We start from the raw sequence: 114735 nt of genomic DNA on the forward strand, positions 1-114735 counted from the left end.
CCGCGTGCCGGCCGCACGCCGCGCCCCGGCGCAGGCGCCGCCCGGCCTCCGCGAGCGCCTCCGCCGGCCGTCGAACGGCCGATTCGGACGGCTGTCCGGGCCATCCTGGCCGAGGCGCGCCGGCTCCTGACCGTGCCGGTCCAGGGCGTTCCTCGCACACTCACAGGCAGCCGTGCCGCCATGGCCTCGCCGGGCAGCCGCACCGCGCCCCGGCCCCGTCCCGCGGCCCGACCGCGCCCGGCGCCCCCACCCCGTACCGCGCCCTGACCCCGTACCGCGGCCCGGCCCCGTACCGTCCGATCACCCCGGCCTCGCCCCCGCGATCCGGGCTGCCCCGCCGTGCGCCCGGGGGAGGCGACTCCTGATGGTCTCCATGCCGTCCACCGCCGCGACCGACGCCGTCCCGCGCGCCTTCGCCCGGCCGCCGGTTGATCTTGAAGTGATCCTTCCGGCTTTCAACGAGGAGCGCCGACTGCCCGCCACCGTGGCCGCCACCATCGACTACCTGCGGGGACAGCCCTGGTCATCGGCCGTCGTCGTGGTCGACAACGACAGCGCAGACCGGACCCACGAGGTCCTCGGACCGTTCCGGCACGCGCCGGTCGGCGTCTACGCGATCGGCTGCAGCGACCACGGCAAGGGCGCCGCCGTCCGGCGCGGCATCGCCACCTCCTCCGCCCGGTACGTGGGCTTCGCCGACGCCGACAACGCCACCCCCATCGAAACACTCGACGCCGTCATGACCCTCCTCGCGGCCGGCAACACCGCCGTGATCGCCTCACGGCGGGCACCCGGCGCGCGCTACGAGGTCGAGCAGTCCGCGCTGCGCCGCTCCGGCGGCTGGGTCTTCCGCCGCCTCGCCCATCACGCGCTGCCCGGCGTCTCCGACAGCCAGTGCGGATTCAAGTTCTTCGAGGGCCCCGTCGTACGCGACACCGTGCGCGGCTGCCGCGTCGACGGCTTCGCGTTCGACGTCGAGATCCTCGCCCGCCTCCTGCAAGCCGGACACAGCGTGGTCGAAGTACCCGTCAACTGGTCCGACGTGCCCGGGTCGACCTTCTCGCCCGGCAGGGACGGACTGCGCTCCATGGCCGACCTCGTCCGGATCTCCCTCTCCAGGTGACCGACATGACCGCACTCGACCAGCTCGGCAGAGCGAACGTCCTGTTCCTCAACTGGCGCGACCCCTCCCATCCACGGGCCGGCGGCGCCGAGGCGTACTGCTACGAGATCGCCCGCCGGTTCGCCGCGGCCGGCGCCCACGTCACCCTGTTCGCCGCCCGCCCGCCCGGCTCCACCCCGGAGTGCGTCTCGGACGACATCAGGGTCCTGCGCGCGGGCGGCACTTTCGGGGTCTACGCCGCCGCGGCACGCCACCTCGTACGGCATCGTCAGGCGTACGACGCCGTCATCGACTTCCAGAACGGCATCCCGTTCTTCTCGCCTCTGTTCACACCCCGCTCGACCGCGGACGTCTGCGTCATCCACCACGTCCATCAGCACCAGTTCGACCTGCACTTCCGCTGGCCGGTCAACATCGTCGGGAAGGTGCTGGAGAAGCAGGCCGGCCGGCTGGTCTACCGGGGACGCCCCGTGGTCGTCGTCTCGCCGTCCACCCGCGAAGGAGCACGGCGCGAACTCGGCCTGCACAACCCGATCTACATAGTGCCCAACGGCAGCCCGCCGCACCCGCCGACCACCGCCGCACCGCCGCCGCGCAGCAGCACACCCGTCATCGCGGTCGTAAGCCGGCTCATGCCGCAGAAGCGGCTCGACCTCCTCGTCGGGGCCATGCCCGAGCTGACCCGCCGGGTGCCGGGCCTGCGCCTCGACGTCGCGGGCGACGGCGACGAACTCGTCCGGCTGCGCGACCTCGCCGAACGAGCCGGCCTCGACGGCGCGGTGCGCTTCCACGGGCACGTCACCGAGGAGCGCAAGCGGGAGCTCCTCGCCCGCGCCTGGCTCACCGTCGTACCCTCCGTCGCCGAGGGCTGGGGCCTCACCGTCATCGAGGCCAACGACGTCGGCACACCCGCACTCGCCTATGACGTGCCGGGCCTGCGCGACGCCATCTGCCACGGCCGCAACGGATGGGTGATACCCCCGGACTCGGATCTCACCAACGCGGCCACCGAAGCCCTGAGGGAGCTTCACGACCCCGCCGCCCGGGAGCGGACCGCGATCCGATGCCGGGCCTGGGCCGCCGCGTACTCCTGGGACGACAGCGCCGAGCGCCTGGCGACGGTCGTGCTGGAGGAGATGCGGCGCGCCCGTCGGCACCGCCGCTCGCGCCGCAGGCCGAGCGACCTCACCGTCGTCACCAGGTTCCGGGCGGCGGACGCCGACATCCTCGTCCACGCCCTCACCAGCTCACTGCGGCAGACCGACGGCTGGACACGGCACGGGGACGACTTCCGGCTCCTCCTGCACGGCTGCGACGAGGTCCGCGCCCTCGGCGCCCTGCGGCGGCTCGGCGTGCGGGCCGACCAGGCCGAGGTCGGGCTGGCGACCGGGCAGGACGAACTGCTCGGCCACGGGGAGAGCCCGCCATGAGCCTCGCCCGCGCCGCACCCCCGGCCGTACCGGTGGCCCCGTCGTTCACGGAACTCGCCGCACGTCCCGACGAGGTCACGGCGGTCAGCGGGGCACGGTGGATCACCGCCGCCTCACTCAGCGTCGGCGCCCTCAACTACGGCTACGCCCTCCTGCTCACCCGGCTGCTCGACGTCGACGCGTTCGCCACGTTCGCCGCCGGGCAGGGCCTGCTGCTGTGCGCGGCGACCGTGGCCGTCGTGGCCATACCCTGGGTGCTCGCCCAGACCCTCGCCCGCGCCACGTCGCCGGTCGCCCGTGCCGACGCCGTCCGGGTCGCCGTACTGATCGCCGTCGCGGGCGGTACCCTCGCCGCCGCGCTCGTCGCCACCGTGGCGGCACAGTTCGCCGGCGCGCCCACCACCCTGGTACTGGCCGCCGCCACCCTGCTGATCTACGTCACCCGCGTCACGGTCGGCTGGCTCCAGGGCACCGAACGGATGCGGACGCTCGCGGGCGTCACCACCAGCGAGGCCATACTCAAGATCGCCGTCGGACTGCTCCTGGTGTCCGCCCTCGGGCTCAGCGACACCGGAGCCCTGGCGGCGTTCGGCATCGCGGTCCTGCCCTTCCTGATCTGGTGGCCCCGCCGGGCCGGGACCGGCCGCCGGAGCCGACTCCACGCCACCGCCGACCACGACCTGTGGCGCCGCGCCGCGGAACTCGGCGCGATCCAGGGACTGGTGGCCCTGATGGCCGGGGCGGACCTGGTCCTGGTCGCGCTGCTGCCCGCCCAGGGCACCGAAGCGGCCAGCTATCAGGCGAGCGTCATGGTCGGCCGGGCCCCGCTGTTCCTGGCCGGCGCCATCTCCCTGGCCTTCTTCCCCGCTCTGTCGCGGCGTCGCGCGGGAAACCCCCTCGCCTCGAACGCCCTGCGGATGTACCTCATCGTGGCCCTGCCGCTGACGGCCGTGTGCGCCACGGCGCCCCCGCCGGTACTGAACACCGTGTTCCCCGCGGGATACGACCGGATGAGTTCCCTGCTGGCGTTCACCGCGATCTCCGGTTTCGCGATCGGCGGGATCAACCTCCTCGCGACCTTCTTCCAGGCCGTGAACGACCGTTCCTGCCTGCGTCGGCAGGGCATCGGGCTGCTTCTCTTCACCGTGGCCCTGCTGGTCGGCTGGCGGGTCGGCGGAATCCTGGGCGTCGCGATCGGCGGCACCTGCGGCACCGTCACCGCCCTGCTGCTCCTCGCCCACAGGCTGGTACGCGCGCAGGGGTTCGCCGTGTTCACCCGGCTGCCGCTGGCCGAGCCCCTTCTCGTCATCGGCGCCCTGCTCGTACTGCGGCCGTTTCCCGCCGTGTGGCTGGCCGCGGCCACGGCTGCCGGGACCCTGGCGGCCGTACGGTTCCTCCGCCACCGCGCGGACCGCGAGGCCCCGTCCCGGGACCGTGACGCCCCGTCCCGGGACCGCGAGGCCCCGCCCCCCGTCCGGGCGCAGGCGTCCCCCTCGGCGGGCGGCGTGAACGGTACGGCGCCCCCGCCCCGCACCCGAGTGAACGGCACCCCGCGCCAGGTCGCCCGGCCCGCCCGTCCCGACGCCGCGCCCGACGGTGGCGTCCGGCTGCTGGTCGACGCCGTGTGGCGGGGCGACGTACGGTCGGCGGGGGACGCCGAACTGCGCGGCGCCCTGGCCGCGGCCCGGCGCAACCAGGTCGAAGGGCTGCTCGCCCGCGCCTACCCCCGGCAGCTCGCCAGGACCCTGGCCGAGGTCGACACCCGCAACGAGCGGTTCCGCCACAACCTGGACGAGGTGACGGACCTGCTCCGCGCCGCCGGCATCCCCGCCGTCCTCATCAAGGCGGACGCGACGGGCGACCACACGTACACCAACTTCGACCTCGTCGTGCCCGACGGCCGGTGGCACGCGGCCGGCGAGGTACTCGCCGACTGGAGCGCGCACCGGTCGGTGTACTGGCTGGAGCGCTCCACCAAGGTGCTCGTGCACCCGCCGATCGGACCCGCCGCCCATCTGCACGCCTCGGTGTCGTGGTTCGGCGTCCCGGTGGTGCCCACCGACGGGCTGTTCGCCCGGGCGGTGCCCTCGCCCGGACACACCTGGCTGGTCCCCGGCCCGGCCGACCGGCTGCGGATCTGGCTGTCCCACGGCCTGTTCCAGAACCTCTCCCTGGACCTCTCCGAACTGCTGGCGATCCGGCCCCTGCTGCGGCCCGCCGTGGTCATCGAGGCCGGCCGGGAGGCCGCGCGGGAGGGCTGGGCCACCGGCGGACGTCTCGCGCTGAGCACGGCGCTCGACACCATCGGCAGGCTCGACCGCGGCGAGCCCGTCGAACTGCCCGTGCCGCTCCCGCTCAAGACCTCGCTGCGGGTGGCGGCGGAGCACTCCCGCCATCTGCTGCGCCAGGGCCGCACCGGTACCGCGGCCCGCGAAGCGGCACTCAGGCTGCCGCTCGTGGTCGCCAAGAGACGAAGGACGGATTCCTCATGACCAGGTCCACGACCGGCTCCCGGCCCGAGCCCCGCCCCCGGCTCCGGTCCGCCACCTCCAGGGACAGCATCCTCGTCGCAGTGTCGGGGCCCGACGGGGCGGGCAAGACGACACTCGTCGGCCGACTGGTCCCGCTGCTGCGCGCGAAAGGGTACGTGGTCACCAGGACCTACTGCTACGGCTGTGTCCTCTGCCGCCGCTTCCCCCGCCGCCGCGCGCGGTCGGCGCCGCCACCGGACGGGTTCGCCGCCCGCGCCCTCACTACGCTCGGTGCCGCACTGGACGCCGTGCACGCCCGGGTGGACGCCGCCGACCTGGCGCTGCGGCTGGCCGTGGCACGGCTGCTGTCGGCGATGCGGGGCCGGGACGGCGGGCCCACCGTGATCGTCTCCGACCGCGGACCGCTCGACGGCCTGGTGAAGTTCGACCCGCCCGCGTCCTCACGCACCGCCGCCCTCTTCAAGCGGCTCGACCGCGCGTACGACCTGACGCTGCTGCTCGACGCCCGCCCCGGCGCACGCGCGGACGGCGCCGTCCGGCACCGGCCCGGTGGGCGGCGCTCGGGCGACCCGCGCGAACGGTTCCGGCGGTGGGCACCGTCGCTGACCGGCGTCGTGCCGATGGGCGTCGGCGCGGACCCGCCTCCGGCGGCCGCCGAGACGGCTCTGCGGCTCGTACGGGAGTGCGCCGCCGCCGCGCGGACCGGCCCCGCCGCCGAGCCGGCCGCCCGTAGGCGTGTGGTCGTGTCGATCTACGACGACGCGACCAACGAGGACTACCGGGGTGGCGGAGCCGTCGTCGTCGACAAGGTCGCCCGCAGGCTCTCCGAGGAGTTCGACGTCACCGTCCTCACCGCCGGCCGGCACAGCGGCACATCGGTCCGCGACGGACTGCGCTACCGTCACCTGCCGGTGTGCTGGGCGGGCCCCCGGGCCGGGCAGCTGCTCTTCCAGGCCGCGCTGCCCCTCATGGCCCGCCGCATCCCGCACGACGTCTGGCTGGAGAGCTTCACCCCGCCGTTCACGACCAGCTTCCTGCCCCTGTTCACCAAGGCGCCGGTCGTCGGCGTCAACCAGTGCCGGGGCGGAGAGTCGACCTGGCGGAAGTACCACGTCCCGACGTTCCTCGTCGAGTACTTCGGGCTCCGCTTCTACCGCGACATCGTCGTCCTCAACGGAGCCGACGCCGCCGACACCCGGCGCCACAGCCCGCACGCCTCCATCCACCTCATCGAGAACGGCGTCGACCCCCGGGACGTGGACGACAGCGCGTTCGGCAACGGCGGCCACATCGTCTGCCTCGGCCGGATCGACGTGAAGATGAAGGGCCTGGAACTGCTGCTGCCCGCCTACGAGAAGGCGGCGCCCGACCTGCCCCTGCTCATCGCGGGACACGGCACCCCGACCGAGGAACGCAGACTGAAGGCCCTCCTGGCCAGGACGGACCGGGACGTCCGCTGGCTCGGCTACACCACCGAGGAGCGCAAGGAGCAGCTGCTGGCCGACAGCGCCTTCATGGTGATGCCCTCACGGCACGAGACCTTCGGCCTCGTCGCCCTGGAGAGCATGTCGTACGGCAAGCCCGTCCTGCACTTCGAACTGCCCTGGCTCCACTGGATGTCCGACAAGGGCAACGTCGGAGTGCCCCCCTTCGACGTCGACGGGTACGCCGAGCAGATCCGCCGCCTCGCCGCCGACGCAGGCGCCCGCCGCGACCTCGGCCGACGGGCCCACCAGGCCTCCCAGTACTACACCTGGGACCGGATGACCGGCCGCTATCTCGCTCTCGTCCGGCAACTGCTGACACCGCCGGCGCCCGGGACGCAGCCCGTACCCGAGGAGGTGGACGCGTCATGGCCCGTGACCCGCTGACCGCCCTCGTCGACCGGGGCGCCCCCCTGGTGGTTCTGTCGCCCCACCTCGACGACGCCGTCCTCTCCTGCGGGGCCCTGATGACGTACGCCCGGCACCACATCCCGGTCACCGTCCTCACCCTGTTCACCGAGGGTGCCCCGCCTCCTTACACCCTCTCCGCGCGCCGCTACCTCCATCAGACCGGGGCGTGCGACGCACAGCGGCTGTACGCCGACCGGCGGGCCGAGGACCGGGCCGTCCTCGACGGCATGGGCGTCACATGGCGGCACGCCGGGGTCCCCGAAGGGCTGTTCCGCCGCAAGCCGGACCGCGCGCCCGAAGGGACCCGGCGGGTCAACGGGCTGCTGCCCGAGCCTGCCCACGTCTATCCGACGTACCGGCGCCATCTCACCGCGAGCCGGATCTCCCACCACGACAGCGGCGTCCTGCGCCTGATCGCCGCCGTCCTGGACGCGCAGGCCCGCGCGGGACCCCTCGCCCTCCTCGCGCCCCTGGCCGTCGGGGGGCACGCCGACCATCTGCTGGCCCGTACGGCCGCCGAGCTGAGCGGCCACCAGGTCACGTACTACAGCGACTTCCCGTACAACCAGCACCACGAGATCGACACCGCCTTCACCCGGCGCAACCCGCTCACGGCCACCAGCTGGCAGCGCGGGCTCGACGACAAGGCCGCCCTGATCCGCGGCTACCGGACGCAGGCGGACGCGCTGTTCCCCGACGGGCACATCCCGCTCGTACCGGAGATCTACCTGGGACCGGAGCACGACCGATGACCGCCACCGCCCTCACCCGCATCCCGGACGCACCGCCCGGTACACCACGCCGCCGACGGGTACCCGTCGCCCTCCTGGCCATGGCCGCCTTCCTCCTGACGGGAGCGGTCCGGCTGGTGGGCGTCGGCCCGTCCGCGGACCTCTTCGTCGACGAGCTCATCTACCGCGAACTCGGCATGAGCGCCGCCCAGGGCGGCTTCCCCAGGAACGAAGACGGGCTGTTCTTCCTGCATCCGCCGGGCTTCTTCTACCTGCAGGCCGGCTGGGGAGAGCTCTTCGGCTTCGAGCCGGACGTCGTGACCGGCGTCTACGACATCCGGGTCCTCAACGCCCTGCTCGCGGCCTGCACGGCCGTGCTTCTCCTCCTGCTGGTGGTCCGCCTGGCGTCCCGCACGGCCGGGGCCGTGGCCGCGCTCCTGTTCGCTCTGGACCCCTACATCATCCGGCAGAACAACCGGGCGATGCTCGACACGGAGACGATGATGTGGACCCTGGCCGGCTACCTGGTGCTGTTCGGCCTCATCCGCACCCCCCTCCCGAAACGCGCGCGCACCCGGGCGGCCGGAGCCGGCCTGCTGTTCGGACTGGCCCTGCTCACCAAGGACCACTCCGCGCTGATCACCCTGCTGCCGCTGGGCTGCGCCCTGCTGCTGGGCTGGGGGCCACCGAGGAAGCTGCTGCTGATCACGGTGTCCACGGCCGTCGTACCGTACGGCCTGTACGTCGCCGCGGTCGCCGCGGCCGGTCACTTCGACGCGTTCCTGGACGCGAAGTCCGCCGGTGTGAGGCGACTGCTCGGACTGGTCCAGGAATCCGGGTTCAACGCGCCCGGCACACCGTCGCTGGCCGACAGGCTCGCCGACGAACTGACCCTCTACGGCTCCACGTACGTCCTCCTCGCCCTCGGCCCCGCCGCCCTGGTCCTCCTGTGGCGGAGCAAGGCCCCGGCCCGCCGGATGCTGGCACTCTTCCAGCTGTGCGCCGGCCTCACCCTGCTGTACGCCCTCGCCAAGGGCACCCTTGAGGAACAGGCCCTCTACCTGCTGATCGTGCCCAACCTCGCGGCGCTGACGGTCGCCTTCTCAGGACGCACCCGGCCCCGTCCACACCGCGCGCCCCGCCCCGCGCGCCACCGCACGGCCCGCGTGGCCGCCGTCGCCCTCCTCGCCGCCACGACGGCCTTCGCGAGCACCTCCTACGCCGCCGGCCGCCTCCAGGACGACGACGGCTACGCCCGGCTGCGCAGCTACATGTCCGAGCACATCCCGGCGGGCACCCCCGTCGCCGCCATCGACGGAGGAGCCACCCGCGGCATCTCCACCTGGGCGCTGCGGGACCGCTACCGCCTCGGCGAGTGGCTGACCCCGCAGGACAGGGCCGAGGCACAGGCACGCTACCTGGTGATCCCCTGGAAGGTGATCGAGGAGGGCTACGGCGGCCTCGACGAGCGGCAGGCACGGAGCCTCGCCGCCGAGGGGAAGCTGCTGTTCTCCACGCACGGCAGGACCTACGGCACGCTCGCCCTGTACGAGCTGCCACCGCTCGCCCCGGCCGCCCCGGGCACCCAAGGGGGTGGGCATGGCCGCTGACGGGCGCCGCCCACGCGTACTGCTGCTCACCAGCGGCCCGCTCGACGGCCGGCAGGGGGCAGACACCCAGCTGGCCACAGCGCTCGCACAGACCGTGCCGGACACCGAGTTCCTCTGGTTCGGGCAGCAGCCCCGGGGGCTGCCCATCGGTCAGACCTCCGGCCGCAGACTGCCCATCGTCTCCCGTCACGGCGTCCCCGACCTGCCCGTACGCCTCCAATCCGCCGCCGTCGGCGCGCTGGCCGCCCGCCGCGCCGACCTCGTCCACGTCGTCATGACCATCGGATCGGGCTTCCCCTCCTTCTCCCGGCTGTGGCCGCGGCTGGTCGGCCGCCGGCCGGTCCTCCACACCGTCCCCGGCGTCATGGACCCCGCCCTGCTCACCAGGTGCAGGCCGCTCGGCCCGACCGTCGCCCTGTCCGAGGTGACCGCCGGGGCACTGCGGGCGGCCGGCTTCCACGACGTACGCATCATCCGGCCCCTGGTCCGCCTCGACCACTGGCCCCGGCGCCCCCGCCCCGACACGAGCCCGCCGACCGTCCTGATCGTCGCCCACCACGACCCCGAGGGCGGCGCCGAGGACGCCATCAAGTCCGCCGCGGTCGCGGCCCGCGCCGGAGCCAGGTTCCATCCGGTCCTGGCCGTGCGCGCCCGGCCCGGCCAGAACGCCCGGCTCCTCGAGGCCGGGCTGCGCGCCCACGCCGAGAACGAGGGCCTGTACGACATCGAGATCCTCGGGCACGTACCCGACATGCACGGCCTGATCGTCTCCTCGGACGTCCTGCTCTTCGTACCCCGTGCCCTCGGTGGCAAGGCCGACGTGCCCCTCACCGTGCTGGAGGCGCTCGCCACCGGACGCCCCGTCATCCTCAGTGACCTTCCCCAGTTCGCGTCGCTGCGCGACACCGTGCTGCGCGCCCCCGCCGGCGACTGCCATCGCACCGGGCACCTGCTGCGCCAGCTGCTGGAGCGGCCCTGGTGGTGGGAGAACCTGGCTGAGCGGGGCCGGGCCACCGTCGAGGACCGGTTCGGGCCCGACCGGTTCAGGGCCGACTACGAGCGGCTGTACCAGGAGCTCCTGACGTGACACGCCACCGTCTGCCGTACGTCGTCGGCGCGACCGCCGCCGCCCTGCTTCTCCTGCTGTCCTTCGCCGTCCTCGGCCACGACAACCGCGAGCGGTACTGGTTCGGCACGCTCCAGACGGCACCGGCCCACGCGGAGACCGAGCACCGGCACGGCATCCGGGTGGCCCACCTGCCCATCTACTGGGACCGGTTCGAACGGACCGACGGCAGGTACGACCCGGAGTACATCGCCGAGGTGAAGGCGGCACTGCACGCCTTCCGCGCCGCCGGAATGCGAGTCGAGGCCGGCCTCGGCCTCAACAACCCGCCGCAGTGGTTGTTCGAGAAGCATCCGGACGCGGTCTTCGTCGACCAGAACGGCGCACGCTCCACCGAGAGCCCCGACATTGTGTTCAGCCAGGCCGTCCGTGACGAGGCGGAGGAGTATCTGCACCGGCTCGACCAGGAGTTCGGCCTCGAAGGGTTCTGGGCGATCCGGGCCGGAGTGAGCGAGACGGGAGAGTTCACCTACCCGCCCCCGGCCTCCGGGGACGACAGAGAGACCGCCTCCTACTGGGCCTTCGGCCGCAACGCCCAGGCGGCGGCAGACGACCCCGGCAGAGCCACGACCCTACCGCCGAACCCCTACCCCGGGTGGCGGCCGGGGCAGCACACCTACGAGGGCGGGACTTTCGCCCCACGCCAGGTGTCCGTCTGGTACGACTGGTACCTCGCCGCCCTCGCCGACGCCGTCGACTGGCAGATCGGCCTCCACCGGTCACTCGGCCACCAGGGGCTCGTCAAGGTGCTGGTGCCAGGCGCCGGCTTCCTCCCGCAGGACCACCGGGAAGCGGTCGGGAAGCATCTCGACCCAACGGCCGCCGCACGGCTCATGGGCCGCGGTGCCGGCTTCTTCAAGACAATCGGCTGGATCGAGCACAGGGACGACGTCCAGATCGTGTCCACCGCCCTCGTCGACGGAACGGGCACGCCCCGCGACAACGCCTGCCGCCCGGAGGACGACACCGTCCCGGTCGACGGCGGCGACGACACCGTACGGAACTGGTCGTCCGTGCGCTGGGTGTCCAGGATCGCCCGTGCCGGCGGCTTCCCGCTCGCCGGGGAGAGCGCCGGACCGCAGGTGGCCGCGTACCACCCGGGCGTCATGGACGACGCCGTCCGGCAGATGAGGACCTGCGGACTCGAGGGCATGATGTGGGCCTTCGACAGGAACCTGTACGACGGCACCCCTGGATCCTCCCTCCAGGACTATGCCCATGTGATCGGGCGGTCGGAAGGAGGGCGCACCCCGTGAGCATCACCGTTGCAGCCCCGCACGAGCTGGGCCCGTCGGAGCTCGCCGCCTGGCGGGACATGCAGGCCGGCGCCCCCGCCCTGGCCAGTCCCTTCCTCTCCCCGGAGTTCGCCCGGGCGGTCGGCCGGCAGCGCCCGTCGGCCAGGGTGGCGGTCCTCTCGGACCCGGACCGTCCGGTGGGGTTCTTCCCCTTCGAACGGCGCCCGCTGGGCCTCGGAGTGCCCATCGGCAGCGGCGTGTGCGACTGCCAGGGGCTGATCCACGCGCCGGGCCTCGACTGGGACGCGGCGGAACTCCTGCGCGGCTGCCGCCTCCAGCTCTGGCGCTACGACCATCTGGCCGAAGGGCAGCGCCCGTTCGAGACGCATGTCGTCGACCGCGCGGCATCACCGGTCATCGGCATCCGGGACGGCTTCGACAGCTACACGGCCGTGCTCGAGGCCCGGTCGGAGGCCCGGACGAGACAACTGCGGACCAAGGAGCGCCGGCTCCGCGAACGCGTCGGAGAGGTCAGGCTGGCCTTCGACGAGACCACATCCGCATCCCTCGACACCCTTATGCGCTGGAAGTCGGCCCAGTTCCGGGCGAAGGACCGGATGGACCTGTTCGCCCGGCCGTGGGCCGTCGCCCTCCTCCGGGAACTGCACCGCACCCGCGCCCCCGGCTGCACCGGCACGCTCTCGGTGCTGTACGCGGGGGAGCGCCCCGTCGCCTGCCACTTCGGGCTCCGCTCCCGCCACGTCCTGCAGTACTGGTTCCCGGCGTACGATCCGGAGGCCGCCCCGTACTCGCCCGGCCTCCTGCTGCTGACACGCCTGGCGGAGGCCGCCGCCGGCGAGGGCATCGGCCTCATCGACCTCGGCAAGGGCAGCGAACCGTACAAAGAGCAGTTGAAGACCGGCGACATCGGGGTGACGGAGGGCTGGACCGCGCGCCCCACCCTGCGCTCGGGTGCCCGCCGCGTCCAGGCGGAGTCGGCGGGCCGCGTACGGGCGGCGGTGGCGGGCAGCGCGGCGCTGCGCTCGGCCGCGCTCCGCACCGTCAACGCGCTGCCGGACGCGTGGAAGGGCTGCTGACGGTCGGCGCACCACCGCTGCCCGGGCCGCCGCGCCGTGCGGTGCGCAGCAGCACCATCCCGGTGTCGCCGTAGTCGGGCAGCGTGGGGTCCTTGTCGACCCTGGTGCCGTGGAGGTCCTCGGTGACGCTCTCGGCCACGAACGTCATCGACGCGACACCGTACGTCCCGGGCGGCACCGCGCCCGCGTCACCGTGGTTGCCGGCCCTCGGCTCCAGGGCGTCGACCCGGCGGCAGGCACCGGCGGCGACCATCAGCGGGTAGAGGTTGGGACCGGCCCCAACTCCAGGACCGCGTGACGCCGCCGGGCGGGAACCGCCGGTAGAACGCGGCGTGGTGCCGGACGACGGCGGCGTCCGCGCTGTGCAGGGTCCGGTGGTTGTCGGCCGGACAGGCGGCGACGGGGGCGACGGTCCGGCGGTTCCGTCGGCGTCGGTGTTGTGCCGCGGCGGGTTCCGGGGCCCCGCCCGGCCGGCGGGGCCCGGTGGCCGTGTCATGGCCCGCCTCTCCCCGAAGGCTCGGGCAGGCTCTGCCTCAGCGGGAAGCGGTCGACCAGGGCCGTGAGGGTGGAGTTGAGCTGGTCGATCTCCTCGTCCGTGTTGAGCGCGGTGAGCTGGATGCGGAAACCCACCTGGTGGCGTGGGACCAGCGGGTACGCGGCGAGCGTCACATAGACGCCGTGGTCCCACAGGAAGTCGCCGACGGCGTCGAGGTCCCAGCCGTCGGCGAGCATGACCTCCACGATCGGCAGCCCGTCGGTGTTGGGCGTGGCCACCCCCAGGTCGCGCAGATGGTCCAGGACGCGCCGCGTCTTGCGGTACAGATCCGCCCGGATGGCATCGCCGCGGCGCTCGTTGACGTCCATCCCGGCGAGGGCGGTCGCCAGGGACGCGGTGGGGGAGGGCCCGGAGTACAGGTACGGCGCGGCGGCGATCTTCAGATGTGCCTTGAGGTCGGGTGGCGCGGTGAGGAACGCCAGCAGCGATGAGTACGCCTGGGAGAAGCCACCGACCAGCACGATCCCGTCGTAGGACTCCCCGAGATGGCGGACGATGCTGTTGCCACGGGTGCCGTACGGGGAGGTCTCGGTCGGCGTGCGGTCTCCGATCACGCCGAACCCGTGGGCGTCGTCGACATAGAGCAGCGCGTCCCGGGAGCGGGTGATCCCGGCCAGCGCGGACAGGTCGGGCAGATTCCCGGTCATGCTGTTGACCCCGTCGAGGCACACCAGCCGGGGGGTGCCGGGCGGCGCGGCCCGCAGGAGCCGGTCCAGTTCGTCGGGCTCCTCCGCGTGGAAGCGCTGCAGCGCCGCGCCCTGGCCGCGGGCCACGACGCATCCGTCGTACATGGTGCGATGGGCGCGCGCCTCGATGAACACCTGGCCGCCGTCGGCGAGGGCCGGGATCACCGAGGAGTGGATGAGCGTGATCGTCGGCAGCAGCAGTGTGTCGGGGGCGCCCAGCAGGTCGGCCAGCCGTTCCTCGATCTCCGTGTACAGACGGGGGTTGCCGATGAGCCGGGACCAGCTGGGGTGGGTGCCCCAGCGTCGTACGTACGGGGCGATGGCGTCCATGATCTCGGGGTCGAAGTCGAACCCGAGGTAGTTGCACGAGGCGAAGTCGGTCAGCCAGTCGTCGCCGCAGCGGATCCGTCGGCCGTGGACCTCGTCGATCACCGCGTCGCACATCCGGCTGGTCCTCCGCAGCCGGGCCAGGTCGCTCATCCGCGGCTTGCTGCGGGCCCCTGTCCTGGCCATCGGGCGCCGCTGCCCGCGTCTGCTCGGCAGGGGGGTGGTCTGCCGTTCATGGCTGACGACGAGGAACCTCTGTGCCTCGTCCGGCGTCATGGGCCGCGCGAAGTGGTAGCCCTGGCCGAACCGGCAGCCCATGGCGGCCAGCAGGTCCCGCTGCCCGCCGTTCTCGATGCCCTCGGCGGTGACCTGCAGACCCAGGACGTCCGCGATGCGCACGATGCCCTCGACGAGCGCGACCTGCTGCCCGTCGGTGACGATGTCGTCGATGAACGACTTGTCGACCTTGAGGGCGTCGATGGGGAACTCCCGCAGATAGCTGAGCGAGGAGAACCCCGTGCCGAAGTCGTCGACGGCGATGGACACCCCGAGGTCCTTGAGGGTCCGCATGGCCGCCCTGACCTGTTCGTCATGGCGCATCAGGACCGACTCGGTGATCTCCAGGACGAGGGAGCCGCGGGCGAGCCCCGAGGTGTCCAGGACCCGGCGCACGTCGTCCACGAAGCCGGGGTCGAGGAACTGCCGGGCGGAGACGTTCACATTGACGTACAGCGGCTGTGCGCGGTGGCGCGCCCGCTGCCAGCGGGCGATGTCCGCGGTGGCGTTCTGCAGCACCCAGGAGCCGAGCGCCGTGATGTGCCCGGTCTCCTCGGCGAGCGTGATGAACTGGTCCGGCGGCACCAGCCCGCGGCGCCGGTGCGGCCAGCGGATCAGCGCCTCGAACCCGGCGACGGAACCGGTGACGAGCTCGACGATCGGCTGGTAGCGCAGTGCGAACGCCTCGTCGCCGATCGCCCGGTCCAGACCGGCGGTCAGTTCGTGCCGTTCCACCATGCCGGCGTGCAGATCGGGGCGGTAGTGCCGCCACTGGCGCTTGCCCGCCGTCTTCGCCGCGTACAGGGCGAGGTCGGCGTGGCCGAGCAGCTCCTCCGCCTCGTCGGAGTCGCGCGCGGTCGCCACGCCCACGCAGGCGGTCACCGTGGTCGCACCGCTGGCGAGCCGGAACGGACGCCCCATCGCCTGGACGATCTGCGCGGCGAGCGCATCCGCGTCGTGCGGCTCCTGGGCGCCCTCCATCAGCACGGCGAACTCGTCACCGCCCAGGCGGGCCGCGGTGTCGCTGAGCCGCAGCTCCGCCGTGAGCCGCCGGGCGACGGCGACCAGCAGCTCGTCGCCGACAGAGTGCCCCAGCATGTCGTTGACGACCTTGAAGTCGTCGAGGTCGACGAAGAGCACACAGGCGAGCGTCGGCTCGCGCCGTCCGCGCAGCAGCGCGTGCTGGATGCGTTCCAGGAGCAGGACCCGGTTGGGCAGCCCGGTCAGCGAGTCGTGGAACGCCCGGTGGGTGAGCTCCCGTTCGAGCTGGCGCTGCTCGGTGACGTCCCGGAGCGTCAGCACGATGCCGTGCACGGTCCGCTCCTTGCGGAGGTTGCTGCACCGTACTTCCACGTCCGCCCGGACGTCGTTGCCGCGCAGCACCTGCCAGTCGTCGTGCACGTCCCGCGCCTGCTCGGCCCGCACACGCGCGAGGGCGCGGAGCGCACGGTCCCGGTCCCGGGGGGCGACGAGCCCGGCCAGCGGCGTGGAGGTGAGCTCGGCGACGCCGAACATGTCCGTCGCCGAAGGACTGGCGTAGCGGACGGTGTCGTCGTCGTCGACGATCAGGATGACGTCGGAGGCGTTGTGAACGAGCGTGCGAAAGTACGCCTCGCTCCGGCGCCGGTTGATCTCCTCGCTGAGGCCGACGCGCTCCAGGGCCAGCGCCGCCTGCGAGGCCAGCGACTCCGCCGATCCGGCGAGCTGCTCCAGCTCCCTCTCGGGCCCGGCCAGCAGCAGGGCGCCGATCATCGGCTCGGCCGAGCCGGGGGCCGGGAGGGCGAGCGGGCAGACGAGGGCCCGGTACAGCGGTGCGAGCAGGGCCGGGCTGTCGGGCCCGAGATCGTGGGCGTCGACGATCCGAGTCCCCTCGGCCAGCAGCCGCGGCACCACGGGCTCCCGGCGCCCCGTGTCCTCGCCCTCACCACCGTCGCCGGTGTCCACGCCGCCGTGGCGGTCACCGTGGCCGGCGCCGTCGGTTTCGTGACCGTCGCCGAGGTTCCACGCCCATTCCTGGTCGAGCCCCGAGACGGGCCGCAGACGGCGCCGCTCGTCCAGGACGAAGAGGACGGTCTCGTGGCGCACCCCCTGGGGGAACAGCGTCGACGTGGCCACCTCGACGGCCCGGGCGACATCCTCCGAGTTGACCGCCCCGACGAGCGAGGCGGCGGCCACCCGCAGGCTCCGCTCACGGGTCACGGCCCTGCGGTGTTCGGAGACCAGCGCCCACAGCCGTGCCAGTACGAACCCGAACATGACGGCCGAGAACACCGCGATGACCGCCGCGTCCCGGGCGTTGCCCCGCAGCGACTGGGCCAGCAGCACCGCCGGCGCGACGAGGGACGCGACGGCGAGGACGGCCAGCCGGACCATGGCGATACCCGGCGACGGCGGGGTCACCCGCTCGGTGAGCCGCACCATCGACGGATGCAGCGCAGCGAGGCCCCAGGCGGTGAAGAACACCACCCAGCCCAGGTCCATGACGGTGCCGACCCGCCAGGTCCCGTGAAGCTGGCCCAGCCCGTACAGCACATCGGAGACGAGGATGCCCAGCGTCCCCAAGGTGAGCAGCTGGACCGAGCGGTCCCGGACACCGCCCAGGGCGAGCAGCCGGACCAGCATCGCCAGGATGAGCACATCGCCGAGCGGATACGCGATCAGGATCACGCGCTGGCCCCATGTCGGGCCGGCGACTTGGGCGACCGGGTTGATCAGATGCACCCAGGACAGCAGGGCGAGCCCCGACGTGAGGATCAGGGCGTCCAGCAGGCTGGCCAGGTCCCGCGCCCTGCACCGGTACCTGATGAACCCGTAGACGCCGGCGGCGAACAGCGGGTAGGCGGAGAGGTAGAAGACGTCCGCGAGAGACGGAAAGGGATTCTGCCGTCCGAAGAACGCCTCCAGTGCGTTGTACGTGGTGCCCCCGGCGGTGAAGGCCAGGTTCGCGGCGGCGAGCAGCAGCCAGGGCCAGCGCCGGGCGGGCCGGTGGATACGTATACCGACGAGGATGGCGACGACACCCGCCAGACCGATCGCCGCCCACAGCGCGGTGTGCCTGCTCGGCACGGTGAGGTACGCGACGGTGACGGGGACCACGAACAGCACATAGCCGATCATGATGCGGCGGGCCGATGCCGGGCGCGGCCGACCGGTCAGGAGGCCCTGTCGCCCGTCCGGCGTGTCCCGGACGCGTGGCGGTGTCAATGACCCGCACTCCCCGCGGGCTCTGCGCGCCGGACCGGTCCGGCGCCGGGGCTACCGCTCATGACCATCTCCTGGGGCCCACCGGGGCGTTTTTTCCAGGATGTGCCTGTATGTTCCCAATGTCACTTCGACGGGCAGCCCCGCGTCCCGACTGATGCGCAACGTCGAGAAGGGTCGTCTTGGCGATATGGAGGGCATCGCCGCCGTAGCGCATCGATGCGCCGCGGCACGGCCGAGGGGCGGAGCGATGCCCGTGTGACGGTACGCCGCGTGCGACGGCTGTCCAGGCGCTCGGGACACGTGACAGGGCGACAGCGGCGCAAGCCCCGGTCGGCCGCCGGGTGAGCGTCGGAAACGTCACGGTTCGGCTGAGACCTCGCCCCGGCGTAAGCAACTGCTTAGCATGGTGGCCGCCGGAAGGGCGCCGCCGGATTCACGGCCCCGCGTGGTGCTCGGTACGCCCCGTCCACCTGGAGGGTCCATGCACGCCAGTTCCATCCCCGGCAGCCGCCCGTGGCCCGGCGGCGCCGCGGACCCCTCACCGCAGCAGCTGTTCGACCGGGCCTGCAGGAGCCTCCTGCGGCACGGCCCGGAGGTCGCCGACAGCGTGGTGCGGAAGATCCGCGCCGAGGTGCCCTACTACGCGGACCCCGTGCTCGCGCCACCGGACCTGCGGCGGACCGTCGGCGCCGGTGTCCAGTACGGACTGGAGGCGGCTCTGGAACCGGACCGCATCGTGGACGTCGAGCGCTACACCCGGGAGCTGGGCAGAAGACGCGCCGAACAGGGCCGCCCCCTCGACGAGGTGCTGCACGCCTTCCGGGTGGCCGGCTCGGAGGTCTGGAACGCGATCATCCAGGTGGTGGACCGGGACGGCCTCGGTGACGCCCGCCAGCTCGTACACGTCGCCGAGCTCGTGTGGAAGAGCAACGACCGCGACGCCGTCCTGGTCGCCGACGCCTACCGGCAGGCCGCCGAAGGCGTCGCCAGCCGGCACGGCGAGCGCGTCCGGCTGATCCTCGGCGCGCTCCTGGAGCGCGGCAGCCGGCCGGAGTTCGTCCGCAACGCGTCGGCCATCCTCGACCTGCCGCTCGACGGACGCTTCGCGGTGGCCGTGGTGGGCGCGACACCACCGTACGGCCGCGTCCCCCGCGCCCTTCCCGAGGTGCGCGGCCTCCGGATACTCCGCCATGCCGGCGACGGACGCGACGTACTCGTCGCCCACCTGGGCGACCGTCCCCTTGACGCGCTCGTCTCCGTCCTGGAGGCCGGTGCCGGGCTCCGGATCGGGATCAGCCCGGTCGTCCACGGGCTGGAGAGCCTGGCCCGCGCCCACGACCTGGCCGCCCTCGCCCTGCGCACCTGCCACGCGGACGGCGAGATCGCCCGGCTCGACACCCGCCTGCCCGACGGGCTCCTCGTCTCGCGGCCCGACCTCTCCGCCCACCTCGCGCAAGGGGTGCTCCGGCCGCTGTACGATCTCGACCCCGCCGACCGGGAGACCCTCCTCGGCACCGTCGGCGTCTGGATCGAGAACGGCGGCTCCGCCGTCCGGGCGGCACAGCACATGTTCTGCCACCGCAACACCGTGCTCAACCGGCTCCGCCGCTTCGAGCAGATTACCGGCCTCACGCTGACCCGCCCCCGCGACCTGGTCCACCTCACCCTCGCACTCGACGCCCAACGCCTGCTCGGACCGGCCGCCGTACTCGGCACCGCCGACGGCGACGGCGGACACAGCGACCGGTCGATCACCTGACCGACGTACCGGCCGCACCAGCCCGTACCGGCCGTACCGGCGCACCGGGCCCAGTACCGCGCGGGCGTCCCGACTGGGCACCGGCACAATCGCGCGTCCCGAGGTTGGGAGCGCACAACGGCCCCGGCACAAGGCATGGACCGGCCGGACCACAGGTGCTCTGGTGAGCACTCGTCGGAGGCGATCCCCCACGTCGACCGCCCGTGTTCACGCCCGTACCCGCGCCACTACCGGCGCCCGTTGCGCGCCCGCACCCGCGCCCGCCAGGAGTCCGCCATGGGATACCCGTACGACCCCCTGCTCCACGATCCGCCACGGCGTCACCGACGCCCCGGCACGTCCTTCGCCGCGGTCAACGGAGCGACGTTCGCCGTCCACCTGCTTCTCGCCTGCTTCGCCGAGGAGTTCCTGGCCACCCGGGTCTGGGGGCAGACCACCGTCGGCGCCCTGGCGCTCTTCGCCCAGGGCGTCCTGCTGGTGTGGACGGCCGTACGGTACGACCGCCACGAGGACGCGGACCGCACCCCGCAGGTGCCCACGCCCTCGGCGGCGACGCCGGAGCAGAAGCCGGAGCAGCCGGGGTGGGAGTGGTGATGACCCCGGAGATCACGCTCGCCGCGTCAGGCACCGCGGCCGGCACCCTGGACGGCGGCACGCGCGCCCTCGTTCTCGTGGGCTTCCTGACGATCATCGTGCCCATCCTGCTCATCTCCGCCCTCAGCGGACCCGACCGGGAACAGGTCAACGACTTCTACACGGCGGGCCGCAAGCTGCGGCCCCTGCGCGGCGCGCTCGTCCTGTCCGGCGTCTATCTCTCCGCGGCCACCGTGCTCGGCACCACGGGCAGCGTCGCGGTCTTCGGCTACGACGGAATGTTCATCGCCCTGTCGACCGTGCTGTCGCTCGGCGTGCTCCTGCTGCTCGCCCGTCCCCTGCGCGAGCGCGCCGGCTACACCCTCGGCGACACCTTCGCCCTGCGTACGCCGGGGCCCGCCGTGCGGATCGCCGTCGCCGTCGTGACCCTGAGCGTGTGCGTCCCCTATCTCGTCGTGCAGCTCTCCGGCGCGGGCGTGACCACCGCGACCCTGCTGGGGCTGTCCGGCCCCGGCGCCGAACAGACCGCCATCGTCATGATCGGGGCACTGGTCGTCTGCGCCACGGTCTTCGGCGGCATGCGCGGCACGATCATGATCCAGCTGATCAAGACGGTCATCCTGCTCTGCGCCGCCGTGGCCGTCACCGCCGTACTGCTCCACCGGTTCGACTGGAGCACCGACTCCCTGATCGACGCCGCCGCACAGGGCAGTGGCCGACCCGCCGGCTATATGGCTCCCGGGCTCCGGTTCGCCGGGGGTACCGAGCCCGCGAGCACCCTGGACTTCATCGGCCTGATGGTCACCATCGTCCTGGGCGTGGCATGCCTGCCGCACGTCGCCGCACAGCTGAGCACGGCTCCGGACGCGGCCGCCGCGCGCCGTACCGTACGCCACACGCTCAGCATCGTCGCCGGCATCTGCCTCACCCTCGTCCTGATGGGCATGGCCGCCGCCGCGCTGGTCGGCGCCCCCGCGATCATCGGCGCGGACCCGGGCGGCAACGGCACCCTCCTGATGCTCGCCGACGAACTCGCGGGCGGCCCCTCCACCGCGATGAACGGTGCGTTCCTCGTCGTACTGGTCACCTCCGCCGCGTTCCTCACCACCCTGGCCGTCGTGGCCAGCATCACCCTCGCCGCCGCGGGGGCGATCGCCCACGACCTCTACACCCATGTCCTGCGCCGCGGCCGTACGAGCGAGGAGCAGGAAGTCGCCGCCGCCCGCTGGGCCTCCGCCGGCGTCGGAGTGCTCAGCATCGGCCTGGCCGTCCTGGTCCAGGGCTGGAACGTCCTGTTCCTCTCGGCCCTCTCCCTCGCGGTGGCGGCCTCCTGCCTGCTGCCGGCGCTGCTCTACTCCCTCTTCTGGCGCGGCTACAACCGCACCGGCCTCCTCTGGACGCTCTACGGCGGTCTCGGCTGCGCCGTCGGCCTTCAGATCTCCGGCCCGGTCTTCTCCGGCAGCCCCTTGGCGCTCTTCCCGGAGTGGCACCTCAACTGGTTCCCCCTCCAGACGGTCGTCCTCGTATCACTGCCCGCGGCCTTCCTCCTCGGCGGCCTCGGCAGCATCGCGGCAGGACGGCGCACACCGCAGCCCGCGGAGCGATGACCGGAGCACACCGGGACTCCGCCACAGCCTGACCGGTCCGCCTCCCGCGGAGACGCCCGAGGCGGACCGGCGTCCTTTCGACGGAATTCCGCCGTCGCGTGCGTGCGGCGTGCCCGCCACGCACGCCGGCCGGTGCGCATGCTGTTCCTCCGAGCCGGCCCGGACGAAGGAGCCTCATGGGCAACGGACACCGTACGGACATCCGGTGAACGCCGGCCTCACGACCGGGCCGGCGGAGGACGGCGCACGCCCGACGGGGCGGCGGTCGCGTCTCCTGGTGGCGGGCATCGGCAATATCTTCCTCGGTGACGACGCCTTCGGCCCCGAAGTGATCAACGCCCTGCGCGCGCGGCCCCTGCCCGCACCGGTGGACGTCGCGGACTTCGGGATCCGCGGCATGGACCTCGCGTACCGGCTGCTGGACGGGTACGCCGCCGCCGTGCTCGTCGACGCCGCCCCCCGGGGCGACCGGCCCGGCACCCTCCACCTCATCGAACCGGACGTCGGGGAAGCCACGGCGGTCCCGGAGGCCCACGGCATGGACCCCGTGAAGGTCCTGGCCCTGGCCGCGCGGCTCAGCGACGGCGCCCTGCCGCGCGTCGTCGTCCTGGGCTGCGAACCGGCGGTACGGCTCCGCGGCGACGAGGACGTCACCGTCGGTCTCAGCGCACCGGTACGGGACGCCGTCGGCCGCGCCGCGACACTGCTCCACTCGGTGGCACGGACGCTGCTGGCGGACCCCACGGCACCGATGCAGGCGGAGGACGCGACGGAAGCCCGTGACCCCCTGAGGTCCCGTGACCCCCTCCCGCACCGTCCCCCGTGGGCGGACGCCGGAGCCACCGGGTAGGAACAAGCCTGGAACACCGGCGGAAGGACGCGCGTCCGCCGACCCGGGCCGGGACGGCGGCGTGCCCGCCGTCCCGGCCCGGGACCGCGAGGGTCACCGGGGGTGGCGGGCTCCCGAGCGGTATCCGGCCATCCTCCAGATCCTGACTTCGCGCATCAGTCCCGGAATCTCTCGGATCAGGATCGCGAGCGCCAGTCCGCCCACGAGCACCGCCTCCGCCATCAGCACACGTCTGGCCATGTGCCTGCCTCCTCGATCGTTCCGTAGTGACGGGCCTGCGCCGCTCATCCCGGAGGGATGTTCGGCATGATCCTCATGATCGCGTTGTGCCCTCCGACATGGATGCCGGTGGACTTACGCGCGTCGGCGGTGCCGTCCTCGTGGTGGCCCGGCTGCGACTTGTACGGACCCTTGTTGCCCTGGTGCAGTCCGAAGACATGCGTCGGGGTGTCGGTCTTCACCTGGGCCTTCCCGACCCTGATCCTTCCCATCGTCCGCTCCTCACGTCCGTTCGGTCAGCTCCGCGAAGAACTGTCCGATCGCCGGCCAGACCTGGCCGCCGCCGGACATTCCCCGCCATTCCCGCCGGACGACGGCGACCATCCGGAGGCAGTCGTCCACCGGGACGATCCAGTGATGGCTCATGTCCCACGCCGTGTTGACCAGCAGCGCCTCCACGTCGGGCTCCAGGTCGGCCACCCGCGGGCAGCGGGCCACGAGGTCCTGCCACGCCGCGGGCTCCGGTTCCCATCGGGTGGGTCCAGCGGGGCTCGGGTAGTGGGCAGTGACAGTGCCGTCGGCCCGGGGTACGAAGAACGCCAGCCCGACGGGTACCCCGAGGGCCGTGGTGTCGACCGGCGGAAGCCTGATCCGGCGCGTGGGCACCAGCCGGTACCGCCCTTCGCCCGCCTCGTCCTTGACGAACAGCAGCGAGCAGGGCCGGCAGGCACACAGCACCTCCTCGCGGCTCGTGTCGCACAGATGCCGGTGGTCGTCCGGCACCCTCTCCCCGCACAGGTCGCAGTGGTCGCCGGGCCCCTGCCCCCGGTCGGCGGCCTCGCGGATGACACGGGCCAGCGCACCGGCCGTCATGACGCCTCCTGGGGCTGTGCGTGCCGGAGCGTCAGCGCGCCGAGGGGCACGAAGGCGGGGGCGGCCTCGGCCGGTTCCGCCACCCGCTCCACGCCCGACAGCTCCGGCGCGGCGGCGAGCAGCGTCTCACGGACCGCCTCCTCGACACCGGACCAGGAGGAGCCGCACCCCTTGGTACTCAGCCGCACCCGGGCGACGTCTTCGTCGATCCCGTCCAGCTCCAGGTCGCCGCCACGCTCGCGCACCGCCTCCCGCAGCCTCTCGACGGCACGCGCCACCCGGCGTTCCACCGGGTCCGGATGGATGGCGTGCAGTACCAGCAGATGACCGAGCAGGTCGTCCTCGGTCATGCGGCCGGCCGACTCCTCGTCGGCGTGGTCCAGGACGCGGGCCAGCGCCTCGCCGTAGACCTCGGTGAGGGCACGTACCGCCTCGACCGCCGACCGGGCGGTCGGCCCGGGCGCGGCCTCGACCTGTCCGAGCAGTTCGTCGATGCGGGACAGCCGGTCCGCGACCGCCGGGGCGTCGAGCCGGCCGTGGTCACTCATGACCGCCGCCGTACGTCGGCGTGTGGAACTTCTGCAGGGTGGTGCCGTTGCCCAGGTACATGTGCACACCGCAGGGGAGGCACGGGTCGAAGCTGCGGACGGTCCGCATGATGTCGACGCCCTTGAAGTCGTCGGGCCCGTTCTCCTCGAAGATGGGCTGGCCCTGTACCGCGTCCTCGTACGGACCGGGGTTGCCGTAACTGTCCCGTGGGCTGGCGTTCCAAGGGGTCGGCGGATACGGATGGTAGTTCGCGATCTTCTTGTCCTTGATCACCAGGTGGTGCGAGAGGACACCGCGGACCGCCTCGTGGAAGCCGCAGCCGATCGCCTCGTCCGGCACGTCGTAGTTCTCGAAGACCTTGGTGTCGCCGGCCCGGACCAGACCCATGGCCTTCTCGGTGAAATCGAAGGCCATGGCCGCCGCGTAGGCGATGAAGTAGGGCCTGGCGCGGTCGCGTTCGATGGTGTTGCTCCACTGGGGGATCTTCCACTCCAGTGTCATCTCGTCCAGCTTCTCGCTCTTCGGCAGGGTGATCCGCACGCTGTGCCCGGTGGCCTTGACATAGGGCGTGTCGACGATTCCGTTGAGCGCCGTCGACCACAGGCGCGCCAGGGGCCCGCCACCGGTGTCCAGGGCGAGGTGCTGGTCGGTGGCCTTGTCGTACCAGCGGGGGCTCATCACCCAGCTGTACTTGTTGTCGAAGTCGCGCTTCTGCGGCACGGGCACGGTGGTCTGGTTCCACGGGTGCCGCATGTCGACCGGGTTGCCGAGGGGATCGTGGGTGACGAAGGGCTCCTCGGTCTCCCAGTCCTCGTAGAAGGAGCTGCCGAGCAGGATCCGCATGCCCAGGTTGATGTCGACGAGGTTGTTGGTGACGAGCTTGCCGTCGACGATGACGCCGGGCGTGACGTACATCGCCTTGCCCCACTCGTTCATCGACGCGTAGCGGTAGTCGCAGACGTCCGGGTTCTGCCAGGCGCCCCAGCAGCCGAGCAGGATTCGTCGACGTCCCACCTCCTCGTAGCCGGGCAGCGCCTCGTAGAAGAAGTCGAAGATGTCGTCGTTCATCGCCACGGCCTGTTTGACGAAGTCGAGGACCTTCATCAGCCGCGAGAGGTAGTCGGTGAAGGTGGTCGGCTGCGGCATCGTGCCGACACCGCCGGGATACATCGTCGACGGGTGGACGTGGCGCCCCTCCATCAGACAGAACATCTCCCGGGTGACCCGGCTGACCTTCAGGGCCTGCTTGTACACCTCGCCCTCGAACGGGTTGAAGGCGCGCATGATGTCGGCGATCGTGCGATAGCCGTGGATGTCGCCGCGTGGCGCCTCGGTCCGCTCCGCCTTGGCCAGCACGCCCGGGTTGGTGACCTTGACCATGGCTTCGCAGAAGTCCACGAACACCAGGTTGTCCTGGAAGATGGTGTGGTCGAACATGTACTCGGCCGCTTCGCCGAGGTTGGTGATGTGTTCGGCCAGCCGCGGCGGCTTGACGCCGTAGGCCATCTGCTGGGCGTAGTTGGAGCAGGTGGTGTGGTTGTCGCCGCAGATCCCGCAGATGCGTGAGGTGATGAAACCCGCGTCGCGCGGGTCCTTCCCCTTCATGAATACCGAGTAGCCGCGGAAGAGCGACGAGGTGCTGCGGCATTCCACCACTTCGCGGTTGGCGAAGTCGATCTTCGTGTAGATGCCGAGATTGCCGATGATCCGGGTGATCGGGTCCCACGACATGTCCACGATCTGTGCGGGCTTGCGCTCCGTGGCGCGGACTCGATCCTCGGTGTCGGTCATATGAAGTCCCTGTCTCGTTGCCGGCTGTGTCAGAGGGGTGTCAGGGGCGCCAGTACGGGTCGTAGCCGCTGGTCAACGCAGGCTCGTTGTGATGCCACTTCGGTTCGCGGTTGACCGCGACGTTGGTGATCGCACGCATCCGCCGGATGAAGCTCCCGTACGGTCTGATGAGCGTCGACGACAGCCTGCCGCCGGTGGGCTCGTCCATGAACGGCATGAAGGCGTCGGGGAAGCCGGGCATGGTGCAGCCGATGCAGATGCCCCCGACGTTCGGGCAGCCGCCCACGCCGGACATCCAGCCCCGCTTGGGCACGTTGCAGTTGACGACAGGGCCCCAGCAGCCCACCTTCACCTGGCACTTGGGCGAGTTGTAGTCCTTGGCGAAGTCGGCCTGCTCGTAGTAGGCGGCACGGTCGCAGCCCTCGTGCACGGTCCTGCCGAAGATCCACTGAGGGCGCAGCATATGGTCCAGCGGAGGCGGCGGCGCCGACCCCGCCGCGTGGTGCAGCACCCACACCAGCGTCTCCATGAAGTTCTCCGGCTGGATGGGGCAGCCCGGCACATTGACGACCGGCAGCGCTCCCCGCGACTTGAAGTCCCAGCCCAGGTAGTCCGCCAGCCCCATGGCGCCGGTGGGGTTCCCGGCCATCGCGTGGATTCCGCCGTACGTCGCGCAGGTGCCGGCGGCGACCACCGCCCACGCCTTCGGGGCCAGCTGGTCGAGCCACCAGTTGAGGGTGAGCGGTTCGCCGGTCTCCAGGTCGTTGCCGAAGGATGTCCAGTAGCCGTCGCCCTCGATGATGTTCTGGTTGGGGATCGATCCCTCGATGACCAAGATGAACGGGGCCAGCTCCCCACGGGCGGCCGCCCGGAAGGGTGCGAGGAAGTCCTCGCCGCCCTCGCTGGGCGACAGCACCTTGTTGTAGAGGTGCACTTTCGGCAGGCCGGGTACGAGCCCCAGCACGAGGTCCTCGATGGCGGGCTGGCCGGCGGCCGTCATGGAGACGGTGTCGCCGTCGCAGCTCAAGCCCTCGGAGATCCACAGGATATGGATCTCCTCGAAACCCTCCCCTCCAGGGGGACGTTCGGGCTGTCGGCTGACTTCTGTGGTGCCGCTCTCCGTGGTCATGTCCTGGGCCTCCGCTGCAGTCGGTCTCGGAGTCGGTCGTATGTGGCCGCCACAGGCCCCGCGAGGGTCACCTCGACCACCGCCCGCCGCCGGGTGCCGGAGGCCGCGGCGTGGTGGTCGCGGAAGAGTCGCTCCGCCATGCGGTGGTCATGCTTCAGCACTTCGAGAGCGTCCATCGCACCTTTCCTTCTCCCGGTCGGCGTCCACCGGCTGGAGTTCGTCGGGGCGGAAGTAGAAGAACCGGCCGTACCAGCTGTTCAGCTCCGCGGCGGGATCGTCGTCGAGCGTGACGGCGACGTGCACGCTGCCGTCGACGTCGTGGAAGACCGCCGCGACCTGTGCGGTCCGGCCGGTGAGGAACATGTCGTGCGCGTCGGCGCCCCGGCCGCGCGGCCGCAACAGCACTCGCGCGCCGCTAGCCACCGGTACGCCGTCGACCAGCACGCTGTCCGTCGTGGGGCACAGGCCGTCGTCGCCGCCCTCCTGCCACCACGGGGCGGTCCCGCGCGCCGGGCCGGGAGCGGCTCCGGTTTCCGCTCCGGGCGCGGCCGGCGACGGTGTGACGAGCCGCTCCGGCATGACGAGCCGCTCCGGCTCCGGCCGTGGGTCCAGCGACCGGACGGTGCCGTGCAGCCGGGCGAAGATCTCCGGCGGCATGCTCTCGACGCGGTCGAGGATCTCGGCGGCACGCCGGTCCGTGGCCCGTGCCTCGCGCTTCTCCTCGTCCGTCAGGAGGAGCGTCCGCAGGGTCAGGATCTCGTCGATCTCCGCGGCGTCATGGAGGTCTCCGGGGCTCTCCGGCGCCACCTCGGGGTGGTCGGAGAGGATGATGGGCGACGACAGAACGGCCGCGCCGGAGCCGGGCGCGCCCGCGAGCACGGGGAACGTGTGCAGATTGCGGCAGTCCCGCGCGTGCGTCTCGCAGTCTTCGGGCGGGTCGGCCGACGAGACGAACTCCAGCCCGTCGCCGCCGATGAGCGTGTGTGTCGCGATGAGCGCACCGCGCAGCGCCTCGTCCCGCGACGCCGTGCCGCCACCGGGCGAACGGCCGGTGTTCTCCGTGCGTACCCGCAGCCGATGGAGACCGCCTTCCCCGGGAAGCCGCTCCGCCTGTACCAGCGCCACCGCCTCGACCGGCCATCTGCGGCGCACCACCCGTCCGTGCCCGTCGCCGAGCGGCTCCGTCTCCTCACCACCGGTGCGCCCCAACGAGAACGACCGTCCGTCCCCGAGGAGAGCGGCCAGCGGTGCGACGAGGTCCGTCTCCCGGGGCACGGCCTCGTCGAAGGTGAGATGGACGGTCCCCGCGCTCTCCGTCTCCTCGACGGGCCGCCAGTCGCCGTCCGTGCCCCGCCGCTCCACCTGCTTGCGCTGGAGCTGCAGGTAGCGCACCTGCACATGGACCGACGCGGTCGGCCCGGCCCGTAGGAGGCACTCGGTCTGCTGGTACCAGGAGTCGACGGACCCCGAGACGCCCGGCGGCACCGGGCCGCCCGCCTCCGCCCACTCCCGTGGCGTGAGGACACCGAACTGCCAGCGCACCCGGTTCTTCGGCGACGACCTGCGGTACGGGTACAGCAGATAGCCCTCGTAGAGGACGGCATCGGCCACGGCCCGCAGCCGCCCGAAAGCGGCACGGGCCACGGGCGGCGCGCCGTCGGTGTCCCCGTCGGCCGGGTCGGTCACCATTCGGCCTCCTCACACAGCCTGGCTCTGCGGCCTTCCACCAGGCTCACATCATTTGTCTGCTATCACCCCTTATAGGCCATCGGATGGGCGGTGTACCGTCGGCCCTCGGCCGCGCGCCCCGTGTCATCCCTCCGGCCGTGCGCGCGGCGGCTGCCCGGGGTACGTCGACATGGGGGGCGCCCCCCGCCCCACCGGCTCGGCCGAGGCGTGTCAGGAGGCCGTAGGGCGGGCCGCGGGCCGCGCCGCGCCGAGGAAGGTGAGCAGGCCGACCGGGCCCGGGCGGGGTCCCCCGACAGCGGACCAGTGGAGGTCGCGTACGGTGCGCACGGCCGCCCGGGTCACCACGTCCACTCCGGCCTTGCGCTCGAACCAGCGCCAGTCGCCGTGGGCGTTCATCTCCAGGAACACCGCTTCACCGCGGTCCAGCAGGAAGTCGAACGCCCCGTACCCGAGGTCCCACATCCCGGCCAGGGCACGCACCGCCTCGGCCACGCCGGGCGGCGCCTCGGCGGGACGCACCCGCACGCGGTCCGGACGCGACCAGATGTCGCGCGGGTCGTCCTTGGCCACCTCGAACGCGATGACTTCACCTCCCACGACGTAGACCCGGAACTCGGCGTCGTGGCCGACGTACTCCTGCAGCACCACCGGTGTGCCGTGGGGCAGCCCCAGCGCGCCGTCCAGCTGAGACCGCTCCAGGATCCGGGGCAGGAACCAGGCGAGCCGGCCCGGCTCGGCTTCCACGTAGTGCCGGTCGAGGGCCTTCACCACGTACCGCCCGCACGCGAGCCGCCCGGCGGCGGCCGCGGGATCGGTGGTGACCACGCCCCGCGGGGTACGGATGCCGAGTGCCGCCGCCTGGGCGCGCTGACGGAGCTGGCCGGGATCGGTGGCGCCGAGGGTGGTGCCGGACACGACGGCCAGCTGGCGCGCCAGCGCCGTCCACGAGTCGCGGTACAGCATCTGCCGGTCGGCGGGGCGCGTCGACGGCGCGGCACGCAGTGAGAAGTGGCGCAGCCAGGTCACGGTGGGGACGAACCGGTGTCCGTTCAGCGTCATCGGCGTCATCGGCCCGCCGGGTTCGCAGGTGGCCTCCACATCCTCCAGCCCGTCCGCGTCGAGGCGGAGGACGGGCACGCCGATCCTGCGTAACAGGGAGGCCACCTCGGTGGCCTCCCTGTCGCCGCGCCTGGTCAGCAGGAGCACGCAGTGCTCAGCCACGGGCGTTCTCCAGCAGCGACTCCGCCATCTCCAGCAGCCGAAGGGCCTTGTCGGACCGCTGGTCGGGCGCCGTGGCGCGCAGCCGCGTCAGCAGTTCCAGGCCGATGGCCGCCTGGTCGGCGAGCAGGTCCAGCAACTCCACATCGGCCATCTCCCGCACTCCGCCGGAGCCACGGTCGAGCACCTCCAGCACTCCGATGCACGCGTCGCCGCTGAACAGGGGAGCCGCCATGATGCTGTTGGGCACATAGCCGGTCGAGGCGGCGGCCGCGCCCGAGAAGTGCTTCGACTCGCGCAGGTCGTCGACGAGCATCGACTGTCCCGAGGCCGCCACCCACCCCGCGATGCCGGTCCCCGCCGGGAAGCGTGATCCGACGAGCTGACCGTCCCCCTCGCCGGCCACCGCCTCGAAGACCAGTTCCCCGGCGTCGGGGTCGATGAGGAAGATCGAGGAGGCCGCCGCCCCGAAGGCGTGCCGCGCGACTTCCACGATGGACTGCAGCAGGCGGCGCTCGGTGGGCGCCGCGGCGTCAACGGGGAGTGTCATGCCCGCCTCCGAATCGGCCGACCACATTGCCGGCGCACAGGAACAGAACCGTCTTCAGCTGGAACGGTGTGAGCCAGGGGTGCTTGCCGAGGACCAGCGCGCACAGACCCGAGACGTGCGGTGCGGCGAAGCTGTTGCCGGTCGAGCGGATGGTGCCGCCGCCGGGCCAGGCCACGGGGACGCGGACGCCCCGGGCGTGGAACTCCACGGGTGGAGCCGGGTTGTAGTAGTAGGTCATCGGATCGTCCTCGTCATGGCTGGCGACCGAGATCACCGACGAGAACGACCACGGATAGCTGGGCACGGGCCGGTTGTGCGCGGAGACGACGAGCGCGCACCGGCGGAAGTAGGCCCGGTCGGCCAGTTCGTGCAGCTGCGCCGACAGGGCCGTCCGGGTCGTCGCCAGGCTGAGGTTGATCACGTCGAACCCCTGGTCGATCGCCCAGGACAGCCCGGTGACGAGGGCCGCGCCGCTGCCCGTCCTGCCGTCGGTCAGGACCTGGACGGACGAGACGGAGGCCCTCGGGGCGAGGGAACGGATCACACCGGCGCAGGCCGTACCGTGTCCGGCCAGGTCCGAGGGGGAGCACTCCGCGATGTCCAACCCGCCGTCGCCGTTCTCGACGGTGGTCACCGACCGGTCGACCCCACCCACCAGCGGGTGGTCGGCCTGCACTCCGCTGTCCACCACACAGACGCGGACACCCGACCCGTCCGCACCGCCCCAGGCCCACTCGGGGGAGACCTCGCGCATGGGGACGGCCGCGAACTCCTCCAGGGTCTGTGTACTGGTCTTCGCTCCCCAGGCCGGCACACCCGGTGTGTAGGCCCTCGACGGCCGTCTCCAGGGCGGATCGCTCATCTGTTCTCCTCCGGGTCGGTGCGCACGGTGTCCCGGTCGGTCGGCTCTTCGTCCCGGCCGGCCAGCCATGTGCGGACCGCCCCGGCCGGGAGCACGGCCTCCTTCGCCGTCAGGGCCGCCAGCGCCCGCTCCGCCGCGCACCTGGCCCGTGCGGGCGCCCCGGCCGCGTGCAGGACCCGGGCGGCCTCGAACCACACATCGCCGATCAGACAGGGGTCGTCGGTGCGGTCCAGGGCGGCGGTGGCCCGGTCGGCCGCGGAGACGGCCTCGTCGAACGCGCCGACCCGCGCGCAGATCCGTGCCCGCAGGGCCAGTTCGACGGCCCGCCCGCGGGTCTCCGGCGTCACCCCCGTCGGCGGCGCGAGAGCGGCGAGGCCGCTGTCGTCGCCCGCACGAAAGCGTTCGCGGGCCGCGTACACCCGTAGCGTGGCCGCCGTCGTGCTCTGCCCCAGTGCGCCGAGCCGGTCCGCCGCCACCGTGTAGTGGCGGGCCGCGGCCGGGTGCGCGCCGCACAGCGACTCGATGAGCCCCGCGGTCTGGTCGGCGGCGACACCTCCGAGGGTCAGAGCCAGGTCCGCGGAGTGCCGCCGCGCCCGCGCCACGTCGTCGCGTGCCTCGTCGACCCGGCCCGACAGGGCCAGATGGCGCGCTCGGGTCAGCAGGATCGGCACGAGCAGACAACGGTCGCCGTCGAAGCGCCGGGCCAGTTCCTCGCAGAGCGCCACGGCCTTGCCGAGCGGGGTCGGCGACCACTGCGTCAGTTCGCAGATCGACACCAGGATCCGGTTCTCCTCGTACGTGTCGCCGAGCCGCCGGGCGTGGGCCAGGGCCTCGCGCATGGCGGACTCGGCCGCGCCGATCCTGCCTTCGGCGAAGCCGCGCAGGGACGACAGCTGATGGAGTCTGCACCAGCTCAGGTCGTCCTGCCGCTCCGGCAGGGCGGCCGGGGTGTCCGGGTGTGCCGGGTCGCCGGAGCGCAGCGCGATCGTCTGCCGCAGGACGGCGCAGGTGTGCCGCGTAGGCAGGTCGTGCCCGCACCTGTCCTCGGCCTCGGCGACGGCCTGCCGGGCGTCGTCCCACCGGCCGAGAGCCGCGTACGCGTCGGTGATGCGGACGGCGAGGACGCGATGGCCGGGGTCCCCGTCCGGGGTCAGTGCGCGTCCGCGTTCCATCAGCGACACGGCGGCGGGCAGGTCGCGGCGGTGCAGGGCCCGGTACCCGGTGGCCACCAGGGCACGAGCCGCCCTGTCGGTCAGAGCGGGCAGTCCGGGGTCGCCCGGGTGCACCTCGGCCAGCAGTCCGCACGCCGACTCCAGGTGGTGGGCGAGGTCCTCCTCGGTTCCCGGACCGGGGGACGGCGAATCCGGCCGCCGCTCCGAGAGCCGCTCCGAGAGCCGGTCCTCGAGTCGGTCCGCGATCCTCCTGTGCCAGTCGGCGCGCCGGGCCTTGGACGTCATCTCGTAGAGCGTGTCCCGGGCGAGCACGCGGGTGAACCGGTACGCGCCGGGCGGACCGGAGGGGTGGATGACGCGTGACCGCAGGAGCCGGTTCACCGCGCCGTCGAGTACGTCGTCGGTCAGCGAGGGCGCGTCGTCGGCGAGTGCCCGCACATCGTCCACGGTGAACGATCCGCCCACACCGGCCGCGCGTTCCAGCACCTGGCGGTCGGCGGCCGGCAGCCGGTCCAGCCAGGCGGTCAGCAGCACCCGGATCGTCGTGGGGACGCCCCGCACCGCGGACGGGTCGCCGGCCAGATTCTCCACGAGCAGCTCGGCGAAGAGAGGGTTGCCGTCGCACTCCTGGACGACCCGGGCCAGGGCGTCGTCGGTGCGGGCCGCCTCCTGGGCGGCGACCTCGGCGCGGTCCGCCAGCAGGCCGACGAGCCGTTCGGTCTGATGGAGCGGCAGCGCGTCGACGCGCAGGGCGAGGGCCTCGCCGAGCGTGCCGTCCCCGCCGGAGTACCCGGTGGCGCGCTCGGGACGCGCCACGCAGACGATCAGCACCTCGGCGTCGACCGCCCCCTCGACCACTTCCCCGAGCATGTCGAGGAGGGTCGGTTCCGCCCAGTGGAAGTCCTCCAGTACGAGGAGCAGCGGAGACCGCCGCCCCAGCGCCTCCAGCAGGCGGCGGAACGCCCACCCGATCTCGTCGACGCTCACCGGGAGCCCGTTCTCGGCCCGGACGCCCAACGCCACGGCGAGGGCGGTGACGGCGCGGTCGGCGCTCGGGCGGAGGGCCTCCAGGGCGCTCACCGCCTCCTCCCAGCCGCCGGGCAGGGACCAGACCGCCTCGGCCAGCGGACGGTACGCGAGCCCGGCACCGTAGGGCTGGCAGGTGCCGCGCAGGACGACGGCGCCTGCGGCCGAGCGGACGGCGGCGAACTCCCGTACGAGACGCGACTTGCCGATGCCCGTGGGGCCGGTCACGGTGACGAGACGGCAGCGGCGGTCGCGGCGTACCGAGTCGGATGCCGTCAGCAGGGCGCCCAGCTCCGCCTCGCGGCCGACCAGCGGCACCAGGTCCTCCTGGCCCGCACCGTCGAGGAGCCCCACGACGCGCCAGGCCGTGACGAGGTCGCGCTTGCCCTTCAGCCGCAGCGGCGCCACGGCCTCCAGGCGCACCGCGTTGCCCACCAGCCGCGCCGTCTCGTCGCCGATGAGGATCTCGTGCGTCTCCGCGCGGGACTGGAGACGGGCGGCGGTGTGGACGACGTCGCCCACCACGCGCGCACCCCCGCCGGCGGCCCCGGCCACCACGGCCTCGCCCGAGGCGATTCCGCAGTGGATGTCGAGCCGCACCGCGGGGCCGCCGCGCTCCGGGCCGGCGTCGGCCAGCGCCTCCCGCACCGCGTACGCCGCCTGCACGGCACGCAGGGCGTCGTCCTCGTGACTGACGAACGCTCCGAAGACGGCCATCACCGCGTCGCCGATGAACTTCTCGACGACGCCTCCGCGTTCGGTCACCGCCGACGTGCAGGCGCCGTAGTACCGGTCCATGGTCCGCCGCAGGGCCTCGGGGTCGAGCGACTCGGCCAGCACGGTGGAACCGACCAGGTCGATGAAGACCGCAGTGACGATTCTCCGGCTGTCCGAGGACGGAGCCCCGCCGGTGAGCGGCGTACCGCAGTCCGGGCAGAAACGCGCCCCCTCCGGCGCCGCCGTGCGGCAACTGCCACAACGCGCGGGCCCGCTCACAGGAGTTTGAGGTCCTGACCCTCCACCTCGCCCGCGGCGGCCTCCAGACGCCCCTTGACGGAGTTGAGGACCTCGACTTCCTGCTCGCTGAGCTGGGAGAGTACCGAGCGCTGTTCGACCGCCAGCAGATCCACTGGATGGCCGGCCTCGCGCAGCGCGTTCAAGGCGTCGAAGGTCATGGCTACCGGTACCTCGTTCCCGTAGTGCGGCCGGCGCGCCTGTCCCTCCGCGGGCAGTGGTGGCCAGGTTCCCTGGACCAGTACGCCCAGCGCGTACAGCCGCGCGATCATTTCAGTACGGTTCGACGCGCCCGTTCTTCGGAGCATGTTGCATAAATGTGCCGCCACTGTGTGCGGACTGATGCAGAGGTCTTTCGCGATACGGCGGTTCGAGGCGCCGGCGGCCACGAGCGAAGCGATCCGAATTTCACGACCGGTCAAATCTGCCACCTCGGATACGGCGCACGAAACATGGACCTGTGTGCGGAATTCGTCACCCACGGAGACAGGGTAGCCGTGGGTCATGTTCCGGACAAGAAGGACCGTCGAGCGGTTGACGCCGTCGGCCCGGACCTCCGTACCGCCGCCGATTCATAGTCGATTGAGGGATGTGAACCCGGCCGCGCCGAGAGCAGTCTGGCGTGCGTCAAGCGCATCACCCCCCGTGGCCATCGCCCGAAGGAGAGACGCATGTCCCATGAGCCCCTGGAAGCCCTGCGCCGTGCCGGCACCCCGGTCGACCTGCTGTCCGAGTCCGAGCGAGAGGTCTTCGCGTCCCTGAGCCCGGACGAGGTGTCCGTCCTCGGCTCGATCCAGGCACGGCTCAGCGCCGTGGCCGCCGCCGTCGAGGGCCAGGCGGCGGACTCCAACACGAACGTCCTCTGCTGACGGGTCCACGACGCCACAGGCGTTCCCGCCGCGGCCGGTCCGGCGGCACGGTCCGCCGGACCGGCCACGGGAACGCGCGGCCGGCGAATCGCCGACTGCCGGGACACGCAGCGCCGGAGGGTTGGATGGACCGAGTAAGCCGATACCTGGTGATGAGCGACCGCACGTACACCGACGTCACAGGCGTCCGCGCGCGCCTTGTGTACAGCACCCGCACCGCGAAGGTCATGGCGGTCGACGTCGCCACGGCACGGGCCCTGGAGGCCCGCGACGCCGCCGGTGTGGCGCCGGCGTGGCGCGACGCGCTGCGCGGCGCCGAGGTGCTCGTACCGGCCGACGAGACCGAGCTGACCGCGGTGCTCGACCGCAACCGGCGGGCCTCCGCGGACCGCTCGGCGGTCCAGATCTCCCTGCTGCCCACCTCCTACTGCAACATGGGGTGTGCCTACTGCGGCCAGCAGCACACCCGCGGAGGTCTGTCGCGCACGCACCGCGACCAGGTCCGCGACCGGGTCCTGCGCGCGGTGAACGCGCCGGCCACGCGACGCCTGCGCATCGACTGGTTCGGGGCCGAACCGATGATGGGATACGCGGTCATCCGCGACCTGGCACCCCGGTTCGTCCAGGCCGCGGCCGAACGAGGAGTCGAGTATTCCTCTTTTCTCGTGACGAACGGATCCCTGCTCACCACGGAAAAGGTGGACACCCTTATACGCGCCTGCGGGGTCACCCATTTCGAGATCACGGTCGACGGGCCTCCGGAGATACACGACAAACACCGACCGCTCAAGAGTGGCCGCGGCTCCTTCTGGAAGATCGTCCGCACTGTTCGCGCCGCGCTCGACGAACCGGAATCCCGATCGGCGCACTTCACGTTCCGTACGAATGTCGACCGGCACAATCAGGACAGCGTTCCCCGCTATATCGAGTTGATGGCGGAACTCGGATTCGGCCGGTCGAACGTGTCCTTCTCGATCGTTCCCGTCCACTCCTGGGGGAACGACGTCTCCGACATCGAGGTGTCCAAGCAGAACTTCGCGGACCGGGAAATGCTCTGGCTCCGGCTCCTGCTGCGCAACGGCCTGACCGTGCAACTGCTGCCGAGCACCGCGAAGAAGGTCGTGTGCCCGGCGACCACCACCGCGGCGGAGATCATCAGCAGTACCGGCAACATCTTCTCGTGCAGCGAGCACCCCCTCGTCCCCGACGCCGAGCGGAACCTCGCGCTCACGCACATCGACCGAGCCGGCCCGGAACCCGGGCGGCCACCGGGCCTCTTCGACGGCTGGAACGACGAGATCGAACAGGGCGGGAGCTGGTGCAAGGGCTGTGTTCACCTGCCGACCTGTGGGGGCTCCTGTCCCAAGGCGTGGCACGAGGGACATCCGCCCTGCCCCAGCTACAAGTTCAACTTCCAGGACCGGCTCGACCTCGTCGCCTCCCAGTGCGGCCTGGACTCCGCGGCCGGAGAGGCCACCGGGGCCCGGTGATGGCGGACGCCCACCCTTCAGCCCCGGACCCGGGCAGCGGTACGCCCCCGCGCCGCCTCCTCCTCGGAGTGTGCGGCTCCGGCAACGTACTGGTGCTGCCGCAGTACCTCATGACCCTCCGAGCCGGCCTCGACGTCGACGTCCGCATCGTCATGACCCGCTCGGCGGCGGCCCTCGTACCGGCCTCGACCATGCGGCTGGTCTGCGAGGAGGTGTACTGCGACGGGCAGGACGAGCTGACCACCGGCCATGTCTCGCTCGCCGTCTGGGCCGAACGGTTCGTGGTGCTGCCCGCGACCGCCAACATGCTCGGCCAGGCGGCGCACGGCCTCGCCTCCGGGCTGCTCAGCTCCGCGCTGCTCGCCCACGAATCCCCGGTGTTGTTCTTCCCCAGCATGAACAGCCGGATGTGGGAACGCCCGGCGGTGCGCCGCAACGTGTCACAGCTGCGAGCCGACGGGCACGTGGTCGTGGAACCGGTGCCCGCCCCCGCCTGGGAGATCGCCGGCCGCGAGATGCGGACGAACCACGGGCTGCCTCCGCCCGCGACCGTGACCGCGGTGGTGAGCGAGTTCTGCCGCCTCCCGGTCGGCCCGCGCGAATCCCCGGTCGCCTGACAGCCCCGCACCGCACACCCCACCGCGCACCCACCGCACCGCACACCGCACCCGCACACCGCGTATCCGGCGCCGCGACGCAGGAGGAGACGGAGACATGGCAGCAGCCGCGCACAGGTTCCGTACGGCACTCGCCGGCGGACCGATGTCGGTGCGCGGCTTCCGGCTGCTGCTCGCCGGACAGCTCTCCTCGACGGTCGGGGACTACTGCTACGCCGTCGCCCTGCCCTGGCTGATCCTGTCCCAGGACGGCGGCACCGTCCTGCTCGGCACCGTGCTCGCCTGCTACGGCGTTCCCCGCGTCGTCACCATTCCCCTGGGTGGTGTGGTGGCCGACCGGTACGGCGGCAGGCGCGTGATGCTCGTCGCCGACGTGGTGCGCGCCGCGGCCGTCGGCGTCCTGGCGGCGGTGGCCTTCACCGGGACCCCGACCCTCGCCCAACTCGCCCCGATCGCCGTCGTCCTCGGCGCCGGCTCCGGTGTCTTCATCCCCGCGTCGTACACCTTGCTGCCCGAGCTGCTGCACAAGGAGCACCTCGGTCGGGGCAACGCCCTGTCGACCATGGTCAACCAGGCCGGCGGCCTCCTCGGACCGACCGTCGGCGCCGCTCTGGTGGCCGGCTTCGGGGCGGGCCCGGCGCTCACGGTCGACGCCGTGTCCTTCGTGGTGTCGGCCGTGGTGCTCTCCCGCATCCGCACCGGCGCGGACAAGACTGCCGGTGCCCCACGCGCGACCCGGGCCGACAGCGCGCGAGCGGTCGCCGCCGAGGGACCGTCCTTCGCCGAACTGCTCCGCCACGGACGGCTGCTGCACGTCGTCCTCGTGGTCGCGCTGGTCTGCAACCTGGCGTTCACCGGCACGATCGAGGTAGCGCTGCCCGAGCTCGCCCATCAGGGCATGGGTGCCACCGGCTACGGCGTGCTGCTGACCTGTCTGAGCCTCGGCGGACTCGCCGGTTCGCTGCTGGCCGCCCGTTCCCGGACGGTGACGTCGCCCGCCTACCTCTTCGCGGCGCTCGCGGTCGTCATGGGCGTCTCCCTGGCGGCCGTACCGTACGCAGGCGGCCTGGTCGGCGCCGCCGTGAGCGTCGCCCTGTACGCCGCGGCCAGCGGCTGGCAGAACATCGTCGCCGTGACGATGCTGCAGGTGTGGACGCCTCAGGCGCTCATCGGCAGGGTCATGAGCCTGGTGATGCTGGCCGTCATGGGCACCTTCCCGATCTCCGTCGCCCTGGCCGGCTTCGGGGTCCGCCACCTCGGCGCGGCGCCCTTCTTCCCGGCGGCGGGCACGGCCATCGCCCTCGCCGTCCTGTGCGCCCTCACTCAGAAGGCGTTCCGCGGCTACCGGTCGGGCACCGAGTACACCCCGGGCACCCTGCCACCGGAGCCGGAGCCGGAGCCGGAGCCGGAGCCGGAGCCTGGGCCTGGGCCTGGGCCTGGGCCTGGGCATGGGCGTGGGCCTGGGCCGAACGCCGAACCGGCCGTCAGCACCACACGTCAGCGGCAGGACAGCAGCAGTCAGGAGTCACAGGGATGAGCGTGTTCGTTCCGCTGGGCAGGCCGGCACCCGACCGCGAAAGGGGAACCGGCGACGTCCCGTACCTGCTGATCAATCCACCCGTCACCGATCCGACCACCCCCTACCACTCGATCCCCTACCTCGTGGGCGCCGCCCGCGAGGCCGGCCATGCCACCTACGGCTGTGTGGACGCCAACCTCGACGCGTTCCAGTACCTGGCGCATCCCGACCGGTTCGGCACGGCGATCGAGTCCGCACGGCGGACGCGAGCCGAGACAGAGGGCCGGCCCGGGCCTCCCTCGCGACACGACGAGATCCGCTACCGGCTGTCCCTGGCCGCGGAGGGCCTGACCGCCACGTCGGCCCGCGACGCGATCTCCGTGTTCAAGGACCCGGAACTCTTCTACCACCCCCCGACCTACGCCCAGGCGGTCGCGGTGATGAGCCGCTGGTGGGACCTGCTGGCACTGGACATGCCGCCCGGCTCGCTCGACGGGTTCTCGATGCGCGCGAAGTCCACCGTCAACCTGTGCAGCACCGCGGACCTGTCCGACCCGGCGGTCGCCGCGGCCGTCTCCCGCCCCTTCGAGGGCTATTTCGCCGACGAGTTCGCCTCCCGGCTCCGCGAACGGCGCTGGGACCTGGTGGGCCTGTCCGTCAACTACACCAGCCAACTGCCCGTCGCTCTGCGGATGGCCCGGCTGATCCGGACCGCACTGCCCGGCACGGTGATCGTCTTCGGCGGCACCGAGGTCGGAGACGTGGTCAAGTACACGGCCGACCGCGAGGCGCTGTGGAAGGTCTTCCAGGACGCCGACCTCATCGTCCCGGGGGAGGGCGAGACGGCACTCGTCGGCATCCTCGACGCGATCAGGGACGGCACCGGCTTCGACGGCATCGGCGGGGTCATGACGAGGTCCCGCCCGAACCCGCACATCTCCTACGGCAGCGTGGCCACCCTGGCGAGTCCCGCGTACGACGTCTGGGAGTGGGACCGGTACTGGTCACCGGAGCCGGTGATCCTCTACAGCCCCACCCGCGGCTGCTACTGGAACAAGTGCACCTTCTGCGACTACGGCCTCAACACCGACCGGCCCACCTCGCCGTCCCGTGAACGCCCCGTGGCCGCCGTGATGGAGGACCTGCGCCAGGCCACGCGGTTCGGCAGGACCCTGTACTTCGCCGTGGACGCCATGTCCCCCCGCTACCTGCGCACCCTCGCCACCGCACTCGCCGAGTCGCCTCTCGACGTCCGATGGGCCGCGGAGCTGCGCCTGGAACGTACCTTCCCCAAGCGCGCCGCCGGCGCACTGCTCGCCGCCTCCGGCTGCGTCGCGGTCTCCTTCGGCTACGAGTCCGGCACCCAGCGGGTCCTCGACCTCATCGACAAGGGCGTACGGATCGACCAGGTGCCGGACGTCCTGACCGAGCTGGCACGCAACGGCATCGCGGCGCAGATGATGGGCTTCACCGGGTTCCCCACCGAGACCGAGACGGAGGCGCTGGCGACGTACGAGTTCCTCCAGGTCCATGAGGACCTCTGGACCACGGCCGGGATCGGGGTGTACTCGCTGACACCGGGGTCCATCGTCGCGAAGGACCCCGACCGCTTCGGCATCGAGCTGCTGCCCGCCTCGCCCTCCGACGACATCAGGCGGTACGTGCCCTGGCGGCAGCGCGACTCCGAGACCGTCCACTGGCCCGAGCCGACCGACCCCAGGATTCCGCGGGAGTACATCGCGAGCACCCGCAAGGTGAGCTTCGACCGGCCCTTCGTCGGCGGCATCGACTCCGCCCACAGCCTGCTCTACTACGCCCGCTTCGGCCGCGGACTGCTGCCCGACGTACCGCCGGAGGAACAGCCACGCGTCCGCCTGGTCGACGAGCCCGTGCTGAGAGTGCCGTTCGAGTCCGTCGAGGCGCTCACCGGCGTCGACGACCTGATGGCCGAGGTGAGCCGCAGAAGCAGACAGCACCGCGACACGACCGCCCCCTCCTACAGCCACTGGCTACGCGCCACGGGAGCGGCACGCCCCGGCTCCTCCGGAGTCCTGGTCCTCGCCCACGGAGACCTCGTGGAACTCCCCGCCGGAGCGGACTTCACCGCTGACAGCGCCCTGACCCACGCCCTGCGCCTCCTGGTGTCCGCCCAGACCCGGTCCGCTCTCGGTGAACCCACCTGACCGCGGGTCCGGGCGGTGCTTGGCTGTCGGGATGGAGATCCTGGTTCTGGGCGGAACGGCATGGTTGGGTCGGGAGCTTTCGCGGCAGGCCGTCGAGCGCGGTCACATGGTGACGTGCCTCGCGCGCGGGGAGAGCGGGGAGGTCGCCGAAGGAGCGAGGCTGGTGGCCGCCGACCGGCGCGACCCTTCGGCGTACGCACCACTTCTCGGCCGCGCATGGGACGCGGTCGTCGAGGTGTCATGGCAGCCGGGCCTCGTCCGTGGGGCGCTCGACGCACTGGGCGGGAGCGCGGGGCACTGGACCTATGTCTCCTCGATCAGCGCGTACGCCTCCCATGCCATGCCGGACGCGGACGAGTCCGGCGCGCTCCTCACCCCCACCGACCGGAGCGAGGTCGACCGCTCGTCGTACGGCGAGGCGAAGGTCGCCTGCGAGCAGGCGTCGACGGCCGTCGTGGGCGACCGCCTCCTCATCGCCCGGGCCGGTCTCATAGGCGGCCCGGGCGATCGCAGCGGACGCTCCGGCTACTGGGTGGCTCGCGCGGCACGCGATCCGCGCGAGCCGATGCTCGTTCCCGACACCCCGGACATGCCGACACAGGCGGTCGACGTCAGGGACCTCACCACCTGGCTGCTCGACGCCGCGGAGAGGGGGAGCACCGGCACATACGACGCGGTCGGTCCGGTCGTTCCGTTCGCGGAGTGGATTGAGCAGTCCCGCGCCGTCGGCGGGCACACCGGCCCGGTGCTCACCGCCGACTCGGCCTGGCTGCTGGCGAACGGCGTGGCCGAGTACATGGGCGCCGAGTCCCTGCCGATGTGGCTGGTCGAGCCGGGCTGGGAAGGGTGGTCGGCCCGGAAGGGTACCGCCGCCCGCGCCGCCGGCCTCCGCCACCGGCCCACGGCGGACCTGCTGGCCGACACACTGTTCTGGGAGCGTGAGCAGGGCCTGGAGCGCCTACGGCGCGCCGGCCTCAGCGCCCGGCGCGAGCGCGAGTTGCTCCAGGCCCTCGGCTGACGCCTCCGGCCCCCCGGTCCGTGCGGGTCGGGTGCCCTCACCCCCCAGGCTTGATCCTGCCCCGCCACGCCCCGGACTCGCCGCCCCGCCGTTCGATGTACTCCTTGAACCGGCGCATGTCGCCCTTGACGCGGCGGTCGATCGTGCCCGTCATGTCGGCGGCCTTCTCCTCCGCGCCACTCGGTTCGACCTCCATGACGAGCTCGACGCGGGTGTGCGTGTCGTCGACGCGCTGGAAGCTGACCAGGCCCCTCTGGTCCGTGTCACCACTCACCGTGCGCCACGCGATGCGCTCGTCGGGGAGCTGGTCGATGATCTCGGTATCGAACTCGCGCCGGACACCGCCGATCTTCATGGTCCAGTGGTTGTGCCTGTCGTCGACCTGCCTGACCTCCTCCACGCCCTCCATGAACTTGGGGAAGTCCTCGAACTGCGTCCAGTGGTTGTAGGCGGTGCGGACGGGCACCTCGACCTCGACGGTCTCCTTCACCTTGCTCATCGTGACTCCTTGCTCGCGCGAGGGAAGCGCGACAGCCTGTGCGCCGCGCTCGGCACGGTGCACCGGGTACCCGTTCCCGGGCGGCCATGCGTGCAGGCCCGTTCCCTCCAACACCACCCGCGGCGACCGGCTCGCCGGCAGCCGCCCGATGACGGTCGCGCAGACCGCACGCACCGCCATCGCCGGGACAGTGGCCCGGGTGAGCAGCACGGGCAGCCGCTCCCAGCCGCCGGGCTCACGGCCGCTCCAGGCCGGCACACCACACCCGACAGCGCACGGCCCGGTCCGCTGCGGGTGGAATCCCTGGTGCTGACGAGGCAGGCTGTACGCATGCGGTCGCTCTTCCGCTCCGCGCAGCCACCGGGAACGGGCGGTCACAGCCGGGTCCTGTTCAGACTCGCGCAGTTTGTGCCTTTCGTGCTCATACTGCTCGGGCTAGGAGTCGAGCTCTCACCCATACACGATGTGTACACCGGCCCCCTTCTCACAGCGATGCCGGCACTGGCTTCGCTCACGATGGGTCCCCGAGGCATCCTCGCGGCGGCGGCCGGGGCGCTGTCCGTCACCTCGATCAGTGCCACCCTGCACCATTCCTGGGGTGAGGGGCAGGCCTTCAGCAACATCGCGGGCCTGCTCGTGGTGACCGTCGCGAGTGTCACCACGAGCAGCGCCATGCACAGCCGCCGGCAGAGCGAGCTCAAGCAGGTCCGCCGGATCGCGGTGGCGGCACAGGAGTCCATCCTGCGGCCCGTACCCGCCCGGCTGGGCCCGGCGCGGACCGCCAGCATGTATCTCGCGGCCGAGTCAGGCGCACAGATCGGCGGTGACCTGTACGAGGCCGTGGCGACCCGCTACGGGGTCCGGATGATCGTCGGGGACGTCCGGGGCAAGGGGCTGCCCGCAGTGCGTGCGGCCGCGGCTGTGCTGGGTGCCTTCCGGGAGGCCGTGCACTACGAGGCCGAACTGGCGGAGGTCATGAATCACTGCGCGGCGGCGTTCCGGCGGGAAGACGCTGTGGCCCGCTCCTCCGGAGCGGGGGGTAAGGGCGAGGGCAGGGAAGACAGCTCCGTCGAGGAGGAGGCGGAGAGTTTCGTCACCGCGCTGCTGGCCGAGGTGTCGGACGACCACGTGGTCCATGTGGTCAACCGCGGCCACCCGCCCCCGCTGCGGTTGAGCCGGGGCACGGCCCAGGAGCTGATGCCCGCCGACCCCCTGCCGCCCCTTGGCCTCGAAGACTTCATCACCGGGCCCACAGCCAAGGCCGAGCGCTATGTGTTCGAACCCGGTGACCGTCTGTTGCTGCACACGGACGGCGTGAACGAGGCCCGCGACGCCGACCACAGATTCTTCCCCCTGCCCGAGGCCGCGGAGTCGGTGCGGAGAACCTGCACTCCGCAGGAGTTTCTGGAGGAACTGCATCTGAAACTGCTCCACCACACGGGGGGCCGCCTGGCGGACGACGTGGCGATGCTCGTCGTCGACCGGCTGGTTGAGGAGACCGACGGACGAGGCGAGGTCACCGATGCCTCCACCGCGCACTGACCGCACTGACCGCCGCCCTGCCGTGGCGCGTCATGCCGTCGTGTCTCCACCTGACGCCACCGGTCGCCGCTCAGTGGCTGACATCAGTAGATTTGTTCACCAGGGCGCAAGGCCGCAGACCTCGTCGGGCGTGCGCTGCTCACCGGCCTCGCAGGCGAGGAAGACATGTTCGACTTGAGCGCGCCGATCCTGGCCACCTTCGTCGTCTATGTGGCAGCCATGATCGGAGTGGGCATCTGGGCATACACCCGCACCCACACCTTCGCCGACTTCGCCCTTGGCGGCCGTAGGCTCAGCGCTCCGGTCGCCGCCCTCTCCGCGGGTGCCAGCGACATGTCGGGCTGGCTGTTCCTGGCGCTTCCCGGAGCCGTGTACGCGGCCGGCATCGGCGCCAGCTGGATCGCCGTCGGCCTGGCGGTCGGCACCTACCTCAACTGGCGCTTCGTCGCGCCGAGGCTGCGCACCTACACCGAGCGCGCCGGTAACGCCGTGAGCCTGTCGGCCTACCTGGAGGAACGGTTCGAGGACCGCACCCGGCTTCTCCGTACGGTCTCGGCGCTGGTCACCGTCGTCTTCTTCACCGTCTACCTCGCCAGCGGGCTGGTGGCCGGCGGACTGTTGTTCGAGTCCGTCTTCAATGTCGACTTCGAGCTCGCGGTGGTCCTCACCGCTCTGGTCATCGCGGTCTATTCGTGCCTCGGCGGCTTCCTGGCCGTGAGCCACACCCATGTGATGCAGGGCGTACTGATGTTCGTCGCCCTGCTGGTGCTTCCCGTGATCGGCATCTGGATGCTCGGGGGCTTCGGGGCGCTGGGCGACGCGCTCGACGACGAGACCCCCACACTGCGGGACATGGGGGCGGAGGCCGTCTTCGCCGACGGCCAGTGGTCGGCAGGCGGGCCGCTCGGCGCCGTCGCGATCGTTTCGCTGCTCGCCTGGGGCCTCGGCTATTTCGGTCAGCCGCACATCCTGGCCCGCTTCATGGGCATCCGCAGCACCCGCGCCATCCCCGCGGCCCGGCGTATCGGAACAGGCTGGGTGGTCGTCGTGCTCGCCGGGGCCGCACTCGTCGGCCTCGTGGGAATCGGGCAGCTCGACACGCCGCTCGGCAACCCGGAGACCGTGTACCTCGCTCTGAGCCAGACACTGCTCGATCCCTGGGTCGCCGGCGTGTTCCTGATCGCCGTACTGGCCGCGATCATGTCGACCGCGGACAGTCAGCTTCTCGTGTCCTCCGTCGCCCTCACGGAGGACTTCTACCGGGCGTTCCTCAGGCGGGAGGCGTCGGACAGGGCGCTGGTCTGGGTGGGTCGCGCCTCCGTGGTGGCGGTGACCCTGGTCGCCTGCGTGATCGCGCTCGGGGCGGACGGGGTGCTCAGCATCGTCGCCTATGCCTGGGCGGGCTTCGGCGCCGCCTTCGGGCCGGTCGTCCTGCTCTCGCTGTACTGGCCTCGCATGACCTGGGCGGGGGCCATGGCCGGAATCGTGTCCGGCGCGGCCACGGTGCTCCTCTGGGACGAGATCAATCCGCTCCTCGGACCGCTGGAGTCGGGCATCTACGAGATGGTCCCGGGCGTGCTGGTCGCCACCGTCGCCGCACTGCTCGGTGGCCGGTTCGTCGGCCGGCCACCGGAACGGGCGTTCTGGCGGATGCCGGGAGGCGGGGGGAGCCGGCTGATGCTGGAGCCGTTCCTCGCACAGGCTCCGGTCGGCGTGGCCGTCCTGGACACCGACCTGCGGTACGTCTGGGTGAACGAACTGCTGGAGCGTCTGCTCCCCCTCGACCGACGGCTGGGCCGGCAGGTGAGCGAAGTGCTGCCGAGGGATGAGGCTGAGGCGTTCGAGAAGAGGATGCGGGCGGTCCTGGAGACCGGGGCTCCGGTGCTGGACTACGAGTTCCGCGGAATCGACTACGAGGATCCCGGCAAGAAGCGCGCGTACTCGGCCTCCTTCTTCGTGATGAGGGACCGACACGGTCGGCATGTGGGCATCTGGTACATGCTCATCGACGTCACCGAGCGCTGGCGGGCCCAGGAACGCCTGGCGCTGCTCAACGAGGCCGGCGGGCGCATCGGGCGCACGCTGGACGTGACGGTGACCGCACAGGAACTGGCCGACGACACCGTGCCGTCCCTCGCCGACTACGTGGCCGTCGACCTCCTGGAATCCGTGATGAGCGGCGAGGAACCGGCTCCAGGGCCGGTGAGCGGCACGCCCGTCCTGCATCGTGCGGGGCAGAAGTCGGTGCGCGAGGGCCCGCCGGTGACGAGCCCGGCCGTGGGGGAACCGGTCTCGCGGGGGCCCTCGTCGCCCGTGGCCCGCTGCCTGCTGGAGGGCCGCACGGTGGTGGAACCGGTCCCGGACGGCCCCACCGGCGACCGGGTGGCCGAGAAGCCGTCCCTGGACGCCGCCATCCGCGACTTCGAGCTGCCCTCGGTGATGGCGGTCCCGGTGAAGGCTCGTGGTGTCACCCTGGGCGCGGCCACGTTCGTCCGGTCCCGGCGGCTGGGCCCCTTCGAGGACGACGACGTACGTCTCGTCGAGGAACTCGTCTCCCGCGCGGCGCTGTGTGTCGACAACGCGCGCCGCTTCACCCGCGAGCGCACCGCGGCCCGCTCGATGCAGAGCTACCTCCTGCCCCAGGAGCTGACGGGAGGATCCGCTCTGGAGGTCGCCTCGTGGTACTTCCCGGCGGACGCGCCGAGCGGTGTGGGGGGCGACTGGTTCGACGTGATCCCGCTCTCCGGGACGCGGGTCGCCCTGGTCGTCGGGGACGTCGTCGGACATGGCATCAACGCCGCCGCGACCATGGGGCGCCTGCGCACGGCGGTGCGTACGCTCGCCCATCTGGACCTTCCTCCCGACGAGCTGCTGGCCCGTCTGGACGACCTCGTCATCGGCCTGATGGAGGCGCAGAGCAGCGGCGGGCCCGCGGGGGCCGAGAACGACAACGTGGGCGGCGCGCTCATGGGAGCCACCTGCCTGTACGCCGTGTACGACCCGGTCGGCAGGCAGTGCACGCTGGCCAGGGCGGGGCACCTGCCGCCCGCGATCGTCGGCCCGGACGGCACCGTCGACTTCCCCGACCTGCCCGCCGGACCGCCGCTCGGCCTCGGGTCCCTGCCCTTCGAGTCCGCCGAGCTGGAGCTGGCCGAGGGCAGTCTGATCGCCCTCTACACCGACGGCCTCATCGAGACCCGCGACCGGGACGTCGACGTCGGGCTGTCCCGCTTGGCCGACGTCCTCGCGACGCCCGGGGCGTCGCTGCGGGAGACCGGCGGCAATGTGATCGACGCCCTGCTGACCGGTCCGCCGTCCGACGATGTCGCCCTGCTCCTCGCCCGGACCCACGTCCTGGGCTCGAACCAGGTGGCGTCCTGGGACCTGCCCGTCGATCCGGCCGCCGTCGGGCACGCCCGCAACCTCGCGTGCGGGCAGCTGTCCGACTGGGGGATGGACGACCTGATGTTCACCACGGAACTGATCGTCAGCGAACTCGTCACCAACGCCATCCGTCACGCGACCGGGCCGATCTGTCTGCGCGTGATCCGTGACCGCGCCCTGATCTGCGAGGTTTCCGACGCCAGCAGTACCTCACCGCGCCTGCGCCACGCCAGGACCACGGACGAGGGAGGGCGCGGGCTGCTGATCGTCGCACAGCTCGCCCGACGCTGGGGCACTCGCTACACGAGGACCGGCAAGATCATCTGGACGGAACAGGCTCTTCCCGCCGAAACGGACGCATGAGCCCGGGTCCCGCCGGGTGTGAGGCGCACGGCCTGGGTGCAACCATGGCCGGGGCGTTCCGCCTCCGAACCCCTCCGAGCCCGATGCGGCTCCGGCCGCAGACCCCGAGACAGGCGCTCGCGGCATGTGGAAGTTCTCCCGGACCGCACCCGCCACGGCGTCGGCGAGCAGGTCGTCGTCTTTCCGCCGGTCACCGGCGACACGCCGCCCGGCACGCTCGGTCACGTCACCTCACGACCACGTCTGCCCACCGACTGGTCCCGTCGGCGCGCTCTCGCACGCCGCACCTGGCGGACAGCGCCATGACGATGCCGATGCCTCGGCCGTGCTCGTCCGGGTCGAGCCCGGGAGCCGGCTGGCCGGCCGGAGTCGCGGGTCCCGCGTCCGTCACCTCGACGCGTACGGCTCCGAGCCCGTCCACCAGGACCTGCGACAGCCGCAGCGTCGCGGGCGGCAGGGCGTGGACGAGCGCATTGGTGAGCAGCTCCGAGGCCAGCAGGAGCACGTCATCGGCGACGTCCGCGGACAGGCGCCAGTCGGTGAGGACCGCACGCACGCGCCGACGCGTGATCGAGGCGGCCCCGGGGGCGTGTGGCAGCGGGAAGACGTGCATGACGTCTTCGGGAACCGCTGCGCTGAGCTGCGCCACTGTCATGGCCCTCCTCCTCCGGGAGCGCTGCCGGCCGGAGGCCGGGCGTGATGAAACGCTAAGGAGGGCGCGGCGGTCGGTCAATGAACAGCGGTCGGCATTACCGAACGCAGGTCCTGAGCCGGAGTCGAAGACTCGGACTAGGATCGTTCTATGGTCGGCCCGGTCCAGTCCATAGAACGGGCGGCGGCGATCCTGCGTCTGCTCGCCACCGGTCCCCGCAGGCTGGGACTGGGCGAGGTGGCGTCGTCGCTCGGACTGGCCAAAGGCACCGCCCACGGCATTCTCCGCACCCTGCAGCACGTGGACTTCGTGGAGCAGGACGCGGCCACCGGGAAGTACCAGCTCGGAGCGGCCCTGCTCCATCTCGGTACCAGCTACCTCGACGTCAACGAGCTGCGGTCGCGCTCCATCAACTGGGCCGACGCCCTGGCCGCCCGCAGTGGGGAGCCCGTCCGCCTGGGCACCCCCCTGGAGGGGAAGGTGCTCATCGTGCACCATGTCTTCCGGCCGGACGACAGCCTGCAGACCCTGGACGTGGGCGCGCTGCTGCCGCTGCACGCCTCCTCGCTCGGCAAGGTCCTGCTGGCCTTCGGGGCCGCACCCGTCGAGCCGTTGCTGAAGGCCGGACTGGAGGCGTACACCCGGCACACCCTGGTACTCCCCGAGGAGCTCAACCGGGCGCTCGGCGAGATCCGAGAGGTCGGCTGGGGCTCCGAGGTGCAGGAGATGAGCATGGGCGACGCCGGAATCGCCGCACCGATCCGGGGTCAGGGCGGTCTCGTGGTGGGCGCGATCGGCATATCCGGGCCGGTCGAGCGGATCTGCGACGCGGGAGGACAGCCCCGACCGGCCCTGATCACCTTGCTCCGGGAAGCCGCACGGGCGATCTCCAGAGACCTGGGCGCGGCCCGCTGGTAGGCACCCGCGGCACCGCGACACATCGGAAGGCAGGTCCGATCATGGTTGCACGGTATGTGATGTCCATCGACCAGGGCACCACCTCCACTCGATGCATCCTGTTCGACCACAGCGGGCGGCTGGTGTCGGTCGCCCAGCGAGAGCATCGCCAGTACTTTCCCCAGCCGGGATGGGTCGAGCACGACGCTGTCGAGATCTGGCGCAACCTGCAGCGCGTGGTGCCCGAGGCGCTGTCCCACGTCGGCGTGGACGCGGGGCAGATCGCCGCCATCGGGATCGCCAACCAGCGGGAGACGACCGTGCTCTGGGACCGGCGCACCGGTGCGCCGCTGGGAAAGGCGATCGTCTGGCAGGACACCCGCACCGCGCCGCTCGTCGACGATCTGAGGAACCGGCCCGGGGACGAGTTCTTCCTCGAACGCTGCTGCCTGCCACCCTCGACCTACTTCTCCGCGCCCCGGATCCGATGGTTGTTCGATCACGTCGACGGGCTGGAGCAGCGTGCCCGGGACGGCGAGGTGCTGTTCGGCACGATGGAGAGCTGGCTGATCTGGAACCTCACCGGTGGCAGGGCCGGCGGCCTGCACATCACCGACGCCACCAATGCCAGCCGCACCATGCTCATCAACATGCGGTCACTGACGTGGGACGGCGAGCTCATGGAGTTCTTCGGAGTCCCGCGCCAGATGCTGCCGGAGATCCGGCCCTCGGCCGAGAACTACGGCGAGGCCCGTTCCGTGCTCCCGGGAGTGCCGATCACTGCCGCCCTCGGCGACCAGCAGGCGGCCCTGTTCGGGCAGACCTGCTTCTCGCCCGGCGAGGCGAAGTGCACCTACGGGACCGGCAGTTTCCTGCTGATGAACACCGGCACCGACGTGGTCCGCTCCCGGCACGGGCTCCTCACCACCGTCGCCTACAAGATCGCGGACCAGCCGGCGGTCTACGCCCTGGAAGGGCCGATCGCCGTCACCGGCTCGCTGGTCCAGTGGTTCCGCGACCGACTGGGTCTGATCAACAGCGCACCCGAGATAGAGACCCTGGCGCGCACCGTCGAGGACAACGGCGGCTGCTACATCGTCCCCGCGTTCTCCGGTCTGTTCGCACCCCACTGGAGAAGCGACGCCCGCGGCGTCATCGTCGGCCTCACCTCGTACATCACCAAGGGCCACCTGGCCCGAGCGGTCCTGGAGGCCACCGGCTGGCAGACACGCGAGGTCGTCGACGCCATGAACGCCGATTCCGCGATCGCCCTGAAACAGCTCAAGGTGGACGGGGGCATGACCTCCGACAACCTGCTCATGCAGTTCCTGGCCGACGTGCTCGACGTTCCCGTCGTACGGCCCCTGGTCGCCGAGACGGTCTCGCTCGGCGCCGCCTACGCCGCCGGCCTCGCGGCCGACTACTGGCCCGACATGGAGGTCCTGCGCCGCAACTGGCACCGTGCCGCCCAGTGGCTGCCGGCCATGGATCCCGAACGGCGGGAGAGCGAATACGGCTGCTGGCAACGGGCCGTCGAGCGGTCCCTGGGGTGGATCCAACCGCCGAACCGGTCATGAAACCCCGCCCCTGCCGCCGGTCGCCCCGCACATCCGTCTGCCGGACGCCGCGGCCGGCGATGGCGAGGCCGTCGGGGTCCTGGACCGCGGCTTTGGCGGCCTCCTTGCCCTGCTCCAGCATGATGTGCGGCGGGATGGGGGCAGCCATTCGGAGTACGGGAACGACGTGCCCACCATGAGGAGGGTGTCGCAGCCGCGGATCATGTTGTCGCTGGCCTTGCTGCCGAGGAGGCCGATCGGACCGGTCACGAACGGCAGGTCGTCGGGGAGGACCTGTACACGCGGTCGCCCCCCCCATCCGCGCAGGGGGAGAAAAGGCCCGCGCGGTGCCTCGGCTGCTCGACGGCGAAATCGTCAACCAGCCGTCGCTGACGCGGACGCGCCGCACCCTCCCGGTCCGCGCCCTGGACGGAACGACGACGGTTGAGGCAGTTTCCGAGGCCACGACGCCACGGTCTGAAGGCCGGCGCGATATCCCTGACCCGGGCCGACGGCAAGCGACAGATGTCCGTCGCGGTCAACCTCGTGCGGTGGAACAAGCCGGACCCCTCGGGGAAGTCGCGGCACCACTCCATCGACAACGCGCTGTCGACGCTGTACCAGCAGGCGATGTGCTCAGAAGAACGAGCTGTCGCCACCGAACTGAACAGCCGTGTAGTACGCCTCGGCAGCGTTGACGCAGCTGAGGTGGGACATCGGAAGGCGATAGGTGTCGTCGCAGATGTGGCGCATCTCGGTGCGGAACCGCCCGTCGATCCAGTTCTTCGTCTCGCGTGTCGGGCTGAGCTTCAGCTCATGCCTTCCGCCGTAGTTCCGGTAGCCGAAGTCATGCTGCGCACAGGCGGGCCGGAACACCTCGACGTAGGGCGCGTTGCCCGTGGGAGCGGAGCAGCCGTCGTTCGTCCAGTTGAACGGTGGGATGCGCGGGGTCTCGGCGAACTCCCGGTAGGTGAGGTTCATGATGGAGTCGGCCTGCTCTCGCAGTGTCGGCTCCACCGCCGCGGATGCGGAGACCATGGCCGGGGTGTTGGTGCCGACGGCCGAGGCTGTGCCGGCGCCGGCGACGGATCCGCCGAAGGCGCCTGCCGCCAGGAAGGCCAGAGCGGCAGTGGTCGTCGAGAGCTTCGTACGCATGCGTTCTCCTTGCCTGGGCTTACTGGGCAGCCATCTCCACAGCAGGGAACGAAGCAACCGACGACCGGTTATTCAAGATCACCCGACTAGTGCAAGGCCTCGGCGGCGAAGCTTCGGTCTGGGCTCGATCTTCTTCGTGCGGTATGAAACTGTCTGGTTGTGTCAGAGGGGATGAGCGGGTTGCAGGCGGCCTTGGCTGACGCTTCATCACCTTGCTCTCGGCAGGGCGAGAGAGTGGGCCTCCAGCGCATGACCATCCGCCCGGCTCCGGCCGGGGGGCGGCGAGCTGCGCGGCGGGCGGCCGGTGCGGCACCGGACGTGTCGGTGGTGCGGTCCTCGGTCACCGGGTGTCGTCGTCGCACCAGGACGCTGCGAACCTGATCAGCACCTCGCTCGCGGGGCCGAGGAGGCCAGGACGTGGGACGTCGAGGTATGCGTCGCCGGACTGCCGGCAGGCCGGACGGCATGCCGGACCATCGGTCGCGCTGATGGGTGCAGCGGGGGACGCGGGGCCGCGATGCACCCGTTCAGGCCAGGGACAGAAACAGCTTCTCCAGCCGGGCGCGCATCTCCTCCGTGTCCTCGCCGTCCTTGCGGCCGGATTCGATGTCTGTCACGCACTGCTGCAGGCCGGTGGCGATGATGGTGAAACCTGCCCGGTCGAGTGCCCGTGAGGCAGCGGCGAGCTGTGTGACGACGTCCTCGCAGTCGCGTCCCTCCTCGATCATCCGGATGACACCGGAAATCTGGCCCTGCGCGCGGCGCAACCGGTTGAGAACGGCCTTCAGGTCCGCCCCCACGAGTTCCACTTCCACGATCACTCCTTCATAAATACCCCTTGGGGTATCTTACGTCCGGATTGGGGCGAGGTCGACCATTGAAGCTCCGCCATCTTGAAGTGGCTGGTCAGCGGGGTGGCGTGACCTCATTTCGGGGTGCTCGTGCTGGTCGTGGGCGGCAGTCTGTGTTGTAGATCGTCCGGCGGGGTGGTTTTGCCGATGAGTTCACCGTCCTCGAACGGTCTACCCAGCGACACGACCGTTCTCGACAGGAGTGCCATGTCCACCATCCAGCCAGTGATCGTGACTGCCGACCAGGACGTTCTGCTCGGCTTCTATACGAAATTGTTCGGCGCTGAGGAGATCTTCCGGGTACCGGCGGAAGGCCCGGCCTTCTACCTCGGCTTGCGCATCGGCGACACCGACCTCGGGCTGGTGGCCAAGGCGAACCCGGGGACTGGGGCGGCGTCGCGGATCCTGCTCAGCATCGGTGTCGACGACGTCGACGAGACCCTCGGCCGGGTGGAGGCGCTGGGCGGCTCGGTCCGCAGCGGCCCCAACGACATGCTGTGGGGACAGCGCGTCGCCCACATCCAGGACCCCGACGGCAATCCGGTGAACCTCACCCAGCCGATCCCGGCCCGGTGACGCTGTTCCGGGGGCATGTGCTGATCGTGGGCTACCTGCGGTAGAGATCAATTGTCGGTAGTGGCCTCGATGTTCGTCAGGACGAGCAGCGCGCGAAACAGGTGGGTGGCGCGGGCGGGGTCAGTACGGAGCTTGGTGAGGATCCGCCAGTTCTTCAGGTGGGCAAAGCCGCGTTCGACGGGGACGCGTCCGGCGGCCAGGACCCGGTTGGCCTCCTTCTCGGCGGATGCGAGCCTGCGGGCGCGGGTGGCCTTGAAGCCGGTGACGACCACGGGATCGTCCCCGTCGTCGTCCAGGCCGAGGAAGCCCAGGTCGGCCAGCGCGCCGAGGCCGGCAGCACGCAGGTGGGCCAGGATGTGGTCGCGGCGGGCGGCGGTGATGTCGTGGGTGCGGCCGGGCCGGGCGGCCGATATCCAGACGAGGCGGCCCCGCTCGTCGGTCAGGGCGAGGACGTGCAGGCCGTGGCGGTGGTGTTTGCCGGAGTAGTTCGGGCGGTTCGCTCTCCCGGTGCGGCGTTGGGTGGGGATGAGGGTGCCGTCGATCAGGACGACCTCACCGCCGCGCCGTGCGATCTTCTTCAGGGCGCGGTCCAGGCGCGGGGCCTTCGCGGCCAGCAGGGCGATCAGCTCGTCGCGCCAGCGGCGCACGGTGGTGGCGGAGATGTCGTTGCCGCCGGCCATGTCGGCCAGGCGCTGGTCGTGCCGGAGCACGGCCAGGACGATCACCGCGATCCTCCCGGGCGGCAGCGCCCGCCACCTCGACCGTATCGCTTTCAGATGGCGTCGCAGCAGGTCGGAGAGGTAGTTCAGGGTGCGCGTGGACAGCGGCAGGCGGCACTGGTAGACCAGGGACACGGTGTCCCCGGCGTGCCCTTTGGTTTTCGTCACACAATTCCAACAGCCGCCGGGGGTACCTCAGTTACGCCCCGCCGCCGTGCGGCCTGGTCACGGGCGGGCGGTGAACTTCCCGTTGGGTCGTTTGTGCAGCCAGCCGCGGTCGGCCAGCTTCGTGAGCTTCCCGCGCAACGGCTCCAGCTTGCCCCGTACGCCGGTGTCCAAGCCCAGCACCTCACCGATCTGCCGGGTGGCAACCGGGCCGGCGGCCTGCCGCACGGCGGTCAGGGTGCTGGTACTCCGCCGGCAGCGCGGACTCAGCCACCCCCGGCCCACGGTCCGGGACCAGCCGCACCGCCCGACCCGCCACCTGGACCACCGGCGACCCGGCCTCCGCACGCCGCGCGGCGATCCGCTCCAACACCTCGGGATCCATCATGCGCCGGAGCGTAGGAGCGGCACCCACGGACGGGAATCCACAAACCCACCCCTGCCCGATGATCTACACCCCAGACTGCCGCCCACGACCAGCACGAGCACCCCGAAACGACATCACACCAGCACCCTGACCAGCTACTTCAAGATGGCGCAGCTTCATTGAAGGTCGTAGTGGTCTTCAGGTCCCGGCGTACCCGGTATGGGTGAGGTCCTGTGTTCAGGGGCGATCCGCCGCGGTCTGGGTGGCCGCCCGGCGGACGGCGTCCATGTCGACGGCCCGGACCTTGCCGATGAGCTCCTCCAGTGCCGGTGGCGGCAGCGCGCCCGGCTGGGCGTACAGGATCGTCCGGTCGCGGATGGCCATGAGGGTCGGGATGGAGGAGATGTTGAACGCGGCCGCGAGTTCGGGCTGTGCCTCGGTGTCGACCTTGGTGAACACGATGTCCGGGTGTCGCTCTGCCGCCTTCTCGTAGACGGGGCCGAACACGCGACAGGGTCCACACCAGGCAGCCCAGAAGTCGATCAGCACGATCTCCGAGCCGGTGACGGTGTCCTCGAAGTTGTCCCTGGTCAGTTCGGTGGTGGGCATGACTGTCACTTTCCTCTCGTATACCTCCGGGGGTATGTGGTTCGTGGAACGGTGTCCGGGCCGGGTTTGTTCCGGCAGAGCGTGACCCCGGCAGCCGGTGTGTGTGCGGGGTGCGGGCTGACAGCCCGGCAGCCCGGCAGCTCGGCGGTGATCGGTGGCGGGTACACCCCTCGGGGTGAGCGGTCAGGGCTGTGTCCGCGGTTCGCGGGTGGCTGCCCGCGGCCCCTTGGCGGCAAGCCGCAGCCGGCGGCGTGCGCGAACGGTGGCCGCCGTCACCGCTGCCGTCGCGATGAGTCCGATGCCGGCCCAGGTCAGCGGGCTGGTCCACAGCGCGGGGTGGAGCTGGCGGCCGAGGACGAAGACGCCCATGGCGATGACGAACCAGCCGAACGTCTTGCGCAGTGTGTCCTGGGGGATGCGTCCGGCGAGGCGACTGCCGATCAGGCCGCCGATGACGGCCACGGAGGTGACGGCCAGCGCGAGGCCCCAGTCGATCTGGACCCCGGCGAGGTGACCGGCGAGTCCGGAGAAGGACTTCATGGCGATGACCAGGAGCGAGGTGCCGACGGCCACGCTCATGGGCAGACCGCCGAGCAGGGCCAGTGCGGGCACGACGAGGAAGCCGCCTCCGGCGCCGACCAGGCCGGTGACCGCGCCGACCGCGAGCCCCTCGACGACGATGAGCTTCACGGGAAGCTCGCCACGACCTGGGCTGTGCGGGGTGGTCTTGCGGGGCTTGCGGAGCATGGCGGCGGCGGTGGCGAGCATCATCAGGGCGAACGCGATGAGCAGGACCGGGCCTGGGATGTACTCGGCGATTCGGCCGCCTCCGTAGGCACCCACCATGCTCACCGCGCCGAAGGCCAGTCCAGTGCGCCAGCGGACACGTCCCGCGCGGGCGTGCGGGACGAGCCCGACCAGGCTGGTGACGCCGACGACGAAGAGGGACGTGGCGATGGCCTCCTTGCTGCCCTGCCCGGCCAGGTAGACGAGGATCGGGACGGTCAGGATGGAGCCGCCGCCGCCGAGGACGCCGAGACTGATTCCGATGACGACGGAGGCGGCGAGAACGAGGGCGATCACGATTGGTCCCGCAGGGAGGCGACGACGGCACGGATGTCGGTCCGCGGCCCGCGGTTGTAGGGCAGCTTGGCCAGGAGCATGCCCATGGCGCAGGTGTTGCTGAGCGCGGCGTAGGTCAGCCCGGCGCCGATGGCCGTGCCGATCAGATGGACTCCGGGCACCAGCAGGCCCACGACACCGGTGATGAGGACGACGGACCCGGCGATGAGGCGGACCTGCCGCTCCATGTCCCAGCGCTCCGGGCCCCTGTTGACCGGTGCCCCGGCGGCCTCCCAGGCCATCATGCCGCCGTCCAGGACGCGCAGGTTGGGCAGGCCGGCCTCCGCGAGTGCCTGCTCGGCCTGTGCCGCGCGGGCGCCGGAGCGGCAGATCAGGACGACATCCTCGTCCAGATGGGCAAGGAGTTCGGCGCGGTGCTCGCGCAGGGTGTGGAGGGGGACGTTGTAGGCACCGGGGATGTGGCTGGTCCGGAACTCGCCGGGTGTGCGCACGTCCAGCAGGCGGGGACCGCGCTCATCCTGGATCAGCTGCTGGAGAGTCGAGGGGGTGAGACCGGCGGCGCGAGAAGCGCTGTTCGTCATGGGAACTCCTTGATGCGTAGCGGAGGATGCGTAGCGGGGGATGCGAAGCAGGGGGATGCGGGGTGGGGCGGGTGGGGGTGTGCGCATGGGGGCCGAGTCCCGGCGGCCGGCGTACGGAGGTGGTCGGCCGCCGCTGTCGGCGCTGAGGGTCAGGCTGCGGCGGGGGCGTTCGGCAGCGTCCAGGCGGCGTAACCGCCGAGGATGTCGGAGACGTCGGTGAAGCCGTGGTGGCGCAGCAGGCTGGCGGCTATGGAGGAGCGGTGGCCGCCCGCGCAGTGGAGGACGAGGGGCCGGCCGGCGGGGATCTCGTCGAGACGGCGGGGGAGTTCGCCGAGCGCGATGTGCAGGGCGCCGTCGATGAAGCCGTTCTCTCCGCGTTCGCCGCAGTTGCGGACGTCGATCACGACCGGTGGGTTCTGGCTCTCCAGGGCGGTACGCACCTGGGCCGCGGTCAGACGGCTGGCCGGCGTGATGTGCTCGGCCAGGGCCGTCAGGGCGTCGTCGGGGGACCGCAGGTAGCCGACGACCTGGTCGAAGCCGATCCGGGCCAGGCGTGTGACGATCTCCTCCTCGCGGTTCTGGGGCGCGATGACCAGCAGCTCCGCATCGGGCGCCAGCACGGTGCCGGCCTGCTCCGCGAACCGGCCGTCGGCGGGCACGTTGACCGAGCCGCGCAGATGCCCCGCGGCGAACTCCTGCGGGTCGCGGGCATCGACGACGACGGCGCCGGCGGCTCGGCGCTCGGCGAACTCCTCGGCGGCCAGCGGCCGGGGCGCCGCGGCCGGGTCGAACAGCTGCCGTGCGCGGCGGTTGAGATCCGCGTCGTAGGAGAAGTACCCCGGCGCGGCGGACTGTCCGGCGGTGACGATCGCCACGAAGTCGTCCCGGCTCATGGGGGCGCAGGCGTAGTTGGTGGTCCGCTGCTCGCCGATGGTGGACTGCTTCTCGGTGGACAGGTTCTTGCCGCACGCGGACCCGGCGCCGTGCGCGGGGTAGACCCGCACCTCGTCCGGCAGCCCCATCAGCTTGTTCTGCACACTGTCATGCAGCATCGCCCCGAGCTCCTCGGCGGTGGCCCCGGCCGAGGCCAGCAGGTCCGGGCGACCCACGTCGCCGATGAAGAGAGCGTCACCGGTCAGCACTCCGTACGGCACCGTGTCGCCACTGTGCTCGTACACCAGGACGCTGATCGACTCCGGGGTGTGACCCGGCGTCTCCATGATCTCCAGACTGACGTCCCCGAGGCTGATGGTCTCGCCCTCGGCGAGCTTGCGGATGGGGTACTCGGTCTCGGCCCGTCGGCCGTAGCCGATCCACGCGCCGGTGCGCGCCGCCATCTCCAGGTGGCCGGCGACGAAGTCGGCGTGGAAGTGGGTGTTGATGACACCGACCACGGTGAGACCGTGCGCCTCGGCGTCGGCCAGGTACTCCGAGACGTCGCGGCGCGGATCGACGACCACGGCCCGGCCGGTGGTCGGGTCGGCGATCATGTACGAAGCCTGGGAGAGGCAGTCGAGGTAGTACTGGGCGAAGAACACGGAGACCTCCGGGAAGGGATCGGCTTCTATACCCCTTGGGGTGTGGGGGAAGGTGTGGTGGTTCCGGCCCCGACGGCGTCGGGTGGTGGTGGAGTGCGGGAGTGTCAGGCGAGACCGGGGGTGAGCCCGGTCGCCACACGACGGCCCGCGCTGATCCAGCCCTTGGTGCCTTCGGCGACGGACCGCGCGTCCACTCCGAGGGCGGTGAGCTGGTCCGCGGCCCATCGGCTGCGATTGCCGCTGGCGCAGATCACGTACACCGGCCTGTCCGTTGGCAGGCGGAGTGCCGGGTCGGCCAGGGTGGCCGGCGCGGACAGCGGAGTGAGCCGCGCGCCGGGTACGTGCCCAGCCCGGTACTCCGCCGGTTCCCGCACGTCGAGAACGAGGGCGCCGGCGGCCCACGCCGCGGCGAAAGTCTTCAGATCCACTTCACGTGCCATGGCGAGTTCACCTCCATATACCCCCCTGGGTATGTGTCATCGACGGTAAGGGCTGGATGTCGAGGATGTCAAATACCCCTAGGGGTATGTTTGCGGCCGGGCGATTCCGGGCGCTGTCCTGACACAGGCACGCCGGGTCGGCTGGTCCGGGCTGCTCCGCCGGAACGGGGATCACCACGCGGAACCCGCGCCTGCGCGGATGCTCGCGGATGGGCGCGAGGAGTACGCGCGCTCCCCATCCGGACGCGTTGGGCATGCCGTGGGCGGCGGGCGGCCGCCAGGATGGAGGGTGCCGACGCGCCTGCGTCGATCGGCGGTCGGCGATGCCCGGCGTGCCGCGTGACTGCCCGTGCCGAAGATCCACCCACGAGGGAGAGGTATGGCCGAGACAGACTCCGACGGCGCCGGAATCCTCGCTGATGGGGCGGCCAGGAGCGGTCAGCCCTCGCGGCACCGCGGTCCAAGGTCCGGCGTGGCCGACCTTCGGCGTGTCGGGGCGAACCCGGATTACTGGTACCCCGTCGCGCGGTCCGGGAGCTTGCGCGTCGGGCGGGTGCTGGGGACCGCGTTCGCCGGTGAGCGCATCGCGCTCTACCGCGGGGAGAGCGGCGCCGTCCACGCGCTGGAGGACCGGTGCGCCCACCGTCAGGTGCCGCTGAGCATGGGGGTTGTGGAGGGCGAGACACTCCGCTGCTGCTACCACGCGTGGGCCTATCGCGGCGACGGCCGCATCTCGCAGATCCCGTACCTTTCGAAAGGCGACGGCCGGCCGCCACGCGGCGTGCGCGGCTACCCCGTCCGCGAGGCGTACGGCCTGGTGTTCGTCTTCCCGGGCGACCCTGAGAAAGCGGCGGTCACCGCACTGCCCGAGCTGCCGACCTTCGGCTCACCGCGGTACAGGACCATGACCTTCTCCCGTACCGTGCGCTGCCACTACTCGTTCATGCACGAGAACCTGCTCGACATGAACCACCAGTTCCTCCACCGGGGCGTCGTCGGCAGGCTCCACCCCGAGCTGCTGGAGTACCGGACGGAAGCGCGGTCGGTGGAGGCCAGATACCTGTTCACCCACGCCGGGGGGAAGCGGAACCGCAGTGCCGACCTGCTGGCCGCCCAGCGAATCAGCGGCAGCGACTCCGACGACGTCATGACCATCCGCACCGAATACCCGTACCAGACACTTGACCTGGTCCCGGAGAAGGCCGAGCGTCCGGCCTTCCGCCTGTGGGCCGTGTACGTGCCGGAGGACGCAGAGCAGCGTACGTGTCGTGCCTATGGCCTGCTCATGATCGAGAAGCCCCGGATTCCCGGATCCCTTCATTTGGCATGGCCGTTCATCAGGCGCTTCACCGAGCGCGTGTTCGCCGAGGATCGCATGGCCGTCGAAGCCGAGCAGCGGGCGTGGGAGGAGCAGGGCGAGGACCGCAATCATGAGGTGTTCCCCCTGATCCTGGACGTCCGCGAGGTGCTGCGCGCCAACGGCGTACCTCTCCGGCCCCAGCCTGCCGCGAGCGGCGCTGCCCCGGTGCGGTGCGACGGCGCGGCGGCCGCGCACGGCCGCCACCCTGCGGGGCCGGGCGTCACCGCAGACCCGGAGGCTCCGCCTGGCCGGCCGGGCGGGTGAACGCCGGTCGACGCGCACCCGCGGGCTCTGGGCCTTCGACGGATCGGTCTCACGACGGCCCGGCCACCCCGGCAAGGTGATACACGGTCAGCCGGCCCGACGGCTTACCTGTGGTGTCGACGACGCCGGCGGTCAGCCGAAGCGGTTCAGCAACCGCCGGTACAGCCCGGGCGCCAGGCCGCGCACGCGGCCCGGGAGGGTCAGCCAGCCGGGGACGTAGAGGTCGTCTCTGCCGTGCCGGACGGCGTCCCAGACCGCGCGGGCGACACAGCCGGGCGAGGCGGGGCGTGGACGGGAGCGGCCGTAGGGCCTGCCGCGGAGGGTGAAGAAGGCCGTGTCCACCGGGCCGGGCACGACGAGTGTCACGCCCACCCCCGTGCCGCGCAGCTCCTGCCGCAGTGCCTCGGCGAAGGCGGCCACCCCGGCCTTGGCGGCGGAGTACACCGCTTCCTCCCGCACGCCCACGCACCCGGCCACGGAGCCGATCAGCACCACACGTCCCCGGCCGGCCGCCACCATGGCGGGCAGCACCTCGCGGACGAGGTGGAGTGTGGCGTTGAGGTCCAGGGACAGCACCCGGTCGATGTCGGTGGGCGGCATGCTGGCGAAGGGGCCCGCCCAGCCGATGCCCGCACCGGCGATGAGGACGTCGATCCGGCCGGTCGCGCGCAGCGCCGACTCGGCGAGCAGGCGTGGTCCTTCCGGGGCGGCGAGGTCGGCGGGCAGCACGATGGCCGACGTGCCGGCAGCCGTCTCCTCCAGGCGGCGCCGGTCCCGCCCGCTGACCAGCAACTGCCAGCCGCCCATGGCGAAGCACCGCGCCGTGGCGGCGCCGATGCCCGAGGAGGCGCCGGTGACCAGCACCACGTTCCGGTCCATGCACGGCGGCGGACCGTGCTCCCGCGCCGTGGACGGGGCGGGACCCCCGGGGCGGCGTGGGATGCCGTCCACCCGGGGGCCGTGGGCGGAGCCGGAGCCGGTGTGGGTCACGAGTCGATCTCCCTGCGCTGTCGGGTCCGGTTCGGCTGCTGGGGCAGGAGGCGATACGGCCCCGTCCTCCAGCACACCGCCACCGCGGTCACTCGCGCCAGTGCTGGGACGTCTGCCCGGACCGAGCCCATCCGGACCGACGCGCGCTGTTCGGCCCACGCCGTGCGCCGGCCGGGCGCTCCCCGGCCCCGTAGCCGAGGCGGCAGAACCACTCCTGCGTGCCGCGGGGTGCCGCCAAGCGGCGGTATGGCGGTACACGGTGAGCTTGCGCCGGGATACGAAGGGGACACCCCTTCGTATCCGGTACCGTCCTGCTCTCCGTGGCGAGGTGACCATGCGTGTGATGCTCGTCCACCCCAGCGCCCTGTCGTACTCCGCGGTCTTCCTTCGGCTCGAACCCCCGGGGCTCGAGCGGGTCGCCGGGGCCGCGCGCGAGGCCGGTCACGAAATCCGGGCCGTCGACCTCCGGGTGTCCGGCCGGGAGCGGTTGGGGAGGGAGGCGAGGTCGTTCCGGCCGAAGGCCCTCGGCATGTCCCTGAAACCGCCGGAGCGCTTCCACGAGGAGCCGGTCCGCACCCGGGCCGTCATCGACCGCGGGCACCCGGGCCTGGGCAGGGCCTTCGGCGCGCCGTGCGTCCTGCCCGGCAACCTGCCGCGTGGGCAGACGAACTTCGCCCGCATGCTGTGGAGGTTCAACCAGGTCTGCAACCCGCGCCGTCGGCTCTCCGTCCACACACGGGGAGCGACCCAGGTCGCGCCTACTCACCGTACGACCGACTAGCCGCCGGCACGAGGCATGCCGGTCGCCGTACTCGCCTCGCTCGCCGCGAGTGTCTGCTTCGCGGTCGGGGGCCTGCTCCAGCAGTGGGCCGCGAGCGCGCGACCGGACGCCGAGACGCTGTCGCCGCGCCTGCTGGGCCATCTGATCCGCGATCCACTGTGGCGGTACGGCATCGGCCTGGCCGTGCTCGCCTACGGGTTCCAGTCGCTGGCCCTGGCGTTCGGGCCGCTCAGCCTGGTGCAGCCGCTGATCGTCGCCGAGCTGGTCTTCGCGGTACCGCTGTCGGCACGGCTGTACCGCATGCGGCTGGGCCGCCGGGAATGGTTCGGCACGCTCGCGGTGGCCGCCGGGCTGGCGCTCGCCCTGCTCTCCGCCCGTCCGCACGGCGGCCGGCCGGAGTCGGCGGGCACGCTGTCATGGCTGCTGGTCCTGGGCGCGACCGGTGCCCTTGTCTGCTGCGCCCTGGCGGTCGCCCGGCACCTGTCCGGTCCCTGGCGGGCGTCGGTGACGGCCCTGGCCGCCGGGGCGGTCATGGGCACCCAGTCCGTTCTGCTGGCGGCGATGGTGGACCGGCTGCGGTACGGGCTCGGCGCCGTGCTCGGCGCCTGGCAGACGTACGCGTTCGTCGTGGCGAGCGTGGGCGGGCTGCTGCTTATCCAGAGCGCGTTCCAGCAGGGCCCGCTGGCCTCGAGCATGTCGGTGCTCGACGCCATGGAGCCGGCGGTCGCCGTCACCGTGGGCACGGCCGTGTTCGGTGAGGCGATCCGCACGGGCTGGCCGGTCACGGCGGTGACTGTGGTGGGGCTGGCCCTGGTGGGAACGGGCATCGTGACTCTGAACTCGTCGCCGACGATCGCGGCGTTGCGCGGGCGGCGAGCCGTCGACCCCGGGTGACCTCCGACCTGCCGACCGTCGTACGGCCGCTCCGCGCGCCCCGAGTCTTACGCCGCCGGGGCGCTGTCACGCCGCCGTGAGGGGCCGGACGGGAGCCAGACGGGGAGCAGGTCCTCGGCCAGGACCCGGTCCCAGGAGGGGTGGACGGCCCTGGCCGTGGCCGTCGCCCGGTGGCGCACCGCGTACAGCAGATCTGGCCGGTCGACCAGCGTGCCGAGGGCCTCCGCCCAGTCACGAGGGTCGTCACGGCGTACGACGATGCCGTCCCGGCCGGGCTCCGCGAGCCACCGCGTGGTGCGCGCGCCCTCGGGCAGCACCACCGCCAGGCCGCTCGCCATGGCCTCGGCGACGACGTTGCCGCAGGTCTCCGTGCGGGACGGGAAGACGAAGAGGTCGCAGCCCGCGTACACCTGGGCCAGCCGGTCCTGCGGGAGCTGGCCGAGCAGGGTGACGGCCGGGCCGAGGGACCGCCGCACCGCGCCCGCCTCCGCGCCCGAGCCCGCCATGATGGCGTGCACGGCCTGGCCGCGGTCGCGCAGCAGCCGCAGGCTCTCGGTCAGCAGTGGCACGCCCTTGGTGGCGTCCAGCCGTCCGGCGAACAGCACCAGAGGACGGTCGGCCGGCACGCCGTACTCGCGGGCGAGCCGAGCGCGGGCGGTCGCGTCGGGCCGGAAGCGTTCGTGGTCGACGCCGCGGCGGAGGAGGGCGACCCGGTGCGGGCCCAGCTTCCGGGCGAGTTCGGCGCAGCCCTCCGAGGTGGGCACCAGCACGCACTCGCAACAGTCCAGCAGCCGGTCGTACCGCCGACGCAGCCAGGTCTCGGCCCGGTCGGCGAGGATCGCGCCCGGCGCCGGATGGTCGCCGGGCAGCCACCGGTCGGCCAGGTAGCGGGTGTAGACGGAGGCCAGCAGCGGAACGTCCGTGTGCACGGAGCCCACGAGCCGTGGGCCCGGGGCGGGCCTCCGCGCCATCCGCCGGGCGAGCCGGACGGCGGTGGCGGCGTAGGCGAAGCTGTGCGTCAGATGCCAGACATCGTGCCGGGGCAGCAGCGCGGCGAGCCGCGGGTGGTACGGGGCCACGTCGGAGGTGTCCTCCGCGCCGTCGGCCGACATCAGGGAGGCCGTGCTCAGCACCGGGCGGAGCATGACGTACCGTACGCGCGGTGAGAGGACCTCGACCCGCTCACGCTCGCCGAGGAAGTAGACGGTCAGGTCGAGGTCCGGTCCACCGGTTGTGCGTTCGGGGAGGCGGGTGGCGCTCTCCGCGAAGCGCTCCCAGCACTTCACATGCCCGCCGGACGTGCCACTCCGCACCAACTCGACCAGCACCGCGACTGAGGACATGATCCCTGCGTACCACGGCGCCGGTGTTCCATTCGCGGCACACGCGCCGCGGGGGCACGTCTCCCGAATGCCGACCAGGAGCCGCCCGGCATGGACAAGTCTGCAAGGTCGACAACGGCCCGGCCATTCGCATGGAGCGCGCCGACAACAAGAAGCCGAACGGCGGAGGGTCTGTAGGACGACAAGAACTCTCAGGCGATGTATCGGACGGTTGGAAGGGACGGCGATGATTCTGGAGCTGCTGCCGGACGTGGGAGTTGCCACGCTCAGGCTCGGCATGTCGGCCGACGAGGCGGTCGGAGCCGCGCGCGAACTGGGATTCGCCCCGTCCGACCCGGACTTCGGCGACGCGCCTGGACAGGTGCTCTGCGAGCACGGTGAGTCCCGGACGGAGTTCAATCTGGGCTTCACCAAGGGCGCGCTGACCGACATCCATGTGTACCGGTTCCGCCTCGAGGACGCGGATGTGACGGTCGTTCTCGACGGGCTCGACGTCTTCCGGACTCCCAGCGACGAGCTGCTGGAGCGCCTTGAGGAACGAGGACACACGGTCGAGCAGAACGACGACGGAGTGGACACCCTTCCCGACCTCAAGGTGATCCTGTCGAACGAGAGCAGCTTCGAGTACCCGATGGACGAGGAGGGGGACCCGATCTACTTCGACTACGCCCTCGTCACCTCGGTGGACTTCCGGGGCCCGCGCGGGGACTGACTCCGGCGGCCTGACACCGCCGGCCCGCTCCCGACCAGGCCGCGACGCGGTCGCGCGGCAGGTTGCACAGCGCGACCCGCCGCTCTTCGGCGGGGCTGAACTGGCAGCGGGTTTCGGGGCGAAGCACGGTGCGTGTCGCGTCGGGCCGTAGCGCGGCACGCACCGTGGCGTCGACCGCCGTGGTCGTCGGGCCGGTTGCGTGCAGGTCAGTGGAGGATCTTCTCCTTGCCCCGCCGGAACTCTTCGTCGGTGATCTCACCTGTGGAGCGCATCTCGGAGAGCCGGGCGAGTTGATCGGCCTCGTTCCCAGGTCCTGCGGCGCTGCCGGCGGTCTCGCGGATGTAGTCGTCGACCGCCTGTCGCTGGGCCCTGGCGTGTTGGGCCTCCCGCCCGCCCATGCCACTGCCGCGTGCCAGCAGATAGACGAACACGCCGAGGAAGGGCAGCACGATCACGAAGATGAGCCATCCCGTCTTGGCGCCTCCACTGAGCGTGTCGTCCCGGAAGACATCGACGATGATACGAAAGAGAAGGACGATCCACAGGACCCACAGGAAGATCCACATGATCGTCCAGAACGCTCCGAGTACTGGGTAGTCGTAGGCCAGAGTCATGTCGCTGCTCCTTCGTCAGGGCAATTTCCGCCGATCAGTCGTTCATGAACCAGCCGCGCACCTCAGCCTCGTGATCTGCGTACAGGTCGCCGGAGACGTCGACCTTGTCGATGGTGCCTCCGGTGAACGGGAACGGCGTCCCTCCAGAGTCACCTCGGGGAGGTACGTCCGGCTTCACCCCTCGGGGGTGATTGCGCACCCCGCGGCATGCGGGCACCGGGCAAATCCCGCAGCCGACGAGCACCACTGCGGGTGACACCGGTGTCGACGCCGGCCGCCGTGAGTACAGCGCGTACGCGAGTACAGCGCGTACGCGGCCGTGCCCAGAGCACCAATCTCTTCCGGGGCTTCATGGCGATCGCCGAGGACGACGTGTACGTCACCACCCCGAACTACATCTTCCAGTTCGACCTGACCGGCTGGGGCTGGATCCACCTGGCTCTCGGGGTGATCGCCATCGTCATCAGCCTCGGTGTCTTCGCGCGCGCCGTGTGGGCCCGGGTCATCGGGTGGGCATCGCTGCGCTACTGGTCATCGCGAACTTCCTGACGATCCCGTACTACCCCGTCTGGTCGCTCACCCTGATCGCGCTGTACGCCTTTGTCATCCGGGCCCTGTGCGTCGCGCCGCGGGAACCCTGACGGAAGAGCACGGGACCGGCCTGCCACAGTGGGATCCACGTTCCACGCCTCGGGCAGATCGCTGCCGCAGAAGACGCAGAAGAAGTCGTCCTCGCGCACGATGTTGTGCTCCTGGCAGCCAGGACAGCGCCGGAACACCACTTCGTGGGTGAAGCCGGACGGACGCCCGAGCTGAATGTCATCCAGAGCACGGGCGACTGCCGGCCAGGAGCCGACGTCCGGGCAGTACCCGGTTGAGTGGTTGCTGACGTCCCCCACGGCCCATCGGCCCGCCTCGCGGATGAAGCTGATCTCGCCGGCGCTCAGGACCGTTTCTCCGCCGGCACAGGCCACGTGTTCACTACGTCGCGGCGCCAGCCGAAGCATGCCGTCCGTGCCGACCACGTAGGTGAACGGTTCGACCAGCTCCGCTGCCGATCGCTCAGCGGCCCAGCTGTCGAAGTCAGCCGCCGAGCTGATCCGGCAGCCACCGCTGCCAGGCCGAACCGCGGCCTTCAGGTCGACCGGTCCGACATATCGATAACTCCGCCCCCGCACGCTCATCCGAGCCAACCTAGAGCACTTCCGACACACCCTAGTACCGAACCGCGGTGCCTACCTCGGCCTTCACGTCGCCGGACAGCGTGCGGTTGCTGCGTGCGGTTGCCCGCTTGGTGGCGCCGTCGGCCACGTCGGTGACGGTGACGATCACGACGTCGAGCAGATTGCCCTGTGGATCGCGGAAATCGACCTGTACCGCGAAGGACTTCACCGAGTCGGCCGTGTTCCGGGCGGTGACCTCGACAGTGGACCGTCCGTCGTCGTCGGCGGTCACGTCGCCGAGCGTCACCTCGTCCTCGGCGTCTATCCCTCCCTTGATCTCCTCCAGCTTTCGGCCGGCCTCGGCCGTGGCGGACTCCAGGGCTTCCGCGGCCCCGGAGGCGAGGGACGCGGCCGTCGCTGTGGCTCTGCTCGCGAGGTCCGACGGGCTGCCCGTGTCGTTCTCGCCGCAGCCGACCGCCGTGGCCGTGAGGACCGTGACCAGTGCCCCGACCGCCACGTTCCGTGCCATCCATATCGCCATGGTTCCTCCGCGTATGCCGTGCCGGTTCCCTTCCACGAGTCAAGAGGCGCCGCTGCTCCGGCGCACGTCGGGTGCGCGCACAGGGGCAGCCACTCACTCGAACGGCTCCCCGCCCCTCTCCGCCCCTCTCTGCCGCTCCCCGTCGCTCCGCGAGGCGGCGGCCGCGCCTCCGGGCCCCGTCGGCACGGCGCGGTCGAGGGGGACGACCGTCCAAGGACCCGTCGAAGGACCCGCCACGGAGTCCGTTGATCCCTGTCCGACGCGCACATGACGGCCGAGACTGAGATCCTTGGTGGGAAGCGTTGACCGTGACCTGACGAGTGGTGGGTGGTGAGCGCTGTGGCCACGATCGACGGCAGTGATGCACAACCGGCTGTGACCGGCGTCGACCCGCTGGGGGCTCCCCTGCTGCGTACCCGCTTCGCCCTCCCGGCGAGACCCGGCACGTTCATGCGGCGTGAACGCCTGGTCAACCACCTGGAGCAGGCTCACCTGACTCCGCTGACGACGGTCAACGGAGCCGCCGGCGCCGGCAAGTCCCTGCTGGTCGCCGACTGGGCGGACGGCCTGCGCTGTCCTGTCGCCTGGCTCACCGCCGACCCCGCGGACCAGGCACCCGGCGTCTTCTGGGCGTACCTGCTGGAATCGCTCCGCACTTCGGGCGTGTCGCTGCCCGAGCACGTGGCGCGCCCGCCCGCCTCCGGGCAGGTGGACCGCACGTTCCTGACGCGGGTCGCCGCCGGCCTCAGCACCCTGGACCCGCCCGTGATCGTCGTGCTCGACGAGTACGAGCGGGTGACGGCCCCGGAGATATCCGAGCAGATGCACTTCGTCCTGAGCCACGCCGGGAACGGCCTGAGGCTCGTCCTGGTCGGCCGCAACGAGCCGCTGCTGCCCCTGCACCGCTACCGGGTCGCGGGCGACCTGACGGAGATAAGGAACGCCGAGCTGGCGTTCACGTCGTCGGAGGCGGCCGCGCTGCTGGAGGCTCACGGGCTGCGCGTGGCCGAGAACGCCGTATGCGCGCTGGTGGAGCGTACCGAGGGGTGGGCCGCCGGACTGAGGCTGTGTGCCCTGGCGGCGCGGCAGAGCCCGGACCCGGAACAGTACCTGAAGGAGTTCGAGGCGGGCCGGAGCACCGTCGCGGACTTCCTGCTCGCGGAGGTCCTCTGGCAGCGGCCGCCCGAGATCCAGGACCTCCTCCTGCGCGTCAGCGTCCTGGAACGGTTCTCCCCGGACTTGGCGAACGCCCTGACCGGGCGGGCGGACGCCGGGCCGCTCCTGACGGAGCTGCACCGGGAGAACGCGTTCGTCCAGGACTTCGGCGACTCCTGGTACGGGCTCCACCCGTTGTTCGCGGAGATCCTCCGCGCCCACCTGCGGGTCCAGCAGCCGTGCCCGGAACCCGAACTCCACCGCCGGGCCGCCCGGTGGCTGCGACGTTCGGGCTTCCCGCGCGAGGCGCTCGTCCACGGAGCCGCCGCCGACGACTGGGAGTTCGCCGCCGACACCGTCATCGACGACCTGGCGATCGGGCAGTTCTTCACCGGCGCGCGAACCGACGAGCTGTCCGATCTGTTCTCCCGCATGGCGCCCGAGACGACAGGCTCCTCGGCGAACCTCGTCCGCGCCTCCCTCGAACTGTCCCACCATGACCTCGACCGCGGCCTCGCCCACCTGCGACAGGCCGGGGAGGACCTGGCGGTGGCGGACGGGCAGGACCGGGCCGCGGCACGGCTGAGCCGCGCCGTACTGGAGGCCCTCGCGGCCCGGCTGACCGGCTCCCCGGACCGGGCGGAGGCCGCGGCGGCGGACGCCCGCGAGGCGAGACGCCACATCACGGGCTCCCTCCTGGACCGGCACCCGGAGATCACCGCGCTGCTCCGTACCCACGTGGGCTCCGCCCTCCTGTGGGCCGGCCGCTTCGACGATGCCCGCGCCGCCCTGGCTGCCGCGGCCGCGTCCCCCGCCGGGACCGCCACCGCACTGCCCCGGGCCGAAGCCCTGGGCCACCTGGCCCTCATCGAGCACCTGGACGGCTGGCCCGGCAGGGCCGAGCGGACGGCCGCGGCGGCGATCGCGGAGGGGGTACGCCACAGCCTGGGCCCGCGGGGCGGCAGCGGAGTGGCCTCGCTGGTCCTGGCCGCCGTGGCCGTCGACCGCGACGAACTGGACGAGGCACGCACCCTGCTGGGTGCGGCGGACGCCGCACCGCTGCCGGAGGACCCGGTGGCGTGGGCGGGAAGGGTCCTCGTCACCGCACGTCTCCACTGGGCCCGGGGGCATGCGCACGCCGCGCTGGAGGCGGCCGCACGGGAGATCCGCGCCGCCGTGCCCTCCCCCTGGGCACAGGGGCACCTGGCACTTCTCGCGTCCACCGTCCATCTGGCCGCGGGACGTCCCGAAGAGGCCGCGAGGACGCTGGAGACCGTACCGGCCGGGCGTCTCCCCGCCGTCACCGTGGAAGCCGCGAAGGCGTACCTCGGCCTGCGGAACCCGGCCCGGGCCCTCGGCATGCTGGACCGGCTGCCCCGCGAGGCCCCCACCGGCCCCGCCGTGACCGTACGGGCCACGCTGGTGCGGGCGCAGGCAGCCCACCACGCGGGGGACCCCGACGCCGCGGGCCGGCTCGTCGCCGCGGCGCTCGTCCAGGCCCGCCGCGAGCGACTCCGCAGACCCTTCCTGGAAGCCGGACCGTGGATCCGCCCCTTTCTGCGCAGCACACACCTCCAGCAGCTGGCCGAAGGCTGGCTCACTCCCGGCCCCCGGCACCATCACGAGCGGCCGACCCGGCCTCGGTCCCCCGACCCGTCGCTCGTCGTGGAGGAACTCAGCGAGCGTGAGCGTGACGTGCTGCGGCGGCTCGCCCGGGCGATGTCCACGGAGGAGATCGCCGAAGACCTCCACCTGTCGGTGAACACCGTCAAGACACACCTGAAGAGCGCCTACCGGAAGCTGGCGGTGAACCGCCGCAACGACGCGGTGCGCCGTGCACGGGAGCTGCGTGTGCTGTGAGAACGGCGCCTCGCCGGGTCCCCCGGCGCACTCGCGCACGCTTCACCACATACGTCGAGGAGGGCACCCGGCGGTCGGACGAGGGAGGCCCGCCGGCAGACGGTATCGCGCTGGAGGCCGGGATCACCTCAGTCCCGACCGAACAGGTGCGCTCCGCGGCCCAGCGCTCCGGACTGCCGCCCTCCGGGGTGGAAGCGATCACGGACTCGTACGCGGCCCGGGCGGCCGTGGCCCGAAGCGGTATCACCACCAGCGGGTGAGCAACCGGCAACCGCGGCCACAGACCTGCCGGAGCGCCTCGGGCGGAACGGCCGGCCCGGTGCGCTGGGGGTGCTTCAGAGCAGCTCGACGGCGACCCTGCCGGAGCGCGCCGCGGCGGCCAGCGCCTCGAAGTCCCGCTCGTTCTGGTCGGCGTACGACTGGGCGAAGCCGACGAGCGCCCGGTCGAAGTTGTCGCCTCCGCCCAGGTAGGCGCCGATGGCGACCGGATCGCCGGAACGTGCGTGCGCACGTGCCAGCGAGGCTCCGCACAGTCGGCCGAAGGTGGCGAGGAGACCCGGGTCCATGGTGTCGGGCCGCGCGATGCCCTTCCAGTCCCACAGCTGGCGCACGTAGAAGTCACGTCCCAGTCCGTCGAGGCCGACCACGTGCGTCCAGCCGAGGAAGATGTCACTGGTCGTCTGGATGAGCCGCTGCCCCTCCACGACCCTCCGGCCCTGGTTGTCGTAGGGCTCGGCGCCCGTGTGCGGAGCGAGTACCGACTCCTGCGCTTCCTTGGCCTGCAACAGGAGAGGATCGTTGTCGTCCCTCCCGAGCAGCAACAGCACCCAGCACCGCGTCCCGACGCTGCCGACACCCACCACCTTGCGGGCCACGTCCACCAGCCGGTAGCGGCCCAGCAGGAACCGTCGTTCGGACGACATGCTCCGCGCGTACTGGTCCACGATGTGCCGAAGCTCCTCCTCCTGCCGGCCGTCGGCCGACGCCGCCCGCAGATCGCGGAGCGGAGTCACCAGCGGGGGGTCCGGCACGATCCTGCGTCCCTCGGCCGTGACTCCCGTGAGCTTGGCGTACGCCTCAAGGTGTGTACGGGACCGCGCCCGCGCCGTCGCACGCCGCGACCGGCGGCGGGCCTCGCGGTCCCAGGACGAGGACAGGACTTCCCGGAGCCGGTCGGTGTCGTCCTGCGCGTACCAGACGTCCAGGGTCCGCATGCCGGCGAGCGCCCGTATCCGCTCGCGGTACGCCGCCAGACACGCGCGCACGGCCCGGTTCTGGTCCTTCACCGAGAAGCCGTTCGCACGGGCCGCCGTCACGAAGCTCGTCGCCAGCCGCTTGACGTCCCACTCGAACGGGCCGGGCAGTGTCTCGTCGAAGTCGTTGATGTCGAAGACGAGATGCCGCTCGGGCGAGGCGAGGAGCCGGAAGTTCAGCAGATGGGCGTCCCCGCACAACTGCACCGTCAGCCCCGTGCTCGGCAGCGCAGCCAGGTCCCCCGCCATGACGGCTGCCGCGCCGCGGTAGAAGCGGAACGGCGTCTCCAGCATCCGCCCGTACCGGAGGGGCACGAGCTCCGGCAGCCGCAGCTCCGACTGACGCTCCAGCACCTCGACCGGGTCGGGCCGTCGCGGCACCGAGTCGAACCGGCCGTGGCACGAGCGGGGAGCGTGTTTCCGCGCTCTCCTCCCGTACGCTGCCCGTTCGGCGGGTGAGAGCGCTGCCAGGGAGGTGCTCGGCAGGGTCATGGGCGGTCTCCTGGTTCGGTCTCGCCGCGTTGAGCGGCACCGGTGGACGAGCGGTCCACGCGCTGCTGCCGGAGACCCGTCCGTATCGCCTCCGTCAGAACGCGGGCCGCGACCCCCACGATCAGAAGGCCGCCCAGCATCTGGACCATCGTCACGATCCTCGCCGCCTGCGAGCTGGCGGCGATGTCGCCGAAGCCCACGGTGGCGAACGTGGTCAGGGCGAAGTACAGGGCGTCCGTCCTGGTCAGGGGTTCGCTGAACGAACCGGGGGAGAGGCGTTCCAGGATGTAGTAGACGCTCGCGAAGACGACCAGGAACAGGGTCAGAGTGGCGACCAGTGCCTCGACGGCTCTCAGGCGGGGGTAGGGCGAGCGGACGATCGTTCTCACCTCCCACGAGAAGACCAGCAGCACCGCGAGCAGTCCGCCCACGAGCACCGTGGTGGTCCGGGCCGTGCTCGGTCGGTCCATGGGCAGGAGGTAGTACGCCGTGACGAGGCCGACCGCGATGAGGGACGCGCGCACGAGAGCCAGCACCGCGACCCGCCGCCGCACGCGGGGCCGCTCCGGGTTCCCGGACGGCACCAGCGGGTTCCGGGCGCCAGCCGACTCGGGCATCTCATGTCCCTTCCTGCGGTGCGGTGTGGTGCCGCTACGCGTCGCGCTGCCCACCTTCGGTACCGGGCGGGTCGGCGCGTGTTGAGTCCACCTCACCGCCCCGGTGGCCGGCCCGGATCACCCGCCGCGGGTGATCCGGGCCGGCGGAGTGTCGCGACACCCTGGCCCGAGGACATGGACGTGGGTGCGCCACCGACGGCACGCACGAACGTCTGCGCACCCGGTGCACCGGTCTCCCCGCCCGCCCACGGCGCGGACCGGCACCGAAGGCCCGGGGCGCGGGAAGAACGTACGTGGAATGACGTGCGAAGGGAGCAGGCCATGACCGGCTTGACCGGCCCGACCGGAGACGGTGGGCACGGGCGACCGCCCGAGGGGGCCGCACCTGACCCCGTGCGAGACACGGCGGAGGTTCTGGCCGGGCTCGGGCGCTCCTGGACCTGGCTCCTGGGTTCGGCGCTGGCGACCCTGATCCCCGGCATCGTGGTGCTGGCCTGGCCCGAGGGGACGCTGCACGTCGTGGCGGTGCTTCTCGGGCTGTACCTGCTGCTGAGCGGCACCTTCCGCTTCGTGGCCGCCTTCGCTCCCCGCGAACCCGGGGAGCGGCTCACTGGGTTGTTGACGGCGGTGCTGTTCGTCCTGGCAGGTGTCCTGTGCCTGCGTGATCCGCTGCAGACCATCACGGTCCTCTCGCTGATCGTCGGGGTCATCTGGCTCGCCTCCGGCATGACCACCGCCTATGGGGCCCTCGTCGCCCGGGACCTGCCGCACCGCGGTCTCGTCCTCGGCGCGGCCTCGGTCGGCATCGTGGCCGGGATCGTGGTGCTGGCCATACCGACGCAGACCGCCACGGCCCTGGCCCGGCTGCTCGGCCTGTGGCTCGTGCTGCTCGGCGTGGTGGAGCTGGCGGTGGCCCTCGCCTGGCGGGCCGCCCGGCGCAGGGCGGCCGCCGGACACGGGTCCGGCACACCTGCTCCCTTCGTGTGATCGGGCGCGGGCACTTTCACCCGCAGAGGGCGAGGAAGCCGGGGCATGGCCGGCTCACGATGGAGAAGGCGCCGAACGGCGGATCGCTGCGGGCCCGGGACGGAGGAGAGCCATGAGCGCACCAAGGCCGGCGGGCTGCTGTTCGTGCTCGTGCCGCAAACGACCACGAGAAGAGACGAGGCTGACAGATGACTGCGACGCGCACCGCACAGCGAGAGACGAACAAGCAGGCATGGGCAGGTGGCCTCACCGCGTTCGGGGCGGTCGTACTCATGATCTCCGGCCTGCTGGGCGTCTTTCGGGGCATCATGGCGATCGCCGAGGACGACGTCTTCGTCACGACACCCGACTACGTCTTCGAGTTCGACCTCACCGGCTGGGGCTGGTTCCACCTCCTTCTCGGCGCGTTCGCCGTGATCGTCGGTCTCGGGTTGTTCCAGGCGGCGACGTGGGCCCGGGTCGCCGGCGTGGCCATCGCCGGACTGCTGATCATCGTCAATTTCCTCTCCCTCCCGTACTACCCGCTGTGGTCGATCGTCGTGATCGGACTCTTGGCAGTGGTCATCTGGGCTCTCTGCGTCGTCCGGACCGACACCTCGGACGGGTGGGCGCCGCGCGACGACTGACCTTCGGAGCACAACGCGCCGGCCTCGCGCCCCGCACGCGCATGGCCTGAGGCCGGGGCAGTTGCCGTACGGTCACCTGCTCGCGGCCCAGAGGGCCCGCCCCGGGCGGCAGGAACGGCAGAACACAAGCCTCACCCGCGACGCGCCGCCTGTACCGCCCACCGCAGGAACCGTCCGCGCCCTCCGTCGGGCACCGTCCACAGCGGGTGGCCGCGCAGGCCCCACCGGCGCAGCAGCGCGTTGGCGGCGAGGAAGCCGCTGGTGGCCGCCCGTTCCATCAACGCCACCGGCAGGCCGGTGCGCACGGCGTCGCCCGCGACGACGAGGCCCGGCGTGGGAGTGCGGACGCCGGGTCGGTCGCCGTACCCCCCCACCGCGAACAGCGGGCAGTCTGCGCGCCACTCGTGGCGGGCGTCCACCACCCGAGCCCGACGTGTCTCGGGGTGCACCCGGTGCAGCTCACCGAGGAGTTCCTTCTGCACGGTCTCCGGAGCGGCGTCGCCGGGCAGCGCGTAGGCGTGCAGTTCCAGCACGGACCCGCCGGTGCGACCGGCCCAGCGCGCGGCCTCCCCCTCCCAGCGGTTCAGGACGCTGACGTTGTCCAGGGAACCGTATCCGCTGGTGCCCAGGAAGCCCGGCCGGTGGCCGAGCACCGGGCGGTCCAGCCACAGGCGGGAGACCAGGAACGGGGGCGCGGTACGGAGCCGTGCGATCCGTTCACGCCACGGCTCGTCCCCGAGCCCGCCGGACCGGTCCACCAGGGCTCGCAGCGCTCCCGGATCGACGGCGAGCACCACGGCGTCGTAGCACGTCTCGGCGTCCCCCGTGGTCACGGCGAAGCCACCGCCGGACAGGGCCGTGACGGCGTCCACCGGGGTGGCGGCGCGCAGCTCGGCCCCCAGACCGGTCAGGTACCCGGCCAGCGGGTCCCACAGTGCCTGCGGGAACGGCTCGACGGGTACGTCGAACAGCAGGCCCTCGGACGAGCCGAGGAAGTAGATGTGGAACATCAGAGCCGTCTCGGCGGCCGACAGCCGGCACGGGTCCGCGAAGAAACTGCGCGAGAAGACCTCGAAGGCCAGGTGCCGTGCCGCTGCCGGAAAGCGGATCGCCTCCAGCAAGTCATGGGCGCTGACCCGGTCGAGCCGGTCGTACACCTCCGGCACGCGCACGTCGAGCAGCGGCAGCGCTGCCCGGGCGTCCATCCGGGCCAGGTCGCGCAGCCGGAACGAGCCGCTCAGCGCGACGAATCCGAGTGCGCTCAGCGGCGGAGTGCGCGGCACGCGCCGGAAGCTGTCGCGGCCGCCGTTCGCGTGGCGCAGGGGGTAGTCGGGCAGGCCCGTCAGCCGGGACAGAGCAGGATCGGTACGCCGCAGCAGGGCACGAAGGTTGTAGTACTGGCGGAAGAACGCGTGGAAGCCCCGGCTCATCGTCACCGTGCTGCCGTCGGCAAGCCGGGTGGGCCATCCGGCCAGTCGGCCGCCGAGTACCGCGTCCCGCTCGTACAGGACGACCCGTACCCCACGCTCGGCGAGCGCCGTGGCCGCCGTCAGCCCGGCGATGCCGCCGCCGACGACCGCGGCGCGGGGTGCGGAGGCAGGGTCCGCCCCGGAAGCTCCGGGCGGTGCGGGCAGCAGCCGGGCCAGCCGGTCACGGCCGGGGCGAGGCGTCGCGGGGCGGGCGTCGGCGGTCATCGTGAGCCTCCTCGGCCGTGGCCGGTTCCGGGCCGCCGGGTCCTCTCGCCGGCCGCGGCCGGCCTGCGGGCCACCACCGTGTGCGTGACGCCGGTCTGCCATCCCGGCAGCGGCAGGACCCGCACCTTCTCGAAGCCGGCGCGCTCCATCCGCCGACCGAGAGCGTCGGCGGTGTCGAAGTCGAGGACACTGCGCCACAGATGCCGGTACAGCCGCCCGTCTCCGAGCAGGGTGGCGACGGGCAGGACGAGGCCGCCGCACACCGCGTTCCACACCGCGCGGTGCGCGATTCGGCCGCTCAACGCGTACTCGTGCACCGCGAGCCGGCCCCGGGGCGCCAGCAGCCGGTACACCGACGCGAGCACGGCGTCCGGGTCGGCGGCGTTGCGCAGCAGGTACGCGGCGAAGACCGCGTCGAACGGACCGCTCACCCCGGCTTCGGGCAGGCGTTCCACCGGCGCGCGCACGAACCGCACCGGCCGCGCCCACGGCCGGGCGCCCGCCCGGCGCAGCATTCCCGCCGAGGCGTCGACCGCCGTGATGTCGGCGCCGGGCAGCACGGCGGCCAGGGCGGCGGTGGACGCCCCCGTGCCGCACCCCAGGTCCAGCACCCGCAGCCCGTCGCCGCCCGGTGGGAGCCCGAGCCGCCGGGCGGAGCGGCGCAGGTGGGCGTGGTATCCCGGATTGGCGGCCACGAGGGTGTCGTAACTGCGGGCGGCGTGGTCGAAGGCGTCTGCCAGGTCGGCGTCGCGCAGAAGAGGCATGCGGGTTCGGCTCCTTGGTCAGGCGGCGGGAAGGCTCCGGCGCGGGGCGAAGGGCAGGCTGAGCGCGGAGGCGACCATCGCGGCGACGGGCACGTGGGCGCCGATGCCGAGGTCCTCCGCCAAGCTGGTACGGCCGTCGAGGAATCGGAGGAGACGCGCTGCGGGCACCCGCTCGAACAGGCGGGTGAAGAACGCCGGGCCGTCCACCCGGCCGCCGTCCAGGGCACGGAGCAGCACCGCGTCCATGACGCGGGCGCGGGCGGAGTGCGGCCGCGGGGGCAGCGGGTGCCGTCCGGCGTGCAGGGCGGCGGCCACGGTACTCGCCTGCCGCTGCACGGCGCTGAAGGTGTAGCCGGTCGAGGGGCGGGTGGCGCCCGAGCAGGCCCCGATCCGGAACACACCCGGCGCGGTCTGCCGGGGGAAGTCGGCGTCCGTCATCGGGATCACTCCCTGCTCGCACGCCGTGACCTCGTAACCGTCCAGACCGATCACCCGCTCCGCGTAATGCCGCAGCGCGCTGTCGTAACCGGCGCGGCTGAGCACCCGGCGGGAGAACTCCGTGTACTCGACCAGCGCCTCGTGCGGGCCGACGGGCAGCACGTAGCCGAACGAGAGCCCGTGCGCGGGCTGCGGCGTGCGGAAGTCCATCAGGTCCACCACGGACGGGTCGAAGACCGGACGGGACGTGCGCACGAACCAGCCGCGGAAGTGCTGCAGCAGCGTCGTACGCGCGGGCGGGAGGCGGATGAGAGGACGCGAGTCGAACACCCAGCCGGCCCGCACGGTGACGCTGCGGCCGTCCACACGGCGGGCGTGCAGCAGGGCACCGCCCGCCGTGGGCTCGACCCGGCCGACGACGGCCTCGGTGCATGACACCCGTCCGCTCGACGCGATCTCCCGGCCGGCCAGTGCCTCGAAGGCGTCGGAACGCAGCATCTTGTAGCGCAGCGGCGCGATGACGGCCGTCACAGCCGTCCCGTCAGCGCCGCGCACCCGCAGCCGTTGCCAGGCGGCGGTCAGCGCGCCGTCGTAGGGACCCGCGTCAGGCTCCCAGAAGCACCAGGTGCGCGGCGCGGCGCGGGCAGGGCCCGGGGGAGCGGCCAGCAGCACCGTGCGCAGTGCCGGTGCCCCCGCGGGCGGGTGGGCCAGCCGCCGTGCGAGCGACAGCCCGGCGGCGCCGGCGCCCACCACGGCTACGTCAGCCGCCAGATCCACCACCACTGCTCCCTTCCCGGGCCTTCGTGCGGGGACGGCCACGGCCCGGCTTGACGGGGTGCTGCCTTCCTCGGCACGGAGGCGCCCGCACCCACGTACGCCGCGTGCCGTCCAGTGTTCCGCTCTGTCGGCCCGCGAGGATGCAGCACGGGGCGTGTCGCCGGCCCGTCGGTGGCACCGTCGGCGGCCCGGCGTGCCACCGAATGGCGCATCCGGTTCGCCGCCACACGCGGAATGTCTACAGGTGTAGCCGTGACACGACAGGCGAGAGGATCCGCGATGCACCCGACACAGGCGACCCACCGGCATATGGCTCCGCCGGGCGGGCCTCCCGGTCCTCCCACCGCCCATCACCGGTCCGGCGGGCGGAGAGACAGCGCCGCCTGCTCCCCGGAGACCGGTGCCGCCCGCGGGAACCGGCGGGACGACAGCCTCGACCCCCGCACCATCGACGATGACGTGGCCGCCGCTGTCCGCTCCGTGCTGGCCCGGCTTCTCGACACCCGTCTGGACCAGGCCCGTGCCCTGGACGGCCTCTTCGCCCGGGATCTCGCCGAGCGCGTCGTGGACTTCACCCTGCACGGCGGACGCCGTATCCGTCCCCGCCTGCTGTGGTGGTCGCTGCGCGCCTGCGGCGGCGGCGATTCGGCACAGGTCCGGGCGGCGCTGCGGGTCGGTGCGGCCCTCGAACTGCTGCAGACCTGCGCGCTGATCCACGACGACGTGATGGACGCCGCGCCGACTCGCCGGGGACGGCCCGCGCTGCACACCGCCGTCGCCCGCCAGTACGCCGGCCGAGCGCCCGACGCCTCGCGGCGCCTCGGCGACGCGGCCGCGGTACTCGCCGGGGACCTGGCGCTCGCCTGGGCGGACGACGTGATGGCGGACCTGCTGCTGGACGGTGATGCGCTGCCGTCCGGCACCGCGCACCGCGTCCTCGACATCTGGCGCGCCACCCGGACCGAGATGGTCACCGGCCAGTACCTCGACGTGCACGGCCAGGCCACCGCGCAGCTCTCGATCCCCCGGGCCCTTCGTGCCGCCCGCCTCAAGAGCGCCTCGTACAGCGTGGAGCGGCCGCTGGCACTCGGGGCGGCCCTCGCGGGCCGCGGGCCTGCCGCCACGGCCGCGCTGGCGAGGGCCGGCCGCTGCGCCGGCCTCGCCTTCCAGCTGCGGGACGACCTGGACGACCTGTTCGCCGACCCTGCCGTCACGGGCAAGCCGTCTGGCGGGGACGTACGCCAGGGCAAGCCCACGTACCTCATGGCGATGGCCCGCGCCCGTGCCGCCGCCGACGGCGACCCGGCCGCGCTCGGCGTCCTGGAGGCGTCCCTCGGCCGCGCCGACCTGACCCGGGACGACCTGGAACGCGTCCGTGGCGTGCTGATCGCCACCCGGGTCCGTGATCTGGCGCGCAGGAGGATCGACAGGCTGTGCCGACAGGCCGTGCGCCACCTCGCAGCGGCGGAGCTGGACCCGGGCCCTGCGGCCACCCTGCGCTCACTGCTCGCCGAGATCACAGGAGCACCCGGACCGGAGCAGGAACAGGAACAGGAACAGGAACAGGAACAGGAACCGAGAAGACAGGTACAGGAAACGGGACGGGCGCAGGAACCGGGACGGCGACACGGAACGGGACAGGAAGACGCACCGCGGCCGACGGCCGCGTCCGCCGCGGCAAGGGCGGAGGGCGGCCGGTGACCAGAAGTCTGAAGGGACCCACCGACCACGTGGTCGTCGTCGGCGCGGGCCTGGCAGGTCTGTCGGCCGCCCTGCACCTGCTCGGCGCGGGGCGCCGGGTGACCGTGGTGGAACGAGACACCGGGCCCGGCGGTCGCGCGGGTCGCCTGGTCCGCGGCGGCTACCACATCGACACCGGCCCGACCGTGCTCACCATGCCCGAGATCGCCGACGAGGCGTTCGCCGCGGTCGGCGCCTCGCTGGGCGACCACGTGGACCTGATTCCGCTCCACCCGGCCTACCGCGCGTGCTTCGCCGACGGCAGCACCCTCGACGTGCACACCGACGCCGACGCGATGGCGGCCGAGGTGGAGCGGTTCGCGGGGCCCGCGGAAGCGACGGGGTACCGCCGGCTGCGCGAGTGGCTGTCACGGCTGTACCGCGCGGAGCGGCGCCGCTTCCTCGACGCCGACTTCGACTCGCCGTGGCAGCTGATCACCCCCGACCTCGTCCGGCTGGCCGCGCTCGGCGGCTTCGGGCGCTGGGAGTCAGGTGTCGCCCGCCACTTGCGCGACGACCGGCTCCGCCGCGTCTTCACCTTCCAGGCCCTGTACGCGGGTGTGCCCCCGGCGCGGGCGCTCGCGGCCTACGCGGCGATCGCCTACATGGACACCGTGGCCGGTGTGTACTTCCCGCGCGGCGGTATGCACGCACTGCCGCGGGCCATGGCCGACGCGGCCGAGGCGGCAGGCGCCGTCTTCCACTACGGCCGGCCGGTCACCCGGCTGGAGCGCTCCGGCGAGCGGATCACCGCAGTGGTCACCGATGAGCAGCACCTTCCCTGCGACGCCGTCGTCCTCACCCCGGACCTCCCCGTGACCTACCGTCTGCTGGGCCGCACGCCCCGCCGGCCGGTGCGGCTGCGGCACGCCCCGTCGGCCGTGATCCTGCACGCCGGCTGCGATCGCACCTGGCCGCAGCTGGCCCACCACACCCTGTCGTTCGGCCACGCCTGGCAGCGCACATTCGACCAGCTCACCCGTACCGGCGAGCTGATGAGCGACCCCTCCCTGCTGATCACCCGTCCCACCGCGACCGACCCCGCACTGGCCCCACCGGGCCGCCACCTGCACTACGTTCTGGCGCCCTGCCCCCACGCCGGCATCGGCCCCCGCCCCGCCGACTGGCACGACCTGGGCCCCCGCTACCGCGACACCCTGTTGCAGGAGCTGGAACGCCGGGGGCTCGACGGCATCGCCGCGGCCATCGAGGAGGAGTGCCTGGTGACACCTGCCGACTGGGCGGCTCAGGGGCACGCCGAGGGCACGCCGTTCTCCGCGGCGCACACCTTCGCCCAGACCGGCCCGTTCCGCCCACGCAACCTGGTGCGAGGCACGGTCAACGCCGTCCTCGCCGGCTGCGGCACCACACCAGGCGTGGGCGTACCACCGGTCCTGCTGTCGGGAAGACTCGCCGCGGCCCGTATCACCGGCCTGGCTGGTCGCCCGGCCGTCTCCGGAGGCGCACGGACACGCCCCCACTCCGAAGAAGCCGCGGAGCGACGACTGAAGGGAGCGCCGGAGGGAGCCGGGAAGGGAACGCCGGAGGGCACGCGGAGAAGAGCGTCGGTGGCAAAGCCCGAGGAAGCTCCGAGAGGAACGCCCGGGGAAGCTCCGAGAGGAACGCCCGGGGGGACCCCCGGAGAGACGCCGACGGAGACCCCGGAAGGAACCCCGGCATGACCCCCCGTCACCCGGCGACCGACCGCGCGTACGCCTCCGCACCACGGCGGCCGTCGCGGCACAGCTCCCGCCGCGGCCGGCCCGGCCACGCGTGCCCCCCTTCGACCGGCCACCCGGAAGGGGCCCGCCCATGACCGCCCGCGAACTGGACGCCGCGGGTATCACCGACCCGGGCCTGCGTGCCGCCTACACCCGGTGCCGCGACCTCAACGCCCGGCACGGCCGGACCTACTTCCTCGCCACCCGCCTGCTCACGGCGGAGCGCCGTCCGGCCGTCCACGCCCTGTACGGCTTCGCCCGCTCGGCCGACGACATGGTCGACTCCCTGGACGGCGACTTCCGCCCCGACGAGCGCGCCCGTGCACTGGACCGGCTGGGCGAGGACCTCGCCCACGGCCTGGCCGGGGGCGCCGGTGCCGAGTCGGTGGTGCGGGCGCTCGCCGACACCGCGCGCCGCCACGACATCGACCACGGTCACTTCGCCGACTTCCTCGCCTCCATGCGCAGCGACCTGCACGTCACCTCGTACGCCACCTACGACGACCTGCGCGGCTACATGCACGGCTCAGCCGCCGTCATCGGCCTCCAGATGCTCCCCGTGCTCGGCACCGTGACCTCCCGAGAGGAGGCCGAACCGCACGCCGCGGAACTCGGCGTCGCCTTCCAGCTCACCAACTTCCTGCGCGACGTCGGGGAGGACCTCGACCGCGGCCGGGTCTATCTGCCCCAGGACCTCCTCGGCGCTCACGGCGTACACCGGCAACTGCTGCTCCACTGCCGGGAAACCGGCCGCACCGACCGCCGGGTCACCTCGGCGCTCAAGGAGTTCGCGTCCCTCACCCGCGCCGCCTACCGTCGTGCCGCACCCGGCATCCCCATGCTCGACCCGGTTTCTCGGCCCTGCATCCGCACGGCGTTCGTCCTCTACGGCGGCATCCTCGGCGCCGTGGCGACCGACGGGTACGCCGTACTGCACCGCCGCGCCGTGGTGCCGAGAAGGCGCCGGGCCCTGCTCGCCGCGGACGGACTGCTACGGCTGGCGGCGGTCCGAGTGGCCGCCCGGCACCCGTCGGCGGGCGCGTGGGGACGTCGCACCGCCGGCCACCCGTCTCCGCCACCATCCCGTCTCCCTCTCCACAAGGAGGTCGTGTGAAGCCCGCCCGGCCGCGTCCCCCCAAACGCCTGCCGCTGAGTCTGCGCCGTGCCCCGGTCGCCTGGCAGCGCCAGCGCCCCACGTGGCGCGAGGCCCGGCCCGCCCTGATCGCCGACGCCCTGAAACGGGCCCAGGCCCGCCCCACCGGAAACTGGTATGTCGTCGGAGCCACCCGCGATCTGCGCCCCGACCGTCCACTGGCCCGTACCGTCGCCGGGCGCGAGGTGGTGCTGTGGCGGGACGCCGAAGGACGCCTTGTAGCCGGACCGGGTGCCTGCCCGCACCTCGGCGCCCCGCTGCGCGACAGCCCGGTGCACTGCGGCACCCTGGTGTGCCACTGGCACGGACTGGCGCTGGACGGAACGCCGTTCGCCGGCTGGGAGCCGTGGCCCGCCCACGACGACGGCGTGCTGCTCTGGGCGCGGCTGGACGCGGCCGGGGGAGAAGATCCCACCAACCGCCCTGAGGTGCCGAGGCGCCCGGCGGCCGCCGACGCGCTGACCGCCGTGTACACGGGCGTGGGCGTCTGCGAACCGGACGACGTGGTCGCCAACCGCCTCGACGCCTGGCACGGAGCCTGGTTCCATCCGTACTCCTTCGTCGACCTCACCGTCGTCCGGGCACCCGGCCCGGGCGACGACGACTCCCTGACGGTCGACGTGTCCTTCAAGGTCGCCGGCCGCCTGGTCGTCCCGGTGCGCGCCGTGTTCACGGCACCCGGACCGCGCACCGTCGTGATGCGGATCACCGAAGGGGAAGGCAGGGGCTCCGTCGTGGAGACCCACGCCACCCCCCTCGGGCCGGACAGCCTGGGTCGGCCGCGCACCGCGGTGGTGGAGGCCGTCGTCGCCTCCTCCGGTCGGCCCGGCTTCGCCGCCGCCCGCCGCGCCGCCCCGCTGCTGCGCCCCCTGATGCGGGCCGCCGCGGCTCGGCTGTGGCGCGACGACCTGGCCTACGCGGAGCGCCGCTGGGCGCTGCGCTCGTCGGGGCGTCTGCCCGGCTGACCGCCACCGCGGGCGGCGCGTACGCCCGTCTGTACAGGCACGGTTCGCGTACGCCGGATGACAGAGCCTGCGACCCGGCTCCCTGGCCGACGGGGCCGGCATGCCCGCTCCCACCGGGATCAGCGCGAAGACGCGAAGGAGGGCAGCGGGGCGGGCCGGTAGCGGCCGGTCAGGTCGTGGCCGAGCGCGACGGCGACCGGGCCGAGGCGCCGGTGCCAGCGCCGACGCCGGCGCCGACACCGACCGTGTGCGAGACGCCCCGGACGGCTGCCGAGCCGCGTTCTCTAGGCGCCTGTCGGGGGCGGCGTGCCGTGTTCCGCGTCGTCGTCCCCGACAGGCGGGTCGCTCAGGAGCGACACGCCGAACGCCTGCAGGCGCTCCACCGCTCCGCTGTCAGGCTCCGCCCGACGGGCCAGCGCGTTGTGGATCTCCTGGTAGACGGACGCCTCCAGGCCGCATCGCCTGCAGTCCTCCAGGTGGGCCGCGACCCGGCGCGCGGTGACCTCGTCCGTTTCGCCGTCGAGGTAGGACTGCAGCACACGCGCGACCTGCAGACAGTTCATACGGCGCTCCGCCGACGAACGTCGCCACCATGGCCTCTTCACATCACACCTCGCTTCGGCGCCAGTCCTGCCGTGGCCAGCCGCGCCCGTATGCGTTTGCGCGCCCGGTGCAGCCGGCTCATGACGGTCCCTTCGGGCACGTTCAGCAGGTGGGCGGCCTCCGCATAGGTGAGGCCGTCGATGTCCACCAGTTGCACCACCTGCCGGTGCTTGTCCGGCAGCGCGCTCAGGGCCTGGTCCACAACCTCGTCGAACGCCTCACCCACCACGATCTCTTCCGCGGATCCGCTGGGGCCCGTGGAGCTGAGCCGGTCCAGATCGGTGTCCGGATCGTCCAGGAGGTGCGGACGGCGGCGCCGGTGCCGGTTGATCTCGGCCCGCCGCATGATCGTCAGCAGCCACGCGCGCGGATGCCTCCCGTCGAAGCCGTCGATGGCCCGATAGGCACGCAGAAGGGTGTCCTGCACGAGATCCTCGGCGTCGGCGGGCTGTGCGGTGAGCGTCATCGCCACGCGCAGCAGTACCTCCACCTCCGGCAGCACATAGGCGGCGAACGCCCGGCCCCGTGGGTCCGCCGGGTCCGGTGGCGCTGTCACTTCGTCTTCCACACAGCAGAAACCCTTCCTCCCTGGCACCGCATTCCATCCTTCTACCTCCTGCGCACCGACGGGGGCGGCGAGAGCTGTGCGAGGGTGGGAATGCGGCGTACGGCAGGACGGGTTTCCGCTGCATGAGAAGGCAGCGCGTTCCCGGGCCGGGGCGAGTGTGGGCCGAGTGCCGGGAGAAGCTACGGCATGTGCGCCTGCGGGGCGACATGGAAGCGTATGCCGACGGGCAGCTCACAGAAGCACACCGCATGCGGGTGGCCGCTCACATCGCCCGCTGCTGGGTATGCAGCGGCAGCCTGCAACTGCTGCAACTGATCAAGGCGTCTGTCCGGCACCATCCCCAGCGGACGCCCCCCTCCCTCGCATCGGCCCGCGTACGGCACTTCGCTCATCACCTCGCCACGTCGCCGGGCCAGGGGCGGCCTCCGCATGGAGGACGGTGATCCGGCGAGCGAGCGTGGTGGTCGGGTGTCCTGGTCGGTCCGGTGCAACGGCAGGTCAGCAGCAGCCCGACGGGTCGCCCGTGCCCGGCGCGGCAGCTCCGTCCGAGGGAGCGCACGGGAACAGGCCGAAGTGCCGGCTCTTGTCGCCGATGACGGTGAAGTGGTCCGCGTAGCGGCCGGCGCCGAGCATGTCGGCGGTGTTGCCGCAGACGAGCACCGGTTTGCCGGTGGGGAAGCGGTGGTGGTCGTCCAGGTCGAAAGCGTGCGGGTGCTCGGGGACGGTCCCGCGGTAGACGGCGAGCTGGCCGTAGTCCTCGCAGCGGTCTTCCAGCGGCAGCTTGAAAGCACGGACGGTACGGGAGGTGAAGGAGGCGAAGCCGATCTTCCGCTCGATGTCCGGGTCGCCGATCGTCACCGGGGACGCGGCGACGGTGCGGGCGTCCGGGCATCCGGCGCGGTCCAGGATGCGGCGGAAGTCCTCCGTGTACAGGGCACCGGCGAGGCACTCTCCGACGAGGACGGGGTCGTCGAGGAGAGCGGCGGGCAGGCGGCGGTCGGCGAAGATGTCGGAGAAGTACAGTTCCCCACCGGGCTTGAGGACGCGGAAGATCTCGGACAGGACGCGCGGTTTGTCCGGGGAGAGGTTCACCACGCAGTTGGAGACGACGGCGTCCACGGAGGCGTCCGGGATGCCGGCCGCCGCGAGATCCTCGATGTAGCCGTGGCGGAAGTCGGTGTTGGCGTGGCCGAACCGTTCGGCGTGCCACTCCTGGTGGCGGCGGGCCACGGCGAGTTGTTCCTCGGTCATGTCGACGCCGATCACCCGGCCGGTGGGGCCGACCAGCTGGGACAGCACATAGACGTCCCGGCCGCTGCCGCAGCCCAGGTCGAGCACGGTGGCGCCCTCCAGCGCGGGCGGAAGGGGCGAACCGCAGCCGTAGAAACGCTCCATGACCTCGTCGTGCACCCGGGCGAGAGCCGCCGCGATGTGGGGCGGCGGCGCCGCGTCCGTGCAGCAGGCCGAGGTCTTCAGGTCCGCGGAGGACGCGAGGACCTTCCCGTAGTAGTCCTTGACCGATTCCGCCACGGACGAGTCGGGCGTCTGCCGGTCTGGGGATACGTCGATTGTCGTCATGTCTCTCCCTGGTGAGTAGTTCTCGTGCACCGGTGCGTTGGCCGGCCGGGACCGCGATGGAAACCCGCTGTGCGGCGGCTGTCATTCCCCGTCCGCCGTCGCGTGACCCGTACGGTTCGAGGGCAGTGGACGGCCATCGGCCCGTGCACGAGGGGACATGCCGCTGGACGTGTTCTGCGCGCGGGCGGGAGGAGGAGCCGCAGAGCGGCTACCGCGGTGTTGTAGCCGCTGTCCCTGCTGGGCTGATGGTCGGTTCGGCCCGCCTGCCGCCTGCCGCCTGCCGCCTGCCGCCTGCCGCCTGCCGCCTGCCCGCCTTGCACGGCCGAAGCCGACGGAGCGAGCAGCCTCCTCCACATCAGCGTCGGCTTCCTCGCCCACATGACTTCGTCGGTGGCGTCAACCGATGCCCACTGGTTCGTCACCGGCTACTTGGCCACGAGCTACCGGCTACCGGCGGCTGCGCTGACCTCCGTGCTCCGGGAGCGGACCAGCCGTGCCGCCCACCAGCCGCCCGCGCTCAGCACCAGCAGACCGCCCAGCGCGATCCACAGGGCGGGAGACACGGGGTCGCCCAAGGACCCGCCGAGCCCGGTGTAGACCACGGTGCCCGGCACGATGCCCAGGGCCGTGGCGGTCACGTAGGAGGAGAAGCGGACACCTGCCACCCCCGCCCCGTAGTTGATCACCGAGAAGGGGAACAGCGGCACCAGCCGCAGGACCAGGACCGCCGTGAACCCTCGGCGTGTCAGATAGGCGTCCAGCCGGGCCAGCCGTCCCGCGCCGGCGTAGCGGGCCACGAGCGGGCGCCCCAGCAGGCGGGCGAGGCCGAACGACAGGGCCGCCCCCGCCGTCGCCCCGACGAGTACGGCACCAGCGCCCAGCGGCAGCCCGAACAGTGCGCCCGCCGACGCGGTCAGTACCGAGCCGGGCAGCAGCGCCGTCACGGCCAGGGCGTAGCAGACCGCGAAGATCAACGGCCCCCACAGGCCGAGCGAGTCGATCCACTGGCGCACCTCGCGCAACAGTTCGGCGCCCCCCAGCGCCACCCAGGAGCCGAGCACCGACAGCAGGACCACGAGGACGGCCAGCCGCATCCATGCCGCGCGCGCCGACCGCGGCGGCGTCTCGTCCGGGTCGCCTGCCCCGGATCTCGGGCCCGTGGCGGACGGGGGATGCTCGACCGCGGGTGTCGAGGCTGCGGGGCGGCTCATATCGGCTCCTGTGACGGTTGTGCTGTGGGAAGGTCGGCCACCACGCGGCGCAGCGGCGGCTCAAGGCTTCGCCCCGGAGCCGACCACCGCGCCGGGGACCGCTTCGCGGCCTGGATACGGTGGGCGGTAGGGCCGGGCAGGTACAGGGCATCGGCCGGCAGGGCCGCCGCGTCGGCCGAGTCGATGGCCGGGGTGAGGACACGCCAGTCGTCGCGGCGGACGCTGAACCCCGCCGTGCGCACAGGGCGGTCGGTCGGTCGCGGGCCCGCGGATCGGGCCACGGCCGGCGTACGGCGCGCAGGGCTGACATCATCCGGACCCAGCCGAGCGGGCCGGACGGGGAGAGCCCGGACCGGGAGGACACGAGTGCCGCGGGTGTTCCTCCGGGGCGCAGTACGCGCCGGACTTCCGTGAGGACGTGCGGCAGGGGAGTGACGACCGGCAGGCACCTCGCCGCACAGACGGCCTCCACGCTCGCGGAGGAGAACGGGAGCGCGTCCGCGCCGGCCCGTGCCGGCGGCCCGCTGCCCCGGCGTGCCGCTTCGGCAAGCTCTGCCGCCGACAGGTCGATCCCGACCCGGTCGGCCTCCGGCAGCTGATCGCGGGTGGGTGGCGAACCGCCAGGCAGGGTCGAGAACCGCGCCGCGGGTGCCGCGCAGCGGTTCGACCGGCCAGGCATACCGCGAGGTGTCCGCCAGGGCGAAGAACAGTTCGGTGACACCGGGACGCGCCTGGTGGTACGCGGAGCTGAAGCGCCGCCCGTCCGGTTCGTCCATCCAGCCCTCGCCTCTCTTGCATGCCGACCCCTGCCCTCGCGTCGGGAACCCTGGCGGGCCGACCCCGCATTCCCCTTCGGACACGCCGGATACGCACAGATGACTCCGGTCGGCCCTCCTGGCCGTAATCGTGTGAGCGGAAAGGGGAAGACTTCGCCTGTGCCACCGGGTTCCCCGCATGTTCACGACCTCGCACCGACCGGAGAGAGCCCACAGCATGAGTAGGTACGACCTGGTGGTCATCGGCGGCGGAAGCGCCGGCCTGACGGCGGCCCGCACCGCCGGGCGTCTCGGTGCCCGGACGGTCCTCGTCGAGCGGGACCGGCTGGGTGGGGACTGTCTGTGGACGGGCTGCGTACCGAGCAAGGCGCTGCTGCATGTGGCCGCCGATGTCCAGGCTGCCCGCCGCGCCGCTGCCTACGGGCTGCCACCGGTGTCCGGTCCGGTCGACCTCGCCGCGGCCATGGGGGAGGTGAAGCGGGCGATCGGCGCCATAGAACCGCACGACTCGGCCGAGGCGCTCGCCCCGTACGGAGTCGACGTCGCCTACGGCGTGGCGTCCTTCACCGGCCCGAGAACCCTGGCCGTCGGCGGTCGGGAGTTCTCCTTCCGCTACGCCCTGATCGCGACCGGCTCCTCGCCGTCCCTGGCACCGATCCCCGGCCTGGCCGATGCCCGGCCGCTGACCAGCGACACCGTCTGGGAGATGGCCGAACTCCCGCGGCGCCTCGTGGTGCTGGGCGGCGGCCCCATCGGCTCTGAGCTGGGCCAGGCGTTCGCCCGGCTCGGCTCGCGGGTCACCCTCGTGGAGGCGACGGACCGTCTGGTGCCCCGTGAGGAACCCCGTGCCTCACAGGTGTTGCGGGGCCGGCTGGAGGCCGAGGGCGTCACCGTGCTGACCGGCTACCGTGCGGAGAGAGTCGAGGCCGGCGCCGTCCACGGGCCCGGTGGCCCCCTCCCGTACGACGCGCTGCTCGCCGTCACGGGTCGCCACGCCAACACCGAGGGGCTCGGCCTGGAGGCGGCCGGTGTCGAGCTGACCGAGACCGGTCACGTCCGGACCGACGGTCGGCTGCGCACCCCCAACCACCGGATCTACGCCGCCGGTGACGTGACCGGCTGTTCTGCCTTCACCCACCTGGGCGGCACACAGGGCGCAGCGGCCGCCGCCGACGCCCTTCTCGGGGTGCGCCGCCCCATCGACTACCGCGCGGTGCCCTGGGTGACGTACACCGATCCGGAGATCGCCCGCGTCGGCCTCACCGCCGACGAGGCACGCGAGAGGTACGGTGACGCCGCACGCGTGCACACGCTGGAGAACGACCGGGTCGACCGGGCGGTCGCCGACGGCCGCACCGAGGGCTTCACCACTCTGGTGCTGGGCCCGCGCGGCAGGATCGTGGGAGCCACGGTGGTGTCACCGAGGGCCGGGGAGACCATCGCCCATCTGGCATCGGCGGTGCGCCGGGGCTGGACGCCTTCCGGCTACGCCCGCACCGTGCATCCCTACCCCACCTACGCCGACGCGCCCTGGCATACGGCCCTGGCCGACGTCCACGCCCGTCTGGACCGGGGCAGCGGCCTCATCGGCGCGCTGCTGAAGCTGCGCAGAAGGGTGATCCGGTGATCCTCCGCCTCGTCCTGGGCGCCGTTCTCGCGGCGATGGCGCTGGGCCAGCTCGCGTCGTTCGATGCGATGCCCCCCATTCTGACCGCCTACGGTCTGACCTCCGGCGCGGGCTCCACCGCCCTGGCCGTGGCGTTGATCTGCGCCGAGGCCGTGACGGCCGTCTGGTTCCTCGCCCGCCCCCGCTCCCGCGCCGCCACGCCCGTATGGCTGTACACCGGGGTCGCGGTGGTGTGGACCGTCCTCGCCGTCCAGGCGTTCGCCCGCGGACTCGTTCTCGCCAACTGCGGCTGCTTCGGTACCTACCTCACCCAGCCGCTGCGCTGGTACGTCCTCATCGAGGACGCCCTGATGCTGCTGTACGCATGGCTGCTGTGGCGCGGACCGCGCCGGGCCCGGCCCGTCCTGCCCACCGCCGAGGCGGCCTGTACGGCAGCCCCGACACCGCGGGAGAACCACTGATGCGGATCACCGGGGCACTGCGTGCCCTCGAACGGTCCACCCGTCCTTACGACCCCGAGTTCGCCCAGGCCATGGAGCGCCGCTGGGAGGAGCTCCCCGACGCGGCCAGGACCCCCGGCCAGATCCTGGGCCGGCACGGCGTCGGCTGCGAGGGCACCCACGGCGTCTTCCCTCAGTGCGACCTCAGGTGCACCCCCTGCTACCACTCCCGGGACGCCAACCGGGTGCGCGTCGACGGCCCGCACACCCGAGAGCAGGTCGCCGCCCAGATGGCCTTGCTGCGTGCGCTCCGCGGTCCCCGCGCACACGCCCAGCTCATCGGCGGCGAGGTGAGCCTGCTCGCCCCGGACGACCACGCCGCCGCCCTGGCGATCATGCGGGACCACGGCCGGGAACCGATGAGCTTCACCCACGGCGACTTCGACTACGACTACCTCACCCGGCTCGCCCTCGGCCCGGACGGCGGTCCACGCTTCGGGCGGCTGTCCTTCGCCGCGCACTTCGACAAGTTCATGTACGGCCGACGCGGCATCGAACGCCCGCCGGACGAGCGGTCGTTGAACCCGTACCGCGCCCGCTTCGCCGCCATGTTCCGCCGTCTGCGGCGCGAGCACGGGGTGCGGTCCTTCCTCGCCCACAACATGACCGTCACACCGGGAAATCTGGACGAGGTCGCGAGTGTGATCCGCGACTGCCGTGCCATGGGCTACGGCATGTTCTCCTTCCAGCCCGCCGCCTTCCTCGGCGACGAGCGCCGCTGGAAGGAGAAGTTCCGCGAGGCGACCCCGGACGCGGTGTGGGCGGAGATCGAACGCGGCGCCGGAACGCGGCTGGACTACCGTGTCCTCGAGAACGGCGATGTGCGCTGCAACCGCACCGCCTACGGCTTCTACGCCGGCCGCCGCTGGTATCCGTTCCTCGACGGCGACGACCCGCGCGACCTCGCGGTCCGCGACGCGTTCTTCCGCCACTTCGGGAAGGTGACCTTCACCGGCACCCCGCCCGGGCATCTCGCGGCCAAGGTTCTGCGGGTGGTGGCCCGCCACCCGTCCACCGCGGTGACGGCGCTTCGCTGGCTGGCCCGTGCCATCCGCCGCGTCGGACTGCTGCGGCTGGCCCGCAACCGGCTGAGGGTGCGTCCGGTCACGTTCGTCATGCACCAGTTCATGGACGCGGAAGTCGTCGCTCCGGCCTGGGAGTTGATGCGGCGCGGCGAGCAGGCCGCCGATGCCCGGCTGCGCGAGACCCAGGAACGGCTGGCCGCCTGCCACTACGCCATGGCCCACCCCGAGGACGGCACCCTCGTCCCCGCCTGCCTGCAGCACGCCGTGCTCGACCCGGCCGAGAACGCGGTGCTGCGCACCCTGCTGCCGATCGTCGACGTCCGCACCCCCGCCGGCCGCACGTCCGGCACGTCACCGAAGGAACCGAAGGAGAAATAGTCCATGCGCATAGGTGTGATCACCGGCTCAGGCAGCTACGACTGGCCCCACCTGGAGGGGGCGGCCGAGCGGACCGTCGTCACCGACCACGGCGCGGTCACCGTCACCGAGGGGCGCCTCGGGGAGGCGGAGGTCGTGCAGATGTCCCGGCACGGTGCCGGTCATCACCGGCTGTCCAGCCAGGTCGACCACAAGGCGAACTTCGCCGCCCTGCTGGCCTGCAAGGCCGAGGCTCTGGTGTCCTTCACCGTCTGCGGCTCCGTCGACCCGGACCTGCGGCCGGGCTCCCTGGTGGTCTTCGACGACCTGTACTTCCCGGCCAACCGGCTGCCCGACGGCACCCCCTGCACCTGGTACGACACACCCGGCGAGGCCGGCCGCGGCCACTGGATCTTCGACCGGCCGTTCAGCGAACCACTGCGCCAGGCGCTGATCAACGCTGCCGGGCAGACTGGGGTCCCGGTCGCCACGCGAGGCGTGTACGGACACGTCGACGGCCCGCGCTTCAACTCGCGCCCGGAGGTGGCCGCCCTGGCCGCGGCCGGGGTCGGCGCCATCAGCCAGACCGCGGGGCCGGAGGTCGTCCTGGCGGGGGAGGCCGAACTGCCCATGGCGCTGGTCGGCTTCGTCACCGACTACGCCAACGGCATCGCCTCCGAACCGGAACCGGTACAGGCACTGCTGGACCGCATGGCGGCGAGCAGGACGGTCTTCGCCACCCTGGCCGGGCACGCGCTGCCCGCTCTGGACAGCCCGGACGCGGCCGGCTTCGTCCACCGGTTCGGCGCGTGAGTCCCGCCGCTCGCGGGGGGACGCCCGCCATCCTGGTGATGGCCAAGGCGCCCCGGCCCGGGACGGTGAAGACGCGTCTGCATCCCCTGCTGAGCCCGCAGCGCTGCGCGGAACTCCAGGCCGAACTCATCCGCCACACCATGGAACTGACCACCGCCCACACTCCACGCGCCTACCTCGCCTACGCCCTGGACAGCGGCGGAGAAGCCATCAGCACGACAGTGCCCGCCGGCGTCCGGCTGCTCCGCCAGCGCGGTGGGGACCTCGGACAGCGCCTGGCCGCGGCCGTCGCCGACGCCTTCGCCGACGGTGCGGGCCCGCTGACGGTCATCGGAACCGACGCGCCGACCCTCACCGGCGACCACCTGACCGCCGCGTTCACCGTCCTGGAGGACCACGATGTGGCGCTGGGCCCCGCACTCGACGGCGGCTACTATCTGATCGGCCTGCGCGAGCCCCGCACTTCGCTCTTCGCTCTCGATTCCGAGGTCTGGAGCACGGACCGGGTACTCGCGCAGACCCGAGCCGACGCCCGGCGCGAAGGGCTGAGCGTGGGGCTGCTGCATCCGCTGCGGGACCTGGACACCCCCGAGGACGCGTCCGCGCTCCTGTCGGATCCGGCGACGCCCCCGGCCATCGCCGCCCTGCTCCAGCCCGTGGAGACACCATGACACAGGTGTCGATCATCGTTCCGGTACTGAACGAAGAGGCCACGATCCATCGCGCGGTGAGCCGTCTGTGCCGTGACTTCCCCGGCTGCGAGCTGATTGTCGTGGACGGCGGCTCCACCGACGCGACCGCCGGACTCGCCGCCCATCACGCCACCGTGATCACCAGTGGGCGCGGCCGGGCCCGGCAGATGAACGAGGGCGCCCGGCACGCCTCCGGTGACATTTTGTGGTTCGTCCACGCCGACACGGCCATCGATCCGAGGGCCCTCGGTCAGATCCGGGCGGCGCTTGCCGACCCGGCCGTGGTCGGCGGCGGCCTCACCCTCCGCTTCGATCGCGCGACACCCGCTCTGAACTACCTCGCGTGGACGTCCAACGCCCGCGCCCGCCGACTCCACCACATCTTCGGCGACCAGGCCATGTTCATCCGCCGCAGCGTCTTCGACGCCCTCGGCGGCTTCCCCGACCTGGCCATCATGGAAGACCTGGAGATGTCACGGCGCCTGCACCGTCGCGGCCGACTGCGCCTGCTCCCCGCCACCTCGACGGCCTCCTCACGCCGCCTGGTCGCCCACGGCACCTGGCGCATGATCGCCTTCATGCAGTACCTGAAGCTGCTGTACTTCGCCGGCGTCGACCCCGAGGCCATCCGCGCCCGCTACACCGCGGGGCCCCGCCTCCTCCCCAAGAGAAGCCCCAAGGCGGCACGAACCGGCCGTCCCTGACACCCGCTCTTCTCCCTTACGACATTCTGGAGCCGACATCATGCGCATCGCCGTCTGTGGAGGGCCTTACGGGAACCCGTACGCCTTGCAGGCATTCGTCGACGACGCCCGTGCACGGGGCGCCGAGCGGTTGTTCTGCCTGGGCGACCTCGGCGGCTTCGGCGCCGACGTGAACGCGCTGTGGCCGATCCTCACCGACAACGGCATCGAGTGCGTCGCAGGCAACTACGACGTGGCCATCGCCCGCGGCGACACCGACTGCGGCTGCGGCTACCGCGACGCCAAGGACAACGAGTACGCCCAGCTGATCTACGACCACACCCTCGCGACCACGGGCCGGGACTTCGCCGCCTGGATGGGCACCCTGCCCACCGAGCGCCGGGAGACCATCGACGGCGTCGACGTCCACATGGTCCACGGTTCGACGCTGGCGCTGAACGACTTCTGGTGGGAGTCGCTCCCCGAGGAGCAGCACCGGCTGCGCGCCGAGGCGTCCGGCGGGGATGTCGTCCTGTGCACCCACAGCGGTCTGCCCTGGCAGCGGCAGGTCGGCGGGACGCTGGTGGTGAACGTTGGCGTGCTCGGCAAACCCGCCAACGACGGCCGCCGCGAGGTCTGGTACGCGATGCTAGACCTCTCCGACGGGCACGTCACCGCCGAGCTGATCCCGCTCGCGTACGACTGGCGGGCGCAGGCCGCCTCGATGCTCGCCGCGGGGCTCCCCGAGATCTTCGCCGAGACCATCGAGACCGGCTGGTGGACCACCTGCCTGGAGATCCTGCCGCCGCGTGAACGCTCCCGGGGCCGCTACCACCTCTACCGCTCCACCCTCCCCTCCGGCTTCCAGCCTGCGGACTTGGGGTATCCCCTGCTCGAAGAGCTTGGGGAGGGCTGGGGCGAGGCGGAGCCCAAGGCTCCGGAGGGCGACCGGCCGGTGGTCCCGCTGTTCGGTACCGCCTACTTCCCGTCGCGACTGTGGATCTACACCAACTTCCACTGCAATCTGGCCTGCGACTACTGCGCGGTCGCCTCCTCTCCGAAGGCGGCCGCCCGCACCCTGCCCGCCGACGCCTTCCGCGCCCTCGTCGACGAGGCCGTCGAGGCCGGGTTCACCGAGCTGTATCTCACCGGTGGTGAGCCCTTCCTGCACCCTGACATCGTCGGCCTCCTCGACTACGCCACCACACGGCTGCCCACCGTCGTCATGACGAACGGGATGCTGCTGCGAGGCCGCCGCGCCGCCGGGCTCGACGCGCTGGCAGGCCGCAAGCTCACCGTCCAGACCTCCCTCGACGGCGCCACAGCCCACACTCACGACCGGCACCGTGGCCCAGGCTCCTGGCAGCGCACCATCGACGGTATCCGGCACCTGACCGACCTGGGACTGCCCCCGCGCGTCGCCCTCACCGAAACCCCGGACAACACCGGCGAGATCCCCGCGGTCGCCGAGCTGCTGGCCGGACTCGGCCTGCCCGCCGACCACTTCGCCGTACGACCGCTGCTGCGCCGCGGCTTCTCCGAGACCGGAGTGGAGATCGGCGAGGACTCCAGCATCCCCGAACTGACCGTCACCGCCGACGGACTGCACTGGCACCCCGCCGGCGCCGACCTCGCCACCAGCCCCGATCTGCACCTGGCGCCCTACGGAACCTCGCTCGCCACGGGCCGACAGCTGGTCACCGAACGGTTCTTCACCGCCCGCCTCACCGACGGCACCCTGCCCCGCCCCGTCCACTGCGCCATCTGAACCCTCCGGAAAGGAAGTACGCCATGCAGCGCCACGTCGCGATCCTCGGCGCCGGCCCCGTCGGCCTCGACGCCGCCCTCGCCTGCGCCGACGCCGGATGGCCGTTCACCCTCTACGAGGCCGCCGACACCGTCGCCGCCCATGTACGGGCCTGGGGCCATGTCCGTTTTTTCACCCCATGGGACCTCAACGTCTCCCGCCGGATGCGGGCCCACCTGCCGCACGCCCCGACCGGCGACGACTGCCCCACGGGTGCCGAGCTGGCGACCCGCCTGCTCGACCCGGTCGCCGCCCTGCCCGCCGTCGAGGGCCGTATCCGCTACCGCACCCGCGTCGCCGCCGTCGCCCGCACCGGCCTGCTCAAACACGAGCAGATCGGCACCGCCGCCCGCGCCGCCGCCCCCTTCACCCTTCTGCTGGACACTCCCCACGGCTCCGCCGGGGGCGCCCCCACCCCCGGCGAGGACACCGCGGAAGCGGACCTGGTCCTGGACTGCACCGGCACCTACTCCCACCCCAACACCCTGGGCTCCGGCGGCATCCCCGCCCCCGGCGAACGCGCCGTCACCGACCGCATCACCCGCACCCTCCCGGACACCGGCGACCCCGCCCGCTGGGCGGGCACCGTGCTGCTCGTCGGGGCCGGAAAGTCCGCCCAGACCGCGGCCCGCGACCTGGCCGCCCTGCCCGGCACCCGTGTCGAGTGGGCGGTGCGCAGCCCCGCACCCGACTGGGGCGCCGTACCGGACGACACACTGCCCGGCCGCCGACACCTCGTGGACACCTCCCAGGCCCTCGCCGACGGCGCCAACAGCCGTGTCACCGTCCACACCGGCGCCCACGTTCAGGCGCTGCACCCCGCAGGCGACCGTGTGCGCGTCACCCTTGCCACCGCCGGCGGCCCGCACGAGGTCGTCTGCGACCACATCGTGGCGCTGACCGGGTACACCGGCGACGCCTCCCTCCACCGTCAGTTGCAGGTCCACGAGTGCTACGCCACCGGTGCCCCCATGAACCTCTCCGCCGCCCTCCTCGGCTCCGCGGCAGGGGACTGCCTCGCCCAGCCCTCCCTGGGGGTCGACGCCCTGCGCAATCCCGAGCCGCACTTCTTCATCCTGGGCGCCAAGTCATACGGCCGCCTCAACACCTTCCTTCTGCGCACCGGCTACGAGCAGATCGACCAGGTCGCCGCCGCGTACGCCGACGAATCGGAGCCTCTACCTGCAGGGAAGAAGGACACACGCGGAAAGAGAGGCCGTACGCCATGGCAGCCCTGATCACATGGTCGCCGGTCCGCTGCGCTGCGCTCGAAGGGCGCCTTCGCGAGCCCGGCTCATCCATCTGGGCAGCTCAATCTGACGATGCCCCAGCCCCGGCTGCCCGCCAACCAGGCGTGGCAGACCATCGGGCAGCACGACCACCAGACCGCGTGACCGGATCCCGCGCGACATACAGACACCGCCGGGGTGGTGGTGGCGTACGGCGCCACCACCACCCCGGCAGTGGCCGGTCCGTGACGGACCGGTGCGCGGGGACCTCGCGGCAACGCGGCAGCCCGCGGCAAGCCCCGGCGAAGTCGTAGGGGCAGCCCATGCCGACAGGGACCGTCCCCGTCGACCGGGCCGCCGACGAGTTCGGCGTAATCGTGGCCGGGCTTCGGCCCGCGGTCGCGAATCGCCTCGATCGGCTCCGAAGGCCCGGCCCCGACGACGGCCCGGTCAATCCCCGAGCCCTGCGGCGCACGCTCGCGATGGCTATGCCGCCCGCCCCGGCGGACCAGGCCGCCTTCGCCGCCGAAGTCGCCGCGGGGGAAGAGGCCGAACACCTGCGACTGACCGTCGCCGCCTACGAGTACTACCAGCGCGGCCTTCTGCCCAGCGGGCAAGGTGCCTGCCCGCGATCTCATCGGCGCCTTCAAGGCCGTCGATCAGGCCCTGGAGCGACACGACGCCGGGCCGGTCACCGTCATCGACGACCGGCGCGTCGAGCGTGCCCTCAAGGCGAAGGCGAAGACCCTGCACCTCGGCGTCGGCGACTACTGCTGGTTCTTCGATCCAGGCAAGGCTTTGTACCTGAAGATCGCCGGCACGCCGGACGCCGACGAACCCTCATGAGGCCGTGCGACTGGGCCTGCTGCCACAAGCCACCCGCCACCCCCAGCACCGACAGATCTGGGCCGACCACGCCGACAACACCAAGGCTGTCTTCCTCGGCAACCCCAGACTCTCCAAGTTGCAGCCCAGGCGGCGTTCGACGGTGCCACTCGCATCGTCGCCGATATCGACGCCGGGGGCGAACGTGCGGCATTTCCTGGCGTGCGGCGGTTCCGGCGCCGCAGGTCGGCGATAGCGTGGAGTTGAGACCCGGGTGATGAGGAGGGCGCGTGCGATTCGCGCTGGACACACTGTTCGCTGACGTGCCGGCGGAACAGGTCGATGAGGCTCGTGACTTCTACAAGTCGAGGGTGGCGGGCCGTGGCCCCAGCACACTGGAGGAGCTGAAGGAAGCACGAGCGAGGAGGTCTGTTCTTTGTGCCGCCGATCCGCCTGCCATCGAAGAGACGATCGAAGCCGCGGAAGCGCGCGTCCCTGTCAGGATCTTCACTCCTGTCGACGGTCCGCCGCGGGGCGTCTACCTGGACATACACGGCGGCGGCTTCTACATGGACTCCGCAGCGCGAGGAGACAAACGCAATCGCGAACTCGCAGACGCCCTACGCCTCGCCGTTGTCAGCGTCGACTACCGGCTGGCCCCTGAGCACCCCTGGCCGGCGGCACCCGACGACTGTGAAGCGGCGGCGCTCTGGCTCGTCGAAGAAGCCGATGCCCGCTTCGGAACATCCCGACTTGCGATCGGCGGGAGCTCCGCGGGAGCCACACTCGCCTTGGCGACCCTGCTCCGGCTGAGAGACAGAGGTGCCGTTGGCCGGTTCACCGGCGCTGCGCTTCAATTCGGGACCTACGACTTGAGCGCACGAACCCCGGCCGGTCGCCGCATCGCGGACGAATACTTCATCCAGGCGTACGCCGGCCATGTGGAAGACCGCACTGTTCCCGACATCTCTCCCGTCTACGGCGTTCTTCGCGGGCTTCCCCCAACGCTGCTGATCGTCGGAAGCGCAGACGTGTTGCTGGAAGACAACCTGGCGCTGGCAGGTCGCTTGTCGGCGGCTGACAATGACGTCGAGCTCCGGGTCTACCCCGAGTCACCCCACGGCTTCACGGGCCACCCCACGGCAATGGCCAGGACGGCGCTCAGCGGCGTCGACTCCTGGCTGAGCGAACGGATCACGCAATCGTAGGGACTGACCGCGATCCTCGAAGGATCGGTCCCAGAGGTCGATTACGTGAGAAACGGCCTCGCGCAATCCCGCCGACGTGGGCGGCAACCGTCAGGCGCGCAGTCGACATCGATCGACCGGACACGTCTCATACCCGGCTATCGCGCGTATTACCCGATCCTGGCTCGGCACACACGCCCCGTACCACTCCGCTGCTGCTCGGCTCTTACTCCGCCGGTGACCAGGGAGCGGAGCGCAAGTGCGCGACGCTGTGCCGGTCGCGGCCCTCAGGCGGTCCGCCGGCCGCCTTGCCTATCGCGACCATGGAGACGATCACCCAGCCCGGGTTCGGGTCCAGCTCCTTGGTGAGCCCTTCCAGGTCGAAGGCCCGGAACTGGTGCGCGGCCAGCCCCATGGCCTGGGCCTGAACAGTCATATGGGCGATGGCCTGACCGAGGTCGTAGTCCGCGAACTCGGAGTAGAGCAGCTGCGTGTCATGGACGTGCCGGCGCGTCAGCGTGACGACGAGCAGGCCCGCGTCCGTCGCCCAGCGGGCCGAACTCGGCGCGAGGTGAGGGAGCACCCGGTCGTGCTCCGGCTCACCGGGCCTGCCGGTGAAGAAGCCCCACGGCTGGGAGTTCCCCGCCGACGGCGCCCACCGCGCGGCTTCCAGCAGCAGCCCGAGGGCGTGGTCGTCGACAACCACCGACGGATCGAACCGGTAGGGACTGAAGCGCCCGGCAAGCAGCGGGTGTATGCCGCCGGGCGGCTCCTGGGAATGGTGCATGTTCCGCTGCAACCCGCGACCGCCAGTGCATATTCCGGCCGGTGCGGAGCGCGCGCACCGCCCACGCCAGACGACCTGTCGGAACGAAGATCCACGCGCGGGGAAACCCACAGATTGATCACGACCCGATACGCGCCCTGGCACCCGGGCTCAAGCCGGCGCCGCCCCCGCCCCTTCGGCACTGCCGTCCTGGAGCACCGCCGGCATCCCCTCCGACAGCACCACCACCTCGGCCACATCCCCGTCTGCGGAGCGCCCCGCCCATACGGGGTAGGTACCGTCGCCGGTCGTCGCGAAGGCGACCAGCTCGCCGCCGGATGCCTCGTCCTGAGTTACGCAGGAAGTACATGGAATCGGGTATGTCCTCCCCGACACCCGACTCCCCCCGGACAAGGTGCCGCTCGAAGAGCCGGTGGAGCGACTCCCAAGCCCCGGCATCGGCGAAGCACCCGGTCGCACCATCGGTGTCGAAGCCGAAGATCTCGTTCTCCACGAGCAGCCTGGGGTCGTCATGCGGCCCGGGGCACATCTCCCACGACAAGGCGGGAGTCTCGCTGATGCGCAACCGGACCGCCGTGGTGTCCGTACGGTTCACCCAGCCCTGGCGCCACTCACAGTCGTAGCCGAAGCGGACTTGTGCTTCTTCGAGTACGTACTCCCCCGGTGGGCCGGGGACCGTGATGGCGGGCACTTCGTCGGAGAGGTTGTCCGGCCCGGAGACGGCCGGCAGCCCGCTCGGCACGCGCAGGGTCCCGGTCCGGCGCGGCTCCACGACGGACATCTCGGGGTGGTACCCGTCGGTCACACGCGTCCCGGGCCGGAACAGCGCGTCGAGCGGCCCGGGCTGCGCGGGGCGGGGCGGTCGCCAGCAGGTGGCGGGGGCCTCGGACGCGTCGCCGGAGGTCTCCGCCGCGCCTGAGCCGAGCGCCGCCGCCTGGAGCGCAACCGGTCCCGGCAGCCTCCGCCGGCGGGCCGCGAACACCGGCCAGTCTTCGAACCCGGGGCGGACCTGCCAGCGCCGTGTATCGGCCTCGGGCACAGTGACAAGTGTCCGCCCGCGCTCGCCTTGGGGCTCCTGCGTGATCGATCCCCTGCCGTCCGGGAACAGCTCCATCGCGGAGCGGGGGCATTCGTCGTGGAACTCCGCCATCTCCGGCCCGGTGTACTGCCACCTGCGGGTACGTCGCCTGAGCAGCCGACTCTGATCGTCCAGCAGCCGCAGGTCCAGCTCGTCGGTGCGGCGGCCCTGGTCGTCGTAGGCCCACAGGCCGACGTAGTGGTCCCGCCAGGACACCAGCGGAACCTCCCGCCCCGGGCACCGCCACTGACAAGGGCGCGCCGATGCGGGGACTGGCCAAACCACCCGACTTACCCATGGACTGGCGATCTGCCACGCTCCGTCAGTGGCCGATCGTCACCGGGAGGCCTCAGTCCGGTTCCCGCGTCCTCCATTTTCACGCATGTCGCGGTATCTCGCGAGGCGACGCGGTATCTCCCCGTGCGCGTGCGGGAAATGGCAATCTCGGTAAGCTGGGTGGAGGAGACGTCGATGTCTCGGTGTAGAAGGAGCCCGCATAACGGCGACCGTGTATGGCGACCGTGTATACCGCAGACCGTGTATACCGGAAATCCTGTTCACAGGCGACCAGGGCCGAGTCCCGGCCCGGCGCCTGGCGAGTTCTCCTTATGTCAGCCCGGCCCCCACGGGCCTTCTCCGCAGCCCGGTGCCGTTCGCCCAGCTCAGCCGGTCCGACAAGTGGCCCTCCCAGGAGGTTAGTTGGGATGAACGCGCGACTGCGAAGCCGGGCTGCGATGGCCGCCGTCAGTTCATGCATCGTCGTGCTGGTCGCGTTCTACTACATATTTCCGGAAGAACGCCTGCTCTTCGTCGCCATTGGAGCGATCGGCGTCATCGGTATCGTCCTGGGTGTCTTTCTCAACCACCCGGCGCATCGACTCCCCTGGCTGTTGCTCGCCGCGGGTAACTTCGCCTTCGTCGCAGGCCAAGCCACCCAGATCATCCTCATCCAGTTGCTCGAAGAGGAGGTTCCGTTCCCGTCGATCGCCGATGGCTTCTATCTCGCCGCATATCCGCTCTATGCGGCCGGGCTGCTGGGCTTCGTGCACTGGCGCACAGGTTGGCGCGACCGGGCGAGCCTCGTCGACGCGCTGACGCTGACAGTCGGCCTGGCGCTGCTGTCGTGGCTCTTCCTCATCGATCCGTACGCCCGCGCAGCGGGTCTGACCTGGTGGCAGAAGGCGTTCGCCATAGCCTATCCGCTCGGCGACATCCTCGTCCTGGCGATGCTGCTGCGGCTGCTCGTCGGCCGTGGTGGCAAGAGCCGCTCGCTCATGCTGCTCACCGCGGGCACCCTCGGCCTGCTCGCCGCCGACGTGCTTTACGGCCTGATCCAGCTGAACGGAACGTGGCGCACGGGTAGCGCGGTCGAACTCGGCTGGGCCGTCCTGTACGGCGCCTGGGCGGCCGCCGCGATCCATCCGTCCATGCGCCGGCTGACGCAGCCGGTGCCATGGCGAGCCGAGACCGGCACGGGCCGGCTGAGCCTGCTCACCCTGGCGTCGCTGATCGCCCCGGCCATACTCCTGACGGAGGCGGTGCGCGGCGTGAGGTCCAACGTCGGCGTCATCGGGGTCTTCTCCGCGGTGCTCTTCCTCCTGGTGCTCTACCGACTGTCGGGGGTGGTGGCGACCCACCGGCGGGCGGTCGGCCGGGAGAAGGCGCTGCGCAACGCGGTGTCGTCGCTGGGTGGAGCGGGCGAGCTTCGGGATGTGGCCGCCGCCGCCCACTCCGCGGTGACGGAGCTGATGGCGCACGGGCCGCCGCGGTCCGCGCTGCTCACCCTGCCGGACAGCACGCTCTGGGTGAACGGGGCGCGCAGCGCCCTGCGCGGGCCCCTGGCCGCGCAGGCGACCGCAGACGTGCGGGAACTGATCGCGTCCGGCGAGAACCGCCTGGTGAGCCTCAATGGTGTGGGGCCCGATCTTGCCGCCCACCTCACGGGCTCGGACGAGGAGCCGGCCCGCACCGGCCACGCGCTGGTCTGCCCGCTCGCCGCGCAGGATCACTCCTCGGGCGGTCCATTGACCGGGGTGCTGATCGTGGTCGGGAACGAGCAGGACCTGCTCGTGCTCCGCGACACGCTGGCGACTCTCGCCGCGCAGGCAGCACTTGCCGCGGCGCGGGTCACCCTCGCCCAGGAGGTCAACCGGCGCAACAGCGAGATGTACTTCCGCACGCTGGTGCAGAACGCCTCCGACGTCATCCTGATCCTCGACGACGACGACCGGGTCCGTTACGCCAGCCCCTCAGCCGGCCAGGTGCTCGGCGTTCCGGACCTGGAGGACACCCTCCTCGTCGATCTGGTGCCACCGCAGGACAGTCGCGCGGTGGTCGAGACACTCGGCCGGATACGGGGCGGAGAGTACCAGAGCAAGCGCGAGCACTGGCGTATGCTTCGCGCCGACCGGTCGTCCATCGAGGTCGAGGTGAGGTGGAGCGACCTGCGGGAGGAGGCGACCGTCGGTGGAGTGGTGCTCACCTTGCGGGACGTGACCGAACAGCGCAAACTTGAACGCGAACTCACCCACCAGGCGTTCCATGACTCGCTCACCAACCTGGCCAACCGCGTGCTCTTCCAGGACCGGGTCAACCAGGCCCTGGCGCAGGCTCAGCGCGACGGCACGGTGGTCGGCGTGCTCTTCATCGACGTGGATGACTTCAAGGTCATCAACGACATACACGGCCACGGTGTGGGCGACGAACTCCTGGTCGCGCTGTCACTCCGGCTGCAGACCACCGTCCGTGCCTCCGACACCGCCGCGCGCATCGGCGGCGACGAGTTCGCACTCCTGGTGGTGGGCTCCGTCGCCACAGAGGGCGTGGAGCGGTTCACCGAACACCTGATGACCGTGTTCGCCGAGCCGTTCCGGCTCAGTGTGGGGCCGATGAGCACGTATGCCAGCATCGGCGTCGCGACGACGGAAGACAGCATCGACTCGGTCGAACTGTTGGCACACGCCGATCTCGCGCTGTACTCGGCGAAGATGGCGGGCAAGCGCCAGTGGCGCCGCTACCACCCGGAACTGCAGAGCGGCATGGCCGAGCGTGCCAATTTGCAGGAGGCTCTGGACAGTTCGACGATCGAGACTTCGTTCACGGTGCTTTATCAGCCCATCGTGGAGCTGGCCAACGGTAAGATCACCGGCTTCGAGGCGCTCGTTCGCTGGCCGCACTCCACGCGCGGCATGGTGATGCCGGAGCAGTTCATCACACTGGCCGAGGAGAGCGGGCAGATCGTCCCGCTGGGTGCCTGGGTGCTCGACCAGGCCGCGGCCGAGGCGGTCCGGTGGGAGGCCTCCGTGCGGCGCGGCGGGACGGCCGATCGCAACGTCCCTTATATCAGCGTGAACGTGTCGCCGCGTCAGTTCCGGGACGACGAGTTCTACAACGTGGTCCGGCGTTCCCTGGATCTCTCCGGCATCGAACCGTCCTCTCTTGTATTGGAACTGACCGAGAGTGTACTGATGTACAACGACGAACGTATCCTTGCTGAGCTGAATTCGCTCACGGACCTCGGTATACGTATCGCGATCGACGATTTCGGAACGGGCTACTCGTCGCTGAGCTATCTGCGTGAGTTTCCGATCTCGGTACTCAAGATCGACAAGTCGTTCGTCGACGAACTCGGGCGCTCGCCGGAACAGTACGCCCTTGTCGAGGGCATCACGCATCTCGCGGACACTCTCGGCCTCACGGTTATCGCCGAAGGGGTGGAGAACGTGAGGCAGCAGGAGTTGCTGGTCTCCATGGGCTGCCGGTTGGCTCAGGGGTACCTCTTCGCCGAACCGGTCAGTGCCGAGGAGGCGGAGCAACTCGTCCTCGCGCCGCCGCTCGGACGCCTGGCCGAATTGCCTGTGAGGCCTGTGGAGGGGGAGAGGTGATGGCGGCGGCCCTTTCCCGCTGAGGGCGCAGTTCGTGCTCCGCAGGACGCCGCGCGAAGGCAGGAGGCCCGAGTGACGGAACGTGAGGACTTGTCGACAGAGTCGGCTGCACCGCGTGTCGTGCTGCGCAACGACGAGGAGCAGTACGCGATCTGGCCCGCCGACCGCCGGATTCCGGCCGGGTGGCGTCGGGTCGGCGGACCGGAGTCCGCCGAGTGGTGCGGGAGGCTGGTCGACCGCCTGTGGACCGACCTGCGGCCCGCGAGCGCCCGCGCCGGGGGGCCACCCCCGGAGTCCTGGCCGAGCACCGTGTCCGAGCTGGTCCGGGAGCGGGCGCGGCGTGAGCCGTCCGCTCTCGCGGTGCTCTCGGACGACGGTCGGCTCAGCTACGCCGAACTGAGCGGCCGCGCCGACCGGCTTGCCGCCCAGTTGCGGGAGTCGGGCGTCGGCGCGGAGTCCGTCGTCACCGTGTGCCTCGACCGCGTGCCCGAACTGGTCGTCGCGCTGCTGGCGGTGCTGGGCTCCGGAGGCGCGTTCCTGCCCCTCGACCCGGCGACTCCGCGGCAACGGATGGTCGCACTGGTCGGGGAGACCGGTTCCCGCCTCATCGTCGCGAGCCGGGAACACGCCCCGATGTTCGCCGGGTGCGAGGCGCGGATCGTCTGCGCCGGGGCCGCCGGAGAACCGGCCGCGCAGGCGCCGCTGGACGCACCGCGGCCGGCACGCGGCCCCCGACCGGACGACCTCGCCTACGTGATCTACACCTCCGGATCCACCGGACCCCCCAAAGGGGTGATGATCAGCCACCGGTCGCTGGTCCACTCCCTCACCGCGGTGGCCCGGGCATACGAACTGACGCCCAGCGACCGGGTGCTGCACGCCGCGGCGCTCGGCTTCGACACCTCATTGGAGCAGATCTTCGCCACGCTGATCAGCGGCGCGACGCTCATCCTCGCGGGAACACCGACGTGGGCGCCCACCGACCTGCTGTACCGCCTGCCCGAGCACGGGATCACCGTCGCCGACCTGCCCCCCGCCTACTGGCACCGGATCGTCTCCGTGGCGGAGCGCGGCGAGATCAGCGCGTCGCTGAGGCTCGTCATCGTCGGCGGCGAGATCGTCACCGCTAAGGACTGCCGCGCCGTTCTGCGCCGGATCCCCGGCGCACGGCTCGTCAACGCCTACGGGCTCACCGAGACCACCATCACCTCCACGCTCTGCGACCTCAACCAGGAAGTGCTCGCCGCGCCGGACACCGCCGTCGCCCCGGTCGGCAGGCCCCTGGAGGGGAGTCACGTCCACGTGCTCGACGCCGAACTACGTCCGGTGCCACCGGGCGAGCGCGGCGAGATCTACATCGGCGGTCAGGGTCTGGCGCGTGGTGTCTGGCGGCAACCCGCCTTGACCGCACGGCAGTTCCTACCCGATCCGTACGGCTCCGCGCCGGGGGACCGGATGTATCGCACCGGGGATCTGGGCCGGTGGCGCTCGGACGGCAACCTGGAAGTTCTGGGCCGGGTCGACGACCAGGTGAAGATCCGCGGGTTCCGGGTCGACCCGGCCGAGATCGAGGCCGCGCTCGTCTCCCGCCCGGAGATCGGCCAGTCGATGGTGGTGGCTCGGGCGCGTGACAACGGCGACCGGGACCTGATCGCGTACTACACGCCGGCCTCGCCGCCTGCGGCCGGTGGCGAGGCCGCGCTGCGCGCACGGCTGCGGTCGGCACTCGCCGAGGTCCTGCCGGGTTACATGATCCCGGCAGCCTTCTACGCGATGGAACGGCTGCCCGTCGCTCCCAGCGGAAAGCTCGACCGCAGGGCCGTGCCGGAATCGGGGATTGCGACGACGACGGCCGGCGCCGACGACCGTCCGGTGCCGCAGGGGCTGGCCCAGCTGTGGTGTCAGATCCTGGGTGTGGACCACGTCCGTCCGCAGGACGACTTCTTCGAACTGGGCGGCAACTCGCTGCTGGCCATGGAGATGCTCGCCCGGACCCGCGTCATATTCGGCATCGGCGTCACCCAGATCCGCGAACTGACCCGTTCACTGCTGCGGCAGCCGATGCTCGCCGCGTTCGCCGAGTCCGTGCGCCAGGCACGTGCCGGCACACTGACCCACCCGGCCGGCGGGAGCGTCGACTTCGCCTCGGAGACCGATCGGCGCGTTCCGGCGGTGGGCCGTGACGCGCCGGCTCCGGATCACCGGCACCCAGGCGACGTCCTTCTCACCGGGGCGACGGGATTCTGTGGCGCACACATGATCGACGAGCTGCTGCGCAGCACGACGGGCCGCGTCCTTTGCCTGGTCAGGGCATCGGACGAGCAGCACGGCATGGAGATGATCCGCGCGAGCCACCGGCGGTTCGTCCTCAGCGATCTGTCCAGCCCGCGCGTCCAGCCGGTCGTCGGCGACCTGGGCAAGCCCCAACTGGGGCTGACTCCCGGCCGGTTCGAGGAGCTGGCATCGACCGTCGACGCCGTCTACCACTTCGGCGCCCAGGTCAACTTCATCTATCCGTACCACGAGTTGCGCGCGGCCAACGTCGACGGAACGTACGAGATCATCCGCCTCGCAGCCGGCAGGGCCGTCCCCGTCCACTTCACCTCCAGCATGGCGGTGCTCGCCGGATTCGGGCCCGCCGGGGTGCGCGAGGTGACCGAGAGCACGCCGCTGGACTTCCCGCATTATCTGTCGGTGGGATACGTGGAGACCAAATGGGTCGCCGAGGCGCTGCTGAAGAAGGCATCCGACGCTGGCTTGCCGGTCGCCGTCTACCGCCTGATGGACATCACGGGGAGCACCGGAACCGGCGTGATGAACACCAGCAGCGAGATGGCCGCCCTCATCAGCTTCATCGCGCGGACCGGTCTGTGCCCTGACGTCCGGCTGCCGCTGGACTTCCTGCCGGCCGACTGCCTCGTCCGTGCAATCGGACACATCTCCACCCGCCATCCCGCGCGCGGTGAGGTCTACCACCTCACCAACCCCCGTCCTGCGCTGCTGGATTCGCTGGCCGAGCGCCTCCGCCGACTGGGATGCCCGGTCCGGGAGATCCCGTACGCCGAGTGGATCGCCGCTCTGGTGAAGTACGCGGCCGGGCACCCCACCGACGCGATAACACCGTTCGTCCCGCTCTTCGTCGACCTGTGCCACCACGCCGACATCACCGTGAGCGAGATGTACTTCCAGGGCGTTTTCCCTGAGTTCACCCGTGACAACGCAGAACGGGCACTGGTGGACGCCGGGATCGACATTCCGCCCATGGACGCGGAGATGATGGACCGCTACATCGACTTCCTCCAACAGGCCGAGCACGTCCGGCCGGTGCGGAGCCGGGGGCAGGGAGCGGCACGGTGGTGAGCCGATGCCCCGGCTGGGAGGCACTGGACGTGCTGGCAGCGGCGCCCGACGGTCCGGTGGCCTTCTCCGCCGACCTCAGTCCTGCCGGCCTCCTGGCGGCCTACCGCGCCGGGGTCTATCCGTTCCCGGCATCCGACGAGTACGGCCGCGTCCTCAACGAAGTGGTCTTCGCCGATCAGGTCCAGGAGGGCGGCATCCGGCTCGTGGGGGAGGAACCGGCCGATCCCTTCGCCGTCTCCTGGTGGTCACCCGACCCCAGGCCGGTGCTGCCCGTCTCGGCTGCCCACCTGAGCCGGAGCCTCGCCCGGCGGCTGCGCAACCGGCTGCCGTGGTCGACCAGCCTGGACCGGGGGTTCGAGCGCGTTGTCCGCGAATGCCGCGGCGACCGTGTCCCGCTGTGGCTCACCGAAGAGCTGATCGCGAGCTTGATCCGCCTGCACGAACTGGGGCACGCTCACAGCGTCGAGGTGTGGGAGGACGGCCAACTGATCGGCGGCGTCTTCGGCCTCAGGGTCGGACCGGTCTTCAGCATGGACTCGATGTTCTTCCGGCGTCCCGGCGCCTCGAAGGTCGCGGTGAGCGACCTCGCTGCGCGTTTCGCACAGGCCGGCGGCGAGCTGCTCGACGCGCAGCGGGACAGCCCGCACGTCCGCGACCTCGGCTGCACTCTCCTCCCGCGAGAGCAGTACGTGCGATACCTCCGCCGCACCGCGCGTGACAGTCTCCCGATGCCCACCGCCACCTTGCCCGCCCGCCGCCTCGCCCGGCCGGCGGGATCGTGCTGATTGTGTTCGTCGCGCTGCCCGGCGCCCCGGCCTGATCATCTGCGGGCCCTCTGCCGGAGCCTGTCCGTCACAGTCTGTGAGGGGTGGTCGGTGTCCAACGGGACCGTTGGGTTATATGTGATGAAAGTGCACCATTAGTTCTATTTTGTGACTGACGGTCCGACCTTCGTGGACAGGACGGTGATGTTCCCACCGCGCGTACTCGTGATCGAGGACGACCAGGATGTGAGCGCCCTGCTGGAGCGGCACTTCCGCGAGCGGGGATGCCCCGTGGCCGTCGCGTATTCGGGGGAAGAGGGGCTCGGCCTCGCCTTCGCCGACCCTCCGGACATCGCGGTCGTCGACGTGATGCTGCCCGGCATCGACGGACGGGAGGTCGTCCGCAGGTGCGGGCGGACGAGCGGACGAGGAGATGCCGTCTGGTCGTCTCCTCGGTGCTCGACCCGGAAGATCTGATCGGCCTCGCGGACGAGGTGCTGGCCAAACCGTTTCGGCAGTCGGCCGTGGCACGGCTCGTGGACTCCTGCCGAAGCTCCGTGGCCCAGGCGTCCCAGGAGCCCCAGGAGTCACAGGAGGAGTAATGGCTCATGTCCTGATAGCCGACGACGACGCGGACATCCGGGATCTGGTGGCGTTCAAGCTGACCCAGAGCGGTCACCGGGTCACGGCCGTGGAGGACGGAATGGCGGCGCTCCGGGCCGCGCGTGAGAACACGGTGGACCTGGCACTGCTCGACATACGGATGCCGGGCATGTCGGGTCTGGATGTATGCCGGGAGCTGCGCGCGGCGGCTCAGACCGCGACGCTCCCCGTCATCATGATCACCGCCCGGTCCCAGGAAGCGGACGTCGAGGTCGGCTTCGCGGCGGGAGCCGACGACTACATCATCAAGCCGTTCAGCCCGCGGGAGCTGTCCAGCAGGGTCACCGCGGTGCTCAACCGGGTGGAACACCCCAGGTCACAGTCACGACCTAGAGTCTTGATCAAACCCGGAACGGTTCAGTGGCCGTCGCACCGGCCTTGATGGTGCCGGTGTCGAACGCCTTGTCCCCGGTGGCGGTCACGGTGTGCGAGGCCGAGTCCCGGTTGACGACGCTGACCTGCGCCCCGGGCGACACCTGAAGATCGGCCGGGCTGAAGGTGAAGTTCTCGATCAAGGTACGCACCGCACCGGTACGGCACTGGACGCGGTCGGGGCTGCGCTGGTGGAGGCGGGGGCTGTGCTGTAGCTGTTTCCGTTGCCGCCGTTCGAGCAGCCGGCCATCGCGAGCAGCGAACAGGCGGCCCCCACCAGGGCGGCGGCCCCGCCGCGGAGAGGTGAGTGACATGCGGGGCGGCGTTTCGGACGGGGCTGCTTGCTCTGGGTGCGGCTGGTGAGCGCCGTGCACTCAGCGTCGCCGCCGAGGACGGCGCCCGCCAGGGCAGTACCGCCATCCGCCTCATCGGCTCACCCGAAGGCCATGGAGCCGTGCCTGAGGCGGACGCGGAGGTCAGCGGGCGGGGACGGCGGTGCGGCGGAACATGACGGCCGCTGCGGCGGTGAGGGCGGCCAGCCAGCCGAGAGAGAGGAGCAGTGCGCCGGTTTCGTCGAGGGTGGGGGTGACGGCGGCGTCGATGAGGACGCGGCCGGGGCCGTAGCCGGGCAGTGCGTGAGCCCAGGCCGGCGGCTGGGGGTGCAGCATCGGGCTCTGTTCGACGCCGATGTCGAGGAAGGGCACCAGGAAGGCGATGAGTACACCGCCGACGCGGCCGAACAGCGGGCCGATCAGGACGCCGACGAGGGCATAAGTGAGGGCGATGAGCACGCTGGCGGTGATGTAGAGGCCCCACTGGCGGGCGTCGAAGACGGTCGCGGTTACGGCGAGGGAGGCGGCGGTCGCGAGCAGCGCCAGCAGGGTGACGACGGCCAGCCGGGAAGCCAGCAGGCTGCCGAGCCGGAAGCCGGCCAGGGCCAGGCGCTGGTCGCCGGAGCTGGCGTCCAGGACGGTGAACAGTCCGGCGAGGGTGGCCAGGGAGGCGATGGCGACCGGGGCCATCGTGCCGCCGTGGACGTCGGGGAGCCAGACCTGCTGAGCGAGGGCGTGGCCCTGCTCGCGCACGGTCAGCGAGGTGGACTCGTCGGGGGTGGTGGCCACGGCGAGGAGGACGAAGACGACCGGTACGGCCACGAGCAGCGCCCAGAGCACGTGGTTGCGCCCGGTTTCCCGCAGGCCCATGCGCACCCCTGCCGCGATCTGGCCGGCGGCCGAGCCGGGCCGGGCACGGTGGCGGGTCCGGGCGGTGCGGCTGGTGGCGGTGATGACCGTCCAGCCGATGGCGGTCGCGACGGCTGCCCAGGTCAGGGCCCAGCCGAGGTCGCCGATTTGCCCGGCGTGGTGGGAGGGCAGGTCGATCATCCACAGGGTCACGAAGTGGGTCGGCAGGATGCGGGTGACGGGCCGGTCCGCCGCGCCGATCGCGGGACCGAAGAACACGTCCAGGATCCAGACGAACAGCACGAGCACGGTGCCGTTGACCGGGTTGGCGACGAGAACGCCGATGAGCGCGCCGATGGCCAGGTAGATCAGAGCGAACATCAGAGTCCCGGCCACCACCCGGCCCGGGTCGCTGATACCCGTACGCAGCCACAGGGCGACCAGGGCGGAGGCGGCGGCCAGCAGCGCGAGCACCAGCCCGGTGGCCAGTCGGGCGGCGACCAGCCGTGAGGGGGCAAGACCGGCCAGGACCATGCGGCGGTCGGCGGTGTGGGCGGCGCGCATCTGGAAGTACATGGCGATGGCGGCGATGAAGGCGGCGGCCCAGCCGGCGGTGGCGGTCTGCACCGCGGGACCTCCGGGGCCGCCGAGCAGTTCGGCGGTGTCCGCCATCGGCCCCGCGGCCACCACCACGAACACCACTGGCACCAGAACCAGCACGAGCAGGTTGACCGGGGTGCGGGCGGCCTCCGTCAGGAACCGGCGGACGAGCAATGCTGTGGTCATCGGGCCACCGCCTGCCCGTCCCGCAGCTCGACGATCCGGTCGAAACGCTCCTGGTCGGTCACGAAGTGACTGATGATCAGCACGGAACGTCCCGCCTGGCGGTGCGCTGCCACCAGATCCCAGAACTTGAGGTAGGTGTCGAAGTCGAAGCCGGCGTACGGCTCGTCCAGCAGCAGAACCTCGGGATCGGCTAGCAGCGCCAGTCCCAGGTTGAGCTTGGCCAGGGTCCCGCCGGACAGCCGATCGCTGCGGGTGGCGGCGTACCGTTCGAAGCCGAGCGCCTTGAAGATCTGGCGGCGCGAGCGCCGCTCCGCCTCCGGGGACAGGCCGTAGGCGTGGCCGAACAGCTCGAAGTGCTCATCGCAGGTGAGGCGTTCGTAGACGACCGGTTCCTGCGGGCAGTAGCCCAATCGGCCGCTGCGCCGCACGGTCCCGGCGTCGGCGGCCAAGGCCCCGACGAGGATCTTCATCAGGGTGCTCTTGCCCGAGCCGTTCTCCCCGACCAGCCCCACCACCTCACCCGGGGCCAGCGTCAGGTCCACGCCGCGCAGCACGGGCATCCGACGGCGGGCCGGCCACAGGCCGCGGCGGTACGCCTTCTCGATCCCGGCCGCCGTCAGCACCGCACCGTCGGTGTGCGGCCCGTCCTCGGGTCGGGCGTCGGCTTCTGTCACTTGGCTCACTTCCCCGGATCGGATGGGCCGGCCGGCCCCTGGTCAAAGGCCGGGGGCGCCCCACAGCGGGAACCAGCGGGTCAAGTCTTGCTCGATCCGCGGGTCGTCCTTGAGCACGGCTTTGGCCTGGAGTTCCAGTGGGTTGTCGCGTTTGTTGCCGGGGCGCGGGGCGCGGGGCGCGGGGCGCGGGGCGAATGGGTAGAAGGTGCCGCGCTTGTAGAGGTAGACGAGAGCGAGGGGGCGCAGCCTGGCGTCGTGGAAGGCGACCAGGGAGCAGAGGAGGTGGGGTCCGAAGCCGCTGTCCTGCAGGGCGGTGTTCACCGCGTGGAGGTCGCTCACGAGGGCGGGCAGTTCGTTCGGGGCGCGGCCGGAGAGCAGCCATGCATATCCGTAGGTGTCGCGGATGAACTCCACCGGCCCGCCGCCGCGTTCGGAGTCCGCGTCGAGGAGGGCGCGAACCTCTTGCTGCACCTGGGCGAAGGCCCCGCCCTCGATGGCGGCGAAGCATACTGAGCCTGCTCCGGTCGGTGTGAAGCCGATGGCGGCCTGGAGGGTGATCGCGGCCGAGGGCAGGGCGAAGAGCTGGTCCAGGTCGGGCTTGGCCGGCTTGCTCCGGCCGAACAGGACGTCCAGGAATCCCATGGGCACCAGCTCCTTACTCCTCAGGCCCCGGCGTGCGGTTCGCCGCCGGCCTCGCCCAGCTGCGCGGAAATCTCCGCGAGCGCCTCGATACGGCGTTCCAGGGAGGGGTGGGTGGAGAACATGTTCGCCACCGCCGTGCCGGGACCGAGGGCCGGAGTGAAGAAGAACGCGTTGAACGCCTGGGCGGTGCGCAGATCCCGCGTGGGGATGCGGGCGATGTCGCCGCTTACCTTGGTCAGTGCGGAGGCCAGGACGGAGGGCTTTCCGGTGAGCATGGCCGCGGCGCGGTCGGCGGCCAGTTCGCGATAGCGGGACAGGGCCCGGATGAGCAGGAAGCTGACGGCGTAGACGAGGGCGGAGACCGCCATCACTGCCATGAAGACGACGGCGGTGTTCTGGTCGCGCTGGTCGCGTCCGCCGAAGAGCTGGGAGTAGAAGGCGAATCGGACGACGAGTCCGGCGATCACGCCCAGGAACGAGGCGATGGTGATCACGGCCACGTCGCGGTGCGCGACGTGGGACAGCTCGTGGGCAAGGACACCTTCGAGTTCCTCGGTCTCCAGTCTTCGTACCAGTCCAGTGGTGACGCAGACGACGGCGTGGTTGGCGTTGCGGCCGGTCGCGAACGCGTTGGGCAGGTCCATCTCGGAGATGGCCACCCTGGGCTTGGGCATGTCCGCGGTCGCGCACAGCCGGTCGATGGCCCCGTGCAGCTGCGGCTGCTCCTCGGCGGTGACCAGGCGCCCGTGCATGGCGTACAGGGCGATCCGGTCGGAATACCAGTACTGCGCGCCCA

General features: G+C 71.8%; 99 protein-coding genes and 5 pseudogenes (1 of these 104 only partly in view). 53 read left to right on the forward strand and 51 right to left on the reverse strand.

Annotation, left to right across the window (positions count from 1 at the left end; genetic code table 11):
• Positions 1-364: 364 nt before the first annotated feature.
• The 9 genes from FVS66_RS19680 to FVS66_RS19720 are packed head-to-tail and all read left to right on the forward strand — an operon-like array spanning position 365 to position 12739.
• Positions 365-1123 carry a glycosyltransferase gene (locus tag FVS66_RS19680; RefSeq protein ID WP_222946958.1) on the forward strand — a complete coding sequence of 253 codons (759 nt, stop codon included), beginning with the start codon at positions 365-367 and terminating at the stop codon, positions 1121-1123.
• Positions 1124-1128: 5 nt separating this feature from the next.
• Positions 1129-2553 carry a glycosyltransferase family 4 protein gene (locus FVS66_RS19685; protein WP_149182502.1) on the forward strand — a complete coding sequence of 475 codons (1425 nt, stop codon included), beginning with the start codon at positions 1129-1131 and terminating at the stop codon, positions 2551-2553.
• Positions 2550-5045 (forward strand): lipopolysaccharide biosynthesis protein, encoded by a 2496-nt coding sequence (locus FVS66_RS19690; protein WP_149182503.1) that lies wholly within the window; start codon positions 2550-2552, stop codon positions 5043-5045. The genes FVS66_RS19685 and FVS66_RS19690 overlap by 4 nt, the downstream gene beginning before the upstream one ends.
• A complete protein-coding gene (locus FVS66_RS19695; RefSeq protein WP_149182504.1) occupies positions 5042-6916 on the forward strand; it encodes a glycosyltransferase in 1875 nt (624 codons plus the stop codon). The genes FVS66_RS19690 and FVS66_RS19695 overlap by 4 nt, the downstream gene beginning before the upstream one ends.
• Positions 6898-7692 carry a PIG-L deacetylase family protein gene (locus FVS66_RS19700; protein ID WP_149182505.1) on the forward strand — a complete coding sequence of 265 codons (795 nt, stop codon included), beginning with the start codon at positions 6898-6900 and terminating at the stop codon, positions 7690-7692. Before FVS66_RS19695 ends, FVS66_RS19700 begins: the two co-directional genes overlap by 19 nt.
• On the forward strand, positions 7689-9281 hold the full coding sequence (locus tag FVS66_RS19705; protein WP_149182506.1) for a phospholipid carrier-dependent glycosyltransferase: 1593 nt from the start codon (positions 7689-7691) through the stop codon (positions 9279-9281). Before FVS66_RS19700 ends, FVS66_RS19705 begins: the two co-directional genes overlap by 4 nt.
• Positions 9271-10368: a glycosyltransferase gene (locus FVS66_RS19710; protein WP_149182507.1), complete on the forward strand. Its 1098-nt coding sequence runs from the start codon at positions 9271-9273 to the stop codon at positions 10366-10368. The genes FVS66_RS19705 and FVS66_RS19710 overlap by 11 nt, the downstream gene beginning before the upstream one ends.
• Complete coding sequence (locus FVS66_RS19715) at positions 10365-11663, forward strand: beta-galactosidase (protein ID WP_149182508.1); 1299 nt, start codon at positions 10365-10367, stop codon at positions 11661-11663. Before FVS66_RS19710 ends, FVS66_RS19715 begins: the two co-directional genes overlap by 4 nt.
• A complete protein-coding gene (locus FVS66_RS19720) occupies positions 11660-12739 on the forward strand; it encodes a GNAT family N-acetyltransferase (RefSeq protein ID WP_149182509.1) in 1080 nt (359 codons plus the stop codon). The genes FVS66_RS19715 and FVS66_RS19720 overlap by 4 nt, the downstream gene beginning before the upstream one ends.
• Here the strand turns inward: FVS66_RS19720 and FVS66_RS19725 are convergent.
• Positions 12705-12992: a hypothetical protein gene (locus FVS66_RS19725; RefSeq protein WP_316248201.1), complete on the reverse strand. Its 288-nt coding sequence runs from the start codon at positions 12990-12992 to the stop codon at positions 12705-12707. The two genes, FVS66_RS19720 and FVS66_RS19725, sit on opposite strands and share 35 nt — an antisense overlap.
• A 239-nt stretch (positions 12993-13231) precedes the next feature.
• Complete coding sequence (locus FVS66_RS19730; RefSeq protein ID WP_399225912.1) at positions 13232-17701, reverse strand: aminotransferase class I/II-fold pyridoxal phosphate-dependent enzyme; 4470 nt, start codon at positions 17699-17701, stop codon at positions 13232-13234.
• Positions 17702-18269: 568 nt separating this feature from the next.
• Between FVS66_RS19730 and FVS66_RS19735 the strand changes: the two genes are divergently transcribed.
• The 4 genes from FVS66_RS19735 to FVS66_RS19750 all read left to right on the forward strand — a co-directional run bounded on the left by FVS66_RS19735 (position 18270) and on the right by FVS66_RS19750 (position 22598).
• Positions 18270-19547, forward strand: coding sequence for a CdaR family transcriptional regulator (locus FVS66_RS19735; protein ID WP_149182510.1), 1278 nt, complete (start codon positions 18270-18272; stop codon positions 19545-19547).
• A 240-nt stretch (positions 19548-19787) separates the two neighbouring features.
• Positions 19788-20141, forward strand: coding sequence for a DUF485 domain-containing protein (locus FVS66_RS36085; protein ID WP_262387089.1), 354 nt, complete (start codon positions 19788-19790; stop codon positions 20139-20141).
• Entirely contained in the window at positions 20141-21748 is a 1608-nt protein-coding gene (locus FVS66_RS19745) for a cation acetate symporter (RefSeq protein WP_149182511.1), read from the forward strand. The genes FVS66_RS36085 and FVS66_RS19745 overlap by 1 nt, the downstream gene beginning before the upstream one ends.
• A gap of 205 nt (positions 21749-21953) precedes the next feature.
• Positions 21954-22598 (forward strand): hydrogenase maturation protease, encoded by a 645-nt coding sequence (locus FVS66_RS19750; RefSeq protein ID WP_149182512.1) that lies wholly within the window; start codon positions 21954-21956, stop codon positions 22596-22598.
• A gap of 93 nt (positions 22599-22691) precedes the next feature.
• Here FVS66_RS19750 and FVS66_RS35130 read toward each other — a convergent pair whose 3' ends face one another.
• From FVS66_RS35130 to FVS66_RS19810, 13 genes are all read right to left on the reverse strand, one after another.
• The gene (locus tag FVS66_RS35130) at positions 22692-22838 is read right to left on the reverse strand and encodes a hypothetical protein (RefSeq protein ID WP_187645601.1); all 147 of its coding nucleotides are present in this window, start codon (positions 22836-22838) and stop codon (positions 22692-22694) included.
• Positions 22839-22882: 44 nt separating this feature from the next.
• Positions 22883-23089: a hypothetical protein gene (locus tag FVS66_RS19755; protein ID WP_149182513.1), complete on the reverse strand. Its 207-nt coding sequence runs from the start codon at positions 23087-23089 to the stop codon at positions 22883-22885.
• A 10-nt stretch (positions 23090-23099) separates the two neighbouring features.
• Positions 23100-23690: a DUF5947 family protein gene (locus FVS66_RS19760; protein WP_149182514.1), complete on the reverse strand. Its 591-nt coding sequence runs from the start codon at positions 23688-23690 to the stop codon at positions 23100-23102.
• Complete coding sequence (locus FVS66_RS19765) at positions 23687-24238, reverse strand: NifU family protein (protein WP_149182515.1); 552 nt, start codon at positions 24236-24238, stop codon at positions 23687-23689. Before FVS66_RS19765 ends, FVS66_RS19760 begins: the two co-directional genes overlap by 4 nt.
• Positions 24231-26030, reverse strand: coding sequence for a nickel-dependent hydrogenase large subunit (locus FVS66_RS19770; RefSeq protein WP_149182516.1), 1800 nt, complete (start codon positions 26028-26030; stop codon positions 24231-24233). Before FVS66_RS19770 ends, FVS66_RS19765 begins: the two co-directional genes overlap by 8 nt.
• Positions 26031-26070: 40 nt before the next feature.
• Positions 26071-27159, reverse strand: coding sequence for a hydrogenase expression protein HypE (locus tag FVS66_RS19775; RefSeq protein WP_149182517.1), 1089 nt, complete (start codon positions 27157-27159; stop codon positions 26071-26073).
• Positions 27156-27335, reverse strand: coding sequence for a hypothetical protein (locus FVS66_RS36090; RefSeq protein ID WP_262387090.1), 180 nt, complete (start codon positions 27333-27335; stop codon positions 27156-27158). Before FVS66_RS36090 ends, FVS66_RS19775 begins: the two co-directional genes overlap by 4 nt.
• Positions 27307-28848 (reverse strand): hypothetical protein, encoded by a 1542-nt coding sequence (locus FVS66_RS19785; protein ID WP_262387091.1) that lies wholly within the window; start codon positions 28846-28848, stop codon positions 27307-27309. The genes FVS66_RS36090 and FVS66_RS19785 overlap by 29 nt, the downstream gene beginning before the upstream one ends.
• A gap of 210 nt (positions 28849-29058) precedes the next feature.
• The gene (locus FVS66_RS19790; protein ID WP_149182518.1) at positions 29059-30069 is read right to left on the reverse strand and encodes a hypothetical protein; all 1011 of its coding nucleotides are present in this window, start codon (positions 30067-30069) and stop codon (positions 29059-29061) included.
• A complete protein-coding gene (locus tag FVS66_RS19795) occupies positions 30062-30616 on the reverse strand; it encodes a GAF domain-containing protein (RefSeq protein ID WP_149182519.1) in 555 nt (184 codons plus the stop codon). Before FVS66_RS19795 ends, FVS66_RS19790 begins: the two co-directional genes overlap by 8 nt.
• Entirely contained in the window at positions 30600-31478 is an 879-nt protein-coding gene (locus tag FVS66_RS19800; RefSeq protein WP_149182520.1) for a S8 family serine peptidase, read from the reverse strand. Before FVS66_RS19800 ends, FVS66_RS19795 begins: the two co-directional genes overlap by 17 nt.
• Positions 31475-34672 carry an adenylate/guanylate cyclase domain-containing protein gene (locus FVS66_RS19805; protein ID WP_149182521.1) on the reverse strand — a complete coding sequence of 1066 codons (3198 nt, stop codon included), beginning with the start codon at positions 34670-34672 and terminating at the stop codon, positions 31475-31477. The genes FVS66_RS19800 and FVS66_RS19805 overlap by 4 nt, the downstream gene beginning before the upstream one ends.
• Positions 34669-35172: a helix-turn-helix transcriptional regulator gene (locus FVS66_RS19810; protein WP_187645602.1), complete on the reverse strand. Its 504-nt coding sequence runs from the start codon at positions 35170-35172 to the stop codon at positions 34669-34671. Before FVS66_RS19810 ends, FVS66_RS19805 begins: the two co-directional genes overlap by 4 nt.
• A 189-nt stretch (positions 35173-35361) precedes the next feature.
• On the opposite strand from FVS66_RS19810, the gene FVS66_RS19815 reads away from it, so the two are divergent.
• The 6 genes from FVS66_RS19815 (at position 35362) to FVS66_RS19845 (ending at position 42386) form a co-directional block, all read left to right on the forward strand.
• Complete coding sequence (locus tag FVS66_RS19815; RefSeq protein ID WP_149182522.1) at positions 35362-35559, forward strand: aroma-sacti cluster domain-containing protein; 198 nt, start codon at positions 35362-35364, stop codon at positions 35557-35559.
• Positions 35560-35684: 125 nt separating this feature from the next.
• On the forward strand, positions 35685-37049 hold the full coding sequence (locus FVS66_RS19820; RefSeq protein WP_149182523.1) for a radical SAM protein: 1365 nt from the start codon (positions 35685-35687) through the stop codon (positions 37047-37049).
• Positions 37049-37666 (forward strand): flavoprotein, encoded by a 618-nt coding sequence (locus tag FVS66_RS19825; protein WP_149182524.1) that lies wholly within the window; start codon positions 37049-37051, stop codon positions 37664-37666. Before FVS66_RS19820 ends, FVS66_RS19825 begins: the two co-directional genes overlap by 1 nt.
• A gap of 97 nt (positions 37667-37763) precedes the next feature.
• Positions 37764-39203, forward strand: a complete 1440-nt coding sequence (locus FVS66_RS19830; protein ID WP_262387092.1) for an MFS transporter — start codon at positions 37764-37766, stop codon at positions 39201-39203.
• Positions 39200-41368, forward strand: a complete 2169-nt coding sequence (locus tag FVS66_RS19840; protein WP_149182525.1) for a B12-binding domain-containing radical SAM protein — start codon at positions 39200-39202, stop codon at positions 41366-41368. The genes FVS66_RS19830 and FVS66_RS19840 overlap by 4 nt, the downstream gene beginning before the upstream one ends.
• A gap of 31 nt (positions 41369-41399) precedes the next feature.
• Positions 41400-42386 carry an NAD-dependent epimerase/dehydratase family protein gene (locus FVS66_RS19845; protein WP_149182526.1) on the forward strand — a complete coding sequence of 329 codons (987 nt, stop codon included), beginning with the start codon at positions 41400-41402 and terminating at the stop codon, positions 42384-42386.
• Between the two features lie 37 nt (positions 42387-42423).
• Here FVS66_RS19845 and FVS66_RS19850 read toward each other — a convergent pair whose 3' ends face one another.
• A complete protein-coding gene (locus FVS66_RS19850; protein WP_149182527.1) occupies positions 42424-42885 on the reverse strand; it encodes an SRPBCC family protein in 462 nt (153 codons plus the stop codon).
• Positions 42886-43377: 492 nt separating this feature from the next.
• Here FVS66_RS19850 and FVS66_RS19855 point away from each other — a divergent pair, with 492 nt between their 5' ends.
• Together FVS66_RS19855 and putP are read left to right on the forward strand one after the other, a co-directional pair.
• Positions 43378-44427 carry a PP2C family protein-serine/threonine phosphatase gene (locus tag FVS66_RS19855; protein WP_316248202.1) on the forward strand — a complete coding sequence of 350 codons (1050 nt, stop codon included), beginning with the start codon at positions 43378-43380 and terminating at the stop codon, positions 44425-44427.
• A gap of 165 nt (positions 44428-44592) precedes the next feature.
• Positions 44593-48174 carry a sodium/proline symporter PutP gene (putP, locus tag FVS66_RS19860; protein WP_149182529.1) on the forward strand — a complete coding sequence of 1194 codons (3582 nt, stop codon included), beginning with the start codon at positions 44593-44595 and terminating at the stop codon, positions 48172-48174.
• A gap of 226 nt (positions 48175-48400) precedes the next feature.
• Here putP and FVS66_RS19865 read toward each other — a convergent pair whose 3' ends face one another.
• On the reverse strand, positions 48401-48829 hold the full coding sequence (locus tag FVS66_RS19865; RefSeq protein WP_149182530.1) for an ATP-binding protein: 429 nt from the start codon (positions 48827-48829) through the stop codon (positions 48401-48403).
• 147 nt (positions 48830-48976) lie between these two features.
• Here FVS66_RS19865 and FVS66_RS19870 point away from each other — a divergent pair, with 147 nt between their 5' ends.
• Both FVS66_RS19870 and glpK read left to right on the forward strand, forming a co-directional pair.
• On the forward strand, positions 48977-49744 hold the full coding sequence (locus FVS66_RS19870) for an IclR family transcriptional regulator (protein WP_149182531.1): 768 nt from the start codon (positions 48977-48979) through the stop codon (positions 49742-49744).
• Between the two features lie 41 nt (positions 49745-49785).
• On the forward strand, positions 49786-51300 hold the full coding sequence (glpK, locus tag FVS66_RS19875) for a glycerol kinase GlpK (RefSeq protein WP_149182532.1): 1515 nt from the start codon (positions 49786-49788) through the stop codon (positions 51298-51300).
• A 615-nt stretch (positions 51301-51915) separates the two neighbouring features.
• Here glpK and FVS66_RS19885 read toward each other — a convergent pair.
• Together FVS66_RS19885 and FVS66_RS19890 are read right to left on the reverse strand one after the other, a co-directional pair.
• On the reverse strand, positions 51916-52434 hold the full coding sequence (locus tag FVS66_RS19885) for a phospholipase A2 (RefSeq protein ID WP_149182533.1): 519 nt from the start codon (positions 52432-52434) through the stop codon (positions 51916-51918).
• Positions 52435-52961: 527 nt separating this feature from the next.
• Complete coding sequence (locus FVS66_RS19890) at positions 52962-53249, reverse strand: metal-sensitive transcriptional regulator (RefSeq protein WP_149182534.1); 288 nt, start codon at positions 53247-53249, stop codon at positions 52962-52964.
• 243 nt (positions 53250-53492) lie between these two features.
• On the opposite strand from FVS66_RS19890, the gene FVS66_RS19895 reads away from it, so the two are divergent.
• Complete coding sequence (locus FVS66_RS19895) at positions 53493-53861, forward strand: VOC family protein (RefSeq protein WP_149182535.1); 369 nt, start codon at positions 53493-53495, stop codon at positions 53859-53861.
• Between the two features lie 47 nt (positions 53862-53908).
• Here FVS66_RS19895 and FVS66_RS19900 read toward each other — a convergent pair whose 3' ends face one another.
• From FVS66_RS19900 to FVS66_RS19930, 7 genes are all read right to left on the reverse strand, one after another.
• Complete coding sequence (locus FVS66_RS19900; protein ID WP_187645603.1) at positions 53909-54748, reverse strand: transposase family protein; 840 nt, start codon at positions 54746-54748, stop codon at positions 53909-53911.
• Positions 54749-54805: 57 nt separating this feature from the next.
• Complete coding sequence (locus tag FVS66_RS36095; protein ID WP_262387093.1) at positions 54806-54973, reverse strand: hypothetical protein; 168 nt, start codon at positions 54971-54973, stop codon at positions 54806-54808.
• A 376-nt stretch (positions 54974-55349) separates the two neighbouring features.
• Positions 55350-55721, reverse strand: a complete 372-nt coding sequence (locus FVS66_RS19910; protein WP_149182536.1) for a thioredoxin family protein — start codon at positions 55719-55721, stop codon at positions 55350-55352.
• A 183-nt stretch (positions 55722-55904) separates the two neighbouring features.
• The gene (locus FVS66_RS19915; protein WP_149182537.1) at positions 55905-56804 is read right to left on the reverse strand and encodes a sulfite exporter TauE/SafE family protein; all 900 of its coding nucleotides are present in this window, start codon (positions 56802-56804) and stop codon (positions 55905-55907) included.
• Positions 56801-57385 carry a rhodanese-like domain-containing protein gene (locus tag FVS66_RS19920; RefSeq protein ID WP_149182538.1) on the reverse strand — a complete coding sequence of 195 codons (585 nt, stop codon included), beginning with the start codon at positions 57383-57385 and terminating at the stop codon, positions 56801-56803. The genes FVS66_RS19915 and FVS66_RS19920 overlap by 4 nt, the downstream gene beginning before the upstream one ends.
• Before the next feature lie 149 nt (positions 57386-57534).
• Positions 57535-58923, reverse strand: coding sequence for an MBL fold metallo-hydrolase (locus tag FVS66_RS19925; protein WP_149182539.1), 1389 nt, complete (start codon positions 58921-58923; stop codon positions 57535-57537).
• A gap of 104 nt (positions 58924-59027) precedes the next feature.
• Positions 59028-59363 carry a rhodanese-like domain-containing protein gene (locus FVS66_RS19930; protein ID WP_149182540.1) on the reverse strand — a complete coding sequence of 112 codons (336 nt, stop codon included), beginning with the start codon at positions 59361-59363 and terminating at the stop codon, positions 59028-59030.
• Positions 59364-59742: 379 nt separating this feature from the next.
• Here FVS66_RS19930 and FVS66_RS19935 point away from each other — a divergent pair, with 379 nt between their 5' ends.
• Positions 59743-60987, forward strand: a complete 1245-nt coding sequence (locus FVS66_RS19935; protein ID WP_149182541.1) for an aromatic ring-hydroxylating dioxygenase subunit alpha — start codon at positions 59743-59745, stop codon at positions 60985-60987.
• 132 nt (positions 60988-61119) lie between these two features.
• Here the strand turns inward: FVS66_RS19935 and FVS66_RS19940 are convergent, their stop codons facing one another.
• Positions 61120-61977 (reverse strand): SDR family oxidoreductase, encoded by an 858-nt coding sequence (locus FVS66_RS19940; protein ID WP_149182542.1) that lies wholly within the window; start codon positions 61975-61977, stop codon positions 61120-61122.
• A 334-nt stretch (positions 61978-62311) separates the two neighbouring features.
• Here FVS66_RS19940 and FVS66_RS19945 point away from each other — a divergent pair.
• A pseudogene (locus FVS66_RS19945) lies at positions 62312-62515 on the forward strand (hopanoid C-3 methylase HpnR); the annotation flags it as partial.
• Positions 62516-62773: 258 nt separating this feature from the next.
• Complete coding sequence (locus FVS66_RS19950; RefSeq protein WP_149182543.1) at positions 62774-63652, forward strand: DMT family transporter; 879 nt, start codon at positions 62774-62776, stop codon at positions 63650-63652.
• A gap of 47 nt (positions 63653-63699) precedes the next feature.
• Here FVS66_RS19950 and FVS66_RS19955 read toward each other — a convergent pair whose 3' ends face one another.
• Positions 63700-64995: a glycosyltransferase gene (locus tag FVS66_RS19955; RefSeq protein ID WP_149182544.1), complete on the reverse strand. Its 1296-nt coding sequence runs from the start codon at positions 64993-64995 to the stop codon at positions 63700-63702.
• Positions 64996-65221: 226 nt separating this feature from the next.
• Here FVS66_RS19955 and FVS66_RS19960 point away from each other — a divergent pair, with 226 nt between their 5' ends.
• On the forward strand, positions 65222-65707 hold the full coding sequence (locus FVS66_RS19960; protein WP_149182545.1) for a hypothetical protein: 486 nt from the start codon (positions 65222-65224) through the stop codon (positions 65705-65707).
• A gap of 206 nt (positions 65708-65913) precedes the next feature.
• Here the strand turns inward: FVS66_RS19960 and FVS66_RS19965 are convergent, their stop codons facing one another.
• Entirely contained in the window at positions 65914-66321 is a 408-nt protein-coding gene (locus tag FVS66_RS19965) for an SHOCT domain-containing protein (protein WP_149182546.1), read from the reverse strand.
• Positions 66322-66355: 34 nt separating this feature from the next.
• Positions 66356-66499, reverse strand: coding sequence for a hypothetical protein (locus FVS66_RS35135; RefSeq protein WP_187645615.1), 144 nt, complete (start codon positions 66497-66499; stop codon positions 66356-66358).
• Between the two features lie 155 nt (positions 66500-66654).
• Here FVS66_RS35135 and FVS66_RS19970 point away from each other — a divergent pair.
• Positions 66655-66962, forward strand: a pseudogene (locus FVS66_RS19970) (hypothetical protein); the annotation flags it as partial.
• Positions 66963-66989: 27 nt separating this feature from the next.
• On the opposite strand, the pseudogene FVS66_RS19975 reads toward FVS66_RS19970, so the two are convergent.
• Both FVS66_RS19975 and FVS66_RS19980 read right to left on the reverse strand, forming a co-directional pair.
• Positions 66990-67505: pseudogene (locus FVS66_RS19975) on the reverse strand (hypothetical protein); the annotation flags it as partial.
• Positions 67506-67536: 31 nt separating this feature from the next.
• Complete coding sequence (locus FVS66_RS19980; RefSeq protein ID WP_149182547.1) at positions 67537-68025, reverse strand: FxLYD domain-containing protein; 489 nt, start codon at positions 68023-68025, stop codon at positions 67537-67539.
• A 339-nt stretch (positions 68026-68364) separates the two neighbouring features.
• Here FVS66_RS19980 and FVS66_RS19985 point away from each other — a divergent pair, with 339 nt between their 5' ends.
• Both FVS66_RS19985 and FVS66_RS19990 read left to right on the forward strand, forming a co-directional pair.
• Positions 68365-71040, forward strand: coding sequence for a LuxR C-terminal-related transcriptional regulator (locus tag FVS66_RS19985; RefSeq protein ID WP_149182548.1), 2676 nt, complete (start codon positions 68365-68367; stop codon positions 71038-71040).
• Positions 71037-71300, forward strand: a complete 264-nt coding sequence (locus FVS66_RS19990) for a hypothetical protein (RefSeq protein ID WP_149182549.1) — start codon at positions 71037-71039, stop codon at positions 71298-71300. Before FVS66_RS19985 ends, FVS66_RS19990 begins: the two co-directional genes overlap by 4 nt.
• Before the next feature lie 75 nt (positions 71301-71375).
• Here FVS66_RS19990 and FVS66_RS19995 read toward each other — a convergent pair whose 3' ends face one another.
• Both FVS66_RS19995 and FVS66_RS20000 read right to left on the reverse strand, forming a co-directional pair.
• Positions 71376-72785 carry a DUF2252 domain-containing protein gene (locus tag FVS66_RS19995; RefSeq protein WP_149182550.1) on the reverse strand — a complete coding sequence of 470 codons (1410 nt, stop codon included), beginning with the start codon at positions 72783-72785 and terminating at the stop codon, positions 71376-71378.
• On the reverse strand, positions 72782-73402 hold the full coding sequence (locus FVS66_RS20000; protein WP_149182551.1) for a potassium channel family protein: 621 nt from the start codon (positions 73400-73402) through the stop codon (positions 72782-72784). Before FVS66_RS20000 ends, FVS66_RS19995 begins: the two co-directional genes overlap by 4 nt.
• Positions 73403-73723: 321 nt before the next feature.
• On the opposite strand from FVS66_RS20000, the gene FVS66_RS20005 reads away from it, so the two are divergent.
• Together FVS66_RS20005 and FVS66_RS20010 are read left to right on the forward strand one after the other, a co-directional pair.
• Complete coding sequence (locus tag FVS66_RS20005; RefSeq protein WP_149182552.1) at positions 73724-74389, forward strand: HdeD family acid-resistance protein; 666 nt, start codon at positions 73724-73726, stop codon at positions 74387-74389.
• Between the two features lie 188 nt (positions 74390-74577).
• Positions 74578-75015, forward strand: coding sequence for a hypothetical protein (locus FVS66_RS20010; RefSeq protein WP_149182553.1), 438 nt, complete (start codon positions 74578-74580; stop codon positions 75013-75015).
• A gap of 131 nt (positions 75016-75146) precedes the next feature.
• Here FVS66_RS20010 and FVS66_RS20015 read toward each other — a convergent pair whose 3' ends face one another.
• From FVS66_RS20015 to FVS66_RS20025, 3 genes are read right to left on the reverse strand one after another with little or no spacing between them, the layout of a single operon-like run.
• The gene (locus FVS66_RS20015; protein ID WP_187645604.1) at positions 75147-76709 is read right to left on the reverse strand and encodes an FAD-dependent oxidoreductase; all 1563 of its coding nucleotides are present in this window, start codon (positions 76707-76709) and stop codon (positions 75147-75149) included.
• Positions 76706-77473, reverse strand: a complete 768-nt coding sequence (locus FVS66_RS20020) for a methyltransferase domain-containing protein (RefSeq protein WP_149182555.1) — start codon at positions 77471-77473, stop codon at positions 76706-76708. Before FVS66_RS20020 ends, FVS66_RS20015 begins: the two co-directional genes overlap by 4 nt.
• Positions 77474-77491: 18 nt before the next feature.
• Positions 77492-78688, reverse strand: a complete 1197-nt coding sequence (locus FVS66_RS20025; protein WP_149182556.1) for a lycopene cyclase family protein — start codon at positions 78686-78688, stop codon at positions 77492-77494.
• A gap of 279 nt (positions 78689-78967) precedes the next feature.
• Here FVS66_RS20025 and FVS66_RS20030 point away from each other — a divergent pair, with 279 nt between their 5' ends.
• The 4 genes from FVS66_RS20030 to FVS66_RS20045 all read left to right on the forward strand — a co-directional run bounded on the left by FVS66_RS20030 (position 78968) and on the right by FVS66_RS20045 (position 84267).
• Complete coding sequence (locus tag FVS66_RS20030) at positions 78968-80389, forward strand: polyprenyl synthetase family protein (RefSeq protein ID WP_262387095.1); 1422 nt, start codon at positions 78968-78970, stop codon at positions 80387-80389.
• Positions 80386-82110: a phytoene desaturase family protein gene (crtI, locus tag FVS66_RS20035; protein ID WP_149182557.1), complete on the forward strand. Its 1725-nt coding sequence runs from the start codon at positions 80386-80388 to the stop codon at positions 82108-82110. The genes FVS66_RS20030 and crtI overlap by 4 nt, the downstream gene beginning before the upstream one ends.
• A 130-nt stretch (positions 82111-82240) precedes the next feature.
• Positions 82241-83263, forward strand: coding sequence for a phytoene/squalene synthase family protein (locus tag FVS66_RS20040; protein ID WP_149182558.1), 1023 nt, complete (start codon positions 82241-82243; stop codon positions 83261-83263).
• A complete protein-coding gene (locus tag FVS66_RS20045; RefSeq protein WP_149182559.1) occupies positions 83260-84267 on the forward strand; it encodes a DUF5914 domain-containing protein in 1008 nt (335 codons plus the stop codon). Before FVS66_RS20040 ends, FVS66_RS20045 begins: the two co-directional genes overlap by 4 nt.
• 284 nt (positions 84268-84551) lie before the next feature.
• Here FVS66_RS20045 and FVS66_RS20050 read toward each other — a convergent pair whose 3' ends face one another.
• Positions 84552-84830 (reverse strand): zf-HC2 domain-containing protein, encoded by a 279-nt coding sequence (locus FVS66_RS20050; RefSeq protein WP_187645605.1) that lies wholly within the window; start codon positions 84828-84830, stop codon positions 84552-84554.
• A gap of 38 nt (positions 84831-84868) precedes the next feature.
• Positions 84869-85426, reverse strand: coding sequence for an RNA polymerase sigma factor (locus FVS66_RS20055; protein ID WP_149182561.1), 558 nt, complete (start codon positions 85424-85426; stop codon positions 84869-84871).
• Between the two features lie 218 nt (positions 85427-85644).
• On the opposite strand from FVS66_RS20055, the gene FVS66_RS20060 reads away from it, so the two are divergent.
• A complete protein-coding gene (locus FVS66_RS20060; protein WP_262387096.1) occupies positions 85645-85881 on the forward strand; it encodes a zf-HC2 domain-containing protein in 237 nt (78 codons plus the stop codon).
• Between the two features lie 55 nt (positions 85882-85936).
• On the opposite strand, the gene FVS66_RS20065 is transcribed toward FVS66_RS20060, so the two are convergent.
• The 4 genes and pseudogenes from FVS66_RS20065 to FVS66_RS36105 form a co-directional block, all read right to left on the reverse strand.
• Positions 85937-87016: a methyltransferase domain-containing protein gene (locus FVS66_RS20065; protein ID WP_149182563.1), complete on the reverse strand. Its 1080-nt coding sequence runs from the start codon at positions 87014-87016 to the stop codon at positions 85937-85939.
• A 440-nt stretch (positions 87017-87456) separates the two neighbouring features.
• Positions 87457-88227, reverse strand: coding sequence for a TVP38/TMEM64 family protein (locus tag FVS66_RS20070; RefSeq protein ID WP_149182564.1), 771 nt, complete (start codon positions 88225-88227; stop codon positions 87457-87459).
• A complete protein-coding gene (locus tag FVS66_RS36100) occupies positions 88224-88469 on the reverse strand; it encodes a hypothetical protein (RefSeq protein ID WP_262387097.1) in 246 nt (81 codons plus the stop codon). Before FVS66_RS36100 ends, FVS66_RS20070 begins: the two co-directional genes overlap by 4 nt.
• 194 nt (positions 88470-88663) lie before the next feature.
• Positions 88664-88906: pseudogene (locus FVS66_RS36105) on the reverse strand (hypothetical protein); the annotation flags it as partial.
• Between the two features lie 314 nt (positions 88907-89220).
• On the opposite strand from FVS66_RS36105, the gene FVS66_RS20080 reads away from it, so the two are divergent.
• The 10 genes from FVS66_RS20080 to FVS66_RS20125 all read left to right on the forward strand — a co-directional run bounded on the left by FVS66_RS20080 (position 89221) and on the right by FVS66_RS20125 (position 99769).
• Entirely contained in the window at positions 89221-90630 is a 1410-nt protein-coding gene (locus tag FVS66_RS20080) for an FAD-dependent oxidoreductase (protein WP_187645606.1), read from the forward strand.
• Positions 90627-91091, forward strand: a complete 465-nt coding sequence (locus tag FVS66_RS20085) for a MauE/DoxX family redox-associated membrane protein (RefSeq protein ID WP_149182566.1) — start codon at positions 90627-90629, stop codon at positions 91089-91091. The genes FVS66_RS20080 and FVS66_RS20085 overlap by 4 nt, the downstream gene beginning before the upstream one ends.
• Complete coding sequence (locus FVS66_RS20090) at positions 91091-92533, forward strand: radical SAM domain-containing protein (protein ID WP_149182567.1); 1443 nt, start codon at positions 91091-91093, stop codon at positions 92531-92533. Before FVS66_RS20085 ends, FVS66_RS20090 begins: the two co-directional genes overlap by 1 nt.
• 3 nt (positions 92534-92536) lie before the next feature.
• Positions 92537-93325 (forward strand): MTAP family purine nucleoside phosphorylase, encoded by a 789-nt coding sequence (locus FVS66_RS20095; protein ID WP_149182568.1) that lies wholly within the window; start codon positions 92537-92539, stop codon positions 93323-93325.
• The gene (locus FVS66_RS20100) at positions 93322-93996 is read left to right on the forward strand and encodes a TIGR04282 family arsenosugar biosynthesis glycosyltransferase (RefSeq protein WP_187645607.1); all 675 of its coding nucleotides are present in this window, start codon (positions 93322-93324) and stop codon (positions 93994-93996) included. The genes FVS66_RS20095 and FVS66_RS20100 overlap by 4 nt, the downstream gene beginning before the upstream one ends.
• Entirely contained in the window at positions 93993-94721 is a 729-nt protein-coding gene (locus FVS66_RS20105) for a TIGR04283 family arsenosugar biosynthesis glycosyltransferase (protein ID WP_149182569.1), read from the forward strand. Before FVS66_RS20100 ends, FVS66_RS20105 begins: the two co-directional genes overlap by 4 nt.
• A 40-nt stretch (positions 94722-94761) precedes the next feature.
• Positions 94762-96468, forward strand: coding sequence for a radical SAM protein (locus FVS66_RS20110; RefSeq protein WP_149182570.1), 1707 nt, complete (start codon positions 94762-94764; stop codon positions 96466-96468).
• Between the two features lie 23 nt (positions 96469-96491).
• Positions 96492-97745 carry an NAD(P)-binding domain-containing protein gene (locus FVS66_RS20115; RefSeq protein WP_149182571.1) on the forward strand — a complete coding sequence of 418 codons (1254 nt, stop codon included), beginning with the start codon at positions 96492-96494 and terminating at the stop codon, positions 97743-97745.
• Between the two features lie 609 nt (positions 97746-98354).
• A complete protein-coding gene (locus FVS66_RS35525) occupies positions 98355-98582 on the forward strand; it encodes a hypothetical protein (protein ID WP_222946960.1) in 228 nt (75 codons plus the stop codon).
• A 269-nt stretch (positions 98583-98851) separates the two neighbouring features.
• Positions 98852-99769, forward strand: a complete 918-nt coding sequence (locus tag FVS66_RS20125; protein ID WP_149182572.1) for an alpha/beta hydrolase fold domain-containing protein — start codon at positions 98852-98854, stop codon at positions 99767-99769.
• Positions 99770-99974: 205 nt separating this feature from the next.
• On the opposite strand, the gene FVS66_RS20130 is transcribed toward FVS66_RS20125, so the two are convergent.
• The 3 genes and pseudogenes from FVS66_RS20130 to FVS66_RS36600 form a co-directional block, all read right to left on the reverse strand.
• Positions 99975-100535: a nitroreductase family protein gene (locus FVS66_RS20130; RefSeq protein WP_149182573.1), complete on the reverse strand. Its 561-nt coding sequence runs from the start codon at positions 100533-100535 to the stop codon at positions 99975-99977.
• Positions 100536-100685: 150 nt separating this feature from the next.
• Positions 100686-101048, reverse strand: a complete 363-nt coding sequence (locus FVS66_RS36110; RefSeq protein ID WP_316248203.1) for a DUF4241 domain-containing protein — start codon at positions 101046-101048, stop codon at positions 100686-100688.
• Positions 100996-101685: pseudogene (locus FVS66_RS36600) on the reverse strand (DUF4241 domain-containing protein); the annotation flags it as partial. The gene FVS66_RS36110 and the pseudogene FVS66_RS36600, both read right to left, overlap by 53 nt.
• Before the next feature lie 632 nt (positions 101686-102317).
• On the opposite strand from FVS66_RS36600, the gene FVS66_RS20140 reads away from it, so the two are divergent.
• The 5 genes from FVS66_RS20140 (at position 102318) to FVS66_RS20160 (ending at position 110666) form a co-directional block, all read left to right on the forward strand.
• Positions 102318-105497 carry a bifunctional diguanylate cyclase/phosphodiesterase gene (locus tag FVS66_RS20140; protein ID WP_187645608.1) on the forward strand — a complete coding sequence of 1060 codons (3180 nt, stop codon included), beginning with the start codon at positions 102318-102320 and terminating at the stop codon, positions 105495-105497.
• Positions 105498-105569: 72 nt separating this feature from the next.
• Positions 105570-108857: an amino acid adenylation domain-containing protein gene (locus FVS66_RS20145; protein ID WP_149182575.1), complete on the forward strand. Its 3288-nt coding sequence runs from the start codon at positions 105570-105572 to the stop codon at positions 108855-108857.
• Complete coding sequence (locus FVS66_RS20150; RefSeq protein WP_262387098.1) at positions 108854-109642, forward strand: leucyl/phenylalanyl-tRNA--protein transferase; 789 nt, start codon at positions 108854-108856, stop codon at positions 109640-109642. The genes FVS66_RS20145 and FVS66_RS20150 overlap by 4 nt, the downstream gene beginning before the upstream one ends.
• A 147-nt stretch (positions 109643-109789) precedes the next feature.
• Positions 109790-110098 (forward strand): response regulator transcription factor, encoded by a 309-nt coding sequence (locus tag FVS66_RS20155; protein ID WP_149182577.1) that lies wholly within the window; start codon positions 109790-109792, stop codon positions 110096-110098.
• A gap of 124 nt (positions 110099-110222) precedes the next feature.
• Positions 110223-110666 carry a response regulator transcription factor gene (locus FVS66_RS20160; protein WP_149182578.1) on the forward strand — a complete coding sequence of 148 codons (444 nt, stop codon included), beginning with the start codon at positions 110223-110225 and terminating at the stop codon, positions 110664-110666.
• Here FVS66_RS20160 and FVS66_RS35140 read toward each other — a convergent pair.
• From FVS66_RS35140 to htpX, 5 genes are all read right to left on the reverse strand, one after another.
• Positions 110626-110799, reverse strand: coding sequence for a hypothetical protein (locus FVS66_RS35140; RefSeq protein ID WP_187645609.1), 174 nt, complete (start codon positions 110797-110799; stop codon positions 110626-110628). The two genes, FVS66_RS20160 and FVS66_RS35140, sit on opposite strands and share 41 nt — an antisense overlap.
• Positions 110800-111132: 333 nt before the next feature.
• On the reverse strand, positions 111133-112623 hold the full coding sequence (locus FVS66_RS20165) for an ABC transporter permease (RefSeq protein ID WP_149182579.1): 1491 nt from the start codon (positions 112621-112623) through the stop codon (positions 111133-111135).
• Positions 112620-113297 (reverse strand): ABC transporter ATP-binding protein, encoded by a 678-nt coding sequence (locus FVS66_RS20170; protein WP_187645610.1) that lies wholly within the window; start codon positions 113295-113297, stop codon positions 112620-112622. The genes FVS66_RS20165 and FVS66_RS20170 overlap by 4 nt, the downstream gene beginning before the upstream one ends.
• 42 nt (positions 113298-113339) lie before the next feature.
• Entirely contained in the window at positions 113340-113939 is a 600-nt protein-coding gene (locus tag FVS66_RS20175; RefSeq protein WP_149182581.1) for a PspA-associated protein PspAB, read from the reverse strand.
• A 20-nt stretch (positions 113940-113959) separates the two neighbouring features.
• Positions 113960-114735 carry the 3' portion of a zinc metalloprotease HtpX gene (htpX, locus tag FVS66_RS20180; protein ID WP_149182582.1) on the reverse strand. Its footprint extends 151 nt past the window's final position, so the window shows 776 of its 927 coding nt (coding positions 152-927); its start codon lies beyond the right edge, outside the window; its stop codon occupies positions 113960-113962.

It is taken from the genome of Streptomyces sp. TRM49041 (genome assembly GCF_008271805.1).
Classification (GTDB): Bacteria; Actinomycetota; Actinomycetes; order Streptomycetales; family Streptomycetaceae; genus Streptomyces.

Excerpts from the sequence above, each read along its gene's own strand:
- FVS66_RS19680 (WP_222946958.1), top strand. The coding sequence starts at position 365 with ATGGTCTCCATGCCGTCCACCGCCGCGACCGACGCCGTCCCGCGCGCC.
- FVS66_RS19685 (WP_149182502.1), top strand. The coding sequence starts at position 1,129 with ATGACCGCACTCGACCAGCTCGGCAGAGCGAACGTCCTGTTCCTCAAC.
- FVS66_RS19690 (WP_149182503.1), top strand. The coding sequence starts at position 2,550 with ATGAGCCTCGCCCGCGCCGCACCCCCGGCCGTACCGGTGGCCCCGTCG.
- FVS66_RS19695 (WP_149182504.1), top strand. The coding sequence starts at position 5,042 with ATGACCAGGTCCACGACCGGCTCCCGGCCCGAGCCCCGCCCCCGGCTC.
- FVS66_RS19700 (WP_149182505.1), top strand. The coding sequence starts at position 6,898 with ATGGCCCGTGACCCGCTGACCGCCCTCGTCGACCGGGGCGCCCCCCTG.
- FVS66_RS19705 (WP_149182506.1), top strand. The coding sequence starts at position 7,689 with ATGACCGCCACCGCCCTCACCCGCATCCCGGACGCACCGCCCGGTACA.
- FVS66_RS19710 (WP_149182507.1), top strand. The coding sequence starts at position 9,271 with ATGGCCGCTGACGGGCGCCGCCCACGCGTACTGCTGCTCACCAGCGGC.
- FVS66_RS19725 (WP_316248201.1), bottom strand. The coding sequence starts at position 12,992 with ATGGTCGCCGCCGGTGCCTGCCGCCGGGTCGACGCCCTGGAGCCGAGG.
- FVS66_RS19730 (WP_399225912.1), bottom strand. The coding sequence starts at position 17,701 with ATGATCGGCTATGTGCTGTTCGTGGTCCCCGTCACCGTCGCGTACCTC.
- FVS66_RS19735 (WP_149182510.1), top strand. The coding sequence starts at position 18,270 with ATGCACGCCAGTTCCATCCCCGGCAGCCGCCCGTGGCCCGGCGGCGCC.
- FVS66_RS19745 (WP_149182511.1), top strand. The coding sequence starts at position 20,141 with ATGACCCCGGAGATCACGCTCGCCGCGTCAGGCACCGCGGCCGGCACC.
- FVS66_RS35130 (WP_187645601.1), bottom strand. The coding sequence starts at position 22,838 with ATGGCCAGACGTGTGCTGATGGCGGAGGCGGTGCTCGTGGGCGGACTG.
- FVS66_RS19755 (WP_149182513.1), bottom strand. The coding sequence starts at position 23,089 with ATGGGAAGGATCAGGGTCGGGAAGGCCCAGGTGAAGACCGACACCCCG.
- FVS66_RS19760 (WP_149182514.1), bottom strand. The coding sequence starts at position 23,690 with ATGACGGCCGGTGCGCTGGCCCGTGTCATCCGCGAGGCCGCCGACCGG.
- FVS66_RS19765 (WP_149182515.1), bottom strand. The coding sequence starts at position 24,238 with ATGAGTGACCACGGCCGGCTCGACGCCCCGGCGGTCGCGGACCGGCTG.
- FVS66_RS19770 (WP_149182516.1), bottom strand. The coding sequence starts at position 26,030 with ATGACCGACACCGAGGATCGAGTCCGCGCCACGGAGCGCAAGCCCGCA.
- FVS66_RS19775 (WP_149182517.1), bottom strand. The coding sequence starts at position 27,159 with ATGACCACGGAGAGCGGCACCACAGAAGTCAGCCGACAGCCCGAACGT.
- FVS66_RS36090 (WP_262387090.1), bottom strand. The coding sequence starts at position 27,335 with ATGGACGCTCTCGAAGTGCTGAAGCATGACCACCGCATGGCGGAGCGA.
- FVS66_RS19785 (WP_262387091.1), bottom strand. The coding sequence starts at position 28,848 with ATGGTGACCGACCCGGCCGACGGGGACACCGACGGCGCGCCGCCCGTG.
- FVS66_RS19795 (WP_149182519.1), bottom strand. The coding sequence starts at position 30,616 with ATGACACTCCCCGTTGACGCCGCGGCGCCCACCGAGCGCCGCCTGCTG.
- FVS66_RS19800 (WP_149182520.1), bottom strand. The coding sequence starts at position 31,478 with ATGAGCGATCCGCCCTGGAGACGGCCGTCGAGGGCCTACACACCGGGT.
- FVS66_RS19815 (WP_149182522.1), top strand. The coding sequence starts at position 35,362 with ATGTCCCATGAGCCCCTGGAAGCCCTGCGCCGTGCCGGCACCCCGGTC.
- FVS66_RS19820 (WP_149182523.1), top strand. The coding sequence starts at position 35,685 with ATGGACCGAGTAAGCCGATACCTGGTGATGAGCGACCGCACGTACACC.
- FVS66_RS19825 (WP_149182524.1), top strand. The coding sequence starts at position 37,049 with ATGGCGGACGCCCACCCTTCAGCCCCGGACCCGGGCAGCGGTACGCCC.
- FVS66_RS19830 (WP_262387092.1), top strand. The coding sequence starts at position 37,764 with ATGGCAGCAGCCGCGCACAGGTTCCGTACGGCACTCGCCGGCGGACCG.
- FVS66_RS19840 (WP_149182525.1), top strand. The coding sequence starts at position 39,200 with ATGAGCGTGTTCGTTCCGCTGGGCAGGCCGGCACCCGACCGCGAAAGG.
- FVS66_RS19845 (WP_149182526.1), top strand. The coding sequence starts at position 41,400 with ATGGAGATCCTGGTTCTGGGCGGAACGGCATGGTTGGGTCGGGAGCTT.
- FVS66_RS19850 (WP_149182527.1), bottom strand. The coding sequence starts at position 42,885 with ATGAGCAAGGTGAAGGAGACCGTCGAGGTCGAGGTGCCCGTCCGCACC.
- FVS66_RS19855 (WP_316248202.1), top strand. The coding sequence starts at position 43,378 with ATGCCGGCACTGGCTTCGCTCACGATGGGTCCCCGAGGCATCCTCGCG.
- putP (WP_149182529.1), top strand. The coding sequence starts at position 44,593 with ATGTTCGACTTGAGCGCGCCGATCCTGGCCACCTTCGTCGTCTATGTG.
- FVS66_RS19865 (WP_149182530.1), bottom strand. The coding sequence starts at position 48,829 with ATGACAGTGGCGCAGCTCAGCGCAGCGGTTCCCGAAGACGTCATGCAC.
- FVS66_RS19870 (WP_149182531.1), top strand. The coding sequence starts at position 48,977 with ATGGTCGGCCCGGTCCAGTCCATAGAACGGGCGGCGGCGATCCTGCGT.
- glpK (WP_149182532.1), top strand. The coding sequence starts at position 49,786 with ATGGTTGCACGGTATGTGATGTCCATCGACCAGGGCACCACCTCCACT.
- FVS66_RS19885 (WP_149182533.1), bottom strand. The coding sequence starts at position 52,434 with ATGCGTACGAAGCTCTCGACGACCACTGCCGCTCTGGCCTTCCTGGCG.
- FVS66_RS19895 (WP_149182535.1), top strand. The coding sequence starts at position 53,493 with ATGTCCACCATCCAGCCAGTGATCGTGACTGCCGACCAGGACGTTCTG.
- FVS66_RS19910 (WP_149182536.1), bottom strand. The coding sequence starts at position 55,721 with ATGCCCACCACCGAACTGACCAGGGACAACTTCGAGGACACCGTCACC.
- FVS66_RS19920 (WP_149182538.1), bottom strand. The coding sequence starts at position 57,385 with ATGACGAACAGCGCTTCTCGCGCCGCCGGTCTCACCCCCTCGACTCTC.
- FVS66_RS19930 (WP_149182540.1), bottom strand. The coding sequence starts at position 59,363 with ATGGCACGTGAAGTGGATCTGAAGACTTTCGCCGCGGCGTGGGCCGCC.
- FVS66_RS19935 (WP_149182541.1), top strand. The coding sequence starts at position 59,743 with ATGGCCGAGACAGACTCCGACGGCGCCGGAATCCTCGCTGATGGGGCG.
- FVS66_RS19950 (WP_149182543.1), top strand. The coding sequence starts at position 62,774 with ATGCCGGTCGCCGTACTCGCCTCGCTCGCCGCGAGTGTCTGCTTCGCG.
- FVS66_RS19955 (WP_149182544.1), bottom strand. The coding sequence starts at position 64,995 with ATGTCCTCAGTCGCGGTGCTGGTCGAGTTGGTGCGGAGTGGCACGTCC.
- FVS66_RS19960 (WP_149182545.1), top strand. The coding sequence starts at position 65,222 with ATGATTCTGGAGCTGCTGCCGGACGTGGGAGTTGCCACGCTCAGGCTC.
- FVS66_RS19965 (WP_149182546.1), bottom strand. The coding sequence starts at position 66,321 with ATGACTCTGGCCTACGACTACCCAGTACTCGGAGCGTTCTGGACGATC.
- FVS66_RS19980 (WP_149182547.1), bottom strand. The coding sequence starts at position 68,025 with ATGGCGATATGGATGGCACGGAACGTGGCGGTCGGGGCACTGGTCACG.
- FVS66_RS19995 (WP_149182550.1), bottom strand. The coding sequence starts at position 72,785 with ATGACCCTGCCGAGCACCTCCCTGGCAGCGCTCTCACCCGCCGAACGG.
- FVS66_RS20000 (WP_149182551.1), bottom strand. The coding sequence starts at position 73,402 with ATGCCCGAGTCGGCTGGCGCCCGGAACCCGCTGGTGCCGTCCGGGAAC.
- FVS66_RS20005 (WP_149182552.1), top strand. The coding sequence starts at position 73,724 with ATGACCGGCTTGACCGGCCCGACCGGAGACGGTGGGCACGGGCGACCG.
- FVS66_RS20010 (WP_149182553.1), top strand. The coding sequence starts at position 74,578 with ATGACTGCGACGCGCACCGCACAGCGAGAGACGAACAAGCAGGCATGG.
- FVS66_RS20015 (WP_187645604.1), bottom strand. The coding sequence starts at position 76,709 with ATGACCGCCGACGCCCGCCCCGCGACGCCTCGCCCCGGCCGTGACCGG.
- FVS66_RS20020 (WP_149182555.1), bottom strand. The coding sequence starts at position 77,473 with ATGCCTCTTCTGCGCGACGCCGACCTGGCAGACGCCTTCGACCACGCC.
- FVS66_RS20030 (WP_262387095.1), top strand. The coding sequence starts at position 78,968 with ATGCACCCGACACAGGCGACCCACCGGCATATGGCTCCGCCGGGCGGG.
- FVS66_RS20040 (WP_149182558.1), top strand. The coding sequence starts at position 82,241 with ATGACCGCCCGCGAACTGGACGCCGCGGGTATCACCGACCCGGGCCTG.
- FVS66_RS20050 (WP_187645605.1), bottom strand. The coding sequence starts at position 84,830 with ATGAACTGTCTGCAGGTCGCGCGTGTGCTGCAGTCCTACCTCGACGGC.
- FVS66_RS20060 (WP_262387096.1), top strand. The coding sequence starts at position 85,645 with ATGGAAGCGTATGCCGACGGGCAGCTCACAGAAGCACACCGCATGCGG.
- FVS66_RS20065 (WP_149182563.1), bottom strand. The coding sequence starts at position 87,016 with ATGACGACAATCGACGTATCCCCAGACCGGCAGACGCCCGACTCGTCC.
- FVS66_RS20070 (WP_149182564.1), bottom strand. The coding sequence starts at position 88,227 with ATGAGCCGCCCCGCAGCCTCGACACCCGCGGTCGAGCATCCCCCGTCC.
- FVS66_RS20080 (WP_187645606.1), top strand. The coding sequence starts at position 89,221 with ATGAGTAGGTACGACCTGGTGGTCATCGGCGGCGGAAGCGCCGGCCTG.
- FVS66_RS20090 (WP_149182567.1), top strand. The coding sequence starts at position 91,091 with ATGCGGATCACCGGGGCACTGCGTGCCCTCGAACGGTCCACCCGTCCT.
- FVS66_RS20095 (WP_149182568.1), top strand. The coding sequence starts at position 92,537 with ATGCGCATAGGTGTGATCACCGGCTCAGGCAGCTACGACTGGCCCCAC.
- FVS66_RS20105 (WP_149182569.1), top strand. The coding sequence starts at position 93,993 with ATGACACAGGTGTCGATCATCGTTCCGGTACTGAACGAAGAGGCCACG.
- FVS66_RS20110 (WP_149182570.1), top strand. The coding sequence starts at position 94,762 with ATGCGCATCGCCGTCTGTGGAGGGCCTTACGGGAACCCGTACGCCTTG.
- FVS66_RS20115 (WP_149182571.1), top strand. The coding sequence starts at position 96,492 with ATGCAGCGCCACGTCGCGATCCTCGGCGCCGGCCCCGTCGGCCTCGAC.
- FVS66_RS20130 (WP_149182573.1), bottom strand. The coding sequence starts at position 100,535 with ATGCACCATTCCCAGGAGCCGCCCGGCGGCATACACCCGCTGCTTGCC.
- FVS66_RS36110 (WP_316248203.1), bottom strand. The coding sequence starts at position 101,048 with ATGACGACCCCAGGCTGCTCGTGGAGAACGAGATCTTCGGCTTCGACA.
- FVS66_RS20140 (WP_187645608.1), top strand. The coding sequence starts at position 102,318 with ATGAACGCGCGACTGCGAAGCCGGGCTGCGATGGCCGCCGTCAGTTCA.
- FVS66_RS20160 (WP_149182578.1), top strand. The coding sequence starts at position 110,223 with ATGGCTCATGTCCTGATAGCCGACGACGACGCGGACATCCGGGATCTG.
- FVS66_RS20165 (WP_149182579.1), bottom strand. The coding sequence starts at position 112,623 with ATGACCACAGCATTGCTCGTCCGCCGGTTCCTGACGGAGGCCGCCCGC.
- FVS66_RS20175 (WP_149182581.1), bottom strand. The coding sequence starts at position 113,939 with ATGGGATTCCTGGACGTCCTGTTCGGCCGGAGCAAGCCGGCCAAGCCC.